General features: G+C 71.8%; 99 protein-coding genes and 4 pseudogenes. 66 read left to right on the forward strand and 37 right to left on the reverse strand.

Annotated elements, in window-relative coordinates; translation table 11 throughout:
• Nucleotides 1–372: 372 nt before the first annotated feature.
• Nucleotides 373–1,026: a MerR family transcriptional regulator gene (locus ACZ3X1_RS32275; RefSeq protein ID WP_390077405.1), complete on the reverse strand. Its 654-nt coding sequence runs from the start codon at nt 1,024–1,026 to the stop codon at nt 373–375.
• A gap of 126 nt (nt 1,027–1,152) precedes the next feature.
• On the opposite strand from ACZ3X1_RS32275, the gene ACZ3X1_RS32280 reads away from it, so the two are divergent.
• The gene (locus ACZ3X1_RS32280; protein WP_467282421.1) at nt 1,153–2,565 is read left to right on the forward strand and encodes a YhgE/Pip family protein; all 1,413 of its coding nucleotides are present in this window, start codon (nt 1,153–1,155) and stop codon (nt 2,563–2,565) included.
• A gap of 125 nt (nt 2,566–2,690) precedes the next feature.
• Nucleotides 2,691–4,739 carry a protein kinase domain-containing protein gene (locus ACZ3X1_RS32285; RefSeq protein WP_467282423.1) on the forward strand — a complete coding sequence of 683 codons (2,049 nt, stop codon included), beginning with the start codon at nt 2,691–2,693 and terminating at the stop codon, nt 4,737–4,739.
• A gap of 64 nt (nt 4,740–4,803) precedes the next feature.
• On the opposite strand, the gene ACZ3X1_RS32290 is transcribed toward ACZ3X1_RS32285, so the two are convergent.
• Nucleotides 4,804–5,418 carry a TetR/AcrR family transcriptional regulator gene (locus ACZ3X1_RS32290; RefSeq protein WP_362627927.1) on the reverse strand — a complete coding sequence of 205 codons (615 nt, stop codon included), beginning with the start codon at nt 5,416–5,418 and terminating at the stop codon, nt 4,804–4,806.
• A gap of 126 nt (nt 5,419–5,544) precedes the next feature.
• On the opposite strand from ACZ3X1_RS32290, the gene ACZ3X1_RS32295 reads away from it, so the two are divergent.
• Complete coding sequence (locus ACZ3X1_RS32295; protein ID WP_467282425.1) at nt 5,545–6,528, forward strand: oxidoreductase; 984 nt, start codon at nt 5,545–5,547, stop codon at nt 6,526–6,528.
• Between the two features lie 246 nt (nt 6,529–6,774).
• Here the strand turns inward: ACZ3X1_RS32295 and ACZ3X1_RS32300 are convergent, their stop codons facing one another.
• Together ACZ3X1_RS32300 and ACZ3X1_RS32305 are read right to left on the reverse strand one after the other, a co-directional pair.
• Complete coding sequence (locus tag ACZ3X1_RS32300) at nt 6,775–7,233, reverse strand: DoxX family membrane protein (RefSeq protein ID WP_467282427.1); 459 nt, start codon at nt 7,231–7,233, stop codon at nt 6,775–6,777.
• A 125-nt stretch (nt 7,234–7,358) separates the two neighbouring features.
• A complete protein-coding gene (locus tag ACZ3X1_RS32305; RefSeq protein WP_362627918.1) occupies nt 7,359–7,667 on the reverse strand; it encodes a hypothetical protein in 309 nt (102 codons plus the stop codon).
• Nucleotides 7,668–7,871: 204 nt separating this feature from the next.
• On the opposite strand from ACZ3X1_RS32305, the gene ACZ3X1_RS32310 reads away from it, so the two are divergent.
• Nucleotides 7,872–8,141, forward strand: coding sequence for a WhiB family transcriptional regulator (locus ACZ3X1_RS32310; protein ID WP_390077414.1), 270 nt, complete (start codon nt 7,872–7,874; stop codon nt 8,139–8,141).
• 12 nt (nt 8,142–8,153) lie between these two features.
• On the opposite strand, the gene ACZ3X1_RS32315 is transcribed toward ACZ3X1_RS32310, so the two are convergent.
• Nucleotides 8,154–9,269 (reverse strand): serine hydrolase domain-containing protein, encoded by a 1,116-nt coding sequence (locus tag ACZ3X1_RS32315; protein WP_467282429.1) that lies wholly within the window; start codon nt 9,267–9,269, stop codon nt 8,154–8,156.
• A 126-nt stretch (nt 9,270–9,395) separates the two neighbouring features.
• On the opposite strand from ACZ3X1_RS32315, the gene ACZ3X1_RS32320 reads away from it, so the two are divergent.
• The 3 genes and pseudogenes from ACZ3X1_RS32320 to ACZ3X1_RS32330 all read left to right on the forward strand — a co-directional run.
• The gene (locus tag ACZ3X1_RS32320; protein WP_467282431.1) at nt 9,396–10,283 is read left to right on the forward strand and encodes an AraC family transcriptional regulator; all 888 of its coding nucleotides are present in this window, start codon (nt 9,396–9,398) and stop codon (nt 10,281–10,283) included.
• Between the two features lie 347 nt (nt 10,284–10,630).
• Nucleotides 10,631–11,332 (forward strand): 4'-phosphopantetheinyl transferase family protein, encoded by a 702-nt coding sequence (locus ACZ3X1_RS32325; RefSeq protein ID WP_467282433.1) that lies wholly within the window; start codon nt 10,631–10,633, stop codon nt 11,330–11,332.
• Nucleotides 11,333–11,493: 161 nt separating this feature from the next.
• Nucleotides 11,494–11,841: pseudogene (locus ACZ3X1_RS32330) on the forward strand (nuclear transport factor 2 family protein); the annotation flags it as partial.
• A gap of 119 nt (nt 11,842–11,960) precedes the next feature.
• Here the strand turns inward: ACZ3X1_RS32330 and ACZ3X1_RS32335 are convergent.
• On the reverse strand, nt 11,961–13,496 hold the full coding sequence (locus ACZ3X1_RS32335; protein WP_467282435.1) for a hypothetical protein: 1,536 nt from the start codon (nt 13,494–13,496) through the stop codon (nt 11,961–11,963).
• A 760-nt stretch (nt 13,497–14,256) separates the two neighbouring features.
• Between ACZ3X1_RS32335 and ACZ3X1_RS32340 the strand changes: the two genes are divergently transcribed.
• A complete protein-coding gene (locus ACZ3X1_RS32340; RefSeq protein WP_467282437.1) occupies nt 14,257–15,828 on the forward strand; it encodes a S8 family peptidase in 1,572 nt (523 codons plus the stop codon).
• Nucleotides 15,829–16,031: 203 nt separating this feature from the next.
• Here the strand turns inward: ACZ3X1_RS32340 and ACZ3X1_RS32345 are convergent, their stop codons facing one another.
• From ACZ3X1_RS32345 to ACZ3X1_RS32355, 3 genes are read right to left on the reverse strand one after another with little or no spacing between them, the layout of a single operon-like run.
• Nucleotides 16,032–16,505 carry an STAS domain-containing protein gene (locus ACZ3X1_RS32345; RefSeq protein WP_467282439.1) on the reverse strand — a complete coding sequence of 158 codons (474 nt, stop codon included), beginning with the start codon at nt 16,503–16,505 and terminating at the stop codon, nt 16,032–16,034.
• Complete coding sequence (locus ACZ3X1_RS32350) at nt 16,502–17,632, reverse strand: cobalamin B12-binding domain-containing protein (protein ID WP_467282442.1); 1,131 nt, start codon at nt 17,630–17,632, stop codon at nt 16,502–16,504. Before ACZ3X1_RS32350 ends, ACZ3X1_RS32345 begins: the two co-directional genes overlap by 4 nt.
• Nucleotides 17,629–19,215, reverse strand: a complete 1,587-nt coding sequence (locus ACZ3X1_RS32355) for a PP2C family protein-serine/threonine phosphatase (RefSeq protein ID WP_390077688.1) — start codon at nt 19,213–19,215, stop codon at nt 17,629–17,631. Before ACZ3X1_RS32355 ends, ACZ3X1_RS32350 begins: the two co-directional genes overlap by 4 nt.
• Nucleotides 19,216–19,525: 310 nt before the next feature.
• Between ACZ3X1_RS32355 and ACZ3X1_RS32360 the strand changes: the two genes are divergently transcribed.
• The 5 genes from ACZ3X1_RS32360 (at nt 19,526) to ACZ3X1_RS32380 (ending at nt 24,254) form a co-directional block, all read left to right on the forward strand.
• A complete protein-coding gene (locus ACZ3X1_RS32360) occupies nt 19,526–19,873 on the forward strand; it encodes an STAS domain-containing protein (RefSeq protein WP_390077429.1) in 348 nt (115 codons plus the stop codon).
• A gap of 67 nt (nt 19,874–19,940) precedes the next feature.
• Complete coding sequence (locus tag ACZ3X1_RS32365; RefSeq protein ID WP_362627893.1) at nt 19,941–20,372, forward strand: ATP-binding protein; 432 nt, start codon at nt 19,941–19,943, stop codon at nt 20,370–20,372.
• 256 nt (nt 20,373–20,628) lie between these two features.
• On the forward strand, nt 20,629–22,380 hold the full coding sequence (locus ACZ3X1_RS32370) for a bifunctional phosphatase PAP2/diacylglycerol kinase family protein (protein ID WP_467282446.1): 1,752 nt from the start codon (nt 20,629–20,631) through the stop codon (nt 22,378–22,380).
• A gap of 31 nt (nt 22,381–22,411) precedes the next feature.
• Entirely contained in the window at nt 22,412–23,365 is a 954-nt protein-coding gene (locus ACZ3X1_RS32375) for a YihY/virulence factor BrkB family protein (protein WP_390077433.1), read from the forward strand.
• 64 nt (nt 23,366–23,429) lie between these two features.
• Nucleotides 23,430–24,254: a phosphatase PAP2 family protein gene (locus ACZ3X1_RS32380; protein ID WP_390077435.1), complete on the forward strand. Its 825-nt coding sequence runs from the start codon at nt 23,430–23,432 to the stop codon at nt 24,252–24,254.
• A gap of 233 nt (nt 24,255–24,487) precedes the next feature.
• Here ACZ3X1_RS32380 and ACZ3X1_RS32385 read toward each other — a convergent pair whose 3' ends face one another.
• The gene (locus tag ACZ3X1_RS32385) at nt 24,488–24,988 is read right to left on the reverse strand and encodes a MarR family winged helix-turn-helix transcriptional regulator (RefSeq protein ID WP_467282449.1); all 501 of its coding nucleotides are present in this window, start codon (nt 24,986–24,988) and stop codon (nt 24,488–24,490) included.
• Nucleotides 24,989–25,089: 101 nt separating this feature from the next.
• Here ACZ3X1_RS32385 and ACZ3X1_RS32390 point away from each other — a divergent pair, with 101 nt between their 5' ends.
• The 10 genes from ACZ3X1_RS32390 (at nt 25,090) to ACZ3X1_RS32435 (ending at nt 34,917) form a co-directional block, all read left to right on the forward strand.
• Nucleotides 25,090–26,304, forward strand: coding sequence for a PP2C family protein-serine/threonine phosphatase (locus ACZ3X1_RS32390; RefSeq protein WP_390077438.1), 1,215 nt, complete (start codon nt 25,090–25,092; stop codon nt 26,302–26,304).
• Between the two features lie 69 nt (nt 26,305–26,373).
• Entirely contained in the window at nt 26,374–26,916 is a 543-nt protein-coding gene (locus ACZ3X1_RS32395) for a MarR family winged helix-turn-helix transcriptional regulator (protein WP_390077440.1), read from the forward strand.
• Between the two features lie 177 nt (nt 26,917–27,093).
• Nucleotides 27,094–28,386, forward strand: a complete 1,293-nt coding sequence (locus tag ACZ3X1_RS32400; RefSeq protein ID WP_467282451.1) for a PP2C family protein-serine/threonine phosphatase — start codon at nt 27,094–27,096, stop codon at nt 28,384–28,386.
• A 104-nt stretch (nt 28,387–28,490) separates the two neighbouring features.
• Nucleotides 28,491–30,077, forward strand: coding sequence for a sensor histidine kinase (locus ACZ3X1_RS32405; RefSeq protein WP_467282584.1), 1,587 nt, complete (start codon nt 28,491–28,493; stop codon nt 30,075–30,077).
• A complete protein-coding gene (locus ACZ3X1_RS32410) occupies nt 30,074–30,532 on the forward strand; it encodes a response regulator (protein WP_362627870.1) in 459 nt (152 codons plus the stop codon). The genes ACZ3X1_RS32405 and ACZ3X1_RS32410 overlap by 4 nt, the downstream gene beginning before the upstream one ends.
• A 79-nt stretch (nt 30,533–30,611) precedes the next feature.
• On the forward strand, nt 30,612–30,974 hold the full coding sequence (locus ACZ3X1_RS32415) for an STAS domain-containing protein (RefSeq protein WP_362628328.1): 363 nt from the start codon (nt 30,612–30,614) through the stop codon (nt 30,972–30,974).
• 25 nt (nt 30,975–30,999) lie between these two features.
• A complete protein-coding gene (locus tag ACZ3X1_RS32420; protein ID WP_390077446.1) occupies nt 31,000–31,467 on the forward strand; it encodes an ATP-binding protein in 468 nt (155 codons plus the stop codon).
• A gap of 164 nt (nt 31,468–31,631) precedes the next feature.
• Nucleotides 31,632–32,402: a restriction endonuclease gene (locus ACZ3X1_RS32425; protein WP_467282453.1), complete on the forward strand. Its 771-nt coding sequence runs from the start codon at nt 31,632–31,634 to the stop codon at nt 32,400–32,402.
• The gene (locus ACZ3X1_RS32430) at nt 32,399–33,640 is read left to right on the forward strand and encodes a phospholipase D-like domain-containing protein (RefSeq protein ID WP_390077449.1); all 1,242 of its coding nucleotides are present in this window, start codon (nt 32,399–32,401) and stop codon (nt 33,638–33,640) included. The genes ACZ3X1_RS32425 and ACZ3X1_RS32430 overlap by 4 nt, the downstream gene beginning before the upstream one ends.
• Before the next feature lie 416 nt (nt 33,641–34,056).
• A complete protein-coding gene (locus ACZ3X1_RS32435; RefSeq protein ID WP_467282455.1) occupies nt 34,057–34,917 on the forward strand; it encodes an MBL fold metallo-hydrolase in 861 nt (286 codons plus the stop codon).
• 6 nt (nt 34,918–34,923) lie between these two features.
• Here ACZ3X1_RS32435 and ACZ3X1_RS32440 read toward each other — a convergent pair whose 3' ends face one another.
• Both ACZ3X1_RS32440 and ACZ3X1_RS32445 read right to left on the reverse strand, forming a co-directional pair.
• Nucleotides 34,924–36,030: a mechanosensitive ion channel family protein gene (locus ACZ3X1_RS32440; protein WP_467282457.1), complete on the reverse strand. Its 1,107-nt coding sequence runs from the start codon at nt 36,028–36,030 to the stop codon at nt 34,924–34,926.
• Between the two features lie 211 nt (nt 36,031–36,241).
• Nucleotides 36,242–37,537: a pyroglutamyl peptidase gene (locus ACZ3X1_RS32445; protein ID WP_467282459.1), complete on the reverse strand. Its 1,296-nt coding sequence runs from the start codon at nt 37,535–37,537 to the stop codon at nt 36,242–36,244.
• 186 nt (nt 37,538–37,723) lie between these two features.
• Here ACZ3X1_RS32445 and ACZ3X1_RS32450 point away from each other — a divergent pair.
• The 5 genes and pseudogenes from ACZ3X1_RS32450 (at nt 37,724) to ACZ3X1_RS32470 (ending at nt 43,125) form a co-directional block, all read left to right on the forward strand.
• Nucleotides 37,724–37,796 (forward strand): annotated as a pseudogene (locus tag ACZ3X1_RS32450).
• An 86-nt stretch (nt 37,797–37,882) separates the two neighbouring features.
• A complete protein-coding gene (locus ACZ3X1_RS32455; RefSeq protein WP_467282461.1) occupies nt 37,883–39,022 on the forward strand; it encodes a leucine-rich repeat domain-containing protein in 1,140 nt (379 codons plus the stop codon).
• Nucleotides 39,019–40,704, forward strand: coding sequence for an ankyrin repeat domain-containing protein (locus tag ACZ3X1_RS32460; protein WP_467282464.1), 1,686 nt, complete (start codon nt 39,019–39,021; stop codon nt 40,702–40,704). The genes ACZ3X1_RS32455 and ACZ3X1_RS32460 overlap by 4 nt, the downstream gene beginning before the upstream one ends.
• Nucleotides 40,705–40,718: 14 nt before the next feature.
• A complete protein-coding gene (locus ACZ3X1_RS32465; RefSeq protein ID WP_467282466.1) occupies nt 40,719–41,918 on the forward strand; it encodes an AAA family ATPase in 1,200 nt (399 codons plus the stop codon).
• A gap of 16 nt (nt 41,919–41,934) precedes the next feature.
• Nucleotides 41,935–43,125 carry a vWA domain-containing protein gene (locus ACZ3X1_RS32470; protein ID WP_467282468.1) on the forward strand — a complete coding sequence of 397 codons (1,191 nt, stop codon included), beginning with the start codon at nt 41,935–41,937 and terminating at the stop codon, nt 43,123–43,125.
• Nucleotides 43,126–43,146: 21 nt separating this feature from the next.
• On the opposite strand, the gene ACZ3X1_RS32475 is transcribed toward ACZ3X1_RS32470, so the two are convergent.
• Entirely contained in the window at nt 43,147–43,878 is a 732-nt protein-coding gene (locus ACZ3X1_RS32475) for an alpha/beta fold hydrolase (protein WP_391701701.1), read from the reverse strand.
• Nucleotides 43,879–43,977: 99 nt separating this feature from the next.
• On the opposite strand from ACZ3X1_RS32475, the gene ACZ3X1_RS32480 reads away from it, so the two are divergent.
• Nucleotides 43,978–44,433: a hypothetical protein gene (locus tag ACZ3X1_RS32480; RefSeq protein ID WP_390077464.1), complete on the forward strand. Its 456-nt coding sequence runs from the start codon at nt 43,978–43,980 to the stop codon at nt 44,431–44,433.
• A gap of 54 nt (nt 44,434–44,487) precedes the next feature.
• Here the strand turns inward: ACZ3X1_RS32480 and ACZ3X1_RS32485 are convergent, their stop codons facing one another.
• Nucleotides 44,488–45,984: a hypothetical protein gene (locus ACZ3X1_RS32485; protein WP_467282473.1), complete on the reverse strand. Its 1,497-nt coding sequence runs from the start codon at nt 45,982–45,984 to the stop codon at nt 44,488–44,490.
• 133 nt (nt 45,985–46,117) lie between these two features.
• On the opposite strand from ACZ3X1_RS32485, the gene ACZ3X1_RS32490 reads away from it, so the two are divergent.
• From ACZ3X1_RS32490 to ACZ3X1_RS32505, 4 genes are all read left to right on the forward strand, one after another.
• Entirely contained in the window at nt 46,118–46,822 is a 705-nt protein-coding gene (locus ACZ3X1_RS32490) for a VanZ family protein (protein ID WP_467282475.1), read from the forward strand.
• A gap of 80 nt (nt 46,823–46,902) precedes the next feature.
• Nucleotides 46,903–47,604 (forward strand): response regulator transcription factor, encoded by a 702-nt coding sequence (locus ACZ3X1_RS32495; protein ID WP_467282478.1) that lies wholly within the window; start codon nt 46,903–46,905, stop codon nt 47,602–47,604.
• A complete protein-coding gene (locus tag ACZ3X1_RS32500) occupies nt 47,597–48,676 on the forward strand; it encodes a sensor histidine kinase (RefSeq protein WP_467282480.1) in 1,080 nt (359 codons plus the stop codon). Before ACZ3X1_RS32495 ends, ACZ3X1_RS32500 begins: the two co-directional genes overlap by 8 nt.
• 418 nt (nt 48,677–49,094) lie before the next feature.
• Nucleotides 49,095–50,441, forward strand: a complete 1,347-nt coding sequence (locus ACZ3X1_RS32505) for an eCIS core domain-containing protein (protein ID WP_467282586.1) — start codon at nt 49,095–49,097, stop codon at nt 50,439–50,441.
• A 69-nt stretch (nt 50,442–50,510) separates the two neighbouring features.
• Here the strand turns inward: ACZ3X1_RS32505 and ACZ3X1_RS32510 are convergent, their stop codons facing one another.
• The 3 genes from ACZ3X1_RS32510 to ACZ3X1_RS32520 all read right to left on the reverse strand — a co-directional run bounded on the left by ACZ3X1_RS32510 (nt 50,511) and on the right by ACZ3X1_RS32520 (nt 52,635).
• Entirely contained in the window at nt 50,511–50,918 is a 408-nt protein-coding gene (locus tag ACZ3X1_RS32510; protein WP_390077471.1) for a PPOX class F420-dependent oxidoreductase, read from the reverse strand.
• A gap of 130 nt (nt 50,919–51,048) precedes the next feature.
• Nucleotides 51,049–51,534, reverse strand: a complete 486-nt coding sequence (locus ACZ3X1_RS32515) for a hypothetical protein (RefSeq protein WP_467282482.1) — start codon at nt 51,532–51,534, stop codon at nt 51,049–51,051.
• A 159-nt stretch (nt 51,535–51,693) separates the two neighbouring features.
• Nucleotides 51,694–52,635, reverse strand: coding sequence for a LysR family transcriptional regulator (locus tag ACZ3X1_RS32520; RefSeq protein WP_467282484.1), 942 nt, complete (start codon nt 52,633–52,635; stop codon nt 51,694–51,696).
• Between the two features lie 89 nt (nt 52,636–52,724).
• On the opposite strand from ACZ3X1_RS32520, the gene ACZ3X1_RS32525 reads away from it, so the two are divergent.
• A complete protein-coding gene (locus ACZ3X1_RS32525; RefSeq protein WP_467282486.1) occupies nt 52,725–53,645 on the forward strand; it encodes a zinc-binding dehydrogenase in 921 nt (306 codons plus the stop codon).
• Nucleotides 53,642–54,634 (forward strand): alpha/beta hydrolase family protein, encoded by a 993-nt coding sequence (locus ACZ3X1_RS32530; RefSeq protein WP_467282488.1) that lies wholly within the window; start codon nt 53,642–53,644, stop codon nt 54,632–54,634. Before ACZ3X1_RS32525 ends, ACZ3X1_RS32530 begins: the two co-directional genes overlap by 4 nt.
• 310 nt (nt 54,635–54,944) lie before the next feature.
• On the opposite strand, the gene ACZ3X1_RS32535 is transcribed toward ACZ3X1_RS32530, so the two are convergent.
• The gene (locus ACZ3X1_RS32535) at nt 54,945–55,376 is read right to left on the reverse strand and encodes a GNAT family N-acetyltransferase (protein ID WP_467282490.1); all 432 of its coding nucleotides are present in this window, start codon (nt 55,374–55,376) and stop codon (nt 54,945–54,947) included.
• 93 nt (nt 55,377–55,469) lie between these two features.
• Between ACZ3X1_RS32535 and ACZ3X1_RS32540 the strand changes: the two genes are divergently transcribed.
• Nucleotides 55,470–55,961, forward strand: a complete 492-nt coding sequence (locus ACZ3X1_RS32540; protein WP_467282492.1) for a hypothetical protein — start codon at nt 55,470–55,472, stop codon at nt 55,959–55,961.
• 23 nt (nt 55,962–55,984) lie between these two features.
• Here the strand turns inward: ACZ3X1_RS32540 and ACZ3X1_RS32545 are convergent, their stop codons facing one another.
• Entirely contained in the window at nt 55,985–56,629 is a 645-nt protein-coding gene (locus ACZ3X1_RS32545) for a glyoxalase (RefSeq protein ID WP_467282494.1), read from the reverse strand.
• Between the two features lie 341 nt (nt 56,630–56,970).
• On the opposite strand from ACZ3X1_RS32545, the gene ACZ3X1_RS32550 reads away from it, so the two are divergent.
• Nucleotides 56,971–57,495 carry an aminotransferase class III-fold pyridoxal phosphate-dependent enzyme gene (locus ACZ3X1_RS32550; protein ID WP_467282496.1) on the forward strand — a complete coding sequence of 175 codons (525 nt, stop codon included), beginning with the start codon at nt 56,971–56,973 and terminating at the stop codon, nt 57,493–57,495.
• 1,406 nt (nt 57,496–58,901) lie between these two features.
• Here ACZ3X1_RS32550 and ACZ3X1_RS32555 read toward each other — a convergent pair.
• Nucleotides 58,902–59,363 (reverse strand): zinc-binding dehydrogenase, encoded by a 462-nt coding sequence (locus tag ACZ3X1_RS32555; protein WP_467282498.1) that lies wholly within the window; start codon nt 59,361–59,363, stop codon nt 58,902–58,904.
• A gap of 340 nt (nt 59,364–59,703) precedes the next feature.
• Complete coding sequence (locus tag ACZ3X1_RS32560) at nt 59,704–60,318, reverse strand: hypothetical protein (protein ID WP_467282501.1); 615 nt, start codon at nt 60,316–60,318, stop codon at nt 59,704–59,706.
• 148 nt (nt 60,319–60,466) lie between these two features.
• On the opposite strand from ACZ3X1_RS32560, the gene ACZ3X1_RS32565 reads away from it, so the two are divergent.
• Nucleotides 60,467–61,519, forward strand: coding sequence for a serine hydrolase domain-containing protein (locus tag ACZ3X1_RS32565; RefSeq protein WP_467282503.1), 1,053 nt, complete (start codon nt 60,467–60,469; stop codon nt 61,517–61,519).
• A 1,127-nt stretch (nt 61,520–62,646) separates the two neighbouring features.
• Nucleotides 62,647–62,889 (forward strand): DUF6332 family protein, encoded by a 243-nt coding sequence (locus ACZ3X1_RS32570; RefSeq protein WP_390077493.1) that lies wholly within the window; start codon nt 62,647–62,649, stop codon nt 62,887–62,889.
• 49 nt (nt 62,890–62,938) lie between these two features.
• On the opposite strand, the gene ACZ3X1_RS32575 is transcribed toward ACZ3X1_RS32570, so the two are convergent.
• Nucleotides 62,939–64,384: a DUF7824 domain-containing protein gene (locus ACZ3X1_RS32575; protein WP_467282504.1), complete on the reverse strand. Its 1,446-nt coding sequence runs from the start codon at nt 64,382–64,384 to the stop codon at nt 62,939–62,941.
• Between the two features lie 413 nt (nt 64,385–64,797).
• Here ACZ3X1_RS32575 and ACZ3X1_RS32580 point away from each other — a divergent pair, with 413 nt between their 5' ends.
• The gene (locus ACZ3X1_RS32580; RefSeq protein ID WP_362627778.1) at nt 64,798–65,487 is read left to right on the forward strand and encodes a response regulator transcription factor; all 690 of its coding nucleotides are present in this window, start codon (nt 64,798–64,800) and stop codon (nt 65,485–65,487) included.
• Between the two features lie 178 nt (nt 65,488–65,665).
• On the opposite strand, the gene ACZ3X1_RS32585 is transcribed toward ACZ3X1_RS32580, so the two are convergent.
• Entirely contained in the window at nt 65,666–66,049 is a 384-nt protein-coding gene (locus tag ACZ3X1_RS32585) for a peptidoglycan-binding domain-containing protein (protein ID WP_391701647.1), read from the reverse strand.
• 601 nt (nt 66,050–66,650) lie between these two features.
• On the reverse strand, nt 66,651–67,250 hold the full coding sequence (locus ACZ3X1_RS32590; protein WP_467282508.1) for a TetR/AcrR family transcriptional regulator: 600 nt from the start codon (nt 67,248–67,250) through the stop codon (nt 66,651–66,653).
• Nucleotides 67,251–67,408: 158 nt separating this feature from the next.
• On the opposite strand from ACZ3X1_RS32590, the gene ACZ3X1_RS32595 reads away from it, so the two are divergent.
• Together ACZ3X1_RS32595 and ACZ3X1_RS32600 are read left to right on the forward strand one after the other, a co-directional pair.
• Nucleotides 67,409–68,212 carry an alpha/beta fold hydrolase gene (locus ACZ3X1_RS32595; RefSeq protein ID WP_467282510.1) on the forward strand — a complete coding sequence of 268 codons (804 nt, stop codon included), beginning with the start codon at nt 67,409–67,411 and terminating at the stop codon, nt 68,210–68,212.
• 996 nt (nt 68,213–69,208) lie between these two features.
• Complete coding sequence (locus tag ACZ3X1_RS32600) at nt 69,209–69,499, forward strand: hypothetical protein (protein ID WP_390077499.1); 291 nt, start codon at nt 69,209–69,211, stop codon at nt 69,497–69,499.
• 737 nt (nt 69,500–70,236) lie between these two features.
• Here the strand turns inward: ACZ3X1_RS32600 and ACZ3X1_RS32605 are convergent.
• From ACZ3X1_RS32605 to ACZ3X1_RS32620, 4 genes are all read right to left on the reverse strand, one after another.
• Nucleotides 70,237–71,406, reverse strand: coding sequence for an NAD(P)/FAD-dependent oxidoreductase (locus ACZ3X1_RS32605; protein ID WP_467282514.1), 1,170 nt, complete (start codon nt 71,404–71,406; stop codon nt 70,237–70,239).
• A gap of 960 nt (nt 71,407–72,366) precedes the next feature.
• Nucleotides 72,367–72,825, reverse strand: coding sequence for an SRPBCC family protein (locus ACZ3X1_RS32610; RefSeq protein ID WP_390077503.1), 459 nt, complete (start codon nt 72,823–72,825; stop codon nt 72,367–72,369).
• Nucleotides 72,804–73,763 carry a short-chain dehydrogenase/reductase gene (locus ACZ3X1_RS32615; RefSeq protein WP_467282517.1) on the reverse strand — a complete coding sequence of 320 codons (960 nt, stop codon included), beginning with the start codon at nt 73,761–73,763 and terminating at the stop codon, nt 72,804–72,806. Before ACZ3X1_RS32615 ends, ACZ3X1_RS32610 begins: the two co-directional genes overlap by 22 nt.
• Before the next feature lie 257 nt (nt 73,764–74,020).
• Nucleotides 74,021–75,235 carry a PP2C family protein-serine/threonine phosphatase gene (locus ACZ3X1_RS32620; RefSeq protein WP_467282519.1) on the reverse strand — a complete coding sequence of 405 codons (1,215 nt, stop codon included), beginning with the start codon at nt 75,233–75,235 and terminating at the stop codon, nt 74,021–74,023.
• A gap of 677 nt (nt 75,236–75,912) precedes the next feature.
• On the opposite strand from ACZ3X1_RS32620, the pseudogene ACZ3X1_RS32625 reads away from it, so the two are divergent.
• The 9 genes and pseudogenes from ACZ3X1_RS32625 to ACZ3X1_RS32665 all read left to right on the forward strand — a co-directional run.
• A pseudogene (locus ACZ3X1_RS32625) lies at nt 75,913–76,358 on the forward strand (site-specific integrase); the annotation flags it as partial.
• Between the two features lie 56 nt (nt 76,359–76,414).
• Nucleotides 76,415–76,750 (forward strand): ArsR/SmtB family transcription factor, encoded by a 336-nt coding sequence (locus tag ACZ3X1_RS32630; RefSeq protein ID WP_467282521.1) that lies wholly within the window; start codon nt 76,415–76,417, stop codon nt 76,748–76,750.
• Nucleotides 76,750–77,484 carry a cation efflux transmembrane domain-containing protein gene (locus ACZ3X1_RS32635; RefSeq protein ID WP_467282523.1) on the forward strand — a complete coding sequence of 245 codons (735 nt, stop codon included), beginning with the start codon at nt 76,750–76,752 and terminating at the stop codon, nt 77,482–77,484. Before ACZ3X1_RS32630 ends, ACZ3X1_RS32635 begins: the two co-directional genes overlap by 1 nt.
• Nucleotides 77,481–78,095, forward strand: coding sequence for a methyltransferase family protein (locus tag ACZ3X1_RS32640; protein ID WP_467282525.1), 615 nt, complete (start codon nt 77,481–77,483; stop codon nt 78,093–78,095). The genes ACZ3X1_RS32635 and ACZ3X1_RS32640 overlap by 4 nt, the downstream gene beginning before the upstream one ends.
• A 170-nt stretch (nt 78,096–78,265) precedes the next feature.
• Nucleotides 78,266–78,601 carry a hypothetical protein gene (locus tag ACZ3X1_RS32645; protein ID WP_467282527.1) on the forward strand — a complete coding sequence of 112 codons (336 nt, stop codon included), beginning with the start codon at nt 78,266–78,268 and terminating at the stop codon, nt 78,599–78,601.
• The gene (locus tag ACZ3X1_RS32650; RefSeq protein WP_467282530.1) at nt 78,598–79,038 is read left to right on the forward strand and encodes a MerR family transcriptional regulator; all 441 of its coding nucleotides are present in this window, start codon (nt 78,598–78,600) and stop codon (nt 79,036–79,038) included. Before ACZ3X1_RS32645 ends, ACZ3X1_RS32650 begins: the two co-directional genes overlap by 4 nt.
• The gene (locus ACZ3X1_RS32655) at nt 79,022–79,333 is read left to right on the forward strand and encodes a mercury transporter (protein ID WP_467282532.1); all 312 of its coding nucleotides are present in this window, start codon (nt 79,022–79,024) and stop codon (nt 79,331–79,333) included. The genes ACZ3X1_RS32650 and ACZ3X1_RS32655 overlap by 17 nt, the downstream gene beginning before the upstream one ends.
• A gap of 10 nt (nt 79,334–79,343) precedes the next feature.
• The gene (locus ACZ3X1_RS32660; protein WP_390077520.1) at nt 79,344–79,679 is read left to right on the forward strand and encodes a YnfA family protein; all 336 of its coding nucleotides are present in this window, start codon (nt 79,344–79,346) and stop codon (nt 79,677–79,679) included.
• Between the two features lie 55 nt (nt 79,680–79,734).
• The gene (locus ACZ3X1_RS32665; RefSeq protein ID WP_467282537.1) at nt 79,735–80,397 is read left to right on the forward strand and encodes a class I SAM-dependent methyltransferase; all 663 of its coding nucleotides are present in this window, start codon (nt 79,735–79,737) and stop codon (nt 80,395–80,397) included.
• Between the two features lie 277 nt (nt 80,398–80,674).
• On the opposite strand, the gene ACZ3X1_RS32670 is transcribed toward ACZ3X1_RS32665, so the two are convergent.
• Entirely contained in the window at nt 80,675–81,523 is an 849-nt protein-coding gene (locus tag ACZ3X1_RS32670) for an NAD(P)H-binding protein (RefSeq protein ID WP_467282539.1), read from the reverse strand.
• 85 nt (nt 81,524–81,608) lie between these two features.
• On the opposite strand from ACZ3X1_RS32670, the gene ACZ3X1_RS32675 reads away from it, so the two are divergent.
• The 4 genes from ACZ3X1_RS32675 (at nt 81,609) to ACZ3X1_RS32690 (ending at nt 84,722) form a co-directional block, all read left to right on the forward strand.
• Nucleotides 81,609–82,022 carry a winged helix-turn-helix transcriptional regulator gene (locus tag ACZ3X1_RS32675; RefSeq protein WP_390077526.1) on the forward strand — a complete coding sequence of 138 codons (414 nt, stop codon included), beginning with the start codon at nt 81,609–81,611 and terminating at the stop codon, nt 82,020–82,022.
• A gap of 1,010 nt (nt 82,023–83,032) precedes the next feature.
• On the forward strand, nt 83,033–84,178 hold the full coding sequence (locus tag ACZ3X1_RS32680; RefSeq protein WP_362627742.1) for an amidinotransferase: 1,146 nt from the start codon (nt 83,033–83,035) through the stop codon (nt 84,176–84,178).
• A gap of 32 nt (nt 84,179–84,210) precedes the next feature.
• Nucleotides 84,211–84,420 (forward strand): hypothetical protein, encoded by a 210-nt coding sequence (locus ACZ3X1_RS32685; RefSeq protein WP_467282542.1) that lies wholly within the window; start codon nt 84,211–84,213, stop codon nt 84,418–84,420.
• Nucleotides 84,421–84,569: 149 nt separating this feature from the next.
• On the forward strand, nt 84,570–84,722 hold the full coding sequence (locus ACZ3X1_RS32690) for a hypothetical protein (RefSeq protein WP_467282546.1): 153 nt from the start codon (nt 84,570–84,572) through the stop codon (nt 84,720–84,722).
• A 108-nt stretch (nt 84,723–84,830) separates the two neighbouring features.
• Here the strand turns inward: ACZ3X1_RS32690 and ACZ3X1_RS32695 are convergent, their stop codons facing one another.
• Nucleotides 84,831–85,235 (reverse strand): STAS domain-containing protein, encoded by a 405-nt coding sequence (locus ACZ3X1_RS32695; RefSeq protein ID WP_362627736.1) that lies wholly within the window; start codon nt 85,233–85,235, stop codon nt 84,831–84,833.
• 368 nt (nt 85,236–85,603) lie between these two features.
• On the opposite strand from ACZ3X1_RS32695, the gene ACZ3X1_RS32700 reads away from it, so the two are divergent.
• Complete coding sequence (locus ACZ3X1_RS32700; protein WP_467282549.1) at nt 85,604–86,212, forward strand: ferredoxin family protein; 609 nt, start codon at nt 85,604–85,606, stop codon at nt 86,210–86,212.
• A gap of 323 nt (nt 86,213–86,535) precedes the next feature.
• On the opposite strand, the gene ACZ3X1_RS32705 is transcribed toward ACZ3X1_RS32700, so the two are convergent.
• The 3 genes from ACZ3X1_RS32705 to ACZ3X1_RS32715 all read right to left on the reverse strand — a co-directional run bounded on the left by ACZ3X1_RS32705 (nt 86,536) and on the right by ACZ3X1_RS32715 (nt 90,622).
• Nucleotides 86,536–87,093 carry an FxLYD domain-containing protein gene (locus ACZ3X1_RS32705; RefSeq protein WP_467282551.1) on the reverse strand — a complete coding sequence of 186 codons (558 nt, stop codon included), beginning with the start codon at nt 87,091–87,093 and terminating at the stop codon, nt 86,536–86,538.
• A 1,021-nt stretch (nt 87,094–88,114) separates the two neighbouring features.
• Entirely contained in the window at nt 88,115–89,041 is a 927-nt protein-coding gene (locus ACZ3X1_RS32710) for an immunity 49 family protein (protein WP_467282553.1), read from the reverse strand.
• 741 nt (nt 89,042–89,782) lie between these two features.
• Complete coding sequence (locus tag ACZ3X1_RS32715) at nt 89,783–90,622, reverse strand: hypothetical protein (protein WP_467282556.1); 840 nt, start codon at nt 90,620–90,622, stop codon at nt 89,783–89,785.
• Between the two features lie 409 nt (nt 90,623–91,031).
• Here ACZ3X1_RS32715 and ACZ3X1_RS32720 point away from each other — a divergent pair.
• From ACZ3X1_RS32720 to ACZ3X1_RS32745, 6 genes and pseudogenes are all read left to right on the forward strand, one after another.
• A pseudogene (locus tag ACZ3X1_RS32720) lies at nt 91,032–91,501 on the forward strand (SDR family oxidoreductase); the annotation flags it as partial.
• Between the two features lie 997 nt (nt 91,502–92,498).
• A complete protein-coding gene (locus tag ACZ3X1_RS32725; RefSeq protein WP_467282558.1) occupies nt 92,499–94,115 on the forward strand; it encodes a right-handed parallel beta-helix repeat-containing protein in 1,617 nt (538 codons plus the stop codon).
• Nucleotides 94,116–94,363: 248 nt separating this feature from the next.
• Nucleotides 94,364–94,900 (forward strand): TetR/AcrR family transcriptional regulator, encoded by a 537-nt coding sequence (locus tag ACZ3X1_RS32730; RefSeq protein WP_467282560.1) that lies wholly within the window; start codon nt 94,364–94,366, stop codon nt 94,898–94,900.
• A gap of 581 nt (nt 94,901–95,481) precedes the next feature.
• On the forward strand, nt 95,482–95,910 hold the full coding sequence (locus ACZ3X1_RS32735; protein WP_467282562.1) for a hypothetical protein: 429 nt from the start codon (nt 95,482–95,484) through the stop codon (nt 95,908–95,910).
• A gap of 8 nt (nt 95,911–95,918) precedes the next feature.
• On the forward strand, nt 95,919–96,089 hold the full coding sequence (locus ACZ3X1_RS32740) for a barstar family protein (RefSeq protein WP_467282588.1): 171 nt from the start codon (nt 95,919–95,921) through the stop codon (nt 96,087–96,089).
• Between the two features lie 317 nt (nt 96,090–96,406).
• Nucleotides 96,407–96,871, forward strand: a complete 465-nt coding sequence (locus tag ACZ3X1_RS32745) for an LIC_13387 family protein (RefSeq protein WP_467282564.1) — start codon at nt 96,407–96,409, stop codon at nt 96,869–96,871.
• Between the two features lie 381 nt (nt 96,872–97,252).
• On the opposite strand, the gene ACZ3X1_RS32750 is transcribed toward ACZ3X1_RS32745, so the two are convergent.
• The gene (locus tag ACZ3X1_RS32750; RefSeq protein ID WP_467282566.1) at nt 97,253–97,825 is read right to left on the reverse strand and encodes a snapalysin family zinc-dependent metalloprotease; all 573 of its coding nucleotides are present in this window, start codon (nt 97,823–97,825) and stop codon (nt 97,253–97,255) included.
• An 854-nt stretch (nt 97,826–98,679) separates the two neighbouring features.
• On the opposite strand from ACZ3X1_RS32750, the gene ACZ3X1_RS32755 reads away from it, so the two are divergent.
• From ACZ3X1_RS32755 to ACZ3X1_RS32765, 3 genes are all read left to right on the forward strand, one after another.
• Nucleotides 98,680–99,315 (forward strand): VOC family protein, encoded by a 636-nt coding sequence (locus tag ACZ3X1_RS32755; RefSeq protein ID WP_467282568.1) that lies wholly within the window; start codon nt 98,680–98,682, stop codon nt 99,313–99,315.
• 271 nt (nt 99,316–99,586) lie between these two features.
• Nucleotides 99,587–101,281: an alkaline phosphatase D family protein gene (locus ACZ3X1_RS32760; RefSeq protein WP_467282571.1), complete on the forward strand. Its 1,695-nt coding sequence runs from the start codon at nt 99,587–99,589 to the stop codon at nt 101,279–101,281.
• A 164-nt stretch (nt 101,282–101,445) separates the two neighbouring features.
• Complete coding sequence (locus tag ACZ3X1_RS32765) at nt 101,446–102,585, forward strand: hypothetical protein (RefSeq protein ID WP_467282573.1); 1,140 nt, start codon at nt 101,446–101,448, stop codon at nt 102,583–102,585.
• 364 nt (nt 102,586–102,949) lie between these two features.
• On the opposite strand, the gene ACZ3X1_RS32770 is transcribed toward ACZ3X1_RS32765, so the two are convergent.
• Nucleotides 102,950–103,480 (reverse strand): MarR family winged helix-turn-helix transcriptional regulator, encoded by a 531-nt coding sequence (locus ACZ3X1_RS32770; protein ID WP_467282576.1) that lies wholly within the window; start codon nt 103,478–103,480, stop codon nt 102,950–102,952.
• Between the two features lie 96 nt (nt 103,481–103,576).
• On the opposite strand from ACZ3X1_RS32770, the gene ACZ3X1_RS32775 reads away from it, so the two are divergent.
• The gene (locus tag ACZ3X1_RS32775) at nt 103,577–104,887 is read left to right on the forward strand and encodes an SgcJ/EcaC family oxidoreductase (RefSeq protein WP_467282578.1); all 1,311 of its coding nucleotides are present in this window, start codon (nt 103,577–103,579) and stop codon (nt 104,885–104,887) included.
• A 1,908-nt stretch (nt 104,888–106,795) separates the two neighbouring features.
• On the opposite strand, the gene ACZ3X1_RS32780 is transcribed toward ACZ3X1_RS32775, so the two are convergent.
• Nucleotides 106,796–109,201: a PP2C family protein-serine/threonine phosphatase gene (locus ACZ3X1_RS32780; protein WP_467282580.1), complete on the reverse strand. Its 2,406-nt coding sequence runs from the start codon at nt 109,199–109,201 to the stop codon at nt 106,796–106,798.
• Between the two features lie 107 nt (nt 109,202–109,308).
• The coding region (locus ACZ3X1_RS32785) for an ATP-binding protein (protein ID WP_467282582.1) at nt 109,309–111,853 on the reverse strand (2,545 nt) is incomplete at its 5' end.

A 111,853-nucleotide genomic window follows, 5' to 3' on the forward strand; every position in this document is an offset into this window, starting at 1 on the left:
TGCCTCAAACGCTACGTCGCGCGAGAGATCTACCGGCTCATCGTCCCGACACGCGCCCCCACTGACCAGACAGGACCCACCCCAGTCGCTGTTTGACATCTATAGGGGCATCAAGCGCGAGCAGGTACGTCCGTCTGCCTCGGCACCGCCACAGCAGCAGCCGATGCCGCCACCCGCGGCGCCGCCCGCGCCGGCCCGGCCGGGCGTAGCGGTGTTCCTCCCACTTGCCGAGGGTCCCTGGCTGCTCCAACCCGGCGCCCGTCGGCGCCTCCTCCTTCGGCCCGCCCAGCCCGAGGACCCGCCCCCGCCGGCTCCTCCGAGGGTTGCTGGGGGCAGGTCGCGGTGTCGTGCCCGGCGCCCTTCATTGAGACGCTAGCCGGGCGCACCTGCGGCGCGGCGCCTGACCTGGTCTTCCTGGGCAAGGCGTCGCAGCAGTTCGAACACCGGGGCGCAGACCGCCAGGACGACGACCGCCCGTTCCGCCAGCGACACCGGGTCCTCGATGCCGACCGCTCGCTCCAGGTCCAGCCGGGCCACCGACTCCGCCAGCCGTGCGTAGGCGGCGAGCTCACCCGGGGCGTACTGCGCGTCCAGCCGCCGCAGTTCCTTCAGTGCCGCCGTCAGCCCTTGCACGTGCGGGGACGTCCCCGGCACCTGCCACTCCAGGGCGGCGAGCAGCTCAGCCACTTCGGCCCCGGCGGTCGTGTCGCCCTCGCTCGACTCCCCGGCGCTCGCTGCGGGCTGGGCCGCTCCCGGCACCGGCAGTGCGTAGCTGACCGCCCCGAGGGCCCCCTCGACGCCTTGAGCCTGGTCGACGGCCCCGAGCACGTCACGGGTGGCGGCGATCGACAGGCCGCCGAGCGTCGTCAGTGCCTTGATCAGCCGTAGCCGTTGTGCGTGCTCCTCCCCGTACTCGGCCAGGGTCGCGGCCGTCGCCCGCCCTGCGGGCAGCAGGCCCTGCCGCAGGAAGTACTTGATGCTGGCGACCGGTACGCCCGTCCGCCGGCTGAGCTCCGAGATCTTCATTGCGGCTTCCCTGCTGGTCGTGCGGTCCGGCGCCCGGCACCCGGCGCCCGGCATCGAGCTCCGGCGATTGGACACCACAACAAGATACTGCCACTATCCAGTAGCTGGATAGTCAAAGTATCCAGTATGGAAACGCAGCTCAGCCGCACCGGAGAATCGATGCCTCAGCCCACGCCGCCCCCCTCCGTGCTCCGCCGACCCCAGCTGTGGATCGGAACGGGACTCATCGCCGCAGTGGTCTCGATGGTGTTCGCCCTGCTCTACGTCGGCGGCAACCTCGACCCCAGGGGCGATCTGCGCGACCTGCCCGTGGCCCTGGTCAACGCGGACCGCGGGGCCGACACCGGCGGCCGCCACGTCAACCTGGGCGAGCAGGTCGTCTCCGGGATCCAGACGGCGGCCAAGGGCGACAAGAGCATCGACTGGCAGGTCGTGAGCCGCGAGGAGGCCGACACACGGCTGGGCAAGGGCAAGCTCTTCGGCGCCCTCGTCATCCCCGACGACTTCTCGACCACGGTGACCGGGCTCACGGGCCAGCAGCCCGCGCCCCAGGGCAAGGCCGCCCCGCCGACCCTGACCGTGCTGACCAACCAGGCCGCCGGCAGCATCGGTTCCTCCATGGCCTCGCAGGCTGCGCAGAAGGCCGCCCACGCCGCCTCCACGCAACTCGGCCAAGAGCTCCTCAAGCAGGCCGGCTCCCAGAAGACCCCGCTCCCGACTGCCGCCCAGCTCAAGCTGGCCGACCCGGTGACCGTGGCCGTCGCCGACGGCCACCCCGTCGGGTCCCGCAGCGCCATGGGACTGAGCGCCTTCTACTACGCGCTGGTCCTGGTCGTCTGCGGCATGCTCGGTGCCAACGTGGTCAACTCCCAGGTCGACACCGCGCTCGGCTACCTGCACACCGACTTCGGTCCCTTCCGCAAGCGCGAACCCGTCCAGCACACCAGCCGCGTCCGCACCCTGGCCATCGCCATGGCTCTCATGCTCGGCCTGTCACTGGTCATGGGCACCTTGGTGGAGGTCGCCACGGTCGGCATCCTCGACATGGACGCCTCCCACCTGGGCCTGCTGTGGCTCTACTCCGTCGCCACGATCGCGGTCGTCGGCATCGGCAGCCTGGCCCTGTTCGCCGCTTTCGGAACCCCGGGCATGCTGCTGGCCACCATCGTCTTCATCGCGATGGCCGTCCCCTCCTCCGGCGCGACCGTGCCCGTCCAGGCGCTGCCCGGGTTCTTCCGCGCCCTCGCCGAGTTCGAGCCGCTGCGCCAGATCACCGAGGGGCTCCGCTCCCTGCTCTACTACGGGGCCCAGGCCGACGCGGGGCTCACCCGGGCGTGGGCGTCCATGGGCGCCGCTCTTGTCGCAGCGCTGCTCTTCGGCTTCCTCGTCACCCACCTCTACGACCGTCGGGGACTGCACCGCATCCCCCGTCCCCAGATCGAGGGCAACGACGAGACCGGGGCCGGGACCGGGGCCGGGTCGGCGGCCCCCGCCGAAGCCTCGGAGTCCCCGGAGGCCGGCGCACCGGCCACGGCTTGATTCGTCCTCGCCCGGCCGTCGAAAGGCACGGCGGCCGGGCCCCCGCGCGGGACCGGCTTGACTGGTGGACGGCGCGACAGGTAGGGAGAGGCTGTTCATCGCGCAAGGTGTGAAACGGGGGACATATGAAGCCGCTCGAATCGGGCGATCCGACTTCGCTCGGCGACGGCCGCTACCGGCTGGTGGGACGGCTCGGCCAAGGTGGCATGGGGGTGGTCTACCTGGGCCGCTCCCGGTCCGGCCGTGCGGTCGCCGTCAAGGTCGTACGCCCCGAACTGAGCACCGAGCCCGGGTTCAGGCGCAGGTTCGCCGACGAGGTCGCGGCGGCGCGGCGGGTCGGCGGCTTCCACACCGCGCCGGTGGTCGACGCCGACCCGGACGGGGAGCCGGCCTGGCTGGTGACGGCCTTCGTGCCCGGACCCACCCTGCAAGCAGTACTCGCGCGCGTCGGATCGCTGCCTCCGGACACGCTCACCGTCCTGGCGGCCGGCCTGGCCGAGGCCCTGGAGGCGATCCACCGGGCGGGGGTCATCCACCGCGACCTGAAGCCCGCGAACATCATCGTCGCGGAGGACGGGCCCCGCGTCATCGACTTCGGCATCGCGCGCGCCCTGGACGGAACGTCCCTGACACAGACCGGCATACAGGTCGGCACGCCGGGGTTCCTGGCACCCGAGCAGCTCACCGGCGGTGGGGTGGTCACCCCTGCGGTCGACATGTTCGCTTTGGGGGTGGTGCTCACCCAGGCTGCCGGCGGCGCCCCCTTCGGCGACGGGCCATCCGCAGCCAGGCACTACAAGGTGGTGTACGAGGAGCCGGACCTGAGCGCGGTGCCCGCTGGACTGCGCGAGGCCATCGGCGCCTGTCTTTCCAAGGACCCGGCGGCAAGGCCCACACCGGCTGCGTTCCTCGCCACCCTCACCGTCCGCCACCCGGACGGCGACTCCTGGCTACCCGATGCGGCAACCCAGCTGCTCCCGCCCCCGGAGCCGGCGGCAAGCCCCACCGCGCCGGACAGCCCGTCCGAACCCCGGCAGGGCCCGCCCGTAGCGAACAGCGCCCCGCACGGCGTCGCGGAGCCCCGTACGGAACAGCCGCGCACGGTGACGGGACCCGCAGCGCGGCTCTCCCCCCTGCCCCAGCCCGTAGCCGTGCACGAGGCGCAGGCGGATGCGGACAGGCCCCGGCGCCGCCGCGCCGTCGGGGCGGCAGTGCTCGTGATGTCCCTCGTCGCCGCCGGCCTGTTCGTGTGGGAGCCCTGGAACGACTCCGCCAAGGACAATTCCAAGGGCGGCGCCGCCACGCCCACCGGCTCCGCTCCCTCCCCCGCCCCGGACTCGTTCCCCGCCGAACCCCTGCTGGTCCGGCAGGACACCGCCCCGGGCTGGCCGGGGACGTGCCACGGCGTCATCGCCCGGCGGGACGCCGCGACGGAGAAGCCCGTGCAGCTCATCCCGGGAGGCGAGGGCGGCGCATGCGACGTCCTGCCCCAGTGGTCCCCGGACCGCAAGTCGTTCGCGTTCACCCGCAGCACACCGGAGGGCACGGCCGTCTGGACCGCCAACGCCGACGGCTCGAACGCGCGCCGGATCACCTCCATCGCCGGCGGCCGCGTGTCCTGGTCGCCGGACGGCAGCCGGCTCGCCGTGCTCCGCGTGAAGGACGGCGTGCAGCAGCTGTTCGTGGTCGGCGTCGCCGACGGCTCCGCCCGCCAGCTCACCTCGGGCAAGGGGCAGGTCGAGGATCCCGCGTGGTCGCCGGACGGCAAGAGCATCGTGGTGTGCCTGCAGACAGAGCCCGAGAACTGGCAGATCCACGTGGTCGACCCCGCCGCTCCGGGCCGCGCCCCCCAGCAGGTGACCCGGCTGCCCCACCCGGCACTGGACCCGGTGTGGTCCCCCGACGGCGCCACTTTCGCCTACACGGCGGGCACCTACGGCACGGGCACTCAGGGCGACATCCGCCTCGTGAACGCCGACGGCAGTGGCGACCGTGAACTCGTGGCCACCGGCGCCCATGAGATGGACCCCGCCTGGTCCGTCGACGGCAGGTGGGTGGCGTTCGTCCGCGGCCCCTACGAGCAGCCTGTGGTCTGGGCCGTGCGGAAGGACAAGACCGGGGAGCGCGCACTCACCGCGGGTGCCGCCTCCGAGGGGCACCCCGCCTGGCGCTGAGCGCGGCGTCGGCCGAGCGCCAGGTGCGGCTGCACTCGGTTCGGTGCGCGTGGCGGGGCTCGGGTCATGGAGTCGGCAGTGCGTGGGCGTGGGCGGCGGCCAGGGCGACGTCCACCGCGCGGTCGGCGGTGGTCTCGTCGACCGGTTCGCCGGTGAACACCAGGCGGAAGTAGATCGGCGCGACAAGGGCTTTGAGGAGTTCGCCGGGGTCGGTGTCCGTGGGCAGTTCGCCGCGCTCGACGGCTCGGCCGACGACGGGTTCCGCGCGGCGGAAGCGGTCCTCGAAGAGGGCGCGTTTGATCTCGGCGAGCTGGGTCGTGCGCGCGGCGTCCGAGAGGGCTGTAGTGAGGAGGGCTCGGCCCGCGCTCGTGGTCATGGTCGCCACGAGGGAGCGGGCCAGGGCGCGCAGGTCGTCCTTCACCGCGCCGGTGTCGGGGATCGGGATGTCGGTGGCGAAGTGGTGGGCCAGTGCGTCCGCGACGAGGCCGTCGGAGGTCTTCCAGTTCCGGTAGATCGTCGTCTTGTGTACGCCGGCCCGTTGGGCGACGGCGTCGACGGTGAGCGCGGCGTACCCGGTTTCCGTGAGCTCGGTGATGGTGGCTCCCAGTACGGCGGCGCGCATCTTGCTGCCGCGCCCAACGGTGGGGCCGCGCTGTGAGGTGGGCTCGACAGGCTTCATTGCAACTCCCAGTTGCGTTACTGGCGGGACATGCGGCATCGTGCAGCAGCATATTGCAACTCGACGTTGCGATGCGGCCGAGCGCCCCTGCCCACATGCCCCACTCCTCCATGGATCGAGGTCCCCATGACCCGTGCCACCCGGGCGTACGCCCAGACTTCGCCGAGCGACCGCTGGACGCCCGACTCCATCCCAGGCCAGTCCGGCCGTCTGGCGGTGGTCACCGGCGCCAACAGCGGCATCGGATACGTCACCGCCCGCGAACTCGCCCTCCGCGGCGCCCGCGTCGTCCTCGCCTGCCGCAGCCAGGAGCGCGGGCAGGACGCCCTGGAGCGCCTGCGGGCCGAAGTCCCAGGGGCCTGGGTCGAACTCCGCCTGCTCGACCTCGCCGATCTGAAGTCCGTCCGCCGGTTCGCCGACAGCTGGAGCCACGGCCGGCTCGACCTCCTGGTCAACAACGCCGGCATCGCCATGGTCCCGTTCTCCCGGACCGCCGACGGCTTCGAGTCCCAGTTCGGCGTCAACCACCTCGGGACGTACGCACTCACCGGCCTCCTCATTCCGCACCTGCTGGCCTCGCCGGACCCCCGCGTGGTGACGGTCAGCAGTGAGGGGCAGCGATTCGCCCGGTTCGACATGGGCAACCTCGACGCCGAGCGCGGCTACCGGCCGCTGTTCACCTACATCCAGTCGAAGCGGGCCAACCTGTACTTCGCCACGGAACTGCAGCGCAGGGCCGACGCCGCCGGGGTGAGCCTGCGCAGCATGGCCGTCGCCCCCGGACTCACCCGCTCCAACGTGCTCACCGGCGGAGCCAACAGCGCCCGGGGCCGCGCGTACGGAGCGCTGATGCGCCTGCTCGTGCGCAGCGCCTTCCGCCCGACGCCGGAGGGCGCGAAGACCTCCCTGTACGCCGCGACCGTTCCCGATCTGCCCGGAGGAAGCTACGTCGTACCCGACGGCCCGTTCCAGCTCCGCGGCGAACCCGTACTCCGCAGCCGGGAACGCGCCGTCCGGGACGCCGACACCGCCCACCGGCTGTGGGCCCTCTCGGAGCGGCTCACCGGCGTGGTCTACCCCATGCCCGCCGACGTGCCGTCTCGGGACTGACCCAGCCGAAGCGCGGTCCGGCGAGCGAGCATGCGTCGGCGCACATCAGCGCTGAGGCCGCTCACGCCACTGAGATGCGCGCTCCGCCCTCCAGTTCGCCTGAGTCTCGACGCGCCCCCCGCGAGCGAGGGCTGCTGCCCAGTCTGCGAGAGCGCCCGGGCGATCCCGGCGGAGCGGGGCCCTCAACTCGTCCCCGAACGGCAGGCACGACCCCAGGCGCCACTGCGCCCAACCGGGAGCCCCGCTTCACCCACCCAGCGGGCGCCGGCGAAGCGCGTGCCGGGAGCGGTAGGCGAGCGAGGGTTTGCCGTGGGTGTCCGCGGCGGCGATCAGGAGCCCTCCCAGGGCGGAGAGGTCCGTCAGGAAGTGAGCGCGCTGCCGTGCGCGCTCCTCCGGGTCCTCCTCCGTCCAGAAGGCATGCGCGGTGAGGGAGGCCGGCACCAGCGTGGCAGCGAGAGCGAGCGCGGCCAGGCGCGGGGCGCGCCCCGTCGCGAACATCAGGCCCGCCGTGGCCCGGATCGCGCCGGTGGCGCGCACCAGTTGCCGCGGATCCGCGGCGAGGGCCGGGATACGGTGCCCCACCGCCCGTACGACGGGCTGTGCTGCTTCCGTCAAGGCGGACTCGGGGCGGTGCAGGGTGCGTAGGCCGCCGGTCACGAACGGAGCGGCGAGCAGGGGGCGGGCGAGGTTTCGTAGGACAGCCATGTCGCGCTGATGCCCGGACCTCGTATGTCTATCCCGGGCACTGATGGGTTGATGGGTCGATGCGTCGATGGGTCGATGGGTCGATGCCGGTGATCTCCCGGCATCGTCCGGGTGCCGAGGAGGTGTCAGGACTCGCCGTCGATTCCGGTGACCGCGGGCGGCCCCAGAGGGGCGTCCTTCTCCGGGAAGCCCAGTTCTTCGAGGGTGGCGGTCAGCAGGCGGACGGCGTCGCCCTCGGCCGTCACCCGGTCCGGGGCCTCGACTTCGAGCCGGACGGAGAAGGTGCCGCCCTCGTGGACCGTGAGCAGTTCCACGTCCTCCGTCTCGCTCAGGTCGGTGTGGTGCGACGCCAGCCTCTTCGTCAGCTCGGAGCGTGTCGCGTCGTCGATGTCGCTCAGGAAGGTGCCGGGCACGGTGATGACGTAGGTGGTCACTGCTGCCTCCTGTCGGGCGGCCGGGTTGAGTTGTGTGAATGCCCCGGTATCGGGTTTCGAATCCCTGCGGCTCACCGTGTCAGCCTGCCGGATGCGGCGCGGGACGGCCGCGAACGGTGGCCGCGGCACTGCATAGAGCCATCGGTACCGGCCAGGAGAGCAGGTAGGAACTCGGACGAAAACGAACCGGATGGAGGAACGACGATGAACTGGCGCCACGAGGCAGCCTGCCGGTGGGAGGACCCCGATCTCTTCTTCCCCGTCGGCTCCAGCGGCCCGGCACTCCTTCAGATCGAGGAAGCCAAAGCCGTGTGCCACCGTTGCCCGGTCAGGGAGACATGCCTTCAGTGGGCCCTCGATGGAGGCCAGGAGTTCGGTGTGTGCGGTGGCATGAGCGAGGAGGAACGCCGCCGGGCCACCAGGCGGCGTAAGGCGCGGGCCCGGGCCGACCGGTCCCGCCGGCCCTCCGGCTGATGTGCCGGCCCATCACCGCAGTCCGCTGTAGGCGGCCATGACGATCTCCATGCCGCGGTTGTCCTCCTGCTGGTCCCGGTCGAGCATCCGGTTCATGACGTAGGCCACCGTCATGCGTGCGCCGGGGTCGCTCGCGACCAGCGAGCCGCCCCATCCGCCCCATCCGAAGGTGTCGCCGAACTTGCCGAAGCCGGTGGTCCACGACATCGGCGTCCGCAGGACGCGGTCTTCGCCGCTGAACACCTCCTGCCACGCGGGCTCGCAACCGCGGGAGGACAGCAGTCGCACCCCGCCGGCCGATCCGTGGTTCGCGAGGACCGACTGGACGAGGGCGACCGACCGGGCGTTGCCGAAGCCGTTCACCGCCGGGATCTGCGCACGGCGCCAGGCCACGGAGTTGACGTCCCTGACCCGGACCGCGGCACCGGTGTACTTACGGCGGGTGCCGTCGGGCCCGAGCGGTGCGCCGGCCGTGTACTCGTCGGTCAGCGACGGCGGCGGGACGAGCGGTGCGACGCGGCGGTCGTGCTCGGCGGACAGCCCGATGTGGAAGTCCGCGCCCAGCGGCTCGGCCACTTCCTCGGCGAAGAACTCGCCGAGGCTCCGGCCGGTGATGCGGCGGACGATCTCACCGACCAGGAACCCGAAGGTGAGCGCGTGATAGCCGGCCGCGGTTCCCGGTTCCCATTCGGGGGCCTGCGCGGCCAGCCCCGCCGTCACGCTCTCCCAGTCGTAGAGCTGCTCGACCGCCGTCGGCCCGGAGAGGTCCGGTAGACCGGCGGTGTGTGAGAGCACGTGGCGTACCAGTACGTTCTCCTTGCCGGCCGCGGCGAACTCGGGCCAGTAGGCGGCGACCGGCGCGGCCGGATCGAGCTCGCCCCGGTCGGCCAGGATCAGAGCGCACAGGGCTGTCATGTTCTTGCTCGTCGAGTTCACGCAGGTGAGGGTGTCGCGTTCCCATCCGGCGCGGCGGTCCCCGTCGGCGTACCCGCCCCAGATGTCGACCACCGGCTCGCCGTCCAGATAGACGGCCGCCGAGGCGCCGCCGTCGTAGGTGCCGAGCACCTCTGCCAGTGTCTCGCGCACCGCGGCGAACCGCGGTTCGCACAGTCCCTCGATGTCAGTCATGGGTGTGAGCCTCATGCAACGCGGGAGCTTCCTGCCCGACAATTCCCGCACCGGCTTTGTCGGGCGGGCGCGGTCGGTTCTTCTCCACATTCCTGTGGTGGAGACACGAGGAAGGGTGCACAGGGCGTGCTGGAGCGGCTGAATCAGGCGCTGGACCACTTGGAGGCCTGCCTCGACCGGGAGATCGACATGGCCGAGGTGGCCCGGATCGCCGCTGTGTCGGAGTACCACTTCCGGCGGCTGTTCACCGCGCTGGCCGGGATGCCGCTCCCGGTCTACGTGCGGCGCCGGCGGATGACGCTCGCCGGGGCCGAGGTGCTGGCCGGGGAGCTGACGCTGCTCGATGTCGCGGTGCGGTACGGGTACGGCTCGGGCGAGGCGTTCGCCCGAGCGTTCCGGTCGGTGCACGGCATCGGGCCGGGCGAGGCCCGGCGTACGGGAGCGGTGCTCACGGCGCAGCCCCGCATGTCGTTCCGTGTCGTCGTCGAGGGAAGTACGAGCATGCGGTACCGGATCGTGGAGAAGGAGTCGTTCCGGGTCGTCGGCAGGAAGGCCACGGTCCCGCTGGTGCACGAGGGGGTCAACGCGGCCGCCTCGGCGCACGTGGAGAGTCTGGACGAGCGGGCGGTCGCACGGATGAAGGCACTGGTCGGCCCGGAGCCGGAGGGGATCCTGTCTGCGGTGGTGCACCTGACCGACAGCCGGGAGCAGGGTGCCGAGGTGGACTACTGGGTCGGTGTGGCTGCCCGCCCCGATGCGGCGGGCGAGGGGCTCGACATCCTGGACGTGCCGGCCGGGACCTGGGCGGTCTTCGACAACCGCGGGCCGTATCCGAGCGCCCTTCAGGAGCTGTGGCGGGACGTGTTCACGCAGTGGTTCCCCTCGAACCCGTACGCGAGCCGGCCGGGTCCGGAACTCCTGCTGACGCAGCCGGTGGAGGTCGGCGCGGAGACCGACTCGCAGCTGTGGATCCCGGTCGAGCGGAGCAGCGGGACCACTGGGACGGGGCCGTGAACAACCCCGTACACCGGTCGACTTCGCCCACCGCCGTTACGGCTGCCTCGGCGCGACCGCAGGGACATCGCCGGGGCGTGAGGTGGGGCAGGTGCGGTCATACGCTGCCCAAGTCCGCGAAACACCCGGCCGCTCGGCAGGCCCGCAGAGCCCGGAATCGAGCACCTGCGCGACGTCCGGCGATCCGGGCCGCTCGGCGCCGCTGTCGTGGGGACGCCGTCCGGCCGTCCACGCCACCACCCGGTCGGGCATGGCCACACCCACCGCACGCCCCCGGAGAGAACAGCCCGCAGACCACCTCGGGCCGCCGCGACGGCACGCCACCGGCCTCGACTACCCTCAAACACGTGATCGAGCACGTGAACCAACTCGGACCCAACCCGCCCGCACCCGGCCCCGGGCCCACTTCCACCACCCCCGTGGTGTGGGCCCTCAACACCACCGTCCCCGCCGTCGGCGGCCACCGGGTCACGGACGCGGACTCCATCCTCGACGCGGAGGAACGCGAACGCGCCGCCCGCTTCCACACTCCCGGTCTGGCCCACCGCTACGTCACCTCCCACCTCGCCCTGCGCACTCTCCTCGGCATCTACCTCGACCAGCCACCCCGCACCATCCGGCTCACCCGCGAGGACTGCCCGTGCTGCGGCGCGCCCCACGGCCGCCCCAACATCCCGGGAAATCCGCTCCACTTCTCCCTCTCCCACAGCGGCGACCACGCCTACATCGCCCTCGCCACCACCCCCGTCGGCGTCGACATCGAAGAGCACCCCACCCCGCAGACCCTCACCGACGTCCTCCACCTCCTCCACCCCACCGAAACGGAGGAACTGACCGCGCTCCCCGCCGCCGAACGCATCACCGCGCTCGCGCGCTGCTGGGCCCGCAAGGAAGCCTGTCTGAAAGCCGCCGGTACCGGGCTGGCCAACGGCCTCGTCGACCCCTACGTCGGCACCCGGCCCCACCCGGCCAGGGTTCCCGGCCACCACCTCACCGACCTCCCCGCCCCCGCCCACTACCAAGCCGCCCTCGCCACCCTCACCGGGTGACATGGCAACGGCACCCACGCAGTACACCCGTATGCGAGTTCGGCAGGGTTGACATGCGAAACCTGCGCTTGTCGCATGCCTCGCCGTGCATCACGCTGGCGGACATGACCTCACCACACACCATCGGCCTGCCGGGATCCGGACGTTCCCTCTCCGCCGCGGAGGAGGCCGCCCTCGAACCCCTCCGTGCCTACGTGCGCGGTCACGCGACCGGCGACCCGGTGCACTTTCGCGACGCGTTCCTGCCCACCGCGCACATCGAGGGCATCCGCGAGGGGGAGTTCGTCTCCTGGCCCCTCGACGCGTACTGCGGCCTCTTCCCGGGCCGGCCGGCCCCGGACGAACCGTCCCGCAGCCGCCGCATCGACGCGGTCGACGTCCGCGGCAGCGTCGCCACGGCGACCATGACGCTGTCGCACGGCGCGGACACCTTCACCGACGTCTTCCTGCTGGTCCGTGCCGGCGACGGCTGGCGCATCGCCAACAAGGCGTACCACCGGCACTCCTGAGGAATGGCCGGCCGGAACGACGCCCAGGGCGTGACGCGCGAGCCGTGCGGGCCGGAGGGGCCGAAGCCTTCCGGCCCCGGCAACCGCCCCCGTGCCGAGGGGCGCGACGCCGCGGGCCGTCAGCCGCTCTTCAGGCGGCGGACGAACTCGTCGCCCAAGCGACGCTGGAGATCGGCGAGTTGCTCGTCGGTCAGGCCTGTGAGGTCGCCCGGACCGCCTCCGCCCTTCGCCGCGCCGTCCTGTTGCTTCTGCTGCTCCCGGCGTGTGAGCTCCTGCTCCTCGGGAGAACCGGGCGCCGCGTACGCGCACCGGATGAGGGCGCCGTCGGCGGCCTTGAGGCAGGTGGCTTCACGGCCGTCGACCGGGCCCCTCCCCTCGACGCGGTAGCGGATGTTCTGTTCGCTGCCGATGGTGGCCGTCCACGTACTGCCCCCGGTGGGGACGATCTCGAACACCTCGTCGTCGTTGTAGCAGCAGACGTCCCGGTACTCGGCCTTGATGAGCGCCGCGAGTGCCTTCGGCGAGGACCAGGCGGGATCGAGGCGGTACACGGTCATCGGCGCGAGAGAACCTCCCTGGTGGCGCGTGGGCACGGTCGAGACGGCCACCACCGAGCTGGCGTCCCCCTGCGGGGTGAGCGGGGTGACGTAGGCACTGCCACCGGCCGCGGCGCCGCCGTGGCGCAGGGTGAACTCGGCCTCGTTGCCCTCGTTGGCACCGTCCTCGGAGGCGTCCCAGCCACTGCGCTCGAACCACCAGTCCCCGAACCCGCCCACCGCGGCCGTGCCCTCCCGCTGGCGCGCGGCGAGACTCAGGGGGTAGGAGGGGCCGGGGACGGCGGACGTGTCGGTGGTGAGCGTCAACTTTCCGGTCCTGCCGTCGTAGAGGGCCACGCCGGCGGGGCGTTCGGTCACGACGAAGAGCCCGGTCTGTCGCTTGAGGGGGACGACGACGACCGGGGTGCCGTTCGAGCAGGTCACGTAGGCGTCGTCGGCCTCGAAACGAACCCAGCGCTTCACGGCCGAGATCTTCCGGCCGAGATTGTGGGTGAACCAGCCGCTGATCCGGGCGTCCGCCTTCTCCACGTCGAACGGGCAGCGCTCCTGGCTGCGGCCGGTTCCGCCCAGCGGGACCTCCTGCACCAGGCCCACCTCGTACCCGGCGAGCCAGCCGCGCCGCTCGACCAGGGCGCCGAAGCGGTCGGAATCGGGCAGGTAGGTGATGTCGGATATCTCACCGGTGACATCGCCCAGATGCGGGGCCGCCTGCGCCTTGCCGACCACGTACGGGGAACGGGCGGACAGCGTGGGCACCGGGTCGCTCACGATCTCCGCCGAGGCCATGTACGCGCGGTCCTGCAGGTAGGCCCCGTACACCAGCCAGCCGACGGCGAGCACCAGGGCGAAGGCGCCGCCGAACCAGCCCAGGACGACGGCCGCGTCGCCCCCGCCCCCGGCACGGCGGCCGGCGCGCCGCCGGAGCCACCGCACGGCCAGGCCGGCCGCGACGCAGCACGCCACGGCCGACACCGGCAGCGAGAACCACGCGAAGAGCTTGCGCAGTTCCCAGACCATGATCGTCGTGTAGTAGGAGGCGTACCACAGCACGAATGCCGTCGCCAGTGCGGTCAGCCCCCAACCCCATGCCCGTGCCATCGGTACTCCCCCCGCCCCCGGTCCGGGCCCGCGCCCGGTGCCGCTCGCTCGATTCTGCACCCCCGGCCGGAGCGTGTCAGCGGTCTCGCGCGAGGCCGAAGCGGGCCCGCTCACGAAAATTTCACAACTCGGCTCCTCCGCACACCGGCAGGGCCCCCCGGTGCCTACGCGGCCCTTCCCCGGCCCCCGGACCGGGCCCCGGTGTCGGCCGTCGGGCAGCTTCGGTGAGCGTCGCCCAGCGCCGCATCCCGCAGGGCCGGGGCCCTCACCGGGAAGCGCGCGGTGGCGTGAACCGTTCCGCCTGCGGTACCGGCGGAGCACGCCACTCCGCCAGGGACTCCGGGAACGCCCCAGGCAGCGGCGGCGAAGGGCCGTCCCGCTACGGGAGGGCGCGCGCGTCGGCCCCCTCCGGCGCCGCACCGGCCTCCGGCGTGAAATCGAGCCCGTCGGGCGGCCGCGGCCGGCGGCGGCACCAGCGGTACGGGCAGGCGTTCGGCGCGGTCGCGGGCCCCCGGGCCGGCCCTACCACCCGTGCCCCCGTCACGTGCGGCGCGTATTTGCTCAATCATGGCCGGAGCATGGCAAGGATGTTACGCGCTCGTGGGCCCCTTGTGGGCGGGCCGGGGGTGGGTCAACCTTTCGAAGGCGATGGCGAGTTGACGGGTTGTCATGTACGCGATGTGTGCACATGGCGTCGTGCCCGTCGGTCGTCTCCCCGCTTCATCCCCGCAGTGCACCACCCACGAGGAGGACCCCCCACATGTCCGTGATGCGTCACACCCGCCGGAGGTTCGCCGGCATCAGCGCGACCGCGGTCGCGGCCCTCGCGCTCGGCGCGGCAGCCGCACTGCCCGCCTCGGCGGCCGACAGCGGCGCGCAGGGCGTCATCGAGAACGCCGGGGCCGCCGGAACCATCTCCGGCAGCTACATCGTGACCCTGAAGGACTCCGCGGCCCGCTCCACCGCCGACAGCGGCAAGGCCGTGGCGAAGCGGTACGGCGCCAGGATCGACCGGACCTACACCGCGGCCCTCAACGGCTACTCCGTCAAGGTCTCCGAGGCGCAGGCCAGGAAGCTCGCCGCCGACCCGGCCGTCCAGTCGGTCGTGCAGGACCGCGTCTTCACCGTGGACGCGACCCAGCCGAACCCGCCGTCCTGGGGACTCGACCGGATCGACCAGCGGGCGCTCCCGCTGAACCAGAGCTACACCTACCCGGACAAGGCCGGCGAGGGCGTCACCGCGTACGTCATCGACACCGGTGTCCGCATCACGCACCAGGACTTCGGCGGCCGTGCCTCGTACGGCTACGACGCCATCGACAACGACAACACCGCGCAGGACGGCCACGGCCACGGCACGCACGTCGCCGGCACCGTCGCGGGCGGGGCGTACGGCGTGGCCAAGAAGGCCAAGGTCGTCGGCGTCCGCGTCCTGGACAACAACGGCTCCGGCACCACCGCCCAGGTCGTCGCGGGCATCGACTGGGTGACCCGCAACGCCGTCAAGCCGGCCGTCGCCAACATGTCGCTCGGCGGCGGCGCCGACTCCGCGCTCGACACGGCCGTCCGCAACTCCATAGCCTCCGGCATCACCTACGGTGTCGCGGCGGGCAACGAGTCGACCAACGCCTCCACCAAGTCCCCGGCGCGCGTCGCCGAGGCCATCACCGTCGGCGCCACGACCAACACCGACGCCAAGGCGAGCTACTCCAACTACGGCAGCGTCCTGGACATCTTCGCCCCCGGCTCCTCCATCACCTCCTCGTGGGGCACCGGCGACACCGCCACCAACACCATCTCCGGCACCTCGATGGCCACCCCGCACGTGGTCGGGGCGGCGGCGCTGTACCTGTCGCAGAACACATCGAGCACCCCGGCACAGGTCCGTGACGCCCTGGTCGCGGCCGCCACCGCGAACGTGGTGACCGGCCCCGGTACGGGCTCCCCGAACCTGCTGCTCAACGTCGGTGAGGGCGGCACCGTCCCGCCGGGCAAGCGCTTCGAGAACACCGCGGACTACGCGATCAGCGACAACGCGACCGTCGACTCGCCCGTCACCGTCAGCGGGATCAGCGGCAACGCCCCGGCGGCGCTGACCGTCGCGGTCGACATCAAGCACACCTACATCGGCGACCTCAAGGTGGACCTGGTCGCGCCCGACGGCACCCTGTACAACCTGCACAACCGCTCGGGCGGCAGCGCGGACAACATCATCAAGACCGTCACCGTCAACGCCTCCTCCGAGGTCGCCAACGGGGTGTGGAAGCTCCGGGTGAACGACAACGCGAACCTCGACACCGGAAAGATCGACTCCTGGGCGCTGCAGTTCTGAGCGCACGGACCAGCGCATGACTTCTGATCCGCGATGAACAGGAGGGGGCGACCGCGAGGCGGTCGCCCCCTTCGCACGTCCAGGTTGAGGAGGTGGGTTCGAGGACGGGCGGGACGCACAGGATCCCCCGACGGGCGGAACCGCTGGGCGTACGGGTCCGCACCGGCGGTGGGGACCGGGCGCGTCGGAACGTGCGGACACCCTCAGTGGGTGTCGCGCCGATCGTGCCGCTCGTGCCGGCCGCGTGGGTCCGGGCCGGCGGAGGGAGCGGCCGGCAGGTTCTCCTCCGTCTGACCGCTGCACGCGGCGCCGCCACCGGTGCGGCGCAGGGCCTTCGCGCCCGCACTCGGTGCCGTGAGGTACTCCAGGGTGCAGGTGATCTCCAGGAGGCGGTCGAGCTGTACGGTCCGGCCGTCGAGGTGCAGCCCCGCGCCCGCCTTGTCGGTGCGCCGCCGGACCATCAGCAGCGCCGACAGGCCGCTGGAGTCGACCGCGGACAGCCCGGCGCAGTCCAACCGCAGGTCCCGCAGTGCGGGGTGTGCGGCGAGCACTTGGTCCACGGCCTCGACGAGGAGGTCGGCGTGGCGGTGGTCGAGGTCGCCGCTCAGCTCGACGCGCACGACCTCGTACGAGGAGGAGTACGTCAGGCCGAGCGGGGTGGAGGGCAGGCTCGTCATACAGCGGTCCCGGCAGCGGTGAGGGGGGTGACGGTCAGGCGGTCGGCTCCGGCCCGCAGGGTGGCGGTGGCGCGGGGGAAGTCCTGGAGTTCCCGCCGCAGGAGCTCCAGGGCGGGGAGCAGCGAGGCGGCCGGAACCCCGCGGGCCTCCAGGACGCCGGCGGTCCACAGCAGGAAGCCGCAGAAGAGGTCCTCGTCACCGGTGTAGAGGGCGGCGGCGAGGAACTCGACGATGTGGGAGAGGTCTTCGGCGGTGCGCTCGCGCTGCACTTCGGTGTAGGTGCGCATCGCCGGATACGCGTTCTCCAGCTGCGTGACCACGGCCCGGACGAGCCGCGGGCGGCTGCGGGCGACCAGTGTGTACTCCTGGTCGTTCAGGTGGGGCAGGTCGTCGATGGCCTGGTGGCCGGGCCGGGGCCGCGGCAACGGGCCTCGGGCCAGCTCGTCGGCGGCGGCCCGCGCGTCGGGGGCCCAGGAGTCCGCGCCGAGCAGGCGGGCGTAGCGGCCCCCGGGTCCGAAGGCGGCCCCGCCCACGATCACGGGGGTGCCGACGGCCTGGCAGGCGGTGATGGTCGCGTGCGCGGCGGGCAGCCTGGTCGCGAGGGAGCCGGAGAGGGCGACGGCGTCCGGGCCGGTGCGGTGCAGGTGTGCGACGAGGTGCGGGGCGGTCACCTGCGCGCCGAGGTAGTCCACGCGCCAGCCCCTGATCCGCAGTACCTCGGCCAGGAGCCGGGCGGGCAGGGCATGCCATTCGCCGTCCACGCAGGCCACCGTGACCCGCCCGCGTGTCGGTGCCGTGTGGACCGAGGGGTGCAGGGCGACGGCGGCGACGGCCCGGTCGTTGATGGCGGTCGCGGCGTGCTCCTGGGCGACGGTGATGCGGTTCGCCGCCCACTCCTGGCCGACCCGCCCCTGTACGGAGGCGATGACGTCGAGCAGGAGGTCCTCCGCCGCCATGCCGTCGTCCAGTGCGCGCAGCACCGTACCGACCGTGGCGGCCTCGTCGAACGCCATCACCGACTCCCACACCTGTGCGCGGAGTTGCTGCGGCGCCGAAGCGCACGTCGTGGTGATGGCGGGTGCCTGTGCCGGTGCCTGTGCCGGTGATGGGGTGTCGTACGGGCTCATGCGGTGAACCGCCCGCGGGTGTGGCCGTCCACGGCGCTGAGGTGGTTGGTGCGCGGGGCCGAGATCACGACGACGGCCATGTCGTCGTGGCGGCCCGCCCCCACCCACTGGGAGGTGAGCATCTGTACGTGTTCCACCACCGCTTCGGCGGGCATCGCCGCGCATTCCGACAGGGCGCGGCGCAGCCGCTCCTCCCCGAACATCGCACCGCCCATGGGGCCTCCCCGTGCCTCGCTGATCCCGTCGGTGTACAGCACGCAGGTGTCACCGGGTGCCAGCGTCACGCGGACCGTCTCCGTGGTGATCTCGGGCAGCGCGCCCACCAGCGTTCCCTTCGTACGGGCCTCCTCCACCCGGCCGTCGGAGCGCAGGATCAGCGGGGCGGGGTGTCCGGCGCTCGTCAGGCGCAGCCGCACCGCGTTGCCCTCCCGGGCCGCGGAGGCCAGCACCATGGTGGCGAAGCGGGCGTTCTCGGAGTTCAGCAGGGAGGTGTTGAGCAGGCTGAGCATCCGGTGGTGGTCGTCGGCCATCGGCAGGAGGGCGTGCAGCGTGTTGCGGATCTTGCCGGTCATCACCGCCGCCTGGAGGCCCTTGCCGCAGACGTCTCCGAGGACGACGAGGGAGGGCGCGCCCTCATCGGAGGCGGGGTGCAGGTCGTAGAAGTCGCCGCCGACCCGCTCGTGGTCCTTCGACGGCCGGTAGCCGCCGGCGTACTCCACCCCGGAGACCTGGTGCAGCGGGGGAGGGAGGAGTTCGCGCATCAGGGTGTCGGTGATCGACGCCTGCTCCGCGTAGAGACGGGCGGCCGACATGGCGGCGCCGGCGCGGGCGGCGAACAGGCGCGCGAACACCTCCTCGCCCTCCGTGAACGCGCTCGCGCCGTCGGTGCGCAGCAGTACCAGGGCGCCGGCGGGCACCCCGTGCCCGGGCAGGGGCGTGATGACGATCGACCCCAGGGTGTCGAGGCCGTCCGGCACCAGCCAGGCCGGTGCGGCGGACGGGTCGAGCCACCGGGAGGGGACGGGCGGGAAACCCTGGAGCGCCTCGGCCAGACCGGGCACGTCCTCGGGGTCGACGACGGCGCGGGAGACGGACGGCCCGCCGCCGCGGACGCAGGACACGATCGGGAGCTGGGGGCCGTGTGCGGGGCCGATCACCAGGGCCGCGTCGGCGAGGTGATCGGCCGCCATCTGAGCCGTGACGTCCATGCACCGGTCGAGGTTCAGGGACGACAGCAGGAGGTTGGAGGAGCGGACCAGGAACTCGGTCCGTTCGCGTTCCGTCCACAGGGCTTCCCGGGCCAGCCGGTGGTCGGTGTCGTCGACGAGCCACCACACGACCGTGCCGTCGTCGCGGGGTGTCGGATGCGCCTCGTACGAGCGGTCGCCCACGGGCCCCTGGACGGTGCCGGCCCCGGCGGGCGGGCGCTGCTCGGGCACGGGGGTGGTGTAGCGCGCGTGCGCCGACACCAGCCATCCGGGTACCGCGTCCGCCATCGCCGAGCCGGGGCGGGCGTCCGGGAACACCAGGCCTGCCGCCTCGTTGGCGTGGACCACGACCGCACGGGCGTCAGCCACCAGCACCGGGTAGGGGGCCTGACTCCACGACAGGCCCGTGGTGGGCGAGCTCGGGGTCGTCTCGGTGGAAGGAACCAAACGTTGAAGGCCCGCTGTGCGAACCCCTCACCTCTTCATCGCGTTCATCACGTCGGAAAAGCCTCGGACCAAACAGTTGTCCTCCGGCAACCATCCTCCATGGGCCGTGCACCTCGCAACCGCGCCACGGGCGGACGCGGTGTCGAAGGGCCATCCCTGAGGGTGACGAAGTACTGAACCACTTGCCGTTACGGGTACCCGGTCGTCGGGCCCGCACGCGATGTAGGAGGATGTCCCGGTGATCGGAGAGGAAGCGGTCGTCACCACGACCACAACACGTGACGCGACCGTCATCGGCCTGCGCGGCGAAGTCGACGAGGACAACGCACCGTTCCTGGCCGACGCCCTCGCACAGGCCGCGGCGGACGGCCCGCCACGCACCGTGGTGGACCTCTCGGGCACTTCCTTCGTGGACTCCTCCGTGCTGCACGCGCTGCTCGACGCGCAGCGGGCCCACGCGGACGCCGGGTCGGTGCTCGTCCTCGCCGGCCCGCTGCACACCGCCGTCCGACGACTGTTCGACGTCACCGGAGCCGCGGCGGCGTTCCGTATCGCGGACAGCCTGGCGACCGCGATGACATGCTGACCACCACCCCCCGTCCCCGAACGGGTCGTCACGGTGCGACCCGTGCGGCCATGGGCAGGCGATGAGTATGAACCCACCCCCGCCGTCCGAAGCTCCCCTGGGCCCGCAGCGGCACCGCGAGGACGCCGTCGGCGACCGGCACGCCGCACCGCCCGGCTCGGCGGCCGCGGCCCGTGAGCGCGTCCGCGAACTGCTGCTCCTGGCCGGTGTCAGCCTCGACAGCGTGACCGCCGCGGACGCGCTGCTCGTCACCTCGGAGCTGGTCACCAACGCGATCCGGCACGGTGACGGCGTCATCGCCTTCCAGGCGGACATCAAGGACGACGTCCTGCGGCTGTCCGTCGCCGATGCCAACCCCCGCCTCCCCGCGGCCCGTACGGGCACGGTCGACCACCCCGGGGGTTACGGCTGGCCGCTCATCCAGCGCCTGGCGGAGCAGGTCGACTGCAGTACCCGGCCCGACGGCAAGACCATCACGACGGCGGTCCGCCTGAGCTGACCCGTCCCGGGCGGAGGCCGCGGCCGTACGACATCTGCCGGGCGGCCGCCCGGGGCGGCGCCGTCCCGCCCGATGTACCCAAAGGCCCTCGGGTACGTCCGCAGTGCGGCGCTCCCCTCCACGGCAGCCGCGGGCACAGCCGCAGCCGGGGCGTTCACCGGTCGGCGGGCGCATCATCGGGCCGTGACGGGCAACAAGGGCCTCCATGACGACGGATAGCGGCGGGGCCGCGAGACGCTCGCGGTTGGTGTGGCTCTTGGCGGCCCAGACCACCTTGATGGTGCTCCTGGGCCTCGGGATTACCCGTGTGGCGGTCGGCCATTGGCCGCTCACCCTGGAGGACCGGCTGCCCCAGGACTTCGCCGCGCATCGGAGCCCGGTCGGGAACGGTGTCACCGCGGGGCTTTCGCTGATGGCCAGTACGGAGGGCATCATCGGGGTGACGCTGCTCTGCGTGGCCTTGCTGCTGGCCCTGCCACCTGCCCCGCGGTGGGCGGAGGCCGTTTTCCTCGGGGCGTCGGTCGCCGTGCAGTCCGCGGTCTTCCTCGTCGTCACCTTCTTCGTGGAGCGGCCCCGCCCCGACGTCGCCCAACTGGACGGGGCGCCCCCCACGTCGAGTTTTCCCTCGGGGCACGTCGGCGCGTCCGTCGCCCTGTACGGAGGGCTGGCGGTCCTCGTGCTGAACCGTGCCCGCGGCCCCTGGCGGTACCTCGCGGCCGGGGTACTGCTCCTCGTACCGCCCGCGGTCGGGCTGTCCCGGGTCTACCGGGGCATGCACCATCCCTCCGACGTGCTGGGCGGCCTGCTCAACGGCGCCGCGACGCTGCTCGTCCTGGGGTCCGTGTTCCTGTCCGGCCGTGGCGGCGCCGACGGCCCCGCGCCGCACGGCGTTTCGGGGGGCGCCGCCGCCGTGCCCGGACAGCCCGGGCAGCCCGGACAGCCCGGCCGGTCCGACCGCGCGGGCGGGCGGGGTCGCGGCGGGCGCGTCGTCGTCGTACGCCATCCCCACGGCTGCCCGGACGAGCTGGCCGCCGAGGTGCGCGCCCGGCTCCACCGGCACGGTTTCACCGATCAGCGGTGGACCTCGACCACCCCGGACCGGCCCAGCGGGAGACTTGCCGAGGAGTGCGCCGCAGGCGGTGTGGAGCTGGTCGTGGCGTGTGGCGGAGACGGCACCGTACGGGTCTGTGCCGATGTCGTCGCCGGCACCGGAATCCCGCTGGCCCTCGTCCCCTGCGGCACCGGCAACCTGCTCGCCCGCAATCTGGACCTGCCGTCCGATCCGGCGACCGCCCTCGACGAGGCCCTGGCCGGCGGTGACTTCGGAATCGACGTCGGCCGGGTCGAGGGCGACGGCCTCCCGCCGACCCGGTTCACCGTCATGGCAGGTGCCGGCTTCGACGCCGCCATGGTCCGCGACGCGTCCCCGGTCCTCAAGGCACACCTGGGGTGGGCCGCCTACGCCCTCTCGGCGGCCCGGCACCTGCGCGACCCCCGCATGCGGCTGTCGCTCCGCCTCGACGGGGGCCGCCGGATCCGGCGGCGGGCCCGGATGGTGGTCATCGGCAACGTCGGCGCACTCCAGGCCGGCCTGCAACTGCTACCGCGGGCACGGCCGGACAGCGGCCGGATGGAGGTCGTGCTCTTCGACCCGCGCGGGGCGGCCGGATGGCTCGCCGCGGCGGCGCACCTGGCCGCCCGGACCGTACGGCGTCCGGCCGCGGCCCTGGCACCCGGCGGGCCGGTGTCCGTCGCCGCGGGATCGCTGGAGTACTTCAGTGCCGCCCGGATCGAGGTCCGCTTCGCGCGGACCCAGGGCCGCGAGGTCGACGGCGACACCATGGACGACGGCTCCCGGCTGACCGTCGACACGGAACCGGGGGCCCTGCGGATACGGCTGCCGCGCGCGCCCGGCGCCGCCGCCACCCCCTGGCGCGCAACCGACGGCACCTCGCGGACCGCCCGTACCGCACCTGCCACACCTGCCGCGCCCACCGCACAGCTCTGACCCGCACACCGCCAAGGAGGGGAGACGAACGATGGGAACCGCCACCCGGGTACCGCAGCGACGCGACGTGCGCGGCGAGGAGCTGTCCGGCGACGAGGCATGGGCGGCTCTGCGCCGTTACGGCAGCTGGCGCCTGGCCCGTGACTCCTTCGTGCGCTTCCGCTACGCGGACGGCTTCAGCCACTCCCGTGCCCTGGCCCTCCAGACCGTCCTGTCGATCGTGCCGCTGGCCATCGCCGCGATAGGCCTCTCCAGCGTCCTGCACACCGAGGACATCGGGCGCGTGGCCGAGCTCACGATCAGCCGGATGGCCAACGGCCCCAGTCAGGAAATGGTCGACGAGGCCCTGCGCGAGAGCCGTCGGCACGCCGGCGACGGCGGCCAGGCGGCCCTGTGGCTCGGCCTGTTGTTCTCCCTCGTCAACGTCACCACGAGCCTGTGCCAGGTCGAGCGCGGCGCGAACCGGATCTACGGCAACGAACGCGACCGGCCCTTCCTGCGCAAGTACTCGCGCGGCCTGGTCATGGCGGTACTGGCGGGGCTTCCCCTGGGGCTCAGCTTCATCCTCACGGTCCTCGGCACCGACCTGGCCCGCGCGGTCGCCGAGGTGTACCACCTCGGCCCGGCCACCATCCGGGCCTGGGACATCCTGCGGTGGCCGGTCGGGGTGCTGCTGGCCGTGCTCGCCACCAGTGCGATCTTCCGCCTCTCGCCGCGCCGTGCCCAACCGGGCTACACGTGGCTCGCCTTCGGTGCCGTCGTCCACCTGGTGCTGTGGCTCGGCGCGACGTGGGCGCTGAGCCTGTACGTCGGCGCCAGCAGCTCCTTCACCAGCGTGTACGGCCCCCTCAGCGCGATCATGTCGCTGCTGCTGTGGTCCTACCTCACCTCGCTGGCGCTCTTCCTCGGACTGTCCTTCGCAGCCCAACTGGAAGCGGTGCGCGCGGGGACGAAGGAGCCGGTGGCCCGGGACCCGGGCGTCTGACACCGCACCCCCTGTCCGCCCTCCCACTCCTCACGCACCCTCCCCGAAGGCAGGTTCCGCCGTCATGGCACAGCGCACGGCCCGATCCCGAAGCCTCCGCACCGTCCGAGCGCTGATCGCCCGGCACTCGGGGCCCGACGCGGCGTTCGGCCGCAGGCTGGTGCTGGCGGTGACGGCCACGGCCGCGGTGGCGGTGCCGTTCGCCCTGGCCCTCGTACTCGTAGAGTCCCGGTGGCCGCCGCTGTACCGCCTCGACCGGACCACCGCGGAGCGGCTGCACCGTACAGCCCTCGAACACCCCGCCTGGGTGCGCGTCCTGGACTTCTTCACCGGTGTGGTGTGGGACCCGGTGACCATGCGGCTGCTGGTGGCGGCCCTGGTGGTGTGGCTCCTGACCCGGCGGGCATGGCGGCTGGCGACGTGGGCCGGTGTCACGGCGACGTCCGGGGCGCTGATCGGGTTCCTGGTCAAGAACGCGGTGGAGCGGGCCCGCCCGCACCTGCCGGAACCGGTCGCCCACGCGCCCGGCTTCTCCTTCCCCTCCGGCCATGCCATGACGGCCATGACCTCCTGCGCCGTCCTCCTGCTGGTCCTGCTCCCGCTGGTGCCGCGCCCTTGGCGGCCGTTGCCGTGGGCGCTCGCGACGACCGCGGTCCTGGGCGTCGGCTACACCCGGGTCGCGCTGGGCGTGCACTGGGTGAGTGACGTCGTCGGGGGCTGGCTGCTCGGCATCGCCGTGGTCACGGCGACGGCACTGGCCTTCGAGGCCTGGCGGGCCGACACCGGACGCCCGCGGACGACGGTGACCGAGGGCCTGGAGCCGGAGATCACCTCCGACACCGACCCGGAAGCGCCCTCCCGCCCCACGACGCCGCCCGCCGGAAGTTGACGTCTCCCGGCTGCCTCCCCGGCGTCCGGAGGCAGCCGTACGCGGCCATCGCCGCCATCCGCTGACGTCGGCGGACTGCTCGTCCGGCACGGGGACGGAACAGAACGGCGCGGGCCCACGCCACTCGATCATCCGGCCGGCGAAGAACCTGCGCGCGAGGGCGTTCCCTCCTCGGGACGGCGACGGGCAGTGCGGCGTGGTCCGCCCACCCTGCGCAAGGCCGCCCGCCCGCGTCAGGCCGTCCTGGTGGTGAGGGAGTTCGGGGGCGGCAGCCGCAGCGGCTTCGCGACCGCCGCGCAGAAGTCGGCGAGCCCCGTCGCCAGGGCGGCCCGGGAGGCTTCCGGCATCGCTGCCATCGCCTCGGCCAGCACCTTCTGCCTGCGGGCGCGGAGCCGTTCGAGGTACGCCCGCCCCGTGGGCGTCAGCCGGAGCAGTACCTCGCGGCGGTCGTCGGCCCCGGGATGCCGTTCGAGGAAGCCCACGGCCTGCAGGCGGTCGCACAGCCGGGTGACGGACGGCGGGGCCGACTCCAGCAGCCTGCCGAGCTCGCGCAGGTTCAGCTGGTCGTTCGCCTCGACGAGGAACAGCACCCGGGCCTGCGCGGAGGAGACGGGCGCGGCGCCGGCCGTGTCCCGGCCCCGCTCCCAGACCACCTCCAGCAGCTCGATCAGCTCGCTCATCTCCGCCACCGCCGACACGGCTGTCTGCGGGGAGCCGATCGTCCGCTGACTCATGTGACACTCCCTACCGGACGTACGCGCAGCCCTTCCAAGGCGGACCGGCGGCTTCGTCGTCCCCCATCTTTGCAGCTGCGAGAGAGACAGGTACGGGTCCGGTGACTGAAGGCGTAAGCGGCGAGGGTGTCGGGAGCGGCGGAGGCGTCGAGCGCGTGCTGCGCGGCGCCGCCCCGCACGCGCTGTTCGAGGAGGTCCGGGGCATCCTGGCCCGCGACCACGGGGCGGCCGGCGCCGACTTGCTGATGGCGGACTACGCCTCGGCCCGGCTCCGGCCCGTCACGACGCAGCCGTTCACCGCCGATTCCGTGTCGGCGTACAACAGTGCCGAGGGCCGGGCCTTCGGCGCCCAGGAACCGCACGTGGTCCCCGGGGTGGACGGGATCACCGTGCACCTGCCGGTGACCGTGCGCGGCGACCGGCTCGGGGTCCTGAGCGTCCGCTACCCGGCCGGCGCGGCGGTCGGCGGGCTCCTCGGCCCGCTGCAGGACGTGGCCGACGCACTGGCCCACGAGATCCTGGTCGCCGACCGCGACACCGATTACTTCCTGCAGGCGCGCCGGGCCAAGAGGCTCACCCTGGCCGCCGAGATGCAGTGGCAACTGCTGCCGGGGCGCTCGTGCTCGCGGCCCGAGTACGACCTCGGGGCACAACTGGAGCCCGCGTACGCCATCTTCGGCGACAGCTTCGACTGGTCGGCCTCCGCCGACCACCTGACGCTGACCGTCAACAACGGCATGGGTGAGGGCATCGACGCGGCGCTGCTGACGAGCCTCGCCGTCAGTGCCCTGCGCAACGCCCGGCGGGCCGGCCTCGACCTCGCCGATCAGGCGGCCCTGGCGGACCAGGCCCTCTACGGGCAGTACCAGGGGCGGCTGCACCTGGCGATGCTTCTGCTCCGCTTCGACCTGGAGACCGGCGGGGTCGAGGTCGTCGATGCCGGGTCGCCCCGGATCTGGCGGCTGCGCGGGAGCACCGTGGAGCGGGTCGGGCTGGAGGCTCAGCTGCCGCTCGGCATGTTCGAGGACACGGTCTACACCTCCCAGCACTTCCGGGTGCTGCCCGGGGACCGGCTGTTCTTCCTGAGCGACGGCGTCTACGACGTCCTCTCCCCCGCCGGCGAGCCGTACGGCCTGCACGCCCTGACCCGGGCCGTCATGAACACGCGGCTGCTGCCGCCCTCGCAGGTGCCGCGGGCGCTGCTGGAGGAGCTGCCGGGGTACCGGGGCGGCGTGGACGCCGTCGACGACGCGATGGTCGTCTGCCTCGACTGGCACGGCCGGCCCGGTACGAAGCCCGGCGGCGACGAGCGGTAGGGGCGACAGGGCGGTCGGGCGACAGGGGCGGCCGGGGCCGATCGCCCCGGACGGTGGCACAGTGGTGGCATGCCCCGTCCCGGCCGTTCCGGCGCGTACGAGGACCCGGCCGCGGCCCTCGCCGCCGCGGCGGACCTCCTCGCGGTACTGCACGCCAGGGGCCAGGACGGTGTGGAACCGGCCGTCTCGCCGTCGCAGCTGCGGGCGCTGCTCGCCGTGGAGGGCGCCGAGGGCGGCAACCTGCGCACCCTGGGCGACGTGCTCGGCTCCCGTCCGCCGTCGGTCACCCGGCTCTGCGACCGGCTGGAGGCCATGGGGCTGCTGACCCGCTCGCCGCATCCGTCCCGGCGCCGCGAGGTGGAGGTGCGGCTCACGCCGCAGGGGCGGGCACTGCTGGACGAGCGGCGGGCGATCCGGGTGCGCGAGGTTTCGGCGGTGCTCGGGCGGATGGCGCCCGAGGCGGTGCAGGCGCTGGTGGCGGGCCTGGAGGCGTTCCGCGAGGCCTCCGCCGGCTCGTACCCGGCCGACGGCCCGGTCGACCGACCGCCCCCGCCCGTGGACGCCGGCCCCTCCGACGCGCCGGCCCCGGCCCCTGTCCCCGACAGCGCCTGACAGCCGGGCGCGGCCGCAGGTCCGGGGGGCGGTTTCCCGGCCCGTTCGCGGGATGACAGAATCATTGAGTTCGTAAAATATTGCCTACCGGCAAATGATCACTCTAGGCTTGTCCGACGCAACCACGCGTCCGTCGGGCGTCCGCCGTCCGAGATGAGAAGGGACAGACGCGACGCCATGGCGAGCATTCCCGGGGTCGGGGCCCAACGCCCGGCCGCCCGCACACCGCAGCCGCCGGTGGTCCGGCCCCGGCAGGCCTCCTCTGAGACGCCGGACGACTCGCTGGTGCTGTGGAACGGCGTACCGCCGTACGTCCTGCTCATCGAGGACGACGAGGGCGACGCCGTGCTCGTACAGGAGCTCGTGGAGGACAGCGGGATCGAGGTCCGCCTCGGCCGGGCCCGCTCCCTCGCCGACGCCCTGCACCTGCTGGAGGCCGAGGCCCCCGAGTGCGTCCTGCTGGACCTGCACCTGCCCGACGCCCAGGGCCTGGACGGGCTGGAGAAGGTCCTCGCCGTGTCCGCCGAGGCCGCCGTCGTCGTCCTGACGGGCCTGTCGGAGGAGCAGGCGGGACTGACCGCCGTCGCGGCCGGCGCCCAGGACTACCTGGTCAAGGGGCGCCTCGAGGCCGACGTCTTCATGCGGGCCATCCGCTACGCGATCCAGCGCAAGCGCACCGAGCTGGCGGCCGTCGCCCTCCAGGCGGGCAAACTGCGCGCCGAGGAGAACGCGCGCCTCGAACGCGGCCTGCTTCCCACGCCGCTGCTGCTCGACGACGCCGCGCACACGGTCACCGTATGCGCCCGCTACCACCCTGGGCGCGCCCAGACGCTGCTCGGCGGGGACTTCTACGACGTCGTCCAGACCCCCGACGGGGCCACGCACGCCGTCGTCGGCGACGTGTCCGGCCACGGCCCCAGCGAGGCGGCGCTCGGCGTGTGCCTGCGCGTGGCCTGGCGGTCCTTCGTCATGGCCGGCGCCCGCGGCGCCGAACTGCTCGGGCTCCTGGAGCAGATCCTGCTGGCGGAGCGCTCCGGACCCGAGATCTTCGCCACCCTCGTCTCCCTCACCCGTCCCGCCGGCACCCGCGCCGTCTCCGTACAGCGCGCGGGCCACCCCGGTTTCCTGGTCCGTTCCGCGGCCGGTGTGGAGCTGCGCACCGTTCCGGGAGGGCCCGCGCTGGGCATCCTGCCCGGCTGGGGCGCCGGCTGGCCCGTCACCGAAGTGGCCGTGGAGGCGGGCGGCGCCGTGATGCTCTTCACGGACGGCCTGATCGAGGGGCGCATCGGCCCCGGCTCCGACCGTCTCGACGAAGCGGGCCTGCTGGAAATCGCCCGCAAGCACGCCGACCTGCCCGCGGAACCGTTCGTCGACACCCTCATCCAGGCGGCGCAGGGCCTCGCCGCGGACTGGGGCGGCCTGGCCGACGACGTCGCCGTCCTCCACCTCGAATGGGACTCCCCCACGTGATCTCCCCCGCACAGCCTCCCCGAAAGCCCCGCGGACGGGCCCAGGACCGCAACGGGCCGAGCCTGCGGGTCTGGCTGACCACCGTGCTGGCCGCCCTCGCCCTCATGGTCGTCGGCACGGGCGCGCTCGGCGCCGCCCTCCTGTCCCACACCACCACGGCCGGGAACCGGCTCGTCGACGGGATCCTGCCCGCCCAGCGGGACGCCCTGCGGCTGGAGACGGCCCTGCTGGACCAGGAGACCGGGGTCCGTGGCTACCTGCTGGCCGGCGAGCCGGCGCTGCTGGAGCCGTACGAACGCGGGCTGGCCGACGAGACCGAGACCGGCCGACGCCTGGCGGCGGTCCTCGACGACGACGGCGTGCGTGAGGACCTGGCGGCCGTGCAGGAGGCCGCCCGGACCTGGCGCGAGCAGTTCGCGGCCCCCGCCATCGCCTCCGTGGAGAACGGCACCGCCCCGCCGTCCCTCCAGGACGGCAAGGACCGCTTCGACGAGGTCCGCCGACGGATCGCCGCCCAGCAGGCGCATCTGGACCGCATCCAGGCGGACGCCCGCACCACCTTCGGCGAAGCACGCACGCAGCGTGACCGCATCCTGCTGGCGATCGTCGTGGCCTTCCTGCTCGCCGGGTCCGCCCTTGTCGTGCTGCTCCACGTGGGCGTGCTGCGGCCGCTCGCCCTGGTGCGGACCGCCTCCCAGCGCGTCGCGGACGGGGCCTTCGAGGAGGAGATCCCCCTGCGCGGCCCCTCCGACCTGCGGGCCCTGGCCCGGTCGGTGGAGGCCATGCGGCACCGGACCGTGGACGAGCTGAACGCTTCGCGGCGCAATGCCGAGCGGCTCGACCGCACGGCCGCCGAGCTCGACGCGCAGGCCGTGGAGTTGCGCCGTTCCAATGCCGAGCTGGAGCAGTTCGCGTACGTGGCCTCGCACGACCTCCAGGAGCCCCTGCGCAAGGTCGCCTCCTTCTGCCAGCTGCTGGAGAAGCGGTACGGGGACCAGCTCGACGAGCGCGGCGCCCAGTACATCGGCTTCGCCGTCGACGGCGCCAAGCGGATGCAGGTGCTCATCAACGACCTGCTGACCTTCTCCCGGGTGGGCCGGGTCCAGGACGCGCGCGAGACGGTCGCGATGGACGGCCCCCTGGACCGGGCGGTGCGCAACCTGGCCGCCGCCGTGGAGGAGAGCGGCGCGGAGATCACCCGGCCCGAGCAGCTCCCGGACGTGGTGGGCGACCCCACGCTCCTGACGATGCTGTGGCAGAACCTGGTGGGCAACGCCGTCAAGTTCCGCTCGCCCGACCGTGCTCCGCGCGTCGAGGTGGCCGTGGCCGACGACCCGGAGGCCGAGCCGGGCTTCCACACCTTCACCGTCACCGACAACGGCATCGGTGTGCCGGCCGAGTTCGCGGAGAAGGTCTTCGTCATCTTCCAGCGGCTGCACGGCCGGGAGACCTACGGCGGCACCGGCATCGGCCTCTCGCTCTGCAAGAAGATCGTCGAGCATGCGGGCGGGCGCATCTGGATCGACACGGACCACCGAGAAGGCACCCGGATCGTCTTCACCCTGCCGGTCGCCGATGCCACCACCGACACCGACCCCGGCCCCGCCGCCCCCGGCGCGGCCTCGACCGCGGAGCCCGGTGCCGGCGCCGAGCCGCCCGCCCCCGTACCCACCGAAGGAACCCTCCGATGAGCACTCCCGCAGACCGGCCCCAGGCCGCCCCCGCCGAAGTCCTGCTGGTCGAGGACGACGCGGGTGACGAGCTGATGACCCGTGAGGCCTTCGAGGACAACAAGATCGGTAACGTGCTGCACGTCGTGCGGGACGGCCTGGAGGCCCTGGACTTCCTGTACCGCCGTGGCGAGCACGCCGACGCCCCGCGCCCCGATCTGATCCTGCTCGACCTGAACCTTCCCAAGTACGACGGACGGCAGGTCCTCGAACGGATCAAGACGGATCCGGAGCTGAGCCACATCCCCGTGGTCGTGCTCACCACCTCGGCCGCCGAGGAGGACATCCTGCGCAGCTACAAGCTGCACGCCAACGCCTATGTGACGAAGCCGGTGGACCTCGACCAGTTCATCCGGGCGATCCAGCAGATCGACGACTTCTTCGTCACCGTGGTCAAGCTCCCCCGCACCCGGTGAGGCCGGTGGCCGGGCCGGTGACGGGGCGGAAAGGTTCGGGAATGCGAACGGAAATGTGGGGAAGACGGACGTGAGCAGCATGGACACGCACAACGCCGAGGCACGCAGTCGCGTCGAGACCCGCTCCGACGGGGACGTGCGCATCGTGGTGATGGCGGGTGAATTCGACATGGACAACGTCGCCGATCTGCGGACCGCGATGGATCCCGCAGCGCCCGGTGTGGCCCGGTTCGTCCTGGACGTCGCCGGGGTGACCTTCGTCGACTCGACCGCGCTCAGCGTCATGCTGCAGCCCGCGATGGACCGGCCGGTGGTCCTGGCGGGGACCGTGCCGAGCCGCCTGGCCCGGCTGCTGGAGCTCACCGGTGCCGAACTGGCCTTCGCCACCGCGCCCAGCGTGGCCGAGGGCACGGTCATGATCGTCCCGCCCCGAGAGGGCTGAACGGCGTTCCCCGAGGAGGTGAACGGTGCTGCACCACGCCGACGTGAGCGACACCAGGACGGGCGCGGGCGGACCGCGCACAGCCATGCAGGCACGCGACCGCGTACGGACCCTCCTGGAGTCGTCCGGAACCGTGAGGGTGGGCACCGCCGCCGGGGAGGCGGTCCTCACCGACGCACTGCTGGTGACCTCCGAGCTGGTCACCAACGCCATCCGGCACGGTGGCGGGCTGCTCGGCTTCGACGCCTCCCTGTGCGCGGGCGGTGCCGGCCTGAGGATCGCCGTCACCGATGCCACCAGCACCGCTCCCCCGTCCCCGCCGTCCCGTCCCGCCGGGGCGGCGAGGGGCCGGGGCGGCTTCGGGTGGCCGCTGATACACCGCCTGACGCGGAGCGTGACGATCGCCCCTGCGGCGCACGGCGGCAAACGCATCGAGGTCGTCGTCCCGGTCGATGGCGCGGCCGGCCCTCAGGAGGATCCCCGACCGGTGTGAGGTCCCCCGGTTCCAGGCCCGCCCGGGTTCGGGGCCCTACCGGTTTGAGACCTGGAATTTCGGCCATACGGGCGTCGAACAGGCTTCGGCGTCCGCCGCGGTCCCCGCCCCGACACCGGTCGGGGCGGGGACCGCGGTGTGCCGGGGCGAGAGGGGGAACTCGTATGACCACACCCGAGGAGGACGCGTCGGCGGACGTGCGCGGCGTCGGATCCGTGGGGCGCCCCGGTGTGGGGCGTCGCGGCCTGGGTCGCGACGCGGTGCTCGCGCTCGGCCTGCTCGGCACCGCCGTCGCAGGCGTGGCCGCCTTCCTGAAGGCCGCCCCGGCGGACGGGACCAGTCTTCCGGTGACCCCGGTCGCCGCCCTGGCCGTACTGCTGCTGGGCGGGCTCCTGGCGAAGTGGAGCTTCGCGCCCGTCCGGCGCCGGTCCACCGCCCCGCCGCCCATGGGGTACGCGGACGCGCCCGTGGACCTCCCCGACGTCGGGGCTGACGCCCTCGATCACGCCGCGGTCGACGCCGACGGTTTCGAGCACGCGGTGGCCGCCCTGTGCGCACGCGACGGCTGCACCTCGGTGGAGGTGGTCGGCGGCGCGGGCGACCTGGGCGCCGACGTCCTCGCGACGACGGCGGACGGGCGACGCGTCGTGCTCCAGTGCAAGCACTACGCCGAGGACAACCGGGTCGGCTCACAGGACCTCCAGCGCTTCGGCGGTACCTGCTTCGTGGTCCACGAGGCCGACGTCGCCGTCATCGTGACGACCAGCTCCTTCACCGCGCCCGCCGCCGAGTACGCCGACACCTGCGGGATAGTCCGCGTCGACGGCGAGGCCCTGGCCGCCTGGACCGAGCAGCAAGCGCCTCCCCCCTGGGAGCCCGGCGCCGGCGCGCCCGCACCTGCCCCGTCCACCCCCGCCCGAGGAGCCACGTCATGACCACCACCGACACCGGAGCCACCCCGGCCGACGTCGCCACCCCGGTCGACGCCACCGACCCCGCCGACGCCACCGACCGGGCCGATGAGCGCATCCACCGCATCCGGCGCCGCCTCGAACGCCTCATCGGCATCGCGGCGACCGAGGGGAACTCCGTACGGCCGCTGCGCAACGGTGACGAGATCTTCGCGTCGATGCTCGACGCCATCTCCTGCGCCCGGCACACCGTCGACATGATGACCTTCGTCTACTGGAAGGGCGACATCGCCCGCCGGTTCGCCGAGGCGCTGGCCGAGCGGGCCCGCCACGGCGTGCGCGTGCGGCTGCTGCTGGACGGCTTCGGCAGCCGCCTGATCGAACAGGACCTGCTGGACCGGATGAGCACGGCCGGGGTGGACGTCGCGTGGTTCCGCAGACCCGTCTTCCTCTCCCCCCTCAAGCAGAACCACCGCTGCCACCGCAAGGTTCTCGTGGTCGACGAGCGGACCGCCTTCACGGGCGGTGTCGGCATAGCCGAGGAGTGGTGCGGCGACGCCCGCAACCCGCACGAGTGGCGTGACACGCACGCCGAGGTCCGCGGGCCGGCCGTCGACGGGATCGCCGCGGCGTTCGCCCAGAACTGGGCGGAGTGCCATCCCGAACTCTTCGACGCCCGCGACCGTTTCGTGAGCCACGAGCCGGCCGGCTCCGCCGTCGTCCAGGTGGTGCGCGGCTCGGCCGCCTTCGGGTGGCAGGACATGCAGACGCTGATGCGCGTCGTCCTGGAATCGGCGGAGGAACGCGTGCGCCTGGCGACCGCGTACTTCGCCCCCGACGACTACTTCGTCGAGCTGCTGTCCGCCACCGCACGCCGCGGCGTCACCGTCGAGATCCTGCTGCCCGGCCCGCACACCGACAAGCGCGTGTGCCAACTGGCGGGCCAGCACCACTACGAGGCGCTCACCACCGCCGGGGTGCGTATCCACCAGTACCAGCCGACGATGATGCACGCCAAGATCATGACGATGGACGGGGTGGTCTCCCTCATCGGCTCCTCGAACTTCAACCGCCGCTCCTTGGACCACGACGAGGAGGTCATGCTGGCCGTCATGGACCCGGCCGTCACCCGCACCCTGGACGAGCACTACGACCAGGACCTCCGGGCCAGCACGCGCATCGCCCCGGGACGCTGGCGCCGCCGCTCCGTGCTGCAACGCGCCCGGGAACTCTCGATCCAGCCGCTGCGCCACTTCCTGTGAACGGCGCAGCGGCGACCGGAGCGTGGGGGAACGGCGGAGCGGGTCCACTCCGTAGGCGATCTGATGCGCGGCGGCCATGCGCGGGCCCAGCTCGCCATCGAAAGAGCGCTCGGATTCAGCGGGGAGTTCCACGGACTTTCCGCCGGCCGAGCGAGCGGCGATATGGGGGCTCACGACCCGTGAGGTGACCCGGGGGCTTCGGGTGAGCCGGAGCAGCGGGGTGCCACTGCCGAGGAGCTCTCTGCGGGCCGGGATGGTCGGTCCAGAGGTCGGCGGCCTCCTCCAGGGTCTCGGGGCGCTCGTCGAGCAGGGTGCGCGCGACCTCGATGAGCGGGCGCGAGCCGGGGCGGGGGACGTGTGCGGGCCTGTGCGACGGGCCGTTCCCGGGCGTGCGGCGACGCGAGTAGGTTGGACGGGTGATCGACTTTCTCCGGGGCGCCCCGGTCGCAGGCAGTCTTGATGTCGTCTGGCACGCGGGCTGGCCCTCTCCGAAGCACGACCCTGCTCCGGAGATCCAGGTCCACGCCTACTCCGAGCACACGGTGATCCTGCGCCAGAACAAATCCGTGCACTACGAGGCCCCGTTCCTCTTCCTCCTCTTCGGCAATGACCGGGCCCTGCTCATCGACACGGGCGCGTCCGCCGACCCGACCCACTTCCCCCTGCGGGAAACGGTCGACCGGCTCGTCGCGGACTGGCTGGAGCGCCATCCGAGGCCCGCGTACTCGCTGCTGGTCGCCCACACCCACGGTCACGGCGACCATGTCGCGGCGGACCGGCAGTTCACGGACCGGCCCCGCACCACGGTCGTGGGGCCCGGGCTGGACGCCGTCACGGCCGCTTTCGGCCTCGTCGACTGGCCGCACCGCACCGGCGCGCTGGACCTGGGCGGCCGGATCCTCGACCTGATCCCGGGCCCCGGCCACCAGCGAGCCGCTGTGGTCTTCCACGACCGCCACACGGGCATCCTGCTGACCGGCGACTCCCTCTATCCGGGCCGGCTCTACGTCGAGGACCGGGCGGCCTACTCGGCCACGGTCGACCGGCTGCTGGAGTTCTGCGCCGGCCGGCCGATCCGCCACGTGCTCGGCTGCCACATCGAGATGACCACCAGGGCGGGCGAGGACTACCCCCGCGGCACCACGCACCAGCCGGACGAACCGCCGCTGCAGCTCACGTCAGACCATCTGCGCGCCCTGCGCCGGGCCCTCGACGAGACGGCGGACCGGCACGGCTCGCACCCCTACGGGGACTTCGTCCTCGTGTACCAGGACTGACCGGCGTCAGGGGCTGTCCGTGAGGATCGACGGTGACGATCCGCGCTGGTGGGGGACGGAGCCGGGCGAGGGCGGCGACGGGAGGTCCTCGCGTTGGAGGGCGATCGTGTGCGTCGGCACCGGGATCGAGATGCCCTCGGCGCGGAAGCGCCGGTGCAGGCGCTTGATGAACTCGTGCTTGATCCGGTACTGGTCACTGAACTCGCCCACGCCCAGGATCACGGTGAAGTTGATGCGGGAGTCCGCGAACGTGTGGAAGCGGACGGCCCCTTCGTGGTCGGGGACCGCGCCGTTGATGTCGGCCATCACGCCGTCGACGACCTCGAGGGTCACCCGCTCGACGTGCTCCAGGTCGCTCTCGTAGCCCACTCCCACCTGGACCAGGATCGAGAACTGCTGTTCCGGCTGGGTGTAGTTGGTCATGTTGGTGCGTGCGAGACGGGCGTTGGGGATGATGACCAGGTTGTTCGACAGGTTGCGCACCACGGTGTTGCGCCAGTTGATGTCGACGACGTAGCCCTCCTCGCCGCTGGTGAGCCGGATGTAGTCACCGGGCTGCACGGTCTTCGAGGCGAGGATGTGTACGCCGGCGAAGAGGTTGGCGAGGGTGTCCTGGAGTGCCAGCGCCACCGCCAGACCACCCACGCCGAGGGCGGTGACCAGGGGTGCGATGGACACGCCGAGGGTCTCCAGGGCGACGAGCACGCCCATCACGAGGACCACGATGCGCGTGATGTTGACGAAGATGGACGCCGAAGCGGCCACCCCGGTACGCGTGCCCGCCATCGACTGGACGAGCCCGGCGACGACCCGCGCCGTACTGAGCGTGGCGATGAGGATGAGCAGCGCGGTCAGGGACTGGTTCACGAAGCCCGAGACGCGTGCGGTGAGCGGCAGGGTCGTGGCCGCCACCGCGGCGCCCGCGATCAGCGCGGCGCCGGGGGCGATGGTGCGCAGCGCGTCGACGATGATGTCGTCGCCGCGCCAGCGGGTGCGTTCGGCGTGCCGGCCCAGCCACCGCAGGAGGGTGCGCAGCAGCAGTCCGGCCGCGGCGCCCGCCGCCAGGGCGATACCCGCGACGAGCCAGTCGTGCAGGACGAGGTCCCGGTTCAACGGACCCCCTCGGCTGCGCGGCGTCGGCCCGTGGGTGCGGCGGCGGGCGCCGCCGGCCGTCGTATGAGGTGTGTCGTCACCTTGTCACCTGTCAGTTCGTCGTGCAGTAAGCCGCGTTCGGGCGTGTGTACGCGTCCGGAACGGGCTGCCATCCTGCCGCATGGCGGGGTGACGCACCGCAGGCGGGGCGGGGCTGGGGCGTGTCCGGCCCCTATCCGCCGGACACCCCCTGGCGTCGTACGGCGGCGTGTTGGAGGACCGCGCGGACCTCCGCGGTGATCGCGCTCTCGTTCCGCTCGAACTCGGGGCCGGTCAGCGACTGGGGGTCGGCCGGCAGGCCGGTGAGCACCGGAGTGTGGAGGTGGCCGCCGGGCAGGTGCGGGGCCAGTTCGGCGCGCAGCCGGTTGGAGCGGTAGGCGACCTCGTTCGACAGGTAGCCGCCCCCGCCGCCCGCCACGGCGCGCGAGCCCGGCGTCGGGCCGTCGGTCCGGTCCACGGGAGCCGTGCCGCCGGCCGGGATCTCGGTGACGTCGCTGTTGAGGAGGACCGGGTAGGGGCTCTGCACGGCGGCGGTCACCGCGTCGGCGGGCAGCGTGGTGCGGATGAACTCCGGGCCCGGGCCGAGGCCGGGGGCCGTTACGGGGTGCTCGCGGGTGCCGCCGGAGAGGGCGCGCGCATTGTCGGGGTAGGGGTCGGCGGACCGTGCCCGGCCGGCCCAGTCCTCCAGGGTGAAGATGCCGGGATAGCCCTGGCTGACGGTGGTGATGATGTCGGCCGCGGCGGGGCCCGCGGTGAGGTGCGGGGCGAACGCCCGCTCGACCATGCCGGCGTCGAAGTCGGCGTACCGGACGGGCAGGACGACGGCGCGGATCTCGGCCGGGCTGCCGTCGGCGAGGGTCACGCGCCGCCCGTTGAGCTGGAGGGCGGCCGATCCGGACGGGTTGGCGCGGCGTATCTCGGCATCGAGCCCGAAGGGGTCGAACCCGCTGATGAAGATCCTGCGTACGCCGGGGGCCGTCCGGAAGGCGTTGCCGGTGAGGCCGCGGGAGGCATCCTCGAGGCGGGCGCGGAGCGCGGCCCGGTCGACGGTGTACTCCGGCTGCCAGCGGGCGAGTGCGGCGGTCATGGCGAGCCGCGCCCAGTACAGCGGCCGGTCGTCCCCGGGGGCGAGGTCGCCGCCTGGGCGCTGTCCCTGGGCGCGCCGTACGGAGGCCTGCCAGAGGGACTCGCCCCAGGCGTCCAGGAGCCGTCCGGCTTCGGCGGGGTTGCGTGTCGTGCACAGGGCGGCGGGGAACCGCCGTACGAAGTCGGCGAGGCCGCCGCGCTCGACCAGGGCGGTGGTACGGGCGTCCGCGAGCCGGGACTGTTCGGCGTCGAGCGGCGCCGTCGCCGGGGGGCGGCAGCCGGTCGCGGTGGTGGCGGCGGCGTGGGCCGGGGAGGCGATCGTCACGGGGAGGACGGTGACGAGGAGGGCGGCGGCCGATGCCGCGCGACGTAAGAGCATCATGCGATGTGACATTACATAGCACCCGTCAGCCCCACCAGGCGCACCGGCCGCGACCGTCAGGACTGGCTCAACTCCACCGCTGGCGCGTCCGGTTCGGGGCTTCGCCCGCCTGCGGCGGCACCGGCAGCACCACCCCAGAACTGGTGATCGATTTTCGGCCGCCCGGTGGGTATGATCGCCGACAGCAAGGCCGTAGCGCAGAGGTCGTCGCGCCCACGCATCGAGCTGGAGGACGTCGGTTCGAATCCGACCGGTCTTGCGTCTACTTCCGCAGTTCTGCAGTACTCGTCTTCTTCAAGTCGTGATGGACGCCGGGCACCGGCGAAGGAAACCGGTGGAGTGGTGATGACACAGCCGACACCCGTGCGGTGCCCCGCGATCGAGCACCCCGACCTGCCGCCGGCCGACCCGGCCGGTCTGGAGCCGCTGCTCGCCCGGCTCGCCGCGGACCGCCCCGTCGAGGCCGACGAGGCCTTCCCGCTCGGCACCCTCCGCGCCGACGGCCGCGTCGACCTCTGCAAGCAGGGGCTCGGCCCGGCCGGGGCCGCCCGGCTGCTGCCGGCCGCGGCCGCGTCCGCGCACGCCACCCACCTGCTCCTGGGCACCAACGCCATCGGCGACAAGGGCGCCGCCACCCTGGCCGAGGCCCTCACCGCAGACCGCCACGGGCTGCAGACCCTCTACCTCGGCTGCAACCGGATCGGCCCCGACGGGGTGGGTTCCCTGGCCGGCGCGCTCGCCGACGACACCACCGTCCGCGCCCTCTGGCTCAAGCGCAACCCGCTCTTCGAGGACGGCGCCCGCACCCTCGCCGCGCTGTTGCGCCGCAACACCGCCCTGCGCACGCTCGACCTGGTCAACACCGGGATCGGTACCGACGGCGTACGCCTCCTGCTCGACGCCCTCCTGAAGCGCGAGCAACCCCTGGAACGGCTCTTCCTCGGCGGCAACGGCCTCGGCCCCGACGCCGCCCCGCTGCTTGCCTCCCTGATCCGGGAGGCCGGGGTACGCGAGCTGTATGTCCCGGCCAACCACCTGGGCGACGAAGGCGCCGCGGCCCTCGCCCGCGCCGCGGATGCCTGCGCCCATCCGGTGCGCCTCGGGCTCGGCGGCAACGGCATCGGTTCTGCCGGAGCGCGGGCACTGGCCGCCTCCCTCGGGGGCATCGAAGCCCTCGACCTCGGCCGGACCATGTCCGAGCGCAGCCTCGGAGCGCCCGGCAACCACTCCGGCGACGAAGGGGCGTACGCCCTGGCCTCCGCCCTCCCCGGCAGCCCCCTGCGCCGGCTGGAGCTGCGCCACACCGGCCTGACCGGGCGCGGCGCGAAGGGGCTGCTGGCCGCGGTGCCCCACGACACGCCTCTGGAGTACGTCGGCCTGGGCCCCGGACTCCCCCGCCGGGTGAAGCGCTTGTTCGCCGAGCGGCTCCGCCCCGCCCGGGCGGCCCACCCGGACGTGCGCGCCATCGGCAGCGTGTACCGGTGAGCCTGGCGATTGCCGAACTGCCCGGCGGTTTCCGGCAGGAGGACGGCCCGGCATGGCAGCGGATCCGCCGTTACGCGGTGCCCGGCTGGATGATCGAGCAGGCGACCGCGCACCGGCTGGCCGGTGACTGGCGTGCGGCCTGCGCGGCCGCCGCGGTGGACGTCGTTTTCGAGCTGCCCGAGCTCGAAGCCCGGTACGGCGCCGGCGTGGCCGAGGCCGTGGCGGAGGACCTGCGCCACCTCGCCCCCGACCTGCTGCGCTGGCACCTGCCCCGACTCCTGGGCGGCCGCACCACCATCGCCCCCGACCTGCGGATCGTGCTCGCCTCCTACGGCGGCCCCGGAGGGCCGGCCCTGTCCGTCACCACGCCCGTCATGACCGAGGGCCCGCAGCGGCTGCGCCTGCACTGCGCGCCGGTCGTCATCGAGCGGAACAAGTACACGGGACGCGGCTTCGTTCCGGAGCACTGGGCCGCCGTCCGGCCGTTCTGGGACGCCCGCCACGCCTGCGAGCTCGGCGCGCGCTTCGCCGACCCGGAGGGCCTCGGGGAGCGGATCGCACAGCTGCGGGCCGCCGGGGACACGGTCGGCGCGTACGCGGCTGCGGGCATCACGTGTGACCTGACGGTCCCTGCGGCCCGGCCGTACCAGGGCCCGGTGGACCCGGAGGCCCTCCTCGCGCGGCTGCCCGCCGACCTCACGCGGATCGCGCCGGAGGTGGCGCGGCTCGTGGCGGCCGGATCGGGCGACCGGTACCGCCTCCCGGCGGCCTGGCCCCACTCACTCGTACTGGAGCACACCGGTCCCGGCACGCTCCGGGCCCGCATCGTCCCACAGGCCGAGGCGACCCCCCTCCCGGCCCTGCCCCGGTACGCATGGCAGCGGCTGCCCGATCTCGAGCTGGTACGGACCGGCCGGATCTCTCCCCGCGAGCTGCACCCGCTGGTGGCCGACGCGCTGTTCCCCGGCGCCGGCCCGGTGGTGGGCCCGCCCGGCCCCGACACGGACGGCGGGCCGGTACGGGTGCGCTGTCGCGGCGGGTGGCACGAGGTGCGTTCGCGAGGCGGCGTGCTCGACGTGCCGCACACCCCCGAGGAGCAGCAGCGGGAGCGCGCGATGCGGGCGTTCGGCGGTGCGGTCTCGGGGTGCTTCGCCGTGCAGCAGTCCTGGACCACGGGCGAGGGGCGGCTGCCGCGCGGCCTGCAGGCGCAGCGGCACGCGTTCTTCCTGCGCGTCCAGCACGGCGACACCCCCGGTGTCGTGGCGCTGCTGGACGCGGGGGTGGATCCCCGGATCCGGGACGCCCGCCATCGCGGGCTGCTGCACGCGCTCCACCTGCTCGACCACGAGGTGCTGCTGCCGCGTCTGCTGGCGGCCGGTCTCGACCTGGAGGCGCGGGACAAGGCGTACCGCACCCCGCTCCTGTCCGCGGTGCACTGGGGTGGTTCGGTGTCCCTGGTCAGGGCCCTGCTGGAGGCCGGCGCCCGGATCGACGTCCTGGACGAGATGGACCTGTCGGTCTCCCAGGAGATCCGCCGCTACAAGCGCACCGACCTCGCCTTCCTCCGGGACCGCGTCGATACGGAGTTCCCCGGGATCGGCGCCGACTGGTTCGACGAGCACATGGAGTACTGGGAGGACGAGGACGGAGACGGGGAAGAAGACGACGAGGACGAAGGCTGAGAGGACGACGACGCATGAGTGCCACCCCGCCGCAGCCCGCCCGGGCGCTGGCCGCCGCCGACGCCCTGGGCGCCCGGCTGAGCGCCACCCGTACCGAGCCCGCGACCAACCCCCAGCTGGAGGCGCTGGCACTGGCCGTGACGGCCAATCAGCCCGTGCTGCTCTGGGGTGAGCCGGGCATCGGCAAGTCCGCCGGCATGGAGCAGCTCGCCACCGCGTTCGGCGTCCCGCTGGAGACCGTCATCGCCAGCGTCCACGAGCCGTCCGACTTCGCCGGGCTGCCCATCGTCGGCGACGACCCCGCCACCACCGGTGTCCCCATGGCCCCGCCGGACTGGGCTGTACGCCTGGCCCGCACCGGGCACGGGCTGCTGTTCTTCGACGAGCTGTCCTCCGCCCCGCCCGCCGTCCAGGCGGCCCTGCTGCGCGTGGTCCTGGAACGCCGGGTCGGCAGCCTCGAACTCCCGGCGGCGGTACGGATCGTGGCCGCGGCCAATCCGCCCGCCAGCGCCGCGGACGGCTGGCACCTCAGCCCGCCGCTCGCCAACCGCTTCGTCCACCTCGACTGGACGCACAACCCGCGCACCGTGGCCCGCGGCATGGCCGGAACCTGGCCCGAGGTGGCGATCCCCACCGTCGATCCCGCCAGGACCTCCGGGTCGGTCGCCCGCGCCCGCGGCGCCGTCTCCGGCTTCCTGACCGCCCGGCCGGGACTGGTCCACCACATGCCCGCCGAAGCCGCCGGGCGCGGACGCGGCTGGCCCTCACCCCGTACCTGGGAGATGGCACTGCGGCTGCTGGCCACCGGGTACGCGGCCTCGACGGGCCGGGAGGCCCTGGCCGCCGCGCTCACCGGGGCCGTCGGCGAGGCCGCCGGGATCGAGCTGCTCTCCTACCTCGAACACCTCGACCTGCCCGACCCGGACCGGGTGCTGGCCGACCCGGACGCCTTCGCGCTGCCCGAGCGCGGTGACCGGCAGCTGGCCTTCCTCATCGCCGTGGTCGCGGCCGTGCAGAGCGAGCTCACCCGTCCCCGGTGGGAGGCGGGCTGGGCGGTCCTCGCCAAGGCCGTGGAGGCGGGCGTGCCCGACGTCGCCGCCCGCGCCGCCGCAGACCTCGCCGCGATGCGCGACCTCGACTGGCCGGTACCCGCGGGCATCGACGCCTTCGTGGAGCTGCTGCAGCTGTCCGGCTCGCTACCGGGCAGCGGCTGAGGCCCGGAGGTTGAACGTGGACCGAAGCCTCGACCGCGCGAAGCTGCTGGCAGCCCGCTACAAGGCGGCCGAGGCCCGTCCGTACCTGGCCTCCGCGCTGTACGCGCTGACGGTGGTCCCCTCGGCAGGGGTGCGCACCATGGGCGTCGACCGGCACTGGCGCTGCTACGTCTCCCCCGCTTTCGTCGAAGCCACCACGGTCGTCGAGCTGGCCGGAGTGTGGATCCATGAGGTGGCGCACCTGCTGCGCGACCACCACGGCAGGGCCGAGCGCCTGCCGGCCGCCGACCAACGCGACCACGTCCGGGTCAACATCGCCCAGGACTGCGAGATCAACGACGACCTGCTCGCCGACGGGCTGGTGCTGCCCGAGGGCCGGATGGAGCCGCGGCTCTACGGTCTGCCCACGGGCGGACTGTTCGAGACCTACCTGCCGGGGATTCCCCCGACGCCCCACGGCCCGGACTGCGGTTCCGGCGCGCACGGCACGCCCACGCCCTGGGAGCTGGGCGAGGGCGGCGGCCCGGCCCGGGTCGGCCGGGTGGAGGCGGAGGCGCTGCGCCGGCAGACCGCGCAGGCCGTACGCGCCCACCAGCGCGCGCGGGGCCGGGTCCCCGCGGGCTGGGCCCGGTGGGCCGAGGAGCTTCTGGAGCCTTGCGTCGACTGGCGCCGGGCCCTGGCGGGTGCGGTCCGCGAGGCCGCCGCCTGGGCGGCCGGCGCGGTGGACTACACGTACCGCCGCCCCTCGCGCCGCACGCCGGCCCTCGGCGGCCGGGTGGTGCTGCCCAGCCTGCGCAGGCCGCTGCCGCGGGTGGCCGTCGTCGTCGACACCTCGGGTTCGATGGGCCCGGACGACCTCGCGGCGGCGCTCGCCGAAGTCACCGGCGTCCTGCGGGAGGTGGGTGTCGGCGGCAACCGGGTGGCGGTCCTCGCCTGTGACGCCGACGTGCACGCCGTGACCCGGGTGCGCAGCGCGGGCGAGGTGACCCTGGCCGGCGGCGGAGGCACGGACATGCGGGTCGGCATCAGCGCGGCGCTGGCGATGCCCGACCGGCCGAACATCGTGGTCGTGCTGACCGACGGGTACACGCCGTGGCCGGACGAGACGCCGTCCTGCCGCCTGATCGCCGCGCTGATCGGGGAGAACCCGCCCGCTCCCCCGTCCTGGGTGGAGACCGTACGGGTCGGCGACCTCGGCCCGGCGTAGGCCGCCGGGGGCTCCGCGCGCTCAGCCGCGTGGGGGCAGGTGCAGGGCGAAGCGGCGGACGGCGTCGGTGAACGCCCGGGGATCGTCGAAGTTCGCGAGATGTCGTGCCCGCGGGATCAATTCGATGCGGGCGTCCGGGTGCGCTCGGGCGAACTCCCGCTCGCCGGAGCGGAAGACGGTGTCCTTCTCGCCGTTCAGGATCAGCACCGGGGCCTTCACATGGCGCATCGCTCCCGCGTCGAAGCGTCCCAGCACCTCGCCCCAGGCGGCCGGCAGTGTGTGAAAGGCGTAGCCGGCGCGGACGGTCGCCTCCACCACCTCGGGGGGATGGAGCCGGCGCAGCAGCCGGTCGTTCCACCGGGTCAGCCGGTCGGCCGGTATCCGCGGGACGAGCCCGGCGATCCACCGGTACGGGCCCGCCCACGCACCACGCGTCGAGGCACTGGCCCCGGCGAGGACCAGCCCGCGCAGCAGGTCCGGCCGCAGCCGCGCGAACTCCAGCGCCGCGTACCCGCCGAGCGAGTGGCCGACGACGAGAGCGGGCCCGCGGTCGAGCGAGTCCACCGCGGAGGCGATGATCTCCGTCGCAGCCTTCAGACTCCAGGGCTGGGCAGCGCGGGCACCGTGCCCCGGCAGATCGACGGCTGTCACCCGGAAGTCCGTGTGCAGTGCGGCGAGTTGCGGGCTCCATTGGCCCGCACTGAATCTCGTACCGTGTACGAAGACGATGGGCGGTGCATCCACAGCCGTCATGGGTCCCCCTGATCCACGTCCGTGCACTGCGCGAACCCACCCTACGCGCGCGGTCGTTCGAGGCGCCGTGCCGGGGTGGCGTACGGCATCATCGGGATCATGACGCCCCACCCCTGCCTGCCGACCACGGAGTCGGCCGTGGCCGCGATACGGGTCATCGCGGCCGAGTACCGACGGTCCATGACCGTCACCGACGACATCGGCGCCGACCGGACGTCGCGGAGGACCTCCGCGCCGCTGTTCTCCGTCACCGATCCCGACGGGTCACTGCCCCACGAAGCGTTCGTGGAACTGGGCGGCAGCCCGGCGATCAGTGTGCGGCTCTTCCCCGAAGACGATGCGGAGATCACGCTGGACGGGGTGGTGTTCCACGACGTCCCCCGCGACCACGTACCGCCGTTCCTGACGTCCGTCTACAGCGGACTGGCCTTCGTGAAGGGGCGCTTCTTCCCGCCGGGCTACAAGCTCCACGTCCCGCTTCCCGGCGACGAGACCTACGAGGAGCACGTCCCGGGAGTCTCCCTCACGCCCTGGCTCTCCGGACGGGTCCGCTAGCACGGGCCGGTGGCGAGGCCGGGACCGGTAACTCGGCCGGGCCCGGTCCGCAGGTCACCGGGGCAGGTCCGCCCGGTCCAGCAAGGCGTGCAGTCGCGGGGCCGGCAGGCCCGGGTTGGCCGCCGCGCCCTCGGCCGTGGCCGGGTCGTCGAGCAGCGCCTCCAGCGTCTCCCCGGCGAAGAGCGGGTTGGCCGCGGCGGCGCGGCGGACACGCTCGTCCGGGTCCGTGAGCAGGGCCACGGGAGCCTGCCCGAGGGTCGGATCGGCGGCGGCCAGCGCCCGTACCTCCGGGTCCTCGTGGTCGAGCAGGTGGGACAGTCCGGTCCGCGGCAGCCTTGACTGCGTGAGCAGGTAGGGGCGTTGCCGGGGCCGGGCGACGAAGGCCGCGAGGACGGTCGCGGGCGGAGCCAGGGGGTGCCGTACGGCCAGCCGGTGGCGCACCTCCTCGTGCGGGTCCCGCGCCAGCCGTGCCACCAGGTCGGCGGGCAGTGTCGGGCACGTCGCGGCCGCCAGGCGCAGCACCACTTCCCCGGATTCGGCGCAGGTCCGGTACCAGTCCGCGTCCGGCTCCGTGTACGGCGCGAAGATCGTGCAGACGCAGTCGTGGGCTCCCTCGTCCATCTCGTGGTCGACGGCCAGGCACTGCTCCGGAGTGCGGGGCAGCGGCTGCACCCGGGCGCGCGTGCGCACCTGCTCGTGGGGATCCTCCACGAGCTCGGCCCACACGGCCGGGTCGAGGTCGACGCGGGCGGCGACGCGCATGCGCACCGCGGGGTCGGCGTCGCGGGCGAGCCGGGCGACGGCGTCGGCAGGCGTGTACGGGTTGCCGGCGAGGCACCACCGGGAGTCCGGATCGGCCATCGCCGCTTCGACCAGGGCATCCGGCAGTGCGTAGTTGTTGAGGATCTGCCAGCGCCAGCGGCCGGGGTCCGGGAGCTCCGCCTCCCTGGCTGCCGGGTCTGCCGCCCGGATGTGGCTTTCGGCGGCACGACGGACGTCCGGATGAGGATCGGTCAGCAGGGCCTGCTGCTCCTCGGTGGTGAGCAGTCCCCACACATCGACGGCGAGGGATCGCACGGCGGGGTGCTCGTGCCCGCGCATCCTGTACCGGAAGGATGCGGAAACCTGCCAGGAGGACAGGAGCTCACTCACGATCTCGACGACCGTGAGCCTCTGGGGTTCGCCGACTTCCTCGGCGGTCAGCAGGGTGACGATGACGTCGTCGGGCAGTGGCAGCGGCCGACGCGGGCGCGGGTGGGGTCCCCCCGCGACCGTCGCACGCACCAGGTCGTGGGGGTCCTCGACCAGACGGCCGCGCTGGGCCGGCGAGACATGGGGGTTGCCGGCCAGTGCCCGGCGTACCTTGGCGTCGGGGTGCGCGACGACCGCGTCCACGACCTCGTCGGGCAGGCGGCGCTCCTCGCACAGGATCCGCCGGGCTTCCCCGGCGGCCGGGTCGAGCAGTCGCAACAGCACCTCGGCGGGGGCCGCGGTGTTGACCGCGACGCCGCGCAGCCACAGGTCGGTGGGGGAAGAGGACGAGATGGGCATCCGAGCATCATGTCAGCCGTCCGCGCGGGTCGGTTCCTCGGCGCCGGGAGTGCTCTGCCCTCGGCCGCCCTTGTCGCGGGTGTATCGAAAATCGCATACGTCGCGGCAACCGCCCTGCGTGTGGAATGGGGGCATGAACCACGGCGTACCCCTGTCAGCACCGCCCCGCCGTACGGGCGGGATCGTGTTCCTCGGCCTGGCGGTCCTCGGCTCGGCGGGCGCCCTGTTCGTCCTGCGCCGACCGCTCATGATGTCCGCTCCGACGTGCATGGCCGGGCGGTGGCACGGCTGCGTCGACACGTTCAACGGTGTCGTGTTCCTGACGTTGGTCACGCTGCCGTTGGCGGTCCTGGCGGCGTGGCTCCTGGCGCGCAGGCGGCGCGCCGCCGGCGCGTCGTCGGCGTGGCCGCTGTCGCTGGCCGAGGTGGGCATGGTGCACGGGACGGTGCCGTTCGTGTGGATGATCCTGATGCCGGGCGCCGGGTCCGGCCTCGTCCCCGGGCGGGTGAGCCTCGTACCGCTGCGGGACCTGATCACGATGGGACCGCTCGGGATCGTCGGCAACCTGCTGGTCTTCGCGTCGCTGGGGTTCTTCGCCCCGATGCGGTTCGCGGCGCTGGCGTCCGTGCCGCGGGTCCTGGCGCTCGGGGCGGGCTGCTCGGTCCTGGTGGAGACCGCGCAGTACGTGCTGCAGCTGGACCGGGTGTCCTCCGTGGACGACGTACTGGTCAACGCCGCCGGTGCCGCCCTGGCCGCGCTGGCATCGCGCCGCCGGTGGCGCACGGCGCCGGACACGCCGTCGGACCGCCCCCGCCCCGCACTGGCACCGGCGGCCTGAGGGGAGCGGGGCGCCATGTCCGATGTGCACGGGTGTCTTCGCATACATCGGCGATACGGTGCGCCGCTTAGGCTTCTGACATGCGCGTATTGATCGTGGAGGACGAGCCCTACCTGGCCGAGGCCGTCCGTGACGGTCTGAGGCTGGAGGCGATCGCCGCCGACATCGCCGGTGACGGCGACTCCGCCCTGGAACTGCTCAGCGTCAACTCCTACGACCTCGCGGTCCTCGACCGCGACATCCCCGGCCCCTCCGGCGACGAGGTCGCCCGTCGCATCATCGCCTCCGGCAGCGGCATGCCGATCCTCATGCTGACCGCCGCCGACCGGATCGACGACAAGGCGTCCGGCTTCGGGCTGGGCGCCGACGACTACCTCACGAAACCGTTCGAGCTGCGCGAGCTGGTTCTGCGGCTGAGGGCGCTCGACCGCAGGCGCGCGTACGCCCGGCCCCCGGTGCGCGAGCTCGCGGGCCTGCGGGTCGACCCCTTCCGCCGGGAGGTGTTCCGCGACGGACGCTACGTCGCGCTCACCCGCAAGCAGTTCGCCGTGCTGGAGGTCCTCGTCGCCGCCGAGGGCGGCGTCGTGAGCGCGGAGGAGCTGCTGGAACGCGCCTGGGACGAGAACGTCGACCCCCTCACCAACGCCGTGCGCATCACCGTCTCCGCTCTGCGCAAACGGCTCGGCGAACCGTGGCTCATCACCACGGTGCCGGGCGTCGGCTACCGGATCGACACGCCCACGGGCACCGCCTCCCCCGCGCCCGGCGCCACGGATGCGTAGACGCCCCGGGCTCAGCGCCCGTATGAAACTCGCCCTCAGCTACACCGGGTTCCTCTTCGTCGCCGGCGCTCTCCTGCTGGCGGTGGTGTGGGGATTCCTGCTGCGGCACGTGCCCGACAACTCCCAGGGCCTGCTCGGGATCTCGCCCAACCGCTACCTCCTCGTGCACACCTTCGCGCCGGCCGCTGCCGTGGCGATGGCCTTCCTGCTCGTGTTCGGCCTGGTGGGGGGATGGCTCCTGGCCGGCCGCATGCTGGCGCCGCTCACGCGGATCACGGAAGCGGCCCGGACGGCCGGGAAGGGGTCGCTGTCCCACCGGATCCGCATGGAGGGCCGTCAGGACGAGTTCCGCGAACTGTCGGACGCGTTCGACTCGATGCTCGAACAGCTCGAGTCCCACGTCGCCGAGCAGCAGCGGTTCGCGGCGAACGCCTCGCACGAACTGCGCACCCCGTTGGCGATCTCGCGGGCGCTCCTCGACGTTGCCCGCACGGACCCCACGCAGGACCGGGCCGAGATCATCGAACGTCTGCACACGGTGAACACGCGGGCGATCGACCTCACGGAGGCCCTCCTCCTACTCGGCCGCGGCGACCGCGGCAGCTTCACCCGCGAGAGCGTCGACCTCTCCCTCCTCGCCGAGGAAGCCGCCGAAACGCTGCTCCCCCTCGCCGAACAGCGTCGGATCACCCTCGACGTCACCGGCGGCACGGCCCCGACCAGGGGCTCCGCGGAGCTCCTGCTGCGGATGGTGACGAACCTCGTCCAGAACGCCATCGTCCACAACCTCCCCGCCGACGGCACTGTGACCGTCCACACCGAGGCGTACGGCGACACGTGCGTCCTGCGCGTCGAGAACACGGGCCGTCCCCTCCCGCCGGAACTGGTACCGACCCTCACCGAACCCTTCCAGCGCGGAACGGAACGCGTACGCACCGACGAGCACGCCGGCGTCGGCCTCGGTCTGGCCATCGTGCACAGCATCGTCCGCGCCCACGACGGAACGCTCGGCCTGTCCCCCCGCCCCACCGGCGGCCTCGTCGTCACCGTCCGCCTTCCGGCCGCGCCGTAGGGGGCGCCCGGGCCGGGTATCCCGGCCTCACCACAGAGGCCGCCCGCGCGGTCGGGGCCTGACGGTCTGCCTCAAGGGGCACCTCGGTTGCACGCTCCGGTGTGCGTCCGGGCAGAGTGTCGACGCCATGCGCCGAACATTGCCTTCACCTTGGCGAGTTGGCCGATAATACGTCAGACCCCCTGGTCACAACGGGTGTGACCGCCCCTGGGGATGTGGCCGGCAGCCGCCCGAGGCGGCTTCCCCGACGTACCGAGAAGGCGATCGTGTGAGTCCCAGGCACCCCCGCTCGACGCGGAAGACCGACGACCAGTTGCTGCAGTCCTCCCGCCAGTCCGCGGCTCCGCAGCAGGCGGCCGCACCTCCCGTGGGGCTGTTGGCGCTGCAGTCCAGTGCGGGCAACGCCGCGGTCGTGCAGATGCTCCGTCGGTCCGGCCGGCTCGGGGACCAGGAACAGCACCAGCACACCGACGGATGCGGGCACCACCGGCCCGGAGAGCACGCGGTGCAGCGCTCCGCCGTGCACGACGTCCTGCGCGCCCCCGGGCGCCCCCTGGACACCGCCACCCGCACCGACATGGAGGCCCGGCTCGGAGCGGACTTCTCCGACGTCCGCATCCATGACAACAGCACCGCCAAGGCCTCCGCCGCGGAAGTCGGGGCACGCGCCTACACCTCCGGAAGCCATGTCGTCATAGGCGCCGGCGGCAACGACAAGCACACCCTCGCCCACGAACTCACCCACGTCATCCAGCAGCGCCAGGGACCGGTCGCGGGCACCGACAACGGTGCGGGGCTGAAGGTCTCCGACCCGTCGGACCGGTTCGAGCGGGAGGCGGAGGCGAACGCCGGCCGGGTCATGGCGCCCGGCCACCGCGCCGCCATGGACGTGCAGCACCAGGCGGTGCCCTCGGCGCCCTCGACCGCGTCCGGTTCCGGCGCCGCGGTGCAGCGCGTCGAGAACCCGCAGGACCGGTTGACGGAGGAGTACTGGCGGGACAAGGCGGGGCTGGGCGGTGCCAGCAGCAGCAACGCCAAGGCCAGGGCCACGCACATGGCCGATTCCAAGAAGGCCGCGAAGAAGTTCAAGGCCAGCAAGCCGGCGCGCACGATCGACGAGATCATCAAGACCGTCGGCCCCGCGCTGCTGGAGGAACTGCGGCGCAAGGACGAGGGCGCCGGGCGGATGGAGCTGTACAGGTCCATGAGTTTCGAGGAGGCCGAGAGCGCGCTCGCCTACTGGGGCGACACAGCCGCACGGGAGGAGATGCTGGCGTACGTGGCCTCCGCCACCGGCTCGGCGAAGGAGTTCAGGGAGAAGGGCTACACCGGCATGACCATCGGGGCCCACCTCGGCGACCAGGGCCAGGCCGACGGGTACTACGAGACCCAGGGAGCCCCCTACGCCGTCCAGCTGAAGTTCACGCTGAAGCCCGGGGCCCACGAACTCCTCTTCGACCAGGCCCATATGGCCCTCGGGCCGGGTTACAAGAACGACTACATCCGCAAGGCGAACGAGCGCGGCGGGGACTACAAGAACGCGAACCCGAACGAGGGCACGCTGGGCGGCTACATCGGCGTCAAGGCCGAGGACAAGGAACCGTACAGCCTGGGCATCGCCCAGGGGAACAACGGCAAGAACGGCCGGGAGCTCGGTGCGAGCCAGCTGCTCTTCCAGTTGTTCGTCGAGAACGTCGAACTCGTGAAGAACAGGTCGGGGCAGGAACTTCCCTCCGCCGCGCCCCAGCAGGAGCTGGCCGCCTGATACCCGCAGCTCACCGCGGACGCCCCGGCCCGGTTCGGCCGGTCCGGGACCTCCACGGGGCCGGCCGCGCTAGAGCGAGCCGACGACCTTGCGGGGAACGACCCGTACCACGACGCGTGCGGCATCGTCGACGGAGGCGGGGTTGAAGTCGCGGTAGTCCTTGCCCGTGTACTTGCGCGAGAGTTCGTTGATCAGCTCCTGGCCGCCCTCCTCGCTCAGCTCGGCCGTGCCGCGCACTTCGGCGTAGGTGTACGGCGCGTCGTGCGGGTTGATCATCACGGTGATACGGGGGTCACGGCGCAGGTTCTGTTCCTTCCTGCGGCCCACCGTCGTGGAGATGAGCAGCTGGTCGCCGTCGCGCCTGAGCCATGTCACGGACAGTTGCGGGCTGCCGTCGGGCTGGATGGTCGCCACCGTCGCGAACACGGGGGAATCGTCGATGAGGCGCTTCAGATCATCGGAGAGTGCAGCAGACACGGGCGCAAGCCTTTCCGGAGGGACGTCCCGCACCCACGGCACGGAACCCGACACTTCTGACTCTGTGTCACCATAGCTCCCGTCACCGCCACCCCCACGTGACAACGCGGCTCACGGCGTCCGACGGCCCCTACCGGGGCTCGGGGCGCTCCTTCAGGGCCGTGCCGCAGCCGGTGCAGTAGCGGGCGTCCGCCTCGATCGCGTGGCGGTGGCACCGGGGGCACACCAGGTGGAGCGCGCAGGGCTCGGGGGCGACGGCAGGGGTGCTCCGTCCGATGCTCATTCCGCGGCGCCTGTGGTGCACGGTCAGCACGAGCAGGCCCTCGGGGCCGGCCAGTAGTGCGCGGGAGGTGCCGCGCGGCAGCAGTCCGATGAATCCGGGGGCCAGCCGGGACTTGGTGCCGTCCAGGGTGAGGGTCCCGCCGCCCGCGACGACGACCAGCATGACGTCGACCTCGGCCTCGGTGTACGCCGCCCCGCCGGTCCCGGGCAGGTGACGCACCAGGTTCGCGTCCAGCTGCCGGTCTGCGCCCTCCAGCCGCCACAGCGCGCCGCTGTCCCCCTGTGCAACCGCCGCGACCAGCCCCGCGACCGTTACGAACTCCGCCTCCCGCACAGCTTGCCTGTCCTTCGCACCCGAGCCGAACCTCACTGCACCACACCATCATGATCTCCCCCTCATGGCGAAGGCGCAGACCCACAACATTCGCGGGCTGTGACTGTCGGCCTCCGTGTGCGGTGCCGGGATCCGCCCCCGATATGCGCGTGCACGCCGTCAGCCGGTCGTCCCCGTTGCGTTCGCGGGCGGGTCCGGCAGCCAGTCGCGCGTCGGGTCGTACTCCAGCCAGCGCCTGTGCCGCGCTTCTTCCGCGCAGGCCGCGGTGAGGCCGTTCAGGCCCGGGTGTCCGTCGCCGCTGCGCCACAGCAGCGACCAGGCGTACAGCGGCGTGGGGTCCACCAGGGGTACGGAGCGCAGCCCGGCGACCTCCGGCAGGGGCACGTCCGCGGGCAGCAGAGAGAAGCGGTGCGGATCGCCGGCCACCTCGGCGAGGAAGTGGGCGAGGCCCAGATTGACGCTCGCGGCCCTTTTCCGGATCCCGAACCGCTCGGCGAACTGGTGGAGGAAGTCGAGCCGCTGCAGCGCACCGGGTGCCCACAGGACGCTGCCGCGCAACTGGTCGGGCCGGAGCTCCCCCGCGGCCGCGAGCGGATGGTCCGCGCTCAGTACGGCGTCCACCGGTTCCAGGCGGACGAGGCGGTGTACCAGTGCGGTGTCCAGGGGCGGGTGGACCCGGCCGAAGGCCGCGTCGATGTCGCCGTGCAGCAGCGCGTCCGTCACCGACGGGAGATCGCGCCCGTGCCCCATCACCAGCTCGCCGGCTCGCCCCGCGACCTGGGCCAGGGTCCGCATCGGTGCGTAGAGGTGCCCCCAGACGTCCACGTGCAGCGGACGGTCCTTCCCGACCGCCGCGGCGACCGCGGCGTCGGCGGCGGTCACGGTCTGCCGGGCGGGTGGGAGGAAACGCGCTCCGGCCTCGGTGAGGCGCACCCCGTTGCCGTCACGCTGGAACAGCCGGGTTCCGAGCAGGGATTCAAGTCGCGAGATCCGTTTGGACAGTCCCTGTTGGGTGATGGCGAGCATCCCCGCCGCCCGGCCGAAGTGCAGTTCCTCTGCGGCGTGCACGAAGGCGCGTACCTGTGCGAGGTCGAGATCCACGGCTCCCACCATAGGTCACAACCGACGGTTGTCGGCCGTGCTGGTGCGTTGTTGGATCCCGGGATGGCGGCGGGCGTTGGATTGTCGGCATGCGAAGACTGATTCCCACCGGGGAGGCGGAGCGTCCGGTCGCTTTCGCCGAGGTCCCCCAGCCCGTCCCGGAGCCCGATGAGGTCCTGGTCAAGGTCGAGGCGTTCGCGCCGAACCGGGGCGAGACGTTCCTCCTCGAAGACCCGCGGCCGGGGTGGCTGCCCGGCAAGGACGTCGCGGGGCTCGTCGTGCAGGCCGCGGCGGACGGCTCGGGTCCCGGCATCGGCGCCCGTGTCGTCGGACATCCGGCGCAGGGCGGCTGGGCCGAGTACGCCGCCGTGCCCACGCACTCGCTCGCGGCGCTCCCGGACGGCATCGACAGCGTACGGGCGGCGGCCCTGCCGCTGGCCGGGATCACCGCGCTGCGTCTGCTGCGGACGGCCGGCCCCGTGGCGGGTCTGCGGGTGCTGCTGACCGGTGCTTCGGGCGGGGTCGGCCACTACGTCACGGAGCTGGCCGTCGGGGCCGGGGCCGAGCTGACCGCGGTGACGGCCACGCCCGGGCGTGGTGAGCGGCTCGTGGAGCTGGGCGCGCACGTGGTGCAGGGGGTCGCGGCGGCCGAAGGAACGTTCGACGTCGTGCTGGAGTCCACGGGCGGGCCGGATCTGGCCCTCGCGCTCTCGAAGGTCCGGCCGGGAGGAACGCTCGTGTGGTTCGGCCAGGCGAGCCGCACGCTTGCCATCCTGGACTTCTTCCGACTGCTCGGCGGACCCGAGCGCGTCACGATCCGGCACTTCCACTACGCCGGCGCCCCGTACGGATCCGATCTCGCGGCGCTGGTGCGGCTCGTGGAGCGGGGTCGGCTGCATCCGGAGATCGGCTCGATCACCGGCTGGGCCGCGACCGCCGACACGCTGGTCGATCTGCGAGAGCGCCGCATACGCGGCAAGGCCGTCCTGCTGACGGGAGGAACGCGGTGAACGTCCCCGATTTCGCCGCCGCCCAGTACACGCGCGCGCTCGGCGCGGGCCTCGACCCGCACGAGTACCGGCGCGTCACCGACGGCCTCGCCTCCCTCTCCGACTGGGGGCCGGCCTTCTTCGACACCGGGCACGCCTACCTCCGGCGGGCGGATCAGGCGGCCTCGCCGGTCTCGGCGGGCGAGTACCTGCTGATGGCGGCCCGCTGGTTCCACGCCGCCACGCTCGCGCCGTACGCGCAGGCACACCGCGCCGCCGTCGAGGCGGACCACGCCCTGGGCCGGGCGCTCGCCGCGCTGGAACCCCATGCGCGGCGGGTGAGCGGCGAGGGATTCACCGGCTGGCTGCGCGGCCCCGCCGACGCCGTCGGCACCGTGGTCGTCGTGCCCGGTCTGGACTCGGCGAAGGAGGAATTCCTCGACCTGGCGTCCGCGCTGACGGCCAGGGGACTGGCGGTGTTCACGATGGACGGCCCCGGGCAGGGCGTCCTCGCTGCCGCAACCGTCTTCAGGCCGGACTACGAGCAGATCGTGAGCCGGGTCGTCGATGCGCTCGGTGTCGCACGGGTCGGACTCGTCGGCCTCAGCCTGGGCGGCTATTTCGCGGCCCGGAGCGCCGCGCTGGAGCCGCGCGTGGCCGCGGTCGCCACCGTCAGCGGCCCCTTCCGCCTCGACTGGGACGAACTTCCCCCGCCGGTACGGGACATCATGGCCGAGCGTGCCGGAGGCACGCGCGCCGCCCGCGATTTCGCCCGCCACGTGGATCTCACCGCCCTGGCCTCCCGCATCACGGCCCCGCTCCTGGTCGTGGACGGGGGCCAGGACGTGATCCCCGGCGTCACCAATGCCGAACCGCTGGCCCGCCTGGCCCCGCACGGCACCTACCTGTCCGTCCCGCACGGCGACCACCTCCTCGGCAACGCACGGCCCGACTGGCTGGCCCCGCTCGCCGACCACTTCACGCACCACCTGGGGGGTCTGGAGGCGTAACGCCCGGGCCGCCGGTCCGGTTGGGGAGCGCGAGAGGTGTACGAAGGCCACGAACCTCGGCATCCCGGTCCGGCTGCCCGACGGCCGGATGCTGTTCGTCTTCGGCGACACCTTCGAAGAGGCCCGGGCGGGGGGCGGCTGGTGGCACTCCCCGGCCGGCCCGCACTCCACCGGTTACGGCCGCAACGGCCCGCTCCTCCTGCACCGGGTTACGGGCCGGCCCGGGGCCCGAGTGGAGCGCGAGGCCGACGGCCTCCGCTCCGCTCCGGCCCGTTCCGTCACCGACGGGGCGGGGCCGGGGCCGGGTGGTTCACTGGCTGCCGAGTGTCATCCACCGCTCGGGCGCCTCCAGCGGGGCGAAGCCGATCTTGGCGTAGACCGTGTGCGCGTCCGCGGTGGCCAGCAGGACGCGCCGCAGGTCGTACGGGGCGAGGTGGTCGCACACCGCGGTGACGAGCGCGGTGCCGATCCCCTTGCCGCGCACGTGCGGGGAGATGTACACGTCGCAGAGCCAGGCGAAGTCGGCGTGGTCGGTCACCACGCGGGCATAGCCGACCTGCGCACCGGAAGCCCGTTCGTAGACGCCGAAGTTGAGGGAGCCGGCGATGGCCCGGTCCTGCTTCTCCCGGGACCGGTCGCGGGCCCAGTACGCGTCCTGCGACAGCCACTGGTGGACCAGCGCGTTGTCGATCCGTGCGGAGTCGGCGGATATCTCGTATTCAGCGGGAAGGAGAGTGGTCATGGCTGCATCCAAGCAGTTCCGATCACTCCCCCACCGCTGGTTTTCGCCCACCGCATGATCATGGAACGGACGCGGCGTGCGAGGATCCACCCCATGGATCGCGAAGCCGTGTGGACGTGCGCAGCGGACGGGAAGCCGTCCGCCGGGCCCGAGGACCTCCTGCGCATGGTGCGCGGTGCTGCCCGTACGGCGCCGGGCGGACGCGTCGACGCGCGGATCGCCCGGTGCGTGATGTGCGACGCGGACGAGGACGGCTTCGAGGTCGCCAAGGGCGAGTGCTTCTGCGTGGGTTGCTGCATACCGCTCGGCGTCACGGACGGCGACGTGCACCCGGTCGCCCATCCGTGGCGGCTCAAGCCGTCCGAGGCGCCGCTGCCGCCGGCCTCGCCGGGCCCGGGCTTCGAGGCGTCGGACCTGCCCCGCTGCCCCGCCGGCCACGACGTGTTCCACGTCGCGGTCGCCCTGGCATTCGCGGCGGACGGGGCGGTGCGGGGTGTCACGGTCGGCCTGCGGTGCCCCGAGGACGGCGCGTTGTGCCTGTACGTCGACAACGCGCGCGTGGTGGCGGCCGGCGCGGCGGCCTGATCGGCGTTCCCGCGCGGTCGGGGTCAGGACTGCACGGGGGCTTCCCAGGTGAACCCGTCGGGGTCGGTGAAGGCGTCGGGGGTGCCGCCGAGGACGATGCGGTGCGAGCCGGCGCCGTCGACGGGGACACCGAGGTCCTTGGCCAGGGCGCGGCGCTTGTACAGCGCCAGCTTGACGGGGCTGGACCCAGCGGCGGTGAACTCGGCGTACTTGCCGCCGAAGCTCTTGCCCACGGTCAGACCGCGGGCGACGTAGCACTGCTTGGTGGCTTTCACGTCCTCGACGCCGATCAGCAGGACGACCTCGTCGATCTCGCGGGTGGCGGGACCGGTGTCCTTCCTCGCCGAGGTCGCGATCTTCCAGATCGTCCCGTCGGGAGCCTGGACGATGCCGCCGTAGCCCCACAGCGACTTCGCGGCGGGCTTCAGCACGGTGGCGCCGGCGTCCACCGCGGCGGCGACGAAGCCGTCGACGGTTGCGGGCCCGGCCACGGTGAGGGCCAGGGTGAAGCCGCGGAATCCGGAGGAGTGCGACTCGGACGCCCGCAGGCGCACGTACCTGTCCACGCCGAAGGCGCTGTAGAAGCGGCGGGCGGCTTCGAGGTCGGTGACCTCGATGGTGACGGACGCGAGGGACGTGGGGGCCGGGGTGTGCGTGGTGGTTGCCATGTCCCTCACGCTAGGGGGTGGAGGGCTGCCGGGGCTTCTCCATTCCTGACCGGTCCGAGGCGGCCCCCGTAGCCGGGGCCCCGGTCGGGCCTCTTGCATGACATGCAAACTCCTTGCATCCCTGCGGCTACGGACTGTTGTACCGCGTTCTGGTGCGGTGGTCTTGGAGTTGCCGCGGTCCACCATCGCCGCGCACTTTCCACCCTCCCAGTGAGCACTCCGAGGAAGGGACTTCTTCGTGGATCGGTCCTTGCGCCAACGCGAACGTCTGTTGACGTCGTCCAAGCCCCTGCCGGACTTCGAAGCCGTGGGTTCGAACGGGCCCTGGCTGCACTGCGCCGATGGCCGCCGGATTTTCGACGGATCGAGCGGCCTTCTCTGTGAACGTCGGGCAGGGCAGTCCGGCGGTTCTCTCCCGCATCGGGCGGCAGTTCTCCCGCTACTCGTTCGGTGGTGCCGCCGTCGTACAGCCCCACATCCAGATGGAGCTGATGGACCGCCTGTGCCAAGCGGTGGGCCGCCCGGAGGACTCTGTCGCGCTGACCACGTGCGGAACCCTCGGCGTGGAAGTCGCGGTGGGCCTGGCGCGGAACATCGTGCGGGCCCGCGACGGGAAGCGGCGCGGGGACATCCTGACGGCCAGCCTGTCGTACCCCGGTCACAGCATGTTCGCCCTCGGGGTTGCGGGCAACCAGATCTGCAACCCCCGCCCGGAAGACCGCTACGGTCTTGGCCCCGCATTCCCGGCGCCCTACCCGCCGACGCACGGCCACGCGCATGAAGGGCACGGTGTGATGCCTCGTGCGCCGGCGAGGTGGCGCGGGCGATCGACAGCCGGGGTGCGGAGAACGTCGCGGCGGTGCTGATCGAGCCGATCAACGGGACCACGGGCGGCGCCTTCGTGCCCCCGGATGGCCGCTGCTGCGTCACAAGGACTCAGACCCGCTGCCCGCCATGGGCACGATGGCCCCCTCATGGCGGCGGCCTGCCTCGGGGTCCTGGATGAGCTGGAGTCCGTGGACTTCGGCGCTTTCACGGCTCGCGGCGAGTGCCTAAGGGCTGTCCCTTGCCTCTTGGGCGCCTGTGCGAGATGTCCGTGGCATCGGCCACCTGTACGGGGTCGAGGTTGCGGCTGGCCTGCCCTGGCCCCTGATGGAGGAGTGCGAGCGGCGAGGCGTCTTCTTCCACCCGTTCACCGGAGCCGGTGACCCGCGCAGCGAGGGCCTGGTCGTCGCGCCCCCGCTGAAGCGACATCCACCCTGTTGAACTGCGCTAACGGGGGAATGCGCATGGAGCCGCTTGTCCGACGTGTGGAGTGTGAGGGCCGAGGCCGCCGCGCCCCCTGTGTGAGGAGATGCCCCACGTGAGTACCGCCCCAGCGCTGATACCGGCTTCCGTTGTCGATGCGGCCTTCGACGCCGCGTACGAGACACACCGCCAGTTCCGGCACGGTGCGTTCGCTGAAGCCTGTCCGACCTGCCACGTTCCTGCAGGCGAGCTCTGCCTGGCTCGGCGCAGTGTGCACGCCGCGCGCCGCCGAGCCCACCGCGACCAAACGGAGCGCACCCGGGTTCCGCTGCTGGCGGCGCTGGTCCGATGAGGTCACTCACCGTAAAGCCCCGCTCCGGCCTGAGTGGCCAGTTGGTCGCACGTGCCGTACCGAATCGGTGGATCAGCAAGAAGGCGGTCGTCGGTCCCGAGAGTGGTCGCCTCGAACCGCGGGGAACATCGACGGTGCTCTGCGCCGGCGCCCACGGTGCTTGGACCACCGCCCCGGCGGTAGTGCTCTGCAAGAGGAGGGGCGGGCCGGCAGGAAGGCTGTGACGCCCCTAGAAGCGCGGTGCGTACCGCGTCGATGAGGTGTGTGGTCCGGCAGTCGACGGCCGTGGCCACCCGTAGCTTTCTCCGGCGCCGCGTCAGGCTGCAGCCGGGCCTGTCATCTGCTGGAGGGCGCCGAAGAAGTCCTCGACCGTGTAGTGGAGGTCCTCGAAGACACTGTGCAGCATGCGCAGCGTCTGCTTCTGGCCTTCCGGGCCGCCCGGGTTTCCAGGAACGAGCGGCTGAGGAGTCCAGTCAAGGGCGAGCGTGTCGTCGAGGAGGTCGGGGTTGTCGGTGTCGATGCCTCGTAGAAACAGCGGGCGAGTTCTTCAGCGCGGGTCACAACGTGCTCCTTGTGCGGGCGTGGTCTTGTGCGGGGCGTGGCCTTGTGAGGGGCGCGGGCTGTCCGGCAGGCACTGTCGGCTGCGGGTCGCGTGTCGGCGAGGGGGCCGGGTCAGGCCGTGGTGATGACGAGTTTTCCGCGGACGTGGCCGCTGGTGGAGGCTGTGTAGGCCTGGTCCATGGCGGTCAGCGGATAGGTGGTCGTCTCTCCTACGCGCAGTGCGCCGGTGGAGACGAGTCGGCCCAGTTCGGCCATGTCGTCGTCGGTGGCCCGGTAGTTGAAGTTGACGGCGCGGACACCGGCCTCGGCGAGTGCGTCGGGGTCGGCGGCGAAGATGGTGCTGGCCAGACGGCCGCCCTTGCGCAGCAGCGGGGCGATCTTCTGGGCCACCACCTCGCGGTCATCGACCAGGTCCACAACCGCGTCGATGTCTTCAGGGTGCGCGGCACGAACCGCGTCCGCGACGTCAGTGGTGCGGTAGTCGACGAACTCGGTCGCGCCGAGCTGTCGGGCGTAGTCGTGGTCCTCCGCTGATGCGACCGCGATGACGCGGGCGCCGCGTGCTGCGGCCAACTGTGTAGGAGAGGTCCATCACCAGGCGCGTGAGTGGCCGGAGGATCTCCGGGGGCAGCGGAATCTCAAACGGGTTCTCCTCCATGCAGACGGTGTCCCCTACGGGGGGCCGGGCCCCGGCGGTGACCGTGAGGGTGACGTCCAGGCCGACGTCCACGGTCACGATGGCCGGTCCGGTCGAGGCGCCGCCGCCGGTGGTAGCGGTGGTGGGCGGCACCGAGAGGAGCCGCCAGTCGGCCAGGCCGCCGTGGGTCTCCTGGCCAGTCAGGGAGGTGTAGGTGTCGGCCAGTGTCCTAGAGCCGCAGGGGCGCGTGAGGGGTGAAGTCCGATCCCTTCGTCCTCACGGCGACCTTGTTGGTGGCCTGAGTGTTGCTCGTGGGGTCGGTCGCGGTGCGGAGCAGTGAGCTGCCCGCGGTGGCAGCCCCTGGCCGATGACCCCGGCGGGCTCGGGCAGCTTCTGCGGTGCGCCCGCGGCGCCGGAGAACGGATCGCGGGGAGGACGATCAGGAAGGCGCCGAGGGCCGATGCCGGGCTTGCCCAGCAGCGCGTGGAGGCCGGCGACGCCCGCGGCGACTGCGGCGACTGCGGCGACGGTCAGGGCCCGGGCTCCCGCCGCGGCCCACCAGTGGCCGGTGAGGACGCCCAGCCAGCTGTGTGCGAGAGCGGCCCCGGCCAGGCCGACGAGGGCGGAGGCGCCGGGAACGGCGGTGACGGCGCGGCCGCCGCGGAGCCCACCGAGGGAGACGAGGGCGCCGGCCGCCACCCCGGCGAGGGCGAGCAGGACGCCGGCACCGGAGCCGGCGCCGCGGGCGGCGGTGGCGGGCACGGCCTGGGCCGTGGGCGGCGCCTGGGAGGCGGCGGCCTGCGTCAGCAGCTGCGCGACGACGGGGCTCGCGGCGGAAGCGGTCATCAGGTGCGGGCCCTGCGGGGTGACCACGACTGCGCCGTACAGCATGTCTGCTCCCTCCTCGTGGACGGCGCCCTGAAGGCGCCCGGCGTCTCGCCGCGGTCGCTTCGCCGTACTGCTCAGGTCGCAGTGGCGGCCGTGGAAATCATCATCGAGGCGCACCGGCAGCGACCGGGGCGCCGCGATGATGTTCGTCATGGCACAAGAACTCGGAACCCTCGCCCAGCGGACCGCGGACCGGCTGGCCGAGAAGCACGTCGGCGTGGTGGTGGCCGTGGTGGCGGGGAACACCGTGGAGATCCGCGGCGCCGGAAGCACCGGCGCCGACCACGAGCGTACCCCCGGCCCCGACACCCTGTTCGAAATCGGCTCGGTGACGAAGCCGTTCACCGCGCTGGCCTTGGCGCGCCTGGCATCCCTCGGGACGGTGGCGCTGGACGAGCCGCTCGCCGATCTGCTGCCCGACGGGACGGCCGTTCCGTCCCGTGACGGCCGTCGGATATCGCTCCAGCACCTGGCCACCCACACCTCCGGGCTGCCGCGGCTGCCCCGCGGCATGCTGCTCCCGGCTCTGCTGCGCCCGTCCACGCCGGACCCGTACGCCGGCTGCACCGCCGAGTTCCTGCTGACCGGGCTGGCCAGGACCCGCCTTGGGGCCGTGCCGGGGAAGCGGTTCCGTTACTCCAACCTCGGAGCCGGGCTACTGGGGCTGGCCCTCGCCCGCCGCGCCGGCACGGACTACGAGTCCCTCATCACCCGGGAGATCTGCGGTCCGTTGGGCATGGCGGACACCGTGGTGACGGTGGACGGCGCCCGCTCGGAACGCTCCGCGCAGGGCCACGTCCGCCGCGGGCGTCCCGCCGCGCCGTGGCACCTGGCCGGCCTCGCCGGGGCCGGCGGCCTGCGGTCGACCGCCACCGACCTGGTGGCCTTCGTACGGGCCCAGTTGGACGGCGGCCCCGAAGGGCTCGCCGAGGTGATCCGCCTGAGCCGGTCGGTGGAGCACCGCAAGAACCGCTTCGCCTGGGTGCACCTCGGCTGGATGGCGCACCGCCTCCACCCCCGGCAGGGCGCCCACCTCCAGGTCTGGCACAACGGAGGGACCGGGGGCTTTTCCTCCTTCGTCGGCTTCGATCCGGAGAAGCGCCTCGCCGTCATCGCCCTCGGCAACACCCGAAGCCCCGTGGACCGCCCCGCCTTCGATCTCTTGGGCACGCTGCAGGCGGAGAACGCGGCCGGGCCGAACTGACACGGCGCGGGAACCCACGGGGGGGCCGCAGTGCTCCCCGTCCCCTCACCGTGGGTCGCTGACGGTCCGGGTCAGGGGCGGCGCCTGGCCACGTCGTGCGCCGCGCTCACCTTCGTCGTCGCGGTGAGGCGGTGCCCGACTCCTCCGCTCCGGTTCCCGACGCGGTGCCCCACCAGACGCGTCGTTGCTGACGCCGCGACCGTGAACGTGAACGTGACCACGACCGCGACCGTGGCTCCGTCGAGGCTTCGCTACCGCTTGAGGTAGGCCGCGGACGGTTCGATGCGCACCCTGGTGAAGATGGCCGCGGTGTGCTTGCGACCGCGCTCTCGCTATGAACAGGGCGCCCGACCACAGCCACGTTGGAGCGGCCTTCGGCCATGAGGGCCAGCCCGTCCAGATCGCGCGGTGGCAGCTCAGCCGTGATGCCGCGGGCGTCGCTGCGGGCCAGCAGCCGTGCGATGACAGAGTATGAGGACCGGCAGCGTCCCGGAGCGCATGTCGGCCCGCTCCGCCGAACCGGCCTTCGAAGGCGGCAGTTTCGGCAGGCCGTGTCCGGGCACACGCCGTAGCGTCACCCAGCGACCGCACAGGAGGATTCATGTCCGGGCTACTCCGCAAGATCAAACAGTTCAGCCGCAGCCCGCAGGGACAGCGGACGATCGCTTCGGCGCGTCGGGCGGCTTCCGATCCGCGCAAACGTGAGCAGGTCCGCGTACTGTTCGGCCGTCTTCGCGGGAAGCGCTGACGGCACCCGGGCCGGATCGGCTCGCGCCCGGTGGTCTCACCCGGTGGTCTCAGTGGCCGCCGGCGAGCGCGGTACGCAGGTGGGTGAGTCGCGAGGCGGCGCGCAGCCGCAGGTAGGCGCTGCGGTCGGCCGCCCGCCCGTCACTGGCACAGCCGTCCGGGACGGCACCGTCCTCCTCGGCGCGACGCGAGCGGCGAGGAAGGCGGTGAGGTCCGCGAGGTCGGCGGCGGTCAAGTGCACCGGCAGGCGTGCGCTGACCAGGCCGGCCTCGATCACGATGTCTCGGCCGCCTCGCGAGCACGGTGGTCCCGACGCGAAGCACGCTGCACGGCCGGCTTACCTCGTGGACTACCGGCCGCCCCGGTGCGATTCTTCAGGCATGAAGACGAGACGACGGACCCAGGCCGAGCGGGACGCGATCCCTGTTGAGATCGGTTATGCGCTGCTGAGCGCATGTTTCCTCGGCGCCCTCGTGTTCGCGACGATCGCGGGGCCGACCGCCGTCTGGGACCTTCCGGCGGGGGTGGACGAATTCCTCCGGGTCACCGGGGTTTGGATTGCCGGACTTCTCGCGGTGGTCCGCGTGGTTCATGTCCTCTGGCGACACGGACAGCGCGGCTAGCAGGTGTCCGGCGCCGCACTCACCGGCAGCCGGGCCGCGCCGACCGCGCTCAGCTGCCGGTGAGTGCGGCGCTCAGGCGGCGGGCTTCGGTGGTCAGGGCGCAGGAGCCGCGGCGGGCTGCGGCTGCCGCCACCGCGTCGGGGACCGGGCCCGTGGCTGCGCACTGCTCGGCGCAAGAGGCGGCTACGGCCAGGATCGCGCCCGCGCCCCGTACCGAGGGCAGGAGGGCCGGCAGTACCTCGGCGAGCACGGTCCACAGGGTCGCGTGCGCGCCCGCTGCCGCGGCGCAACGGGCCGCGTCGGCAAGTCGGTTGGGCTTCACCGTGCCCAGGGCCGTCATGGCGGCGAGCTCGCGGCCCAGCAGCGGGGCGTCGAGATCGCCCCGGGCCGCCAGGACGAGCAGCGCCTCCACCGCCGGGCGGCGGCTCTCCGCGTACCGGCCGCCCAGTCCTGCGGCCACGGCGGCGTGCAGAGCGGGGCCCGCGGGCCCGCCCAGCCGGGCGAGGTGGGGCAGCATCCAGGAGCTGCCGTGATCGCCGGCCGTCGCCGCCAGCGTCACCTGCGGCAGCAGCCACGCCGCCTGGGTCTCGCGGTCCTCGGGCAGCACGGACGCGCGTACGGGGTGCCCGTCGTACCAGTGATAGCACTGGGTGAATCCCGCGTGCGGACGGCCCAGCCAGTGGAACGGCTCCGGGAACTCCCGCTGCAGGGCGGCCCGTTCCCCACTGAGGAAGGCGACCTGCGCACTGGCGGTTCCGGCCCGCTGCCAGGCCTTGTGGGCCTGCGGATCCGGTTCGACGACGCGGCGCAGCGCCGGGGCCGGTTCGCCGTCCGGGCCGAGCCAGGCGGCGAGCCGGGCCCCCTCGGCGGTACCGAGGCGGGACGCCTCCTCGGCGGCCGCCCCGCCCGCAGCATCGTCACGCCGTACGCGCAGCAGCGCCTGCCCGAAGTCGGCCGGACCGGGCCGTATGCCCCATCGGCGGTAGGCGGTGAGCCGTTCCACCAGTTCGGCAGCCTCCAGCGCGCCCGTGTCCCAGGTCGGCGTGGACAGCAGGAACGGCAGCGGCTCCTTGGACATGAGCCTGTACGCGATCTCGCGCAGCCGGGCGGCGAGCACCAGCTCCAGACCGCCCTGCGCACAGTCCTCGTGCCCCCGGCCGCGGCGTACGGACTCGGGCTTGAGGCTGTATCCCGGCACCTGCCACAGCAACGCGGCCACCACGACGTTCAGGCCGCCGAGTCGTTGTGCCTCGATCTCCTCGGTGTAGGAGTGCCCCAGCGCGTCGGCGAGCGCCCGCGCGAGCGGGTGGCGGTCGCGGTGGGCATGCCGTACCAGCCCGTCGAGGGAGCGCTCGAAGTCCGCCACGGTGTGCGCACGGGAGTCGAGGTGTGCCGCCGTGAGCTCGACGGTCTCGGCGAGCCCCTCGGGCGCGGGATCGAGCCGCCGCGCGGGAGGCACGGGCGGGAGGGTGTCCTCAGAGGCGGTCCAGAACATGCCGCAACGCTAGAGGAGCCCACTGACACACCCCTGCCGGCCCCTGGGTCGACCGTGGGACCGAGGCCTTGAACGGGCTGTCGCCCCAGACTCTGACGGCCCGTCACTCCCTCCGCCCCGCGAGCACCAGCCACAGGACCCGCCCGGCCTGCACCGCGAGCGCCGACAGGCGGTGGGTGACGACGTCATGGAGGTGACCGGCCAGGGCGGTACCGCGCCGGTGGCCGAATTGCCGTCGTCGGGCTCGGTTTGCTCACCATGCGGGAACGGGTGAGACTCTACGGCGGGTCACTGCGGGCCGGGCCGAGAGCCGAGGGAGGGTTCGAGGTCGTCTTCACCATCCCGCTTGCCCCGCTCGACGCAGCCGGGGGCGCGTGACACCTCCCCCGCACACACGGGGGGAGACGGCCGCGATGACACGGCTGCTGATCGTGGACGACCAGGTCCTGATACGGGCCGGGCTGGCAGCACTGGCTGCGGCGGCACCCGGCTTGGAGGTCGTGGGGCAGGCGGCAACGGGCGAGGAGGCGGTCGAACTCGCGGCCGCGCTGCGGCCGGACGTTGTCCTCATGGACATCCGTCTGCCCGGGATGAGCGGTATCGCCGCTCTCCAGCACATCCTCGACCGGGCGCCTCAGCCGAAGCCGAAGATCGTCATGCTCACGGTCTTCGATCTGGACGAGTACGTGTACGCCGCCCTGCGGGCCGGCGCCAGCGGGTTCCTGCTCAAGGACACCCCTCCCGAGCGACTGCTGGCCGCTGTAGCCCTGATTGCCGAAGGCGAGATGCTGTTCGCTCCCACGGTCACCCGAAGGCTCGTCGAAACCTTCGCCCACCAGCCGGAGGCGCGGCGTGCGCAGCCTGCCAGTCTCGCTGAACTGACGGAACGCGAGACGGACGTCCTACACCTGGTCGGGCAAGGCCTCGCGAATGAGCAGATCGCCCAGCGCCTGGTGGTGAGCATCGCCACCGTCAAGACGCACCTGAACCGCATCATGTCCAAGCTCGGCCTGCAAAGCCGAGCGCAAGCCGTGGTCGTCGCCTACGAGAGCGGCCTGCTGTCGCCCGGCCGGGCGGGCACTCAGCGGCCCTCTGCCCTGTAGTGGTGTGACCGGAGTCGTTCGCCGTGCGGCTCGTGTTCCGGTCGGATGACGTCGGGCGTGGCGGCTCCGGCCGGCAGGGGCCTGGCCACGGCTGGAGGGGTGCCGGCCCGCCAGGGGCGGGCCGGCACGTCACAGCGATCCGGGGTCGCTTCCGCTCACCGATCCCGGCCGGCCGCTGTCACTGGCCCCGCAGCTTGCGCCAGGTGTTGGGGCCCACCTTGCCGTCGGCCGCGAGGCCCCGGCTGCGCTGGAAGGCCTTCACCGCGTCTTCCGTGGCCTTGCCGAAGTCGCCGTCGACACCGGTCCTACCGATGTTGAAGCCCCAGACGTCCCGCAGGAGGCACTGCACCTCGCGCACCTTGTCGCCGCGGTCGCCCCGGTCGGTGTACGGCGTACCGTCCTCGTAGCCGCAGTACCAGCCGGAGGCCGCCGTCGTGGCCGCCGTGGCGGCTGCCCCCGCTCCCGCCGGGGCGGCCGAGGCGACCCCGGCCGTGCCCATCAGGACGGCGGCGGCCAGAGCACCGCCCGACAGCAGTACGGCGGACTTCTTGGTGGTGATCATGTTTCTCCCCTTCATGACATGACAGGTCGCCGGGACCGGCCGGCCTGAGCGCGCCCTCAAGGGCGCGGGCAGGGACGCGTCATCCCCTTGCGTATAGGTGTCGCCCCGTCCCGGCGCCGGGTGCGACAGACAGGAACGCTATGCGGGCGGCCGGTGTCCACTCGTCGCCCGACGGGTTGATCCCCTGCCTCAACCCCTCAGCCCAGTCCCGCCGACTGTGCAACCACCGCATGAGATCGGGCCCGTGGCATGTACAACCACGGCCGCAGCGCAATCCGGCCAGCCGGCATGCCTCGCGCATGCCCCGGCCGGAGCACGGTCACCCGGGTTTTGCCCGGCTCAACCCGACGCTGCCGTGCCTGCACTGGGGACCGGACCGACCGGCCCGCCCGGCTCCTGCTACCCGTCATCCCCGCGAGGCCATAGATCCGGCTGGCCTCTCCGAGGACGGACGCCCCGGGCGGGCCTGACCCGTGGTCCGGCACCTCGACAAGTCCAAGCCCCGCCGGCCGAAGATGACCGCGGTCACGAAGCCCTGTCGTCAGTACGTGGCGGGCCCGTCGCGTGTTCCTCGACCCCGCACTGACCAAGGAGCCCCAACCTAGTAGGTCTTGTGGCCTTGACTTGGGGTGAGGGCACGGATGACGTGGTTGATCAAAGTGTCGAGATAATCGGGCTCTGGCAGGCCGAGATGGAAGACCAGGCGGTGGTACAGCGGGCCGTAGAACAGATCGAGGGCAAACTCCAGATTCGCGTCCGGGTGGAGGTGCCCCTGTTCTTGAGCACGCCGCATACGCTGCTCGAACTCCTCGATACGCGGACGAATCAGGCGCTCGCGCACGTGGCCTGCGAGTTCCGGGTCGCCGAGAGTGTCGGCGATCAGCCCTGCGAGGGGGGCGTGCGACGGCGGGGAGAGGAAGCCGATGACGGCGGCCAGCTGGGCGCGCATGTCGGTGGCGAGGTCGCCGGTGTCGGGGTGGGGGGCCGCGATGTCGGCTGCCTCGTGGAGGGCTTCGAGGACGACGGCCCCTTTGGACGGCCACCACCGGTAGATCGTCTTCTTGCTGACGTCGACTCGGGCCGCGATGCCTTCGATCGTCACTCGACCGTACCCGTCTTCGCCACACAGCTCGAGCGCCGCGGCGAGGATCGCCTCGTGGCTCTTCTGGCTGCGTCGCTGCGGGTTCGGGGGCTTGGTCACTGCACCACCGTCACAGGACACGACACGTAGCGTGTTGGCAGATGTACGACCGGGCAGGCAGTCTCTGCGAGACAAGCGACACGGCACGTGTCGTGTTCTCAGTGGGGTGCGGGGCTTTGCATCCTGTGCGCGATGCATGAAGGTGAGTTGGGTTTCCTATGGACAAGGTGTTCTCGGCCGACGGCACGGTCATCGCCTACGAACAACAGGGGTCGGGCCCTGCCGTCGTCCTCGTCGGCGGTGCGTTCATGACTCGCGGCGATTCCGCCGAGCTGGCAGGCCTGCTGGCCGAACGCTTCACGGTGATCACGTACGACCGCCGCGGACGGGGCGACAGCGGGGACGCTCCGACCTACGACGTGCAGCGCGAGGTCGAGGACCTGAACGCGCTGATCGGGCACGCGGGCGGCAAGGCCATGGTCTTCGGTATGTCCTCCGGCGCCGTGCTGGCACTGGAGGCCACCGCCCGCGGCAGCGCCGTGACACGGCTGGCCCTGTACGAACCGCCCTTCATCACTGATGCCAGCCGTCCGCCGCTGCCGGCCGACTATGTCGCTCACCTCAAGGCACTCGTAGCTCAGGGCGCGTACGGCGATGCCGTGGCCTACTTCATGACGGCCGCGGTGGGCATGCCGCCCGAGGCGGTCGCCGGTATGCGGCAGGCTCCGTTCTGGGCCGCCATGGAGGCCACGGCCCGCACCCTGCCCTACGACGGGCAGGTCATGGGCGACACCATGTCCGGCCGTCCCCTGTCCGCCGAGCGCTGGCAGTCCGTGACGATCCCCGTCCTCGTCGCCAGCGGAGACGCCGGCGCACCGCACATGCTCACCGGCGCCCAAGAACTCGCCAGGCTGGCAGGCAACTTCATTCTGCACACCTTCCCGGGCCAAGAGCACACCATCGCCCCCGAGCTCCTCGCTCCCGTTCTGACCGACTTCTTCACCGCCGAGGCGCAGGCATGAGTCTTCACCCTCCGCCTCTTGCGTGCGGGGGATGCGGTTCCGAATAGCCGAGGCGGTGCGCGCGGCCAGCAGGACAACAAGCATGCCGATTCAGGCCAAGCTGCGCACGACTGACAACTCCATCGGTCTGAAACGTAGAAGGCGGAGGAGCCAGCTCGGATACCGTTCCAGACCGCCGAACCGGGCTTCCGTCCTGGCGGGGACTCGTGGTCGCATGCGCGCAGCCTCGCCCGGTGGCTGCGCGCTCAGCCCGAGCAGGCACGCGTCGGCCGCCCGCCGAACGCGGTCACGGAGCAGGGTCATGGAGTGTGCGGCGGCGACGAGGGGGTCGCCGAGCGCGGCTGCATCACCGACACCCTGGGTTCGTCCGGCGCGGCACAGGAGTGCGGAGGCCTCGCGGATCCAGTGCCCGGCGAGCGCTCAGCCGGCCGGGGCGATGTGCCGTGTGAAGCGCTCGCGTACGCGCAGCCGGCGTCACGGAGCCGCTCCAGGAACTCCGTGTCGCCGTCGGCGAGCGCGGCCGCGGTCCGGACGGTGCGCTGCGGGGACTCCCGCCCGATCTCCGGCAGCCCGCGGCGGGCGGCCTTCTCAACCTCGCCGGTGACCGGGCTGCGGCGCGCGGGGTGCGGTCCAGGGGTGACATCGGGGTGAGGCCCCAGCCGGCATCGGCAGGCACGGGCGGCGGCGGTGTGCATCGCGGAGATGTCGCCACCGCAGCCGGGGGGGGGACGGCCGTCCTGCCGGGCCAACGTGGCCCGGATGTGGATGAGGTCGGGGGCATGCCGCATGGATCCACCGGCAGGCGTGCTCATCGTCGGGAGAGTCCAGATCGTTCCCAAACGGAGGCCAACCCGAGGCTGCCCGCAGGGCATCGACTGGATAACGTCACGAACACCCGTGAGAGACGCCCTGCGGCACCTTCTACTGAGCCACACCATCTCACGCCCGCCCAGCTTGAATCGACTGCGCACGTATGGCGCATCGGAAGGACCAGTCGTGTCAAAGTCGCCGCAGATCGGCACCCTTGCACCCACAACCAAGAAGAAGTTCTTCGACGGACTTGCCCCGTGGCAGGTGGTTCTCTCCCTGCTCCCGATGGGACTGCTCTTCATAGGCGGTGCGATCGGCGGCGGGCTGGGCGCTCTGGCCATGGCCGCCAACGTGAAGATTGCCAAAACACAGCTGCCGACTGCCGGCAAAGTGGCAGGAATGCTAGGCGTCGGTCTCGCAGCGCTCGTCATCTTCCTGGTGGTCGCAGGACTGCTGTCCAACGCCTTGAACGGCTGATTCAACAGCAGCCGCCGACAGCACGACTACCATCCACGCCGGTGCGACCCGGCCAACGCGGATACCACCGGCGGGTACTGGCGGCCCGCAAGTCCGGCGACGCCGTGAAGGACGACCCGCTCGAACCCCGACCACTCCCCCGGCCAAGCCGGCTGTGTTGGCGACGGCTCCCCGGTCCACGCCTTGGCGCGCCGAGCGCCCCTCGCTGTCGGACGGTGTCCCGCGCCAACGGAATGGGCCGGCGGAGTGGCAGCGCGCCCGCGCGCCACCCACCCGCCAGCACCGCGGGCGCCGCCAGCAGACGCAGGATCAGGCCGACGGCCCCGTCCCCGGACAGGGGGCCACCAGCCACATACGGCGAGCGGCGTCCCCGCCAGCACGGCGGCGCCCGTACGGCGCTGCCTGCCGATCATCAGCACCGCGATCCCCCCGTCCCGTTGATGCGGCCACCCCCGGCCAGGGCCGACGCTGCTGCCCGGGGACGGGTGGTCAGTCCCTGGGACCCGGGGCCCCTGAGACCCTCGCGGCGTACGAGCGGACCTCGTCCGACGTCGACACCCCGCGGCCCGGGGAACGTACCTGGAGAGCGGGACGGCCGGCCGCGACGAAGTCATCAGCACGGAGACCAGGGCACCGGCCGTACGGCTACCGGGCGTCCGGGCCGTCCTGGGCGGCGGGCCGCGGAAAGTACCGAGGAGCGGGCGACGCCCTCGGGCTTGGACCGCCGCCGCGGGGGATCACTGTGCCTGGGCAGCGGAAGCAGGCACCAGGGCCCTCTCAGCCGGGCGCAGCGGCTTCGCCCACCGGTAGGTGCCGGGGCGTCGGCGCTCCGCGCGCAGGGATGCGAGCGTGTATCGGTTGATCCACTCGTTGATCCGGGCGGCAGGCCGACCGGTGATCACCAGGCGGTGCGCCGAGTCATCGGTGCGTACCGGCTGAATGACGCCGTCGTGGCGACCGAGGCTGATGGACTGCGCCAGGTAACGGAACCTGAGCGGCTTGGGCTCGCGTCCACGGGCGAGTGCGTCAATGGCCTCGGCAGCGTGCGCTCCGGTGGGCATCGCCGTCGCGCACGCCATGCGGAGTTCCCCCGTGCCGGGCACGGTGACGCGTGCCGCGTCGCCCACGACGAACACGTCGGGGTGGGAGAGCGAGCGCATGGCTGTGTCCACCAGAGCCCGGCCTCGCCCGTCCACGCGCAGCCCGGCTTCGGCGGCCAGCGAGGGAACGGTGAACGCGGCAGCCCAGACGACCACGTCCCCGGTCAGCCCACCGTGATCGGTTGACAGTCCACCGCGGTGGACTGCTTGGACCCGGGTGTGTGAGTGCAGTTCGACGCCCAGACGTTCCAGGGAGTTGCGCACATGGGTCCGGCCGGCTGTTGAAAGCCCGTTCCCGGGCTCGCTGCCGGTGACCAGACGTACCTGCCACGCGCTGGCCGACTCGGCGAGCTCTGCGGCCAGTTCGATGCCGGTCGCTCCGCCGCCGACGACGGTGACGGTGCCGGATCCACGAGACAGTCGATCACTGAGCTGCTGAGCCTGCTCCAGTGTGTAGGCGTGCTCGCGGATGCCGGGAACGCGGGTGGTGTCGGTGCTGCTGCCGAGGGCGTAGACAAGCCGGTCGTAGGTCAGAGTGGTTGCGCTGTCCAGAAGTACCGTACGGGCGGCCGGATCGATCGACGTGGCCGTGGCCTTGACCGTGTTGATCTCCCTCCCGGCGACAAGGTCACGCAGGACGAGGGGTGTGCCGACGCGGCCGGCGGCCATTTCGTGCAGCCGGATGCGCTCGGTGAAGCATTCCTTGGGGTCGACGAGAGTCACCTGGTGGCGGCGGCTGACGCGGAGGGCCGCGGTCACTCCGGCATACCCGGCGCCCACCACCACGACGTGCTGCTTCTGTCCCATGTCGATGTTCCCGTTCCACTCTCGCGAGGCTCCGTGTGTGCCCTTTCGGTACGAAGACCGGAGAGCGGGTCCGGATCGTGACAACGTTCCGCCGATCTGTCGTGTGAAGTGGATCTCATGCCGGCTTCCGGCAACTGACAGGTCACATTCCGCGGCCGGCCTACGGGCGGTAGATCATCTCTGTCAGGGACGCCACTATGCCTCGCGACGATCACCGAGTATGACGCCCCTCGCGCCGGCGCCGAACCGCACCAGAGAAGCCGACTCGCAGACGGCTCTCTGAGCTCGTGTCCGGCCCCCCGGCCGCAACAATCTACGCAATACCGACATAACTAGGCCACGGGTCCTGCCTAACCGCCCCGATGAGCCCACGCCCCGAGGGACGCCACAGCCGTTCCGACGGTCCCGACCCGTGAAACCGTGACGCATCCCTAATGCCTGCCACCGCACATCGCCTCCGGCGGCCTGGCCGCCACGCCACGTGTTCAGCGCCGCGTGCCGACGTCGGCCCGCCCCCGTTCAGGCCCTGCCCCGGGCCCTGAACAACCGTCGCCACGTGCGCACTTGCGTAGGGGCCGCGGCCCTACTGGCGGGAATTGGCACGCGACGTCGTCCGGGGGGCTCGACCAGGGCGTACTCGACGCCGTTCGCCCGTGACGATTTGTCCAGCTGGCACAGCCTCCGATCCCTTCGTTGCGCCGCCGACTACGGATCCGGTCGCCGGTGTCTGGCTGTCCGCGGCCGGGGATAGAGCCACAGTGGAGAGTGCCTCGGCCCACATGATGCTGGGCCCCGTGGCAGCGCTGGTGGACCGGACTGGCGACGCGATCCGAATGGCCATGGCGAAGGACGACCCGGACGACACCTGACGATCGCGCCGATCCGCGCTTCATCAGCTGCGCTTGCGTCGCTTTCCCGTCCCCTGCCTCACAGTCAGGGGACAGGGCGCTGGCCCCGCCGTCAGGCCTGTACGTGGCTGTCGGACCGGGCGGACTCCTGGACCACGTTCGCGAGCCTCTTGAGCATGCTGCGGTGGCGCAGCTGGATCAAGGCGTCGAGCGCGGCGTTGTGCAGCGCGCCGCCCACGCCCCGCAGCGGGTGCTCATCCACGATGACCAGGGACTCGCTACCCCAGGAGCGGACCTCGATCGCCACGCGGGCCGTCCCGACAGGGCCGCTGTCGACTTCCAGCTCCAGCTCGTCGGGCGCGCTCACCCGCCGCACCACGGTGGTACCGGAAGCCGTCCACGGGCCGAGGCTTACGGTGTACTCCAGGGCCGCCCCAAGCTCTGGCCACAGGCCATGGGCAACACGCGAATCGCTGGTGCCCACCACCCAGTCCGAGTAGCGGGAGCCGTCGGCGAGCACGGCCCACACCTCGTGCGGCGCGGCGTGGATCAGGCGGTGTCGTATGGCCATGATTCCTCCCCAAGACGGTGGTATCGATCGCGGTGCGACGGTCCAGATGCGGCGGTTCCGGCGGCCGCGCCGCCGGGTCCCAGGAGGCCGGTGGGCGGCAGGGGCGCGCCTTCACGGGTCGCGAGGACCCGCCGGGAACGGTGCGTGACGACCGAGGGCAGGCAGGCCCGCGCCACCAGGACGCCGCGTAGCCACGGCGGGGCGTACACGTAGGTTGATCTACGTTCGATCCCTCGGACCATGGCACGGACGAAGGGGGCGGTGTCGTGGGTGACGGAGGCGGGCCAGGGCAGGTGCGTCCGCAGTACCCGGAAGACATCGGTCTGGTCGGCCGCACGGATCATCTCGGTGTCGGCCCAGCTCAGGTAGGCGATGCCCACGCCGACGCCCTGGTGGGCGACTTCGGCGCGCAGTGCGTGTGCGAAGGCCTCGACCCCGGATTTGGAGGCGCAGTACGCGGTGAGCAGCGGCGCGGGCGCGAGGGCCGCCAGGGAGGCCACCTGGAGGTAGTAGCCATGGGTGCGCAGCAGATCGGGAAGGAAGCAGCGCGCGGTCAGGGCACTGCCGACGAGATTGACTTCGACCACCCGCCGCCATACCTCGGGATCGCACTCCGCCAGCCGCCCGCCGAGGGCGACACCCGCGTTGGCGACGACCACGGAGGGCTCGCCCAGGGTGTACCGCACGGCTTCGGCGGCCGCCGCGAGCGCGTCCGCATCGGTCACGTCGACCGCCCAGTGTGCCGCCGGTCCCGGCAGCTCGGCCGCCAGCCGGCCGAGCCGTTCCCCCTCGAGCCCCAGCAGGGTCACCCTGGCCCCTCGCTCCGCCAAGGCGTACGCCACGCCTTCGCCGAGCCCCCGGGCGGCACCGGTGACCACCGCGACGCGGCCCTCCACAATGCCTGCGCCGGTCCGGCCTGGCCGAAGGCGAGTCCTCACGCCGGGCACCTGCCCGACCGGCTCTCCTCTACACGGGAAGCGGGAAGGCTGTTGCGGCCCCGTAGCCGGACACGTGTCCTGGCCAGGGCAAACGGCCTGAGGACTGCCTGTCCGCCCGCCGCCCCTCCCCTAGAACTCCTCCAGCCGGTGGCCGCGCTCGGACCAGCACTGAAGACTTCGTCCACGGTCACGTCCAAGCGCCGCGCACTGCCGGCAGGTGTGCTTGCAGGCGGCGAGCTACCGCCATGGGCCGCCGATCATGTGCGGGTCAGGGGGCCAAGGAATTCCGCCAGGGGCGGCAGTTCGTGGCCGTGCCACTCGCAGAGCAGGACGGTGGCGTCATCACCGAGCTGTCCGTCGTGATGGTCCAGCACCGCGCGAACCAGGCGGCGCAAAGTCTCGGGGACCGGGAAACCGTCGGCCTGGTGGCGGATGACGAACTGCAGGAACCGGTCGAGGCCGAACTCTCGCCCTGAGCGGTCGCGGGCTTCGATGATCCCGTCGGTGTAGAGGACGATCCGATCGCCGGGTTCGAGCTGCTCGCGGTAGATCTCTGCGGGCAGGCCGAGATCCGTTCCCAGAGGATGGGTCGGCGGCCGGTCCAGGGCGGTGATCCAGCGTCCGGCCCGGATCAGGATGGGCGGAGGGTGACCGCAGTTGATCCAGGACAGAAGGCCGCTTCGAAGGTCCAGGTCGACCAGGACCGCCGTTGCGTAGCGGTCGAGGGAGAACTGCTCGAGCAGTATCGATTCGATGGCGTCCCGGGCCTCGGTGAGGCTGGCTCCCTTACGGCGCTGGTTTCTGCAGGTGGCCATCGCGAGGTTGGCGGTCAGGCCGGCTGCGGTGTCATGGCCCATCGCGTCGAAGACCGCGAGATGGACGATGTCGCCGGCCAGGGCGTAGTCGAAGGCGTCCCCCGCGGTGGAGTAGGCAGGCTCCATGGCCGCGGCCACGGTCACCCTGGGCCCGGCGAAGGTCCGCGGGGGCATGAGCGTCCACTGCATCTCGGCCGAGACGGACATCGGCTGCAAACGGGTCAGGCGCGCGTAGGAGTCACTGTGTGTGCGCTTGGAAACCACCATCAGACCTACAAGTGATGCCACGGCGGTCATCGCAGTGCGGCTCTCGTCGTCCGGCTCCTCCGTAAGGCACACGGACAGGACGCCGAGTCGCTCGGTGCCGTCCAGGAGCGGGAGCCAGTACTTCCTGCCACCGTCGTCTCCCCCACTGCCCGGGAGGATCTGCAAGCTTTGGAAGACACGCCCGGCCACCGTGCCCTCGATTTGGAGCTCTTCGCCCCCCTGGGCGGCGTCGAGTCCCTGGCCAGTCATCTCCCGCAGCGTCTCCTCACGGAGATCGGCCACGTAGATGCGGGCCCGGTTGAGTCCCGCGAGCGCGGCATGGTGCCGAACCAGGGACGGCAGTCGCTCCAGCGTCGCAAGATGGCTTGCGGCAAGGAGATTCGTGAGCATCTGAGCAGTGGAACGACTGGAAGCCATGACCGGGCCTGTCGCCGGAGCCTTCCCCGATCCGCCGACTGTTCGCGCACGGCCGGCGGGGACGAGCGGATGACATCAGCATGCCTCGGAAAGCGTTGCTCACGGGGGTGGCTGCATGACCCCATCGAGAGATCACCGCATCGGGCTAGCTTCGACGCAGCGTGACCTTGTGGCCTGTGGCAGGTTGCCCGTGGGCGCAGCCGGAGGCTTGCTTCCGGAGCCGGCCCGAAGATCACAGTGTCGGCTCGCAGGTGCTGTCCTACGAACCGGCTGCCACACGCGGACGTCACTTCGCTCGTGACCCGAGGGGCACCGCCGGTTGCAGATCGACACCGCAGGCTCCGCCCCCTTGGGCAGGATCTCCCTTGGTGGCCCTGTTCTCGTATAGCTACGGCCAGGTGGCGTGTAGCGCGAGTGACGGCCCGGGGCTGTCGTTTCCCGCCTCCGATCGTCTCGTTGAGCTGAACGAGTGATCGCGGTGGGGTGGAGGAGCGCGGGTGCGGCAGGACTGGGAGCCGGAGGACCTCATCGAGGTCTGGACGCTGCTCGAAGACGACATGAAGCGGGTGCGGACCCCGGTGCCCCGGGTCTGGAGAGCCTGCTGGCGGAGGTGAACAAGCTGGAGCGGGTGCGGCGGCTGGAGTTGCCGAACCCGGCGCCGGGCCCAGGCCCCCGAGAACTTCGTGCTGGAGACCGTGTACTGGGATGCCGGGACTGCCCGGCTCCTGCCCCGGCTGCTGAAGGGCGGCACCCGCGGGCCGGTGTTCGTCACCCACCGCAGGCCCGGCCCCGGGAAGGTCGTCAGCCCGCGCGATGTCTGCCCCGACACCGGGTGCGCCCGGCTCTCCTACGGGCAGGCGAGCGCGTTGCTGGACGAGAGCACGGCCGTGCGGGGACCGGGAGCGGTTGGGATCTGCACGAGTACCGCCACTCCTCCCTCTCCCTGACCCACCTCGGCGAGCAGGGCGCGTCGTTGCTGATGCTGATGGCGAAGTCGAGGCACAAGAAGCCGGAGAACGTCCGGCGGTACTTCAAGCCGCCGCCGCAGGCGATCGCGGAACTGACCAGCCTGCTCGCGCCCGGGGGCAGCCGACGCCGACCGGCCAATAATCCACGATTCCCTGAATTCAGGATTCTGTGTACTGTCGTGTTGTGCTGACTGTTGCTTCCGACATCGAGGTGCTGGCCCGCTTCGGCCGCGCGCTCGCCGATCCGATCCGCTGCCGCATCCTGCTCGCCCTCGGGAAGGCACCCGCCTACCCGGCCGACCTCGCCGACGCCCTTGGCATCTCCCGCACCCGCTTGTCGAACCATCTGGCGTGCCTGCGCGACTGCGGTCTGGTCGTCACGGTGCCGGACGGGCGCCGCACCCGCTACGAGCTCGCCGACGAGCGCCTGGGCCACGCGCTGCACGACCTGCGTGGCGCGGTGGTCGCCGTCGAGGCGGACAAGACCTGCCCGGACGCGGCGGAGAAGGGCTGCTGCTGATGACCGCGATATCCCTGGGGCCTTCCCCGGCCCGCCGTGACGCCCTCGCCCGCCGCATACGCCTGCTGGTCGTCGCGACCATCACCTACAACGTCGTCGAGGCCGTCGTCGCGCTCACCGCCGGCACCCTGGCCTCCTCCACCGCGCTGATCGGCTTCGGCCTCGACTCGGTCATCGAGGTCTCCTCCGCCGCCGCGGTCGCCTGGCAGTTCTCCGCCCGCGACCACGCGGCGCGCGAGGCGCGGGAGAAGACCACACTGCGGATCATCGCTGTCTCGTTCTTCGCCCTGGCCGCCTACGTCGCCTTCGACGCGGTCCGCGCCCTGACCGGCACCGGCGAAGCCGAGGTCTCCGTTCCGGGCATCGTCATCGCCGCCCTGTCGCTGGCGGTCATGCCGTTCCTGTCCGCCGCGCAGCGCCGCGCGGGACGCGAACTGGGCTCCGCCAGCGCGGTCGCCGACTCCAAGCAGACCTTGCTGTGCACCTACCTCTCCGCCGTCCTCCTCGTGGGCCTGGTCCTCAACGCCGTCCTCGGCTGGTCGTGGGCCGACCCGATCGCCGCGCTCGTCATCGCCGCCATCGCGGTCAAGGAAGGGCGCAACGCCTGGCAGGGCAAGGGCTGCTGCGCCCCCTCCGCCCACGCTCCGGTCCCCGTCCCGGTGGCCGAGGCCGACGCGTGTGGCTGCAAGCCGGGATGCGCCTGCTGCGCCCCGGGCGCGGGGAGCGGGCGGTGAACGCCTGGGCCGGGGCGGCGCTCGCCCTCTACCTCGCCTGGGCGGGAACGGCTTTCGGGGTCCGGGCCGCCATGCAGCGGCGCCGCACCGGAGACGCGGGATTCCGGGGCATCTCCGGCCGCCCCGGCACGGCCTCCTGGTGGGCGGGGGTCCTGTTCGTCACCGCCCTCCTCCTCGGAGCGGCCACCCCGGCCGCGGCCCTGGCCGGGCTGTCCGGCCTGCCCGGCACCGGCGACGTGACGGTACGCGGGGCGGGCCTGCTGCTCACCGTGGCCGGCATGACGTTCACGCTGGCTGCCCAGACGAACATGGGCGCCTCCTGGAGAGTCGGAGTGGACTCCGGCGAGCGCACCACGCTGGTCACCGGCGGCCTGTTCGCCCACGTCCGCAACCCGGTCTTCACCGCCATGGTCTTCACGGCCGTGGGCCTGGCGCTGATGGTCCCGAACTGGATCGCCGTCCTCGGGCTGATCGCCCTGACGGCCGCCGTGCAGTTGCAGGTCCGCGTCGTGGAGGAGCCCTACCTGTCGACCGTCCACCCGGATGCCTACGGCGCCTACACCGCCCGGACCGGACGGTTCCTCCCCGGCATCGGCAAACGACCGGTCTGACCGGCCGGGCAGAGCGGGCGGGGCAGCCACCAGGGCCGCCCCGCCCCCTTACTCGCATCCGGTTACGGCCGCGCCCGTAACCGACACCGGACTTGCAACCTGTACCCAGGTACAGGTTTACCGTCGGAGGTGTCCCCACCACCGGGGACGTGATGACGGGAGTGAGCGCGATGAGTGATCTTGCGTGGGTGCCGCAGTCCTGCACGCTGCCCACCGAGGAGCGGCCCCTGCGGGTCGCCGAGTGGGACGCACTGTTCGCCCAGCGGCTGACCTCACTGTCGAGGCCCGAGCCGCTCCGGCTGCGCCTGGACCTGGCCGGCGGCCCGGGCGTCGAGGAGCACGTGAGGGAGCTCGCGGCGCGCGAAAGCGACTGCTGTTCGTTCTTCACCTCCACCACCACCGGCGGCGAGAACCTGATCGGCCTGGACATCGGGGTGGACCCCGCGCACGAGCCGGTCCTGGACGCCCTCGGCGCCCGGATCGCTGCCGCCAGGCAGTCGCGGTGAGCACGGGCCTGCGCAGCGGGCAGGTCGCCGAGGCGGCCGGGGTGAACATCCAGACGCTGCGCTACTACGAGCGGCGCGGCCTGCTGGCCGCACCCGAGCGCACCAACGGCGGCCACCGTCTGTACGGCGAGGACGCGGTGACCGCACTGCGGGTGATCAAGGCCGCCCAACGGCTCGGGTTCACGCTGGAGGAGGTCGCCGAACTCCTGGAGGCCGGCCGCCACCGCCACGGCCGCCCGGTCGCAGGACTCCAGGAGCGGGCCGCGGCCAAGCTCGCCGAGGTCGACGCGAAGATCGCCGACCTTGCCACCATCCGCACCGCACTGGCCACGGCCGTCGAAGCGGGCTGCGACGACCTGACCGTCTGCGCCGGAAGCCCCTGCTGCCCCATCCCCTTCACCGACCTCGCCAAGGAGCGTCATGCCGAACCCTGCTGACCCGCGCGCCCACCGCGCCCCGAAGGCGCTCGGCGGGCTGGCCGCCCTGGCCTGCGTGGCATGCTGCGCGCTGCCCGTGCTGATCACCGCGGGCGTTCTGGGCGCCGGGGCCGGGGCGGTGGCGGGCTGGCTGCCCGCCCTCGCCGTCGCCCTGGCCGCGGCTGCCGCAGGTACCTGGTGGCTCGGCCGGCGCCGCCGCTCTTGCTCCTGCTCGCCGAGGACCGCAGGTGAGGGCGGGTGCGGCTGCAAGACGCCCGGGGACCCGCTGAAGATCGGCGGCGCGAGCCGCCAGTAGGGTCGCCAGCATGGTTGTCGCCCGCTCCGTTGCCCTGTTCGTCGTCGCCGCGCTCTTCGAGATCGGCGGTGCCTGGCTGGTGTGGCAGGGCATCCGCGAGCACAAGGGCTGGATCTGGATCGGCGCCGGCGTCATCGCGCTGGGCCTGTACGGCGTGGTCGCCACCTGGCAGCACGACGACAACTTCGGCCGCATCCTCGCCGCCTACGGCGGGATCTTCGTCGCCGGGTCGATCGCCTGGGGCATGATCGCCGACGGCTACCGCCCCGACCGCTACGACGTCACCGGCGCCCTGGTCTGCCTCGCAGGGATGGCCGTGATCATGTACGCCCCCCGCAGCCACTGACCGGGCAGCAGCACCTCTAGGCTGCCCCCGGACACAGCAGGAGCGAGGAGAGACCGTGGCGGACGAGCAGGAGCTGGCCGAGATCCAGCGGCGGCACTGGCAGGACACCTACGCCGCCCACCCGGGCATGTACGGCGAGGAGCCGTCCGAGCCCGCCGTTCACGCCGCCGCCGTGTTCCAGGCGGCGAGGGCGAAAGACGTTCTGGAGCTGGGCGCCGGGCACGGCCGCGACGCGCTGTTCTTCGCCCGCGAGGGCTTCACCGTCCAGGCGACCGACTTCAGCCCTGTCGGGTTGGAGCAGCTGCGTGAGGTGGCCCGCTCCCAGAGAGTCGACGAGCGGGTGGCCACCGCGGTGCACGACGTACGCGATCCGCTGCCGCTGCCGGACGCCTCCGTCGACGCGGTCTTCGCGCACATGCTGCTGTGCATGGCGCTGTCGACGACAGAGCTCCACGCCCTGGTCGGCGAGGTCCGCCGCGTCCTGCGGCCCGGCGGGACCTTCGTCTACACCGTGCGGCACACCGGCGACGCCCACTACGGCGCCGGCACCGCGCACGGCGACGACATCTACGAGCACGGCGGCTTCGCCGTCCACTTCTTCGGCCGCGACCTGGTCGACGCCCTCGCCGGCGGATGGACCCTTAACGAGGTGCACGCCTTCGAGGAGGGCGAGCTGCCCCGCCGCCTGTGGCGCGTCACCCAGACCCTGCCCCGATGACCGCGACCCTGCAGCGGCAGGCGCGGTCGTCCACGTCATCGCCACCGACCCCGCCGTCACACCCGGCCGGACGTGCCGGGCACCCGGCCGCGCCGTCGGCTGAACGCTTCTCACTCCTCGTCGGCTGCGCCCATGTCGCGCAGGGGCCGCAGGCCGCCGGGCAGGTCCGGCATGAACCGTGCCCGCGCACTCCCCCACCGTCGGCCGGCCACGTTGGGCGAGCGCCTGGAACTCGGACACCGCTCGCGGTACGTGGGGCGGAGTGGGCGTAGAGGTTTCATCCGCAGGCTCGGAGGTGACAGGGGACGTCCCGGTGCTGCACGAGGGTTGCTGCGAGCGGGCATCGGGGTGCGCGGCCCAGAAGTTGACGGAGGTCACCGCCGGTTCGGGACATGAATCCGGCAGCGATGGCGGAGTACGTGCCCACCAGCATCGGCACCTGGAACGGTTCGGCGCCGGAGGCGGCGATGCGCGCGCGGGCCTGGGCGAGTGTCTCCGGCTCATAGGTGACGTGCGGCCCGTGTGTGCGGGCCAGGTCGGCGCCGCCGATCGCATGCTCGCCGACAAGTTCATAGATGCGTCCTGCGTGTGCGGGCGCCTCCACCGTTACCCGTACCGCGGCGTCGGCCAGATCCGCCCGCGCAACGGCTGCCAGACGGCCCTCGCCGAGCGGGGCAGTGATCCGGCCGTCCTCCAGTGGCGCGAGCCCGGCCAGCAATTCCGCGTAGAGGCCGTTGCGCAGGATCGTCCATCCCATGGTGCTCTCCCGGAGCCGCCTCTCAGTCCAGCGGTGTGGCAGCGCGTAAGGGAGGTGATCACCGTCGGCGGTCAGGCTCGTATAGACGACATGCCCCACACCGGCCTTCTCGGCAGCGTCGATGGCGGCGCCGTGCCGGGCTATGACGGTGTCGTCCTCGCCCTGGCCCGCCGAAATCAGGACCAGCACATCCACACCCTCGAAGCCCCTGATGAGGGTTCGGCGGTCGTCGAAGTCGATGGGGCGGACAGGAAGCACAGCCGGGAACTGCTGAGGATCGCGCGTTCCAAGGACCGTGTCCTCACGGCCCGCCAGCCGCTCGACAATCAGCGCGCCCAACGCGCCGGCAGCTCCAGTAACCATGATCATCAGCGTCTTCCCATTCCGGTAGGTTCTCTTCGGTAACCGGGATCATCCTGCGGGTTTGCGTCACGAAGCGTAAGGAGGCACTTCCATGTCAGTAGGGCACACAGGGGTAACCACCGAACCCGTGGTCACGTGCGGCGACGAACACGAGGACTGCGGGATCCGTGAGGTGCTCGACCGGATCGGGGACAAATGGTCGGTCCTGGTCGTGGTCGAACTGGCCCAGGGCGTACGTCGTTTCAGACAGCTCCAACGCGCCATACCCGGGATCTCGCAGCGGATGCTGACGCTCACTGTGCGTCGGCTGGAACGCGACGGGGTGATCACCCGGACGGTGCACCCGACAGTGCCTCCGCAGGTTGAGTACGAGCTCACGACGATGGGTCACAGCCTCACGCATCTGGTGAAAGCCCTCGCGGACTGGTCGGCCGACCACCGCGATGCCATCGCGCGAGCACGCCAGGAATGGGATGCCGTGCATCCCGACTCCGGCATCCGCTGACCGAATGGGCTCCAGCACCTTGCCGCTCCTGCGGGCCGGTGCCGCTCCGGCCTCACGGGCGGCAGGCGGCGGAGCTCTGCAAAGAGCGGCGCAGCAGCCGGGTGGGTGCGCCGCGGTCCATGCTGCGGCCGGCGGCTGGATGGAGGCCGTCGACGAGGTCCATGAGGCGGCGCGGCTGTGGCTGCCGGTTGTAGCTCCACGTACCGCCTCTGCGGCAGTGGTTCGGCAAGCTTCCGGCCCGTGGCGGCGGCCATCTTGGCTCCTCCGCTGGGAAGCCCGACCCCCGGGGTGACGACGCTTGCCTCAGCCTTCCATGACCTCCGGAGAAAGCGAGGCGTTCTGGCAGAGCCCGGGAAGTATGGGGCGTATGCGTTCGGCGGGTGGAGTACTCCCGGGTGCGGGCGGTCGGCGGGGCCGTGAGCCTGGGTCCATGAGCACGCGCAGGGTGGTGGTCCAGGCGCCGGACGAACGCGGCCTGCGCGCGGTGGACGTAGTCGTCGTGGCCGCGGGCGCCGCGGGTCACGACGCGATCTGCGCAGGCAGCTCCGCCGCGCGGGGGTGCCGCGGGACGTGGACCTGGAGGACCGGACCTGGACCTCCATAAGCCGCGCGACAGCGTCTGCAGGCTGTGAGAACTCGTCCGGCGCCCGCCCCCAACCCGCCCATCCGGTCCCGCGCCCATCCGGTCCCGCGCCCTCAACACGACCCGCCGCCGCGGCTGGGCGGCGCCGCCGGGCTCCATGTCGGTGTACGTGTCATACCCGGCGGCTTTCCGACCGCCGGCCCAGCCGGTTCCGGGGCGGGGCCGACGAGCAGTCCGCGGGGCGCAATGGCCTCTGTAGCTGCGATCGCACACTCGACTCGTCGGTCGCACAGTGCGTCGGTCAGGGAGGGCGGTTGCGCGCGCCACCCGAACGGACGCACCGGCTGTCGCGCGGCAAGATGTGCGCGGCATCGTGGGGGTCCCGGGCAGTGGGAGTCGATGACTCCCTGGAACAAAGGCGGTCACGATGGCGGCAGCAGTGGAACCGGGCCGGTCGCCCGGTGAGGGACCCTGCGACCGGGCCGCAGCGTCCCTCAACCCGCCGGTTAGTTCGCACAACGAGTGGGACCCGCTGGAGGAGGTCGTCGTAGGCCGGCTCGACGGCGCCGCATTCCCCTCGCGGCACCCGGTCGTGGCCTGCAACGTCCCGCCCTGGGCGGCGCACCTGCAGGGACTGGCGGCCGGGCGGCGGTACCCGCGGATTCTGGTGGAGTCGGCTCAGCACGAACTCGACCGGTTCATCGCCGTGCTGCGCTCCCTGGGGATCACCGTGACGCGACCGGACCCGGTGGACCACACCCGGCGGTTCGCCACTCCCGACTGGGCCTCGCGCGGCTTCAGCAACAGCTGTCCGCGTGACAGCTTGCTCGTGGTCGGGGACGAGATCATCGAGACTCCGATGGCCTGGCCGTGCCGCTACTTCGAGACCCATGCCTACCGCACCCTCCTCAAGGACTACTTCCGGCGCGGTGCCCGCTGGACCGCGGCACCGCGACCGCAGCTCACCGAGGCCTTGTACGAGCCGGACTACCGCGTTCCGAAGGCCGGGCCGCCCGGGCGCTACATCCTCACCGAGTTCGAGCCCGTGTTCGATGCCGCCGACTTCGTGAGGGCGGGTCGGGACCTGTTCGTGACCCGGAGCAACGTCACCAACCGCATGGGGATCGAATGGCTGCGTCGGCACCTGGGCCCGGGTTACCGTATCCACGAGATCGAGAGCCGCTGTCCGACCCCCATGCACATCGACACGACGTTCCTGCCCCTGTCGCCCGGCAGGGTGCTGGTCAATCCCGAGTACATCGACATCGGACGGCTACCGGCGGTTCTCGACTCGTGGGAGGTTCTGGTGGCGCCGGAGCCCGAGCCGGTCGACGAGCGGCTGCTGGGCATCACGTCGATGTGCGGGAAGTGGCTCAGCATGAACGTCCTGGCGATCGGCGACGGACGCGTGATCGCGGAGCGCAAGCAGACCGGCATGCTTCGGGCGCTCGAGGCGTGGGGCTACGAGCCCATTCCGTGCGACCTGCGGCACTACGCCCCGTTCGGCGGATCCTTCCACTGCGCAACGCTCGATGTCCGGCGCCGCGGCGAGCTGGAGACCTACCTGCCGTGAGGGTGCGCGCGCCCGGCGGGCGGCCCAACAGCATGACCGGCACCGCGAACCTGCGCGCGCTCACCTGCTACGAGCCCAACGCCGCCACGGGCAACGACCACGTCTACATCCAGGGTCAACGGACAGACCCTCTGGAGCTCCCCCGACAGCACCACCGCAATCGGGACGCGCCGGCGACCCGGCAGGTCACCCGCCTCGTCCGGGCAGGCGACAGCGACGGCTCCCGCGCCTCCCGGAGATGACCGCGCCGACACCGTCTCCGTCTCCGCTTCCGCCTCCACCCACGGTCCGAGCCGCGATCGGCGCCGCGAAGCCGGCTGACAGGCTAGGGCGCCCACGCGCCGGCCTCCGGAAGACGGCACCCGTACGGGGGCCGACGAATGCCGCGTGCGTGGACGCCGCGGTGGCGGCCGGGGCCACCGCCGCCGACATGGATGGCCTACCCGCCGGACGCTCAGGACTGGCGCCGATCCGCTACGACGGCAACCCCCTCGGGGTCGCCCACCGGCCGTCCGCCCTCCCCGCCTTCCTCGCCGAGGCCTGACTCGAGAACGCCGAGGATGTAGACCTCATCGACCCCGACGTCGTGGAGCGGCGAGGAGCGGGCGCCGAGGAGTGCGACCGTCCCTGTGAGGAACAGGCGCGGGCCTCGCTACACGCCGGACAGCCATCCGGCACCGAAATCCGACAGGTCACGTGCGCGCTGCGCCCGCTCCTCGATCAGCCGGCGAAAACCCGCCACGGCGTACCGCTCCCCGGTGGCCGAGCCCCGCCCGCGAATGCCGGCGACATCAGCCATGAACTGCTGGGGCTGGGGCTGCCAGCCGACGACCATGACACGCAAACCCAGGCTGTCCGCCCGCCGGTGCAGGGCCAGGAGATGGAGCAGTCCGTCGGCGTCCATGGAGATCGCGCCGTGCAGGTCGACCATGAGGTCCCGCTCACCAGTGGTGACGCCGTCCAGCGCCCGCTGGAGCACCGCGCCCGCGTCTCCGTCGAGTGCCCCGGTGACGCTGACCAGGACCGTGCCGTGACGCTGAATGTTCGTGGTGATCAATGCGCTCTCCTTCCGCCCGGGGGCGCCGGGCCCTCGGGGCTCCCCATCCTGGCGCGACTCCCCCTGGACGGACGCGAGGCTCGCTGACGCCCCACACCAACGTGGACAGCGACGGCTGTGAACTGCATGACGCCAAAGTGGCCAAGTGGAAGCGAAAGTCACAACCGGTGTGACGTCTCGGTGTCCTGGCTGGCGATGCGGATCAGCGCGTGCCTTCGGGGTATGACGGTGAGTTTCTTCCACACAATGCCTCAGCAGTACGGCCGTGTACGGCAGGTGGGTCGCACCGCCAACGGGCTGCGTCCGCTGCCCGGTATCGACCTGGGCGGCATCCCTTCCCACCCGTGCCGTCTGACAGGATGCGGACCATGAGTTACTGGGACCCGCTACCAGCCGTCCGCGCCGCGGAGAGCGGGCCACTGCCCGCGCCGGACGGTGGGACGTGGCTGCCCTCCGCGAAGTTCCGCGGCAACTGGTGGAACACCCGCCCCGAACGCTGGGCAGAACGCGACTGGCGCAACGTGCCGGGCCCGTTCTACGGGGCCGGGACCGACACCTGCTGGATGGGCCGGCTGATCGCCCCCGCGCACGTGCTCTACGACGACGAGTGGGGCGCCGAGTTCGTCTACCGGCAGCCCCGTAACACCACGCAGGCACTGGCACTGCTGGGCGCGGTCGCGCAGGACCCGATGGTCGGGTACGCCTGCGACGGTGACGACCACTGGACTCCGGAGCTCGTCCGTGACTGGTGGACGGGGCGGGGCCGGGTGCGGGAGTGGGCCGCGGCCCTGGACCGTACGTGGTCCGTCTCGGACCGGTCGGAGGAACGCGAGGCGGCCGGCGGGGGCCGGGAGTACGTCGCCTACATCGACGGAGGCCTCGCGGAGGACCTCCGCGCCTACCTCTTCTGGCTGTCCGAAGGCCGCCCGGCCGACCCCGGCGAACCTTTGCCCACCCTCCCCCTGCGCGGGGCCTAGCGGGGTTCAGGGCCCAGGTTGCGGCACACAGGACGCGCCCTTGCCGGGCCTGGATGTCGACGCCACCGGCCAGGGGCAGATCACCGGGCTGGATGCTGCCGAACAGGGCCGTAACCGGCGACGTGTGACGGCAACCGGGGACCTGCCCGCGGTCGACAGCACCACGGGCCGGGAGCAGCACATGCGAAGGCCGCTCCCCACCGTTGCTATTGCACCTGAACTCCATGTCCGTGCCACCGTCGGCCGGCCGCGATGTCCAGTAGGCGGTCGCGCTCCAGTTCGCCGACCGTGAAGGGGGACGGCGGGAAGCGGCAGGGCAGCGATCAGGACGCGTAGCGGGTAACCTTCGTGACCTTGCATGTGATCTTGTCCGTGATCTGGTCCAGGCCTTGCGCCGTCTCTTCCGCGGCCTGACCGGGCGCAAGGTTGTTGGTCGCAGCGATGGCCTCGCCCACGCGGGTTCCCGCCTTGTTCACGAATTCCACGCTGATCATGTAGTTCGACTTCTTCGACGACCTGTTCGTGATCGTCAACTCTGCCTTCGCCCACTTCGTAGCGGAGTCCACCTCGCAGTCCGTGATCTCCACGTCCGCTTCGGCGCCGGCGGGTGGGGCTGGCTTCGACGCCGGGGGCTTCGCCGAGGCCGCCCCGGCCGCCTTCGGGGAGGCGGCCGTCTGCGAGGGCTCAGATGCGCTCCCGGCCGTGTCATCGCGGCCGCCTACGAGCGCCCCGGCGATGCCAATGATGATGATCAGACCTACGATCCCAAGGCATCCGAAGCCGAGCGCCTTGCCGACGCTCGACTTCTTCGGCTGCGGCGGGGGCGGGTAGCCGTACCCGGGCGGGGGCTGCTGACCGGGCGGCGGAAACTGCTGAGACATGAGAAACCCCCACAGGAAGCGATACGAATGCGGTCACGGCACGGGCAGGCAGGTCAGGGGGGCGGCGGCAGCCGAACCGGTATGGGAAGAGGCCGGCCCTGCCATGAGGCCATCCCATGGGGCCACGCCATAAGGCCGTGCCATGAGGCCATACCCTTCCAACGCGCGCGCCCTCCAGCGGTCACGGGCCGGCACTACGCGGGCTTCCGCACCACCCACACCTCGGTCCTGGTCTTCGATGGTGTGGTAGCGCGTGGCCGTCTCCAGCTCTCCTCGCGGTGGAGACAAACCACAGCAGGTGCCGGCCGGACTCTGAATTGCCTCACTCCAGCGGCGCGCCCGGCTCGTAGTCGGTGTCTGCCCGATGGAAGGGTCCTGTATGGACGGGGTGGAGTGGGACGGAAGTGGTAGCCACCGTCGCGCGCGTCGGGTGCACACTGCGCGGAGAGGAGAGTGCGCGACATCCTCAGCGCACGCGCGGTGCGCACGGATGCTGGGATGTCGTGCACTCTGCCAACAGACCCGGCTGCGGCTACCGGTAGCGGCCGAATTGGCCCCGGCCCTTCCTCCTCTCCCACTGCGGCCGCTTCCCGCTCCGCACTTTCCTCCGCCTGGCGCCGCGCGTCCGTTTCACCCCCCTGCGCGTCGTGCTCGTGCAGGCACGACCAGCACAGGTCGCACAGGTCGTCCTCCTCGCTGCGCCACGAGGACTGCCCGATCGCCTCCCAGCGGCCGTCCGTGAACTTGCCGCCACAGCGGCTGTACACGGGCCGCCGCGCCTCATGGCCGCGGCTTCGCGTTCCGCCTTCCGTCGGCGCCGCAGGGCGGTGATCGGCACGGCCCACCCACCGCCCGCGCCGTCCACCCGGAGGCCGCCAGCGCGAGGGGTGACGCCGGTTGCCCCCTGGGCAGGTGCGTGCTCCGCTTCTGAGATGGGGGCCGAGGATTCCGAGCACATGAAGGTCGTCCACCTGCTGTAGCCCGGCGGCCTGGCAACGACCGTTCTGATCGGCGGGCCGGGTCAGGAGCCGACAGGGGTAGGCGGCTTCAGGAGAGAGGTCGGAAGGTAGGCGGACCTGGTCTGCAGGTCCCAACCATGAACCTGCACGGCGAGGGCGGCCAAGGCGATTGCGCCTAGGGGGAGCAGAGTTCCGGGCGCGGGATCCTCCCCGACACCGGCACGGTGCTGCGCCAGTCGTTCGTCCAAGGCCCGCTCGAAGGCGCTCTGATCGTCGGCGAGCAGGACCCGCAGCAGGCGCTGGTCGGGACTCACCGCGTGGGCGGCATCCAGGGCGAGGGCAGCGTCCAATCGCTCATCCGTCGATGGCTTGGTCAGCGTCACCTGTGGCCAATCTCGGGGCAGGTGGCCGCGGGCCGGGGTCAGGTAGGCGCACAGGGCGTCCATGTGTGCGAGGTCGTCCGGTTCGGAGACGGAGTCCCGGCCGGCGTGGGGCAGGTTGTTGTGGAGCGCGGGTGCGAAGTCGCTGCGCAGGACGAGACCGATCGCCCGCTCCCAGTCCTGCACCAGACCGCTGGCGAGGCAGATGTCGAAGGCGTCGATCCATGTGCGCGCGGTGACCGTGTCGGTCGCGTCGTGCGTCTCGTCGTAGTCCAGCTCTTCACTGGTCAGACGCGTCCCGGTCAGAGGCAAGGGGATCTCCCAGTCGCCTCCGGGAGTGCAGCCCAGGTCGAGCACGCCCAGGCGGCATTCAGCAGCGGTGACCAGGGCGAGGCGGGTGCGCTCGTCGTCGAGGTCGGGATCCTGAGTGGTGCGCGCTGCGACGTGGTCGAGCAGCTCGTGGCCGAGTTCCTCGAGCATCACGCGCATTGGGTAGCCCCGCTGGTAGACGTCCTCGAAACGCTCCTGCACACGGTCCGCCTTGTCACCGAGGGCCTGGTCCAGACGCTGCTGGTTCACGCGATGGCGTTGCGCGTGGTTGATCTCCATCCGTGCATCCTGTCAGCCGCCACCGACACGTCGTAGAACGACCGCAGCGCGGTCTCGCAGTGCGTCCGCGTCGTCGCCGCGTACATCAGCCCCGGTCCCGCCCGTCCCGTCACCGAATGCGGCACCCCCCCGCCGGCGCCCTGGCCACCGACCGCACCTTGGTGTCCGCGGTCTGTCGACGCCGGTGCACCCGCACGGGCTTCGGCGCGATCGCCATCCACCGCCCGAAGTCCCGGGCCTCCGCCCGGGCACCCGGCCGCTCCACCCCCAAAAGCATCCGGGAACCGCCACCAACGCAACAGATCCATCCCGTAGGAGCGGATCGTTCGAGGGCAGCCGCGAACACGCCTGTTCTCGGCGAGAACGCCGAGACCGGCTCCACCACGTCCCCGATGGCGGCCAGCAGGTACGTCTGGCTTGGGACGGCACTGGCTCATGAACGCTCGCCGGCGTCGGCCGGCCGTGCCCTTCAGCGTACGGGTGCCGGCCGAGCCCGTCGTAGTGCCCGGCCCCGCGCGGCTCAGCCGTCTGCTGTGCAACCTCCTCGACAATGCCGACCAGTTCAGCCCCGCCGGTCTGCCGCTCGAGGTCGAGCTGACGGTGGGCACCCCGGGCCGGGGCCCGGAGCTGACAGTCGCGACCACAGCCCCGAGTTCTCAGCCCCGGGATCTCACCGCAGGACCTCCCGCACGTCTTCGACCGCTTCTACCGCGCTCTGAACGCGGGAACCGGGCGGGTGCCTCAGGGGAGCCCGTCCTGGGTCGCACCGATGTGGGTCCAGTTCCCGAACTGCCCAGCGGGGAAGCCCACCAGGTTGATGAAATCGCCGCCGTCGTCGAGCTCACCCGATGCGGCGGCCCGCGTCTGCTGGTTGTAGAAGAACAGCCGACGGTGGGTGGGCACGATGTGGGTCCACTTTCCGAACTGTCCGGCGGGGAAGTCCTTGAGGTTGACGAAGTCGCCGGCCGCGTCGAGCCCGCCGGTTCCGGCTGCCCCCGTGCCCTGGCTGTAGAAGAAGAGCTTCGAGGCACCTCCGTCGAAGACGATGTGGGTCCAGTCCCCGAACTGCCCGGCCGGGAAGTCCATCAGGTTGATGAAATCGCCGCCGTCGTCGAGCTCACCCGCTCCGGCCGCCCGTGTGCTCTTGCTGTAGAAGAAGAAGCGGGCGAGAAGATCACCGCCCGCGAAGAGGACATGGGTCCAGTCCCCGAACTGTCCGGCGGGAAAGTCCACCAGGTTGAAAAATTCACCACTGGCATCGAGTCGACCGGTTCCGGCTGCCCGCGTGCCCTTGCTGTAGAAGAAGACCTGGACGCCGTCGGGCGATATGTGGGTCCAGTCCCCGAACTGCCCGGCGGGGAAGTCCTTCAGGTTGACGAAGTCGCCGCCCGCGTCGAGCTTTCCCGTTCCCGCCGCCCGCGTGTCCTTGCTGTAGAAGAAGAGCTGGCCGCCACCGGGCACGATGTGCGTCCAGTTCCCGAACTGCCCGGCGGGGAAGTCCACGAGGTTGACGAAGTCGCCACTGCCGTCGAGCCTGCCCGATCCGGCGGCTCTCGTGTCCTGGCTGTAGAAGAAGAGCATGGCGTTTCCTCCCGCTTCTCACACTTCCGACTTCTTTCGGAGTTCAAGAATTCAGGGGCAACTCGTTGAGTCATCAACGGCCTAATTCATTTCTCTTCTGAGCTTATGTCAGGAAGGATGCCGATGCGACTCATGTAAATGTTGAAGCGCGATCGGATCGCGGGTCTCGGACGGGATCCCAATGGGAGGATCTTCACCTCAGCGGGCTCCGGGCTGCATGGGCGGTGGGGTGGAGGATCACCGGCCGGGTCGGCGGATTCCTATGGGGCTTGGGCCACAGCGTCAAGCCGCCGCCGATGGCAGACGATTGACCCGCCGAGCCGACGGCGAGGCCTCCGCACCATGGTGACAATTCGCCGAGCCTTCTCTACAAAGGAACCTATGCAGAGAAGGCTCTGCAACCTACGCTCTGGGCATTTCCGACGAGCCCGAACGAGGCCTCACCCGTGATACCGCACGGGCCGTCTTCCCCGACGGGGTCGAGGCTGTGGAGGGCGACTTCGACGAAGTTTGTGTCGTGGAAGCCCGCGCTGGAGGGAGTGCGGTTGCTTCCCCTCGTCCCGCGCCCGGACTCAGCCGCCGACATTCTCGAAGCCACCCGGCAGGGCGTGCAGCAACGCCGTGCTGGTGTCGCCCGTCACGGTCCAGACCCACCCGCACCTCGGGCCCATGGAGCAACTCCTCAAGGCAAGCGGCACGGCCTGGACGATCCTGCGGCCGATGCAGTTCGCCCAGACCGCGCTGCCAACCATCCACCCTGCGGGCATCGCATCTGCGGCACGCGTGGCACTGACCGAGCCCGGCCACCGCGGACGCACGTGTGCCTTGACCGGTCCAGAGCTGGTGACCGCCCGACAGCAGGTCGAAGCAAACGCGGCACACTGACGCCGGGCCCGGGGACGTACCCTGCGGCCTGGGCGAGCATCGGCTCGAAGGGAAGGGTGAGAACCACTCGGGAATGCGCTCCTTACCGCCGCTCCGGGCCCGGCACCCGACATCCCCCCGGCCAGACGTCCAAGGGCTGTCCCGTAATCCCCGGCGGGCGCACGACGACAGCCACGGCACCTCGCCGCGTTGTCGGAACGCCCGGATACGCCCAGTATCGGCACGCTCCTCCGCCTTGCGATGAACCACGTCTGACGCCGCGCGCTGATCCACCGGGGATTACGGGACAGCCCTTCGGGCGCGTGGATACGGCCAGAGAGGCCCCGCCGAATCAGGCTCCGGGGTGGGCCGACTTCGGCTGTGACTCCACACGCCATGCCCGGCACTCCTGACAAAGGGGCTCTGCGGATGATCACGTGGCGTGAGCGTCCCGCAAGAGCTTCACGCAGCTCTGCGTCGGCGCCGCTCCCCGTCGCCGCCACGACAGGTGTGGCGGCATCCCCGGGTCGGGGCACAACTACCCCTGTGCCGCTGGGATGCGCTTCCCGAGAGACCACCGATGGTCAGCTTTAAGCCAGTTCGCGGCGATCCAAGGCGGTGCTGGCGCGATCGCAGCCCGACCTGGCGGTGAACTTGCCGGGTTCCAGCCCTCCCGGATTCCGAGCCTCCGTGCTGTGACGCGCCAGGCAGGCCGGACTCCCTGCGGCGCTCCGCAGCGTCTGCCAGACAGAGCACCAGCATGACTTACCGTCAGAACGTTTACACATAGTCCGGGGTTGTGTTCATTTTTCGAGTCTGGGACTGTCACTCGAGTAACTCACCCCCCTCACAGCGGACTTCGGAGCGCAATGACTTCCGGCTTCGCTGCCCGGCGCCTTGCCCCGGCGCGGCGAGACGGACGACGTGTCTCCTTTGCGTGCTCTCTGCTCGCGGCTACGGCCCACGGAGGGCACCACCGCTTCGCCAGGACAAACTGGGAGACCAGGCAACAGTGAAACGCACGAGCACCCTCGCCCTGACCGCAGCACTGCTCGCTTCATCCGCCCCGCTCGGCCTAGTGACCATGGGAGCCGGTACGGCACACGCCGCGGCCCGCACGTACTTCGTCAGCCCCAGCGGCAACGACAGCAACTCGGGCACGTCCGTCCAAGCTCCCTTCCGGACCCTCCAAAAGGCCGCGGACACCGTCGAGCCGGGCGACACCGTCTCGATCATGAACGGCACGTACTCCGAGCGTTCGGAGGGGTCGAACGTGCTGACCATCAAGCGCTCCGGCCTCCCCGGAGCCCCCGTCACCTTCACCGCTCATCCCGGCCACCATCCGGTGATCCACCCGGTGAAGGCGTGGAACGGCATCAGCGTCCACGGCGCCTCCTACATCTCCATCAAAGACCTCGAGATCAAGGGCAACAACGCAGCCCTCACACCGGCCGGAGCAGAGCGCGAATCGAAGAAGGGCGACCCCACCTACAACACGAACTGCATCGCCGTGGAACAGAACCGGTCCACGGGCGCGCTGTCGCACCACATCGAGGTGACGGGCAACGAGGTGCACGGCTGTGCCGGCGGCGGCATATCAGCCATCGACTCCGACCACGTGACCATCTCCGGCAACCACGTGCATGGGACCTCCTGGTACACGGTGTACGCAACCAGCGGCATCTCCGTCCTCACCCCCCGCGACGTGGGTGGCGGCGACGCCGGAACGTACAAGATCCGCGTCACTGGCAATCGCGTCCACGACAACGAGACCAAGATCAAATGGGAGAAGTGCGGCTGCTACTCCGACGGCAACGGCATCATCATCGACACCCTCAAGGGCGACGCCGATCACCCCGCCTACAACGGACGCGTACTGGTGGCCAACAACCTCTCGTACGACAACGGCGGCTCCGGGATCCACTCCTACAAGAGCCAGCACGTCGACATCGTCCACAACACGGCCTACGCGAACGGGCGCAGCACCCGGATGGAGAGCTACGCCAACATCTTCGCGCATGACAGTACCGACGTGCGGCTTCTGAACAACATCGCGTACGGCCGACAGGGGCAAGCGACGAACAGCAAGTCCCGCAACGTGGACGTCACCTACGACTACAACATCTACTTCGGTGGAAAGGCGCCCGAGGTCCAAGGCCCGAACGACGTCATCGCCGATCCGAAGCTCGCCAAGACGGGCACCGGGGCGGACGCGGACTTCCGCCTGGCCAAGGACTCCCCCGCCGCCGGCTCGGGTACGCCGTTCGCCGCCGTCACCACCGACTTCACCGGAGCCCGCCGGGCCGGCGGCGCGCCCGACCGGGGCGCCTACGCCTTCGGCGCCAAGAGCAGCGGCATCACGGGAAGTGCCTCCGAGACCGCCTCCCCCGGCCGGCAAAGTGACGCCCCCGCCGGGAGCGGCCAGTCCGCCGGAAGTGATCCCACCAGCTCACCGGGCGCGCAAGCCACCGACGGCACTGACAGCGGCTCCGGGCTGAAGCCGCTCAGCGGAAGCGGTCCGCTCGCAGAGACAGGCGGTTCCAACCCGGTGCTCCCGCTCGGCATTGCAGCGGCGGTCCTCACCCTCGGCGGCGGCCTCCTCTTCGCGGCGCGGCGCAAGCGCTCCTGATCCCTTCGGATCACTGAGGGCCTGAAGACGTGGTGCCGGCCCCGCCCCCTCTCCCAGGGCCGGCACCACCGCGCGCCCGGCGCCCGCCGGATCCGCACGCACGAGCCCGGTTCGCCGAACGGGCTTCGGCCCCTGGCAGACTGGCCGTTATGACGGCGGCAAGGCATCGGATCGAAGTGGCGACACTCACAGGTGGGCCGGTACCTGACCCCCCGCGCATTGCCTGGCGCAAAGAGATGAGGCGGCGCGTGTTGGACGCCGCTCGCGACCTCACATGCGAAGCCGGGTGGGACCAGGTCAGCCTCTCGGCCGTCGCCGCCCGCGCCGAAGTGTCGCGCCCTTCGGTGTACAAGGAGTTCGGCAACCGCGCCGGCCTGGGCCGTGCGCTGGTAGTTCTTGAAACCCAGCAGTTTCTGGCGGGTGTGACCGATGCTCTCTATCCCGGCGTGCCCGACTCCCATGACTGCCTCCGGGCGGCCATCCTCTACGTGCTTCAGGAGGCCGACAGTCAGCCCCTCATACGGGCTGTCATCACAGCCGCCCGACAAGGATCCGACAGCCTCCTGCCTTACCTCACCGCCCGAGCGGACCCAATCTTCGATGCCGGTCAAACCCTCGTCCAGGGCTGGCTGGCTACGCGATACCCCCAACAGCCCACAGAGTCTCTGGCGATGGCCGCGGACGTCATCGTCCGCATGACCATCAGCCACCTCATCCTGCCGGCCGACGAACAACACCGCACCGCCCCAAGACTGGCGACTGCAGCCCTGAAACTACTGCAGTAGGTCGACCTGCACCGGGAACAGCTGGGCGTTGCCCCGAATGCAGTTCGGCACCGGGCACCTGGCAGGGTGATGTCTGTCTGCGGCAGCGGGGCACGGCCGGTGCGGTTTGACCCCGCGGGCGAAGTTGAGTGTGCCGGCCGTGCCCTTGAGGGCGCAGCCCGCAAGGTGCGTCTTCGCGAGGTCGAAGCAGCCCAGGCCGTCGCTGAGCTGCTCGGCGTACGAGAGCTTCGTCGGGGCTGTGTCGCGGGCGCCGCGCAGACGGCCGTACGGCTCGTCTCAGCGACCTCGTTGCGCTGCTTGCGGGCGCTGGTGAGTAGGGGTGGTGACGGCGTCGACGACCGCCGGGCAGGCTCGGGGCGTCCGTATGATCAGGGGCGATGCGAACATCAGGGCGGGGTGGCGAGGGGCAGAAGTACGCACTGGCCTCGGACGAGAGCGATTTCTGGGGTTTTGCTCATGAGGCCGAGGGGTTGTTCACGCCCCTGCCGGATGAGGAGGGAGCGCGCCGAGTGCTCCTCGCGGGCTGTCTCCCCCAGGGTGGCCTTCTGAAGAGCGTTGACCACGTCGCCAGTCGTCGTGCCGTGGCGGGTGACGCCTGGTTCGAGCTTCTCGACGGCGACGGCGCCATCATGGGAGCCTACTTCTGCAACGAGGTCACCCTCGTCGATGTCGAGCCCTCCGCCCGCGGAGCCGGCCTCATCGACCTCACGGTGACTCTGTGGTGCGAGAACGCTCTGGCCGGAGCGGAACCGGTGTGGGACCTGCTCAGGACGGACAACCTGAACCGCACCGGCATGTGGCACGGACTCGCCCCTGAGGACAGACGAGCGTGGCTCTCGGTGGCGCTGCGGTCCCGGGAATACCACCGGCAGGGAAGGCCCGACGCGCATGCAGGCCAGGCGTTCCCCCTGGACGGCCGGCACATCGTTGACAGGGACACCTTCTACTGCGCGATCGGCGAGGCCATCAAGGGCCCGGCGGATACTTCGGCTGGAACCTCGACGCTCTGAACGACTGCCTGGGGGGTGGCTGGGGCGCCACCACTCCGTTCACCTTGCACTGGGAGTCCTCGACCGAGACCAGGGCGCGGTTGGTAGAGCGCGTGCCCGTCGGCGGTCGCGAGGTGGTGCTGTTCGACCTGCTCATGGAGATCTTCGATGAACGAGGCGTGAGCGTCATCCTTCGGTGACAGCAGGTGGCTTACAGAGTCTGCGGCAGAAACACCCCGAGGGTCATCACCAGGCGGTAGGCCACCGCAGCGGTCTGCGCCGCCTCTCAACAGCGCCTCGGCGAACGGCTCGGGCGCGGGCGTATGGGGTATTCGGACGCCATCAGCAGGGCATCCCTCGGTCGGACGAGGCGGCCGACCGCCGGAATCAGCAGTGCGCGGTTCCCATCCGGTTTGCTCTGCAACCGCCCCCACCCACGGCCCTCTACATGTGTAGAGTGCTGGCAACGTCCTCTACCGATGTAGAGGGCGGCCTCGTTCGACTTCAAGGAGCCACGGTGAGCGCGACCGTCACACCCGTTCTCGAGCGCAAGCCCCAGCCCAAGCCGCTGCGACCCTTCAGAGTCGGGGCCGGCGGCTTCGTCCTGCTGGGCACGGGCCACCTCGCCCTTGCGGCCGCGACGGCGCTGGCCGACCCCACCCCCGAGCAGCAAGCTTCCTCGACAGCCATGCGGGAGTCGAGCATGACCCTGCTCGGTCTGGAACGCAGCACCCTCGACATCGTCCAGGGCATGAGCCTCGTCATGGCCCTGTTCGTCATCGCGTGCGGGCTCCTCGCCCTCACCGCCGTCCGGCACGCCCCGGCACTGGTCGAACGGCGCACCGCCTTCGGATGGATCCCCCTGGTCGCCTCACTGGTGGGCCTGGCGATATCCGTCCTGCTCCTGCCCATGCCGCCGATCGTCGTCCTGGCCGTCACCAGCTGCGCCTTCGCTCTGTCCTTGCGCCGGGCGACGCCCTGATCCGGTCGCGGCGGGGCGTGCGCAGCGCGCCCCGCCGGTCGTCCCGGCAACCCCGCCGCACCGACCGGGCAACCGTGTGCACCATCTCGAGTCTGGGCTGGAGCTCATCCCGGAGGTCTTCCGGGTGAAGGAGCGGTGCTGTGCACGGTAGTTGGGTACCGTCTGTCCGTCTGCTGGACCCACGTCAGCCGAGGATCGCGCGCTGGCCGTACAGAGCCCCATCGAGAGTCGAGGGGAACCTCTGGCAGGACTCGATCAACGCCCGCTACCCGCAGCCGAAGCTGCTTCCCGATGGCGGCGCGGCAGTGGGCCGGCACGGCCGCCCTCCGGGAATCCCGTCCCAGCCAGGGCCCCGCACCGGCCCACCCGCCGACTCTCCGATCAGGGGGCGTCGATGAGTATCCGGCCGTCGGTCGGCACGGTTGCAGCGAGCCCGTTCGCGTACGCGTTCTGCACGCGGGACCGCTCCGTCGCGTTGGGCACGGCGTTGGTGCAGGCGGTCCCGGCGCTGGACCCGGACATCAGCTGGGAGCACGGCCCCGGCTTGGTGTCCGGGAGGCCGAGGCTGTGGCCCAGTTCGTGCGCAGCGATGCGCGTCTTGTCGTAACCCTGGCTCACGGCCTGCGCGCCGAGTTCGACTCGGACCTGCCGCCCCGGACGGACCGGGCCGAGGGTGGCTTGCGGCCAGCCGGTGGTGGCCACGATGACGATCTCGGCCCGGGCCCCGGGCGCGGCCTCCACCAGCCGTACGTTACTGACGTTCGCGTTCCAGGAAGCGACCCCGGCCGCGATGGCCGCTTCCCAGCCACCGGCCCGGCTGTCGTCGTAACGGAGTGTCACCACCGCTGCGGTGGCATCCGGTATGGGTGCGGGTGCTGCGGTCGCGGCGGTCGCCGCCGCGAGGACCAGCGCGGCGGCGGAGGTGCCGACTCTTAACCAGGTGCCCAGAGACATGGTCGTCTTCCTTCATGCGTGGGGGGACCCGGCTCCTCGGCGGAGCCGGGGCACTGGAGACGCCGCCACCGCCCGCCTGTGGTCCGCGGGTTCGGACAGCCGCCCCTCCGGAGCCCTAAGAAGGTAGCCCCGCACCCCATTAACACGTCATGCACCTGCCAGCCAATTCCCGTGGGCACTCCAGCCGATGCCCGGTCAGTGGGCGGCACCATCCAGGGGCACGCGCGGCCGCGCTCGGCGAGCGGGCTACGGACGGCCGCGTCGGCGCAGCCGTACGGCCACGGACGGCCCGGCCGCAAAAGCAAGAAACCGAACAGGCACGCCCATGACAGCCGGCCACCTTGGCGATTGCGCCGGCCGGCAGCAGCTCAGTGAACCCGGGACAGCCATGACCACCACCGCTGCACAGCAGGAGCAGGGACATCCGTTCCGTTCTGGCTGACGCCCACCTGGTGCCACCGCCGCACCCATTCACACGCCGGGGTGGTGGCTGTCCGATCGGCGGCGCGCCTACCCCGCCGGAACCATGAAGGGGAAACGGGCGACCGAGCTGGAGGAGCTCGGGATCGTGTGGGACACCGCCGACGCCCGCCTCAAGATCAACCCGGCGGCGGCGCGGACCCACTACGAGCTGCACTGAACCCTCGCCGCACCGCGGCACGCCACCGCGCTCGACCAGACCGTCGGACAGTGGCTCACCAACGTCCGCCGGCCCGGCGGGCTGGGCAAGGACCGCCCTGGACTCCGAAGGTGCCCTGGCCGGCGACCTGACCGCGGGCCGAGCCGAGGCGGGCGGCGGGCGTGGCGTGGCGTGGCGTCGAGATTTGTGCGGGTTGTCGGGTGATGATGGCGCGGTGCGACTTGATCACGTGTCCTATGCGGTGGCCCGCGACAGCTTCGTCTCGACCGTCCAGTGGATCGGATCGGCCCTCGGCGCCGGCTTCGTCGACGGGGGCGTGCACCCGCGGTTCGGCACCCGCAATTTCATTCTCCCGTTGAGCGGCGGCACCTACGTCGAGGTCGTCACCACACTCGACCACCCCGCCGCCGACCGCGCACCCTTCGGCCAGGCGGTCGCGCGCCGCGCCGCCGAGGGCGGCGGCTGGCTCGGTTGGGTGGTCTCCGTCGACGACATCGCCCCGGTCGAGGCCCGCCTCGGCCGCACCTCGGCCGAGGGCCACCGTGTCCGCCCCGACGGGTTCGACCTGAGGTGGAAGCAGATCGGCCTGCTGGAACTGCTGGAGGACCCGCAGCTGCCCTATTTCCTCCAGTGGTTGGTGCCCGTCGAGGAGCGTCCGAGCGCCGACCCGCGCACGTCCACCACCATCCACGGGGTCTCCATCGCCGGCGACGCCGCCTCCATCGCCGAATTCCTCGGCGAACCGGCCGACCACCCCCTCGACCAGATCGACGTCACCTGGGTCGAGGATGAGGAACCCGGCCTGGTCTCGGTCGAGTTCGCCACTGCCAACGGCCCGGTCACGATCTGACCTGGGCCCGACTGCCCGCGGGAGCAGCCGGCTGGGGCCTCCTGCCGGCGCTTGTGTCTTTGATGGGTTGGTCAGCTGACCGGATGTGTCTGCCCGATGAGTGATCACTGATGCGATTTTTCGCGGGCCGTGTCTGATGACCCGCTGCTCACGTGTCCGCCCGGTCCAATGGGGGACGGCCGGGCAGCACAACGGCGTCGATTCCGCCGCCGTTCAGTACTGTACGGAGCGGCCGTTCCGTACCATGCGGAGCACCGGAAGGGGACTCGCTATGGCCGGTCTGAGGCTGGGCCCGCTCCTGCGACACGTGGACTGGGAGTCGGGAACGAGCGCGACCGTGTGGGTCGAGACCGACCGGGCGTGCACGGCGGAGGTCCGGTGCCCGGGCGGCGGCGGCGGTTCGGCTCCCACGTTCTGCGTCGTCGGCCACCACTACGCCCTGGTCGTCGTGACCGGGCTCACGCCCGGGTCCGCCACAACGTACGAGGTGTTGCTCGACGGCGAGCGTGTGTGGCCCCTCGCGGACTCGCCCCAGCCGCCCAGCACCATCCACACGCCACCGGTCCCGGCGACGGGCGCGGTGGTCGCCTTCGGCTCGTGCCGGTGGGCGGCGCCTGCCGTGGGCGAGCACGATCCGGTGGGCCCCGATGTCCTCGACACCCTCTCCGCCCGGCTCGCCGCCGACCCGGAAGCCCAGCGTCCGGACGTTCTCCTCCTCCTCGGTGACCAGGTGTACGCGGACGAGACGTCCGCCGACACCCGCGCCTGGATCGCTCAGCATCGGCGCGCCGCCGGCACCGGCTCCGCCGCCCCGCCGGACCAGGTCGCCGACTACGAGGAGTACACCCACCTCTACGACGAGTCCTGGAGCGACCCCGAACTACGCTGGCTGCTCTCGACCGTACCCAGCTGCATGATCTTCGACGACCACGACGTCATCGACGACTGGAACACCAGCGCCGCCTGGGCAGCCGACATGCGGGCAACGCCCTGGTGGCACGAGCGCATCACCAGCGGTCTGATGTCGTACTGGGTCTACCAGCACATCGGCAACCTCTCCCCCGCCGAGCTCGCCGAGGACGAGCTGTACGCGGCGGTGCTGGCGGCCGATGACGGCACGGAGGTGCTGCGCGCCTTCGCCGAACGCGCCGACGCCGACCCGGCGACGGTGCGCTGGAGCTACCGCAGGGACTTCGGCCGCACCCGGCTGCTGATGGTCGACACCCGGGCCGCGCGGGTGCTGGAGGAGCAACACCGGGCGATGCTGGACCCCGAAGAGGCGGCCTGGCTGCGGACGCAGGCGTTCGACGACCTCGGCGGCGTCGACCACCTGCTGATCGGGACCTCGCTCCCGTGGCTGCTGCCCCCGATGGTCCACTTCGCGGAGGGCTGGCACGCGGCGCTCTGCCGGGGCGAACGCGGGCCGCGCTGGGCGCGCTTCGGTGAGCGGCTGCGCCGGGGGGCGGACCTGGAGCACTGGGCGGCGTTCACGTCGTCGTTCGAAAAGCTGACGGACACGGTGGCCGAGGTGGGGAGGGACGAGGCAGCCCCGGCGACGGTGTGCGTGCTCTCCGGAGACGTGCACCACGCCTATGTGGCGGAGCCCGTCTGGACCTCCGAACCGCAGCCGCGCTCCCGCGTCTTCCAGTTCACGTGTTCACCGCTGCACAACTCGGTGCCCGCAGCCATACGGGTCGGATTCCGTTTCGGCTGGAGCCGGTTCGCCAAGGGGATCGGGCATCTCCTCGCCCGCCACGGACGGGTCGCAAGACCGGAGATCCGGTGGGAGCGCTCGGGCGGACCGTGGTTCGGCAACCAGTTGATGACGCTGACACTGCGCGGACGTACAGCGCGACTGCGACTCGAAAGGGCCTCGGCGGGCGCCAAGCGGGGGCGCCGCGGGACAGACCGTGCGGGAGCCCGGCTCATCGGCGTCCTCGACCGCAGTCTGACGGACGGAAATTGAAGCCCGCCGGACGGCTCCGCCCATTTCCTTCTTCGAGGCCCCGCAACGGGGTCATCCGGCCTCTTGCAGCGACCCCAAGCTTCATAAGGTGTCCCCGGCGGCGAAGGGACCCCCAGCCGGGCAGGGGGCTGCGACCGGGGCAGTGCGACGGCGACGACCTGATCATGCCGAAGGACGGCTACTGCCACCGCCGCCATCTCGTCCTCGTCCAGCGCGGCCGCCGCGAACGCTTCCGCGTCTGGGTCTGGGTCTGGGTCTGCACCGCGGTCGTCGACCGGTACCCAGCCGAACAGCAGGCGCATGTCCACGATGCCGCGCGTGGACGGGACCTGTCCCGCGCCTCGGCGGCGCCGGAACTTTCGGTTCCTGGCCTCTCGCCGCCGACCTCCACCGGTGGCACCATGAGCCCAGACGGTGCCGACGCTCGGTACCGATTCCCTGGGGTCAACATGAACATCCGGCTCCCGCTCAACCGACTCACCCACTTCTTCGTGACAGCCGCGTTGGGTGCGCTGACCGCCTGCGGCGGCTCCGGCGGGCAATCGCCCCCGCAGGAATCCCCGTCCGTCGTGCCGGGCACGTCCTCGGCGCTCTCCCTGGCTCCGACCTCACCCAGCACGTCCGGTACCACTCCTGGTACGCCCGCACCGACTACCCCCGGACCCGACGGCGGCACGCCGCCCCTCGGCTCGGCGCTCCTCCAGCCCGTGTGGCCGTTCCCCACGCTCGCCGCAGCCGAGGCGTGGCAACGGGAATTCCGCTCCGGGGGTCATCAGCCCTGGCATCTCGACCCGGAGCAGACCGCTCTCTCCTTCACCCAGGGCTACCTCGGCTTCAAGAATGTAGGCCGAGTAACCTCGCGCACCGTCACCGGCCGCGATGCCCGGATCGGCGTGGGCCTGAGCCTGCCCCCGGGCGCCGAGGGCTACAGGAGCACGGTCGCGGTCATCCACCTCGTACGGTACGGCGCCGGCCCGGACGCCCCGTGGGAGGTCGTGGGCACCGACGACACGACGTTCTCGCTGACCACGCCCGCCTACGGATCGGTCGTGCGCTCCCCGGTGCGGACCGGCGGCCGGATCAGCGGTGTGGACGAGAGCATCCGCGTGGACGTGCGCCAGCCCTCCGCCACGGCCCCGATCGGCACCTCCTGCTGCATTCCGGCCGGCGGAAGCGCGCAACCCTGGAATGCGACCGTATCGTTCACCGGCACCCGTGACCCGGTGCTGACCATCGTCGCGTACACCGGCGGGCACATCTCCGATGTCGAGCGCTTCACGGTCACGGCGGTGCGAACCGGCTGACGCGGGACGCGGCAGAGACCCGGGCCGGTTTCTCGGTGGGGGACGGGCCGGGCCGCTCGCAGAGCGGATGGTCGCCGAGGGCCGGCGAGCATCATTCGGGCGCCGCTCAGGGCGGGCGGTGCCATGGAGCGAGCAGCTGGCCTCTCCGGCGACCCGCCAGTCTGCCCCTACGCCGCGTGATCGGCCCGGACGACAGGGTGTGCGACCGCATCCCCGCAAGACGGAGATTGGCACGTTCGGCTTCGTTCAGGGGCAGCGCTTGTCCGCCGGTTCGGGCTGCAGGTGCGGATCTCCGGTGCCGCCGGCCCGCGCCGAGGAGCACAGGCAGGTCGAGACCCTGCCCGGCCCGGGTGCGGCCGGGTGGTTATCGGGGAGAGGGATCTTCGGTGTGGTCGCCGAGGGTGAGCAGGAAGCGGCGCAGCAGGTTGGTGAGTTGGTCGCGTTCGGCGGCGGCGAGCCCGGCGATCTGGCGCTCCTCGCCGATGAGGTGGTGTTCGACGAGGCGGTTGGTCAGCTCCTGGCCGGTGTCGGTCAGGGAGATCAGCACGCGGCGGCGGTGGGCGGGGTCGACGGCCCGTTCGACCAGGCCCTTTTCGACGAGGTGGTCGATGCGGTTGGTGAGTGCCGCGGAGCTGACCATCGCGGCCGAGCTGAGCTCGCCGGCGGTGAGGACGTGCGGGGGTCCGGAACGCAGCAGGGTGGCCAGGACGTCGAACTCCCAGGGTTCGACGCCGTGGACTGCCAGGTTCTGCTTGATCCCGCGCTCGAGCAGGCGTGAGGCGCGGGAAAGGCGGCCGATCAGGGCCATGGGTGAGGTGTCCAGGTCGGGGCGGACCGCGCGCCACTGTGCGGTGATGCGGTCGACACCGTCGTGTTGCGGCTGCTGTTCCGTCATGGCGACAGCCTAACATTTCGACATGGAAATGTTTGACAGTCGCGACTCCGTCTCCCTATAGTTTCGACATCGAAATTTTTGACGTAGGGGGAAGTCGTGAAGGTTCTGCTCACCGGCGCCACTGGCTACATCGGTTCCGCCGTCACCGACCACCTCGTTGCCGCCGGACACCAGGTGTTCGCGCTCACCCGTCGCACCGATCCGCAGCACGGCCGGGCCTGGCACGCCCAGCTCGTCGGTGACACCGCCGACCCGGTCTCGCTGGCCGGTGCGGTGACACCGGAGATCGAGGCCGTGGTTCACCTGGCTCCCCCGAGCGGCGATGCCGACATCGACACCGCTGTCGTCGAGGCGCTCGTCACTCCGCTGCGCGGCACCGGCCGTCCCTTCGTCTACACCAGCGGCGTTTGGGTGCTCGGCGCCACTGGTGAGGCGCAGGAGGTTGCCGAGGAGGCCCCGACCCACCCGATCGGCATCGTCGGCTACCGGCCGCGGATCGAGGAGCGGGTGCTGGCCGAGGTCGCCGAGGGCGTGCGCGCGGTCGTGGTCCGGCCCGGCATCGTGTACGGCCGCGGCGGCGGCATCCCCGCCGTCCTGGTCGACCGGGCGCGCCGGCAGGGGGTGCCCGAGTACTACGGCGAGGAGGGCGTGCGCTGGCCGACCGTTCACGTGGACGACCTGGCCGAGCTGTTCGTGGCCGCCGTCGAACGCGCCGAGGCCGGCACCATCTGGCACGGCGTCGGGGACTCGGCCGTTCCGGTCCGTGACATCGCCCGGGCCGCCGGCCGCGCAGCCGGAGTGCTCGCTGCCCCGCACGCGGTGCCGGTGGAGCAGGCCGCCGAGGTCTTCGGCCCGCTCTTCGCGGAGGCGCTCGCCCTCGACCAGAGCGTCAGCGGCGCCGCCGCCCGTGGCGCCCTCGGCTGGCAGCCGGGCCGACCGGGCGTTGTGGCCGAACTGGCATTTGGTTCGTACCGGCCGGTCGAGGTGTTCGGCGCCCCCGAGGGCCCGGAGACCGACGCCGAGGTGGCCTCGATCCGCAGTCTGGTGGCGGAGGTCGAGCAGGCTCAGCAGGACGAGCTGGTCGACCGGTTCCTGAGTGTCTTCCGCCCGGAGGACCCGGTGTGGACCACCGGCCACGGCAAGCGTCTGTCGGGCTTCGAGGAGATCGCGACCTTCACCCGCAAAGTGCTGCCCGGCGCCATGGCCGAGTCCACCGCCGTCTACGACGTCGAGCGCGTGCTGTTCCTACGACCCGACGTCGCCGCGGTGAACGTCCGCCAGCAGCCGGTCCACCACGACGGGACCCGGATCGCCGACAGGCCCGAGGGGCGCCCCTTCTACATCCTGGTCAAGGAGGACGGCACCTGGCGCATCGGTGCCGCGCAGAACACCGTCGCGGTCGACTGACGACCTGCGCGACCCATCCGTGGAGGTTGGGGTGCAGCGAGGCCAGTGCCCGGGGTGCCGTGAAGGCGTTGACGCTCCACCCGCGGCCGCGAATGTAGTGGGTGAAGTCCTCGATCGGCGCGCTCCCTGCCGGGCCAGGGCCGCGTTGAGGTGGGGATTGAGACGGCTGCAGGCCGGGGCAGGGGCCGGGGCGGGAAACAGCTCGCGACCAGGGCGGGGGCCCGTCCGGGGTCACCTGTGTCACCGGACGGGCCCTGCACGGCCTCGTCCTCCTCCCCCGACCTGCTGGCCCAGTAGGGGGGGAGGTGACTGCCGTTCGCAGGCTCACCTGCCCCGGGCGACGGCCGCGCCGCCAGCACCAGGCACGGGCCCCGAAGAGCGGGCGGCTGGGCGGTATCGAGGGGGTCCCACAGAAAGCTCACCGGGAGCTTCGAGAAGACGGTGGGCGTGATGAGCAGCCCCGTGCCGCGGAGATGCACCTCGACTCGGCGCGGGTAGGGGGCTTCGAGTACTGGCGGACACCAGCGGACCAGTGGTGCGCACATCGAGCGCAGCAGCAGATCGATGCCTCCGTCCAGCACCAGGTTCGCGCAACGGGTGGACAGCGCGACCAGTTCGGACCGCCCTCGGTGCCAGTACGGCTCCACGGTCAGCCGGTGGCAGGCGCGCACGGCCTCGGCGAGCTGACGCAGCGCGTCACGGTCGCCCTCGGACACCCGTCTGGCCCATGGCATGTGCCCGGGGTGGAAGTCGAGACCCTTGAGCTCGCGTCGCAGCCGGGACACCGGGGCGTGCAGCAGGTTGTCCACGGCGTGGTCCAGAGACGGCACGTCTCCCATCAGGGCCAGCAGATCAAGCCCTGGGCCGCGCAGCGGAACCAGGGATGTCAGAGGGCGAGTGTCAGCTCCCATCCGGCCCGCGACCGCTGACCGCCAGGTGCGGAAGTGCGGAAGCTCCCGGTTTTCCCTCAGCAGCTCCAGGCTGTAGTAGACCTCCGCTGCGACACCGATCGTTGCGGCCACCCGGGTGCGGGCAAGGTCTTCCGTCGTGAAATGAATGCGTAACACCGACCGGCCCCCCGCAACGGAAGTAAGGCGCGTGAGCGCACCCCAAGCATGCCCCAACCCGCCGCGCAGGCTCCCGCATTTCGATGACGTGGTGAAGGCCGTCGTCGCTGAAGAGCAGAAGCCGGTCCGCTTCCCGCGCGGGCCGACAGCAGCGGCAAGTGCCGTCCTCTCAGAACTGCTGAGAGGACGGGTGTTTGAGAACGGGAAGCCGGGTCAGACGCGTACATGTCGGAAGCGCCACCGTGGGGGTTGGGCTTCCGAAGCGGGCCCCGCTCCCGTGACGCCCTTCCCCCTGGCGTCACGGGGCAGGCCCGCCCGCACGACGGGCTGCCGCCCGGATCCGTATGGCATCCGGACGCCCCACACCGGCCCCTTCCCCGGTCAGGGACCGGGCCGTCCGGAAGACCCCCGGCGACGGCGCTCGGACCGCCGCCCCCGGGCAACGGAACCGACGGCAGCAGCCCGACACATGGTCAAGAGGGAGCCGGACCAACACCGCTGCGACGTCCTGGGCTGGACCCTCTCCGCCTGCCGTGGCGTCGAACGTGCTGACCTCCCAAGGCCGGTACACCGCGAAAACCGCGGGGCGCGCACGGCCGGGACCGAGAGGAACCCGACCACGTCCAGGGATCACTTCCTGCCCAGAGGCCCCAGTGGTTGCACACTGCGCCAGGCCCGCCGCTCCCGCGCCAGCGACATGGGGCAGGACTGAGCCCCAGAGGTGCAGGCATGGGTCCTGGGCCTGGTCTGGCGCAGTACGGTGGGGCAGGCGGCAGCGAGCGGCGGCCGCACGGCCGCCGTCTTTGCCGTTTTCCCTCGTTGCCCAGGCAAGGCGGTCCTCTCAGCGGACCTCGATTCCGATGAGGCAGGTGTCGTCGTCGGTATCGGATGCGCTGTACGTCAGCACGCTGTCCAGTCGCTTCTCCAGCGTGTCAGCGGAGCGCGAAGCCACGGTGAGCAGCTGAGCGAGGGAGTCGGTGACGGCGATGTCTCTCCGTTCCACGAGCCCGTCTGTGTACATGAGGAGGATGTCATCGGCTTCGAGCTGCGCCTCCTCCTCCGCGAACGTTGCGTCGGGCAGTGCTCCGAGCAGCAATCCGGCGGTGAGGGGGAACGACTGGGCCTGGGCGCCCCTGACCAGGACGGGTGGCAGATGGCCGGCGCGGGCCCACTGCAGGGTGCGGGTCTTGGGGTCGAAGAGGGCGCAGACGGCGGTGGCGGTGAGGTGGCTGGTGAGGTGGAAGGCGACCCGGTTGAGCCAGGCGAGCAGCTGTGCCGGGCCGGCGCCGGTGACGGCGAGGCCGCGGAGGGCATTGCGCAGCACGACCATGCCGGTGGCGGCCTGGATGCCGTGTCCGGCGACATCGCCCACGCTGAGGAGGACCTTTCCGTTGGGCAGGACCACGGAGTCGTACCAGTCACCGCCGACGAGGGATTCGGATTCGGCCGGCCGGTAGCGCACCGCGATCCGAATGCCGGGTACCTCAAGGGGTGCTGGCGCGGGGGGCATGATGGCGTGTTGCAGTTGGAGGGCGAGGCGGCTGCGGTCGGCGGATTCTGCTTCGGTGTCGGCGAGCTGGTCCCGGGTGGCGGCGAGCGCGACCTCGGTCCAGTGCTGGGACGAGACGTCCTGGCAGGCACCGCGCACCGAGTAGAGGCGGCCCTGGTCGTCCATGACGGGCTCGGCCACCATGCGGATGTGACGCGTGATGCCGTCGGGCCGCTGGAGGCGGAACTCCACGGATGATTCGCGCTGGCTGTGCAGGAGTGTGCGCAGGAACCGCCCGATGGAGTTGACGTCATGGGCGTGGGCGTGGGCGGCGAGATCCTCGAGGGGCACGGGGGCGGCGGTCATCGGCAGCCCGAACAGGGCGAACAGCTGCTCGTTCCAGCTGATCTCTCCGGTGTGGATGTTCTGTTCGAAGCCGCCGACTCGGCCGAGGCGCTGTGCGTGCTGGAGGAGGTTGGCGAGCCGCGCCTTCTCGTCCTCGATCTTCCAGATGAGGAAGAGGGCCGATCCGTGGCGGCTGATGCGCACGTCGGCGACGGTGGTGAGGGGGACCTCTCCCACGAAGGTGGTCAGTGCGGTACGCAGTACCTGGCAGGCTTCGCCGGTGGCGTAGGTCCTCTCCAGTTTGTCGAAGAGGCCCCCGTCCTCGGCTGTCGCTGGGTAGATCTCGAGGAAGTGGCGGCCGGTGACCATGGAGCGGGGTCGGCCGGCCGGGTCGATGAAACTGTTGTTGACGTGGTGGATGTGGAAGTCGATGAGGCGGGCGTCGGCGTCGAGGACGGGTGCGAGGACGAGGACCGTGTCGTCGAGATGGCCGGCGAGGTCGGTGAGCTCCGCCAGGGCGGCCGGGTGGTGCGCGGCGGCGGAAGCGACCGAGGTGCTGTGCGGGGACTGTTCTTCAAGGGTGTGGGCGCACAGTTCGGCCAGCGCTTCGAGCTGGCGGATGATCTGTACGGGCTGCGGGGGCAGGGGCTGGGGCCAGCCGATTTCCAGGACGCCGTGGATGCGGCCGCCGGTACCTGCGGGGATGACGACGCGGCCGCCGTCGGGGTGTTGTCGCCGCCCGATGGTGGGGAGACTGGCCTGGGAGAGGCTGGTGACGACGGAGAGCTCGCGGTGGGTGAGGGCGAGCCGGGCGCAGGTGGCGACTTCGGGTGGGACATAGCGCCAGCGGTCGGCGTCCTGCGGCGTGAAGCCCGCCTGGCCTGCCAGGGTGAGCGAGGAGTCGGCTCCCGCGACCCAGATCGCGACGCCGTGAGCACCGAGAGGGGCGAGGGCGTTTTCGAGGAGCGCCGCGGCGACGGCCGGGCTGTCACCCGCCGCCAGGACGCGGCTTTCCGCTGCCCGCAGTCGGACGGCCGGTGCCGCCTCAAAAGGCGGTTCGGCCTCGGCTGTCGCGAGGAACTCCTGCGCGACCTCGCTGACGCGATCACGAGCCGCTTGGTTGATGACGTCGACGGCGAGTGCGAGCAGGGTCGTGCCGGACTGTTCGGCGAGCTTGGCGAGCTGCCTCGACGCCTCGACGGGCCCGCAGCCGAGGCGCCCGACGAGAATGCCCTTGGCGAGCTCGACCAGAGCACGGCCGTCGGCTGCGGACTGGGCTTCCAGGGCCTCCTCGCGCAGGCGCTCCACGGTCGCGGCGAGCCGACCGGCCTCCGGGCCTGAGGAAGTGCTCGGCCCGGGGCGCCGCTGCGGCATGGCTTCGCCGTGTACGGCTTTTGCACCTGTGTCGAGCATGGCGTTGTCCCCCGCGGGGCCAGTGGCATGGGAGTGGGTTGCTGCATTTGCGTCAGGAGTGGTGTTCACCGTGTGTCGCTATTCCTCCGTAGGTGGCTCAGGGGTGATCAGGCTGGGGTGGTGCCTGACGTCTTCTGGGCCGGCAGCCACCGACGGAGGCGGTTGATGAGGTCGTTGGCGTCGACGGGCTTGGTGACGTAGTCGTTCGCGCCGGAGGCCAGGCTCTTCTCGCGGTCTCCGGGCATGGCTTTCGCCGTGACCGAGATGATCGGCAGATCGGCGAACTCGGGCATACGCCTGATCTCCGCGGTCGCCGCGTAGCCGTCGAGTTCGGGCATCATCACGTCCATCAGAATCAGGTCGATTCCCGGGGTCTCGGTGAGGGTTTCGATGCCCCTGCGGCCGTTCTCGGAGTGCAGGACGTGCATCCCGTGCAGCTCCAGGATGCCGCTGATGGCGTAGAGGTTGCGCGGGTCGTCATCGACGACAAGGACCGACCGGCCGGCGAGGCTGGCGTCGACGACGGCGTGCTCGGGGACAGCAACGTGGCTGTCGGCGTGCACGAGGGTCGGAACGTCACCCGGGCTGTCTGCCGACAGATGCAGGGCGATGCGCTCACGGAGCTCATCCAGGCTGGAGAGCACTTCCAGCGGCAGAGCGGCGGCGCGCTCGGTGACTTCTGCTTGCTGCTCCCTGGTCATGCGCCGATTGTCGTGGGCAAGGACCGGCAGGGAGGCAAGCGCAGCGTCCCCTCCGAGGGCCCGGAGGAAGCGCAGTCCTTCCCCGTCGGATCCGAGTTCGAGAACCACGCAGTGGAAGGGTGCTTGTGCCAGTACGGCTGCCGCGTCCGCCGCGGTGACGGCCGTCACGACCTCGGCGCGGTCGGTCGGCACGGTGACTGCTCGCCCTGCGGTCAGGTCCCCGGCCGCGCTTTCGGCGACCAGACTGAGTAGACCGTTGCTGCGCTGCTCGATGACCAGAATGCGCCGGGGATGACGCTGCTCTTCGAGGACCGCCGGTGCAGCGCCGTCCGACTGCTCAAGCTCCGAGCCGGCAGGCTCCGCGCTTTCGAGGGCGGCCGTTGCCCCTTCGGGGAGTTCGCGTCCTGAGACGGGGAGGTACAGCGTGAAGGTAGAACCCTTGCCGACCTCGCTGCGGGCGGTGACGGCGCCGCCCAGGAGGCGGGCGATCTCCCGGGTGATGGACAGGCCCAGGCCGGTGCCGCCGTACTTGCGGCTGGTGGTGCCGTCGGCCTGCTGGAACGCGGCGAAGATGGCATCCAGCTGCTGCTCGGCGATCCCGATGCCGCTGTCGATCACGCGGAAGGCGACGACGGATCCGGCCTGCGTCAGCTCGTCGGGAAGCTCTGCCGAGGCCGCGGGTTCGATCTTGACGTGAACGCGGCCGTGTTCGGTGAACTTCACCGCGTTGGACAGCAGGTTGCGCAGGATCTGCTGGAGGCGCGCGTCGTCGGTGAAGAGGTCCACCGGCACACCAGGGGCGGTCGTGATGTCGAACTCGAGTCCCTTCTGGCTGGTCAGCGGCCGGAAGGAGGCCTCCAGGTAGTTGAGGAGCTGCTTGAGGGAGACCCGCTCCAGGTTCACGTCCATCTTGCCCGCTTCGACCTTCGAGAGGTCGAGGATGTCGTTGATCAGCTGGAGCAGGTCGGAGCCGGCCGAGTGGATGATGCCCGCGTACTCCACCTGCTTGGGCGACAGGTTGCGGGTGGGGTTCTGCGCGAGCAGCTGGGCCAGGATGAGGAGGCTGTTGAGCGGGGTGCGCAGCTCGTGGCTCATGTTCGCCAGGAACTCCGACTTGTACTTGGAGGCCAGCGACAGCTGCTGCGCCCGGTCCTCCAGTTCCTGCCGGGCCTGTTCGATCTCCAGGTTCTTGGCCTCGATGTCGCTGTTCTGGCTGGCGAGGAGGGCGGCCTTCTCCTCCAGTTCGGCGTTGGAGCGCTGAAGTTCCTCCTGCTGGACCTGGAGTTCCTCCGAGCGGGCCTGGAGCTCTGCCGTGAGCCGCTGGGACTCGCCGAGGAGCTCGTCGGTGCGGGCGTTGGCGACGATGGTGTTGACGTTGACGCCGATGGTCTCCATCAGCCGGCCCAGGAAGTCGCGGTGCACAGGCGTGAACGGGGCGAAGGAGGCGAGCTCGATGACGCCCAGGACCTGATCCTCGACGACGATGGGCAGGACGATCAGGTGGGCCGGCGCGGCTTGCCCGAGTCCGGAGGAGATCAGATAGCCGGCCGGCACATTGTCGGTGGTCAGGATGCGGCGGCTGCGCGCCGCCTGCCCCACCAGCGTCTCTCCGTGCCGCACCCGCGTGGCGGCGGGGCTTTCCAACGGCCGTCCGAAGGAGCCGATCAGCGTGAGCCCCGCCTGGCCGTCGATCTCCTCGCCGAGGTAGAAGGCGCCGTAGCTGGCGCCGACGAGGGGGGTGAGTTCGTCCATGACGAGTTCGGCGACGACGGCGAGGTCGCGGTGGCCCTGCATCAGGCCGGAGATCTGGGCGAGGTTGGACTTGAGCCAGTCCTGCTCCTGGTTGGCGCGGGTGGTCTCGCGCAGCGAGCCGACCATGGAGTTGATGTTGTCCTTGAGTTCGGCGACCTCTCCGGAGGCGTCGACCGTGATCGAGCGGGTCAGGTCGCCC

The organism is Streptomyces sp. NPDC023541, from assembly GCF_055559995.1.

Excerpts from the sequence above, each read along its gene's own strand:
- ACZ3X1_RS32275 (WP_390077405.1), bottom strand. The coding sequence starts at position 1,026 with ATGAAGATCTCGGAGCTCAGCCGGCGGACGGGCGTACCGGTCGCCAGC.
- ACZ3X1_RS32280 (WP_467282421.1), top strand. The coding sequence starts at position 1,153 with ATGGAAACGCAGCTCAGCCGCACCGGAGAATCGATGCCTCAGCCCACG.
- ACZ3X1_RS32285 (WP_467282423.1), top strand. The coding sequence starts at position 2,691 with ATGAAGCCGCTCGAATCGGGCGATCCGACTTCGCTCGGCGACGGCCGC.
- ACZ3X1_RS32290 (WP_362627927.1), bottom strand. The coding sequence starts at position 5,418 with ATGAAGCCTGTCGAGCCCACCTCACAGCGCGGCCCCACCGTTGGGCGC.
- ACZ3X1_RS32295 (WP_467282425.1), top strand. The coding sequence starts at position 5,545 with ATGACCCGTGCCACCCGGGCGTACGCCCAGACTTCGCCGAGCGACCGC.
- ACZ3X1_RS32300 (WP_467282427.1), bottom strand. The coding sequence starts at position 7,233 with ATGGCTGTCCTACGAAACCTCGCCCGCCCCCTGCTCGCCGCTCCGTTC.
- ACZ3X1_RS32310 (WP_390077414.1), top strand. The coding sequence starts at position 7,872 with ATGAACTGGCGCCACGAGGCAGCCTGCCGGTGGGAGGACCCCGATCTC.
- ACZ3X1_RS32315 (WP_467282429.1), bottom strand. The coding sequence starts at position 9,269 with ATGACTGACATCGAGGGACTGTGCGAACCGCGGTTCGCCGCGGTGCGC.
- ACZ3X1_RS32335 (WP_467282435.1), bottom strand. The coding sequence starts at position 13,496 with ATGGCACGGGCATGGGGTTGGGGGCTGACCGCACTGGCGACGGCATTC.
- ACZ3X1_RS32340 (WP_467282437.1), top strand. The coding sequence starts at position 14,257 with ATGTCCGTGATGCGTCACACCCGCCGGAGGTTCGCCGGCATCAGCGCG.
- ACZ3X1_RS32345 (WP_467282439.1), bottom strand. The coding sequence starts at position 16,505 with ATGACGAGCCTGCCCTCCACCCCGCTCGGCCTGACGTACTCCTCCTCG.
- ACZ3X1_RS32350 (WP_467282442.1), bottom strand. The coding sequence starts at position 17,632 with ATGAGCCCGTACGACACCCCATCACCGGCACAGGCACCGGCACAGGCA.
- ACZ3X1_RS32365 (WP_362627893.1), top strand. The coding sequence starts at position 19,941 with ATGAACCCACCCCCGCCGTCCGAAGCTCCCCTGGGCCCGCAGCGGCAC.
- ACZ3X1_RS32375 (WP_390077433.1), top strand. The coding sequence starts at position 22,412 with ATGGGAACCGCCACCCGGGTACCGCAGCGACGCGACGTGCGCGGCGAG.
- ACZ3X1_RS32380 (WP_390077435.1), top strand. The coding sequence starts at position 23,430 with ATGGCACAGCGCACGGCCCGATCCCGAAGCCTCCGCACCGTCCGAGCG.
- ACZ3X1_RS32385 (WP_467282449.1), bottom strand. The coding sequence starts at position 24,988 with ATGAGTCAGCGGACGATCGGCTCCCCGCAGACAGCCGTGTCGGCGGTG.
- ACZ3X1_RS32395 (WP_390077440.1), top strand. The coding sequence starts at position 26,374 with ATGCCCCGTCCCGGCCGTTCCGGCGCGTACGAGGACCCGGCCGCGGCC.
- ACZ3X1_RS32400 (WP_467282451.1), top strand. The coding sequence starts at position 27,094 with ATGGCGAGCATTCCCGGGGTCGGGGCCCAACGCCCGGCCGCCCGCACA.
- ACZ3X1_RS32405 (WP_467282584.1), top strand. The coding sequence starts at position 28,491 with ATGGTCGTCGGCACGGGCGCGCTCGGCGCCGCCCTCCTGTCCCACACC.
- ACZ3X1_RS32410 (WP_362627870.1), top strand. The coding sequence starts at position 30,074 with ATGAGCACTCCCGCAGACCGGCCCCAGGCCGCCCCCGCCGAAGTCCTG.
- ACZ3X1_RS32415 (WP_362628328.1), top strand. The coding sequence starts at position 30,612 with ATGGACACGCACAACGCCGAGGCACGCAGTCGCGTCGAGACCCGCTCC.
- ACZ3X1_RS32425 (WP_467282453.1), top strand. The coding sequence starts at position 31,632 with ATGACCACACCCGAGGAGGACGCGTCGGCGGACGTGCGCGGCGTCGGA.
- ACZ3X1_RS32430 (WP_390077449.1), top strand. The coding sequence starts at position 32,399 with ATGACCACCACCGACACCGGAGCCACCCCGGCCGACGTCGCCACCCCG.
- ACZ3X1_RS32445 (WP_467282459.1), bottom strand. The coding sequence starts at position 37,537 with ATGATGCTCTTACGTCGCGCGGCATCGGCCGCCGCCCTCCTCGTCACC.
- ACZ3X1_RS32455 (WP_467282461.1), top strand. The coding sequence starts at position 37,883 with ATGACACAGCCGACACCCGTGCGGTGCCCCGCGATCGAGCACCCCGAC.
- ACZ3X1_RS32465 (WP_467282466.1), top strand. The coding sequence starts at position 40,719 with ATGAGTGCCACCCCGCCGCAGCCCGCCCGGGCGCTGGCCGCCGCCGAC.
- ACZ3X1_RS32475 (WP_391701701.1), bottom strand. The coding sequence starts at position 43,878 with ATGACGGCTGTGGATGCACCGCCCATCGTCTTCGTACACGGTACGAGA.
- ACZ3X1_RS32480 (WP_390077464.1), top strand. The coding sequence starts at position 43,978 with ATGACGCCCCACCCCTGCCTGCCGACCACGGAGTCGGCCGTGGCCGCG.
- ACZ3X1_RS32485 (WP_467282473.1), bottom strand. The coding sequence starts at position 45,984 with ATGCCCATCTCGTCCTCTTCCCCCACCGACCTGTGGCTGCGCGGCGTC.
- ACZ3X1_RS32490 (WP_467282475.1), top strand. The coding sequence starts at position 46,118 with ATGAACCACGGCGTACCCCTGTCAGCACCGCCCCGCCGTACGGGCGGG.
- ACZ3X1_RS32495 (WP_467282478.1), top strand. The coding sequence starts at position 46,903 with ATGCGCGTATTGATCGTGGAGGACGAGCCCTACCTGGCCGAGGCCGTC.
- ACZ3X1_RS32500 (WP_467282480.1), top strand. The coding sequence starts at position 47,597 with ATGCGTAGACGCCCCGGGCTCAGCGCCCGTATGAAACTCGCCCTCAGC.
- ACZ3X1_RS32505 (WP_467282586.1), top strand. The coding sequence starts at position 49,095 with ATGCTCCGTCGGTCCGGCCGGCTCGGGGACCAGGAACAGCACCAGCAC.
- ACZ3X1_RS32525 (WP_467282486.1), top strand. The coding sequence starts at position 52,725 with ATGCGAAGACTGATTCCCACCGGGGAGGCGGAGCGTCCGGTCGCTTTC.
- ACZ3X1_RS32535 (WP_467282490.1), bottom strand. The coding sequence starts at position 55,376 with ATGACCACTCTCCTTCCCGCTGAATACGAGATATCCGCCGACTCCGCA.
- ACZ3X1_RS32540 (WP_467282492.1), top strand. The coding sequence starts at position 55,470 with ATGGATCGCGAAGCCGTGTGGACGTGCGCAGCGGACGGGAAGCCGTCC.
- ACZ3X1_RS32545 (WP_467282494.1), bottom strand. The coding sequence starts at position 56,629 with ATGGCAACCACCACGCACACCCCGGCCCCCACGTCCCTCGCGTCCGTC.
- ACZ3X1_RS32550 (WP_467282496.1), top strand. The coding sequence starts at position 56,971 with ATGGCCGCCGGATTTTCGACGGATCGAGCGGCCTTCTCTGTGAACGTC.
- ACZ3X1_RS32560 (WP_467282501.1), bottom strand. The coding sequence starts at position 60,318 with ATGCTGTACGGCGCAGTCGTGGTCACCCCGCAGGGCCCGCACCTGATG.
- ACZ3X1_RS32565 (WP_467282503.1), top strand. The coding sequence starts at position 60,467 with ATGGCACAAGAACTCGGAACCCTCGCCCAGCGGACCGCGGACCGGCTG.
- ACZ3X1_RS32570 (WP_390077493.1), top strand. The coding sequence starts at position 62,647 with ATGAAGACGAGACGACGGACCCAGGCCGAGCGGGACGCGATCCCTGTT.
- ACZ3X1_RS32575 (WP_467282504.1), bottom strand. The coding sequence starts at position 64,384 with ATGTTCTGGACCGCCTCTGAGGACACCCTCCCGCCCGTGCCTCCCGCG.
- ACZ3X1_RS32580 (WP_362627778.1), top strand. The coding sequence starts at position 64,798 with ATGACACGGCTGCTGATCGTGGACGACCAGGTCCTGATACGGGCCGGG.
- ACZ3X1_RS32585 (WP_391701647.1), bottom strand. The coding sequence starts at position 66,049 with ATGATCACCACCAAGAAGTCCGCCGTACTGCTGTCGGGCGGTGCTCTG.
- ACZ3X1_RS32595 (WP_467282510.1), top strand. The coding sequence starts at position 67,409 with ATGGACAAGGTGTTCTCGGCCGACGGCACGGTCATCGCCTACGAACAA.
- ACZ3X1_RS32605 (WP_467282514.1), bottom strand. The coding sequence starts at position 71,406 with ATGGGACAGAAGCAGCACGTCGTGGTGGTGGGCGCCGGGTATGCCGGA.
- ACZ3X1_RS32610 (WP_390077503.1), bottom strand. The coding sequence starts at position 72,825 with ATGGCCATACGACACCGCCTGATCCACGCCGCGCCGCACGAGGTGTGG.
- ACZ3X1_RS32620 (WP_467282519.1), bottom strand. The coding sequence starts at position 75,235 with ATGCTCACGAATCTCCTTGCCGCAAGCCATCTTGCGACGCTGGAGCGA.
- ACZ3X1_RS32635 (WP_467282523.1), top strand. The coding sequence starts at position 76,750 with ATGACCGCGATATCCCTGGGGCCTTCCCCGGCCCGCCGTGACGCCCTC.
- ACZ3X1_RS32645 (WP_467282527.1), top strand. The coding sequence starts at position 78,266 with ATGAGTGATCTTGCGTGGGTGCCGCAGTCCTGCACGCTGCCCACCGAG.
- ACZ3X1_RS32655 (WP_467282532.1), top strand. The coding sequence starts at position 79,022 with ATGCCGAACCCTGCTGACCCGCGCGCCCACCGCGCCCCGAAGGCGCTC.
- ACZ3X1_RS32660 (WP_390077520.1), top strand. The coding sequence starts at position 79,344 with ATGGTTGTCGCCCGCTCCGTTGCCCTGTTCGTCGTCGCCGCGCTCTTC.
- ACZ3X1_RS32670 (WP_467282539.1), bottom strand. The coding sequence starts at position 81,523 with ATGATCATGGTTACTGGAGCTGCCGGCGCGTTGGGCGCGCTGATTGTC.
- ACZ3X1_RS32675 (WP_390077526.1), top strand. The coding sequence starts at position 81,609 with ATGTCAGTAGGGCACACAGGGGTAACCACCGAACCCGTGGTCACGTGC.
- ACZ3X1_RS32680 (WP_362627742.1), top strand. The coding sequence starts at position 83,033 with ATGGCGGCAGCAGTGGAACCGGGCCGGTCGCCCGGTGAGGGACCCTGC.
- ACZ3X1_RS32685 (WP_467282542.1), top strand. The coding sequence starts at position 84,211 with ATGACCGGCACCGCGAACCTGCGCGCGCTCACCTGCTACGAGCCCAAC.
- ACZ3X1_RS32700 (WP_467282549.1), top strand. The coding sequence starts at position 85,604 with ATGAGTTACTGGGACCCGCTACCAGCCGTCCGCGCCGCGGAGAGCGGG.
- ACZ3X1_RS32705 (WP_467282551.1), bottom strand. The coding sequence starts at position 87,093 with ATGTCTCAGCAGTTTCCGCCGCCCGGTCAGCAGCCCCCGCCCGGGTAC.
- ACZ3X1_RS32710 (WP_467282553.1), bottom strand. The coding sequence starts at position 89,041 with ATGGAGATCAACCACGCGCAACGCCATCGCGTGAACCAGCAGCGTCTG.
- ACZ3X1_RS32715 (WP_467282556.1), bottom strand. The coding sequence starts at position 90,622 with ATGCTCTTCTTCTACAGCCAGGACACGAGAGCCGCCGGATCGGGCAGG.
- ACZ3X1_RS32750 (WP_467282566.1), bottom strand. The coding sequence starts at position 97,825 with ATGTCTCTGGGCACCTGGTTAAGAGTCGGCACCTCCGCCGCCGCGCTG.
- ACZ3X1_RS32760 (WP_467282571.1), top strand. The coding sequence starts at position 99,587 with ATGGCCGGTCTGAGGCTGGGCCCGCTCCTGCGACACGTGGACTGGGAG.
- ACZ3X1_RS32765 (WP_467282573.1), top strand. The coding sequence starts at position 101,446 with ATGCCGAAGGACGGCTACTGCCACCGCCGCCATCTCGTCCTCGTCCAG.
- ACZ3X1_RS32770 (WP_467282576.1), bottom strand. The coding sequence starts at position 103,480 with ATGACGGAACAGCAGCCGCAACACGACGGTGTCGACCGCATCACCGCA.
- ACZ3X1_RS32780 (WP_467282580.1), bottom strand. The coding sequence starts at position 109,201 with ATGCTCGACACAGGTGCAAAAGCCGTACACGGCGAAGCCATGCCGCAG.